Annotated in this window: 88 protein-coding genes (1 of these 88 cut by a window edge); 29 read left to right on the top strand and 59 right to left on the bottom strand. The window is 73.8% G+C overall.

Features of this window, described 5'->3' with window-relative positions; translation table 11 throughout:
* Positions 1-220: 220 nt before the first annotated feature.
* From ACI783_RS04565 to ACI783_RS04395, 35 genes are all read right to left on the bottom strand, one after another.
* Positions 221-1,147, bottom strand: a complete 927-nt coding sequence (locus ACI783_RS04565) for a hypothetical protein (protein ID WP_457139332.1) — start codon at positions 1,145-1,147, stop codon at positions 221-223.
* Positions 1,148-1,328: 181 nt separating this feature from the next.
* The gene (locus ACI783_RS04560) at positions 1,329-1,589 is read right to left on the bottom strand and encodes a hypothetical protein (protein ID WP_457139331.1); all 261 of its coding nucleotides are present in this window, start codon (positions 1,587-1,589) and stop codon (positions 1,329-1,331) included.
* Positions 1,586-4,432 carry a hypothetical protein gene (locus ACI783_RS04555; protein ID WP_457139330.1) on the bottom strand — a complete coding sequence of 949 codons (2,847 nt, stop codon included), beginning with the start codon at positions 4,430-4,432 and terminating at the stop codon, positions 1,586-1,588. Before ACI783_RS04555 ends, ACI783_RS04560 begins: the two co-directional genes overlap by 4 nt.
* Positions 4,413-6,458: a flagellar biosynthesis protein FlhA gene (gene flhA / locus ACI783_RS04550; protein WP_457139329.1), complete on the bottom strand. Its 2,046-nt coding sequence runs from the start codon at positions 6,456-6,458 to the stop codon at positions 4,413-4,415. Before flhA ends, ACI783_RS04555 begins: the two co-directional genes overlap by 20 nt.
* A gap of 263 nt (positions 6,459-6,721) precedes the next feature.
* Positions 6,722-7,855, bottom strand: coding sequence for an EscU/YscU/HrcU family type III secretion system export apparatus switch protein (locus ACI783_RS04545; protein ID WP_457139328.1), 1,134 nt, complete (start codon positions 7,853-7,855; stop codon positions 6,722-6,724).
* Between the two features lie 25 nt (positions 7,856-7,880).
* Positions 7,881-8,645 (bottom strand): flagellar biosynthetic protein FliR, encoded by a 765-nt coding sequence (fliR, locus tag ACI783_RS04540; protein ID WP_457084773.1) that lies wholly within the window; start codon positions 8,643-8,645, stop codon positions 7,881-7,883.
* An 8-nt stretch (positions 8,646-8,653) separates the two neighbouring features.
* The gene (fliQ, locus tag ACI783_RS04535; protein WP_457084774.1) at positions 8,654-8,929 is read right to left on the bottom strand and encodes a flagellar biosynthesis protein FliQ; all 276 of its coding nucleotides are present in this window, start codon (positions 8,927-8,929) and stop codon (positions 8,654-8,656) included.
* Between the two features lie 24 nt (positions 8,930-8,953).
* Complete coding sequence (gene fliP, locus ACI783_RS04530) at positions 8,954-9,781, bottom strand: flagellar type III secretion system pore protein FliP (protein ID WP_457139327.1); 828 nt, start codon at positions 9,779-9,781, stop codon at positions 8,954-8,956.
* Positions 9,778-10,215: a FliO/MopB family protein gene (locus ACI783_RS04525; RefSeq protein WP_457139326.1), complete on the bottom strand. Its 438-nt coding sequence runs from the start codon at positions 10,213-10,215 to the stop codon at positions 9,778-9,780. The genes fliP and ACI783_RS04525 overlap by 4 nt, the downstream gene beginning before the upstream one ends.
* Positions 10,216-10,243: 28 nt before the next feature.
* Positions 10,244-10,987 carry a flagellar motor switch protein FliN gene (gene fliN / locus ACI783_RS04520; protein WP_457084777.1) on the bottom strand — a complete coding sequence of 248 codons (744 nt, stop codon included), beginning with the start codon at positions 10,985-10,987 and terminating at the stop codon, positions 10,244-10,246.
* Positions 10,984-11,955, bottom strand: coding sequence for a flagellar motor switch protein FliM (locus ACI783_RS04515; RefSeq protein WP_457139325.1), 972 nt, complete (start codon positions 11,953-11,955; stop codon positions 10,984-10,986). The genes fliN and ACI783_RS04515 overlap by 4 nt, the downstream gene beginning before the upstream one ends.
* Positions 11,956-12,173: 218 nt before the next feature.
* Positions 12,174-12,407, bottom strand: coding sequence for a hypothetical protein (locus tag ACI783_RS04510; protein ID WP_457139324.1), 234 nt, complete (start codon positions 12,405-12,407; stop codon positions 12,174-12,176).
* A gap of 138 nt (positions 12,408-12,545) precedes the next feature.
* Complete coding sequence (locus tag ACI783_RS04505) at positions 12,546-13,019, bottom strand: flagellar basal body-associated FliL family protein (protein ID WP_457139323.1); 474 nt, start codon at positions 13,017-13,019, stop codon at positions 12,546-12,548.
* 64 nt (positions 13,020-13,083) lie between these two features.
* Entirely contained in the window at positions 13,084-14,022 is a 939-nt protein-coding gene (locus ACI783_RS04500; protein WP_457139322.1) for a flagellar motor protein MotB, read from the bottom strand.
* Positions 14,019-14,789 carry a motility protein A gene (locus tag ACI783_RS04495; protein WP_457084781.1) on the bottom strand — a complete coding sequence of 257 codons (771 nt, stop codon included), beginning with the start codon at positions 14,787-14,789 and terminating at the stop codon, positions 14,019-14,021. Before ACI783_RS04495 ends, ACI783_RS04500 begins: the two co-directional genes overlap by 4 nt.
* Positions 14,790-14,792: 3 nt before the next feature.
* A complete protein-coding gene (locus ACI783_RS04490; protein WP_457139321.1) occupies positions 14,793-15,083 on the bottom strand; it encodes a flagellar FlbD family protein in 291 nt (96 codons plus the stop codon).
* Between the two features lie 191 nt (positions 15,084-15,274).
* The gene (locus tag ACI783_RS04485) at positions 15,275-16,510 is read right to left on the bottom strand and encodes a flagellar hook protein FlgE (RefSeq protein WP_457139320.1); all 1,236 of its coding nucleotides are present in this window, start codon (positions 16,508-16,510) and stop codon (positions 15,275-15,277) included.
* 27 nt (positions 16,511-16,537) lie between these two features.
* The gene (locus tag ACI783_RS04480; RefSeq protein ID WP_457139319.1) at positions 16,538-16,996 is read right to left on the bottom strand and encodes a flagellar hook capping FlgD N-terminal domain-containing protein; all 459 of its coding nucleotides are present in this window, start codon (positions 16,994-16,996) and stop codon (positions 16,538-16,540) included.
* Between the two features lie 12 nt (positions 16,997-17,008).
* Positions 17,009-18,292 (bottom strand): flagellar hook-length control protein FliK, encoded by a 1,284-nt coding sequence (locus ACI783_RS04475; protein ID WP_457139318.1) that lies wholly within the window; start codon positions 18,290-18,292, stop codon positions 17,009-17,011.
* Positions 18,289-19,245 (bottom strand): NlpC/P60 family protein, encoded by a 957-nt coding sequence (locus tag ACI783_RS04470; protein ID WP_457139317.1) that lies wholly within the window; start codon positions 19,243-19,245, stop codon positions 18,289-18,291. Before ACI783_RS04470 ends, ACI783_RS04475 begins: the two co-directional genes overlap by 4 nt.
* Positions 19,233-19,685: a flagellar FliJ family protein gene (locus ACI783_RS04465; RefSeq protein WP_457139316.1), complete on the bottom strand. Its 453-nt coding sequence runs from the start codon at positions 19,683-19,685 to the stop codon at positions 19,233-19,235. Before ACI783_RS04465 ends, ACI783_RS04470 begins: the two co-directional genes overlap by 13 nt.
* Complete coding sequence (locus ACI783_RS04460; protein WP_457139315.1) at positions 19,682-21,007, bottom strand: FliI/YscN family ATPase; 1,326 nt, start codon at positions 21,005-21,007, stop codon at positions 19,682-19,684. Before ACI783_RS04460 ends, ACI783_RS04465 begins: the two co-directional genes overlap by 4 nt.
* The gene (locus ACI783_RS04455; RefSeq protein ID WP_457139314.1) at positions 21,004-21,984 is read right to left on the bottom strand and encodes a FliH/SctL family protein; all 981 of its coding nucleotides are present in this window, start codon (positions 21,982-21,984) and stop codon (positions 21,004-21,006) included. The genes ACI783_RS04460 and ACI783_RS04455 overlap by 4 nt, the downstream gene beginning before the upstream one ends.
* Positions 21,962-23,035, bottom strand: a complete 1,074-nt coding sequence (gene fliG, locus ACI783_RS04450) for a flagellar motor switch protein FliG (RefSeq protein ID WP_457139313.1) — start codon at positions 23,033-23,035, stop codon at positions 21,962-21,964. Before fliG ends, ACI783_RS04455 begins: the two co-directional genes overlap by 23 nt.
* Before the next feature lie 100 nt (positions 23,036-23,135).
* Positions 23,136-24,689 carry a flagellar basal-body MS-ring/collar protein FliF gene (fliF, locus tag ACI783_RS04445; RefSeq protein WP_457139312.1) on the bottom strand — a complete coding sequence of 518 codons (1,554 nt, stop codon included), beginning with the start codon at positions 24,687-24,689 and terminating at the stop codon, positions 23,136-23,138.
* On the bottom strand, positions 24,689-25,030 hold the full coding sequence (locus ACI783_RS04440; protein WP_457139311.1) for a flagellar hook-basal body complex protein FliE: 342 nt from the start codon (positions 25,028-25,030) through the stop codon (positions 24,689-24,691). Before ACI783_RS04440 ends, fliF begins: the two co-directional genes overlap by 1 nt.
* A gap of 2 nt (positions 25,031-25,032) precedes the next feature.
* Positions 25,033-25,437, bottom strand: coding sequence for a flagellar basal body rod protein FlgC (locus ACI783_RS04435; RefSeq protein ID WP_457139310.1), 405 nt, complete (start codon positions 25,435-25,437; stop codon positions 25,033-25,035).
* Between the two features lie 76 nt (positions 25,438-25,513).
* Positions 25,514-25,861, bottom strand: a complete 348-nt coding sequence (locus ACI783_RS04430; RefSeq protein WP_457082978.1) for a flagellar basal body rod protein FlgB — start codon at positions 25,859-25,861, stop codon at positions 25,514-25,516.
* A 265-nt stretch (positions 25,862-26,126) separates the two neighbouring features.
* Entirely contained in the window at positions 26,127-26,513 is a 387-nt protein-coding gene (locus tag ACI783_RS04425; protein ID WP_457139309.1) for a hypothetical protein, read from the bottom strand.
* Positions 26,510-26,896, bottom strand: a complete 387-nt coding sequence (gene fliS / locus ACI783_RS04420; RefSeq protein ID WP_457139308.1) for a flagellar export chaperone FliS — start codon at positions 26,894-26,896, stop codon at positions 26,510-26,512. Before fliS ends, ACI783_RS04425 begins: the two co-directional genes overlap by 4 nt.
* Positions 26,897-26,933: 37 nt before the next feature.
* The gene (fliD, locus tag ACI783_RS04415) at positions 26,934-28,295 is read right to left on the bottom strand and encodes a flagellar filament capping protein FliD (protein ID WP_457139307.1); all 1,362 of its coding nucleotides are present in this window, start codon (positions 28,293-28,295) and stop codon (positions 26,934-26,936) included.
* Between the two features lie 110 nt (positions 28,296-28,405).
* Complete coding sequence (locus ACI783_RS04410; RefSeq protein ID WP_457139306.1) at positions 28,406-29,575, bottom strand: flagellin N-terminal helical domain-containing protein; 1,170 nt, start codon at positions 29,573-29,575, stop codon at positions 28,406-28,408.
* 220 nt (positions 29,576-29,795) lie between these two features.
* Entirely contained in the window at positions 29,796-30,968 is a 1,173-nt protein-coding gene (locus tag ACI783_RS04405; protein WP_457139305.1) for a flagellin N-terminal helical domain-containing protein, read from the bottom strand.
* A 132-nt stretch (positions 30,969-31,100) separates the two neighbouring features.
* Entirely contained in the window at positions 31,101-31,919 is an 819-nt protein-coding gene (locus ACI783_RS04400; protein ID WP_457139304.1) for a flagellin N-terminal helical domain-containing protein, read from the bottom strand.
* Between the two features lie 138 nt (positions 31,920-32,057).
* A complete protein-coding gene (locus ACI783_RS04395; RefSeq protein WP_457139303.1) occupies positions 32,058-33,068 on the bottom strand; it encodes a sigma-70 family RNA polymerase sigma factor in 1,011 nt (336 codons plus the stop codon).
* Between the two features lie 172 nt (positions 33,069-33,240).
* Between ACI783_RS04395 and ACI783_RS04390 the strand changes: the two genes are divergently transcribed.
* The 10 genes from ACI783_RS04390 to ACI783_RS04345 all read left to right on the top strand — a co-directional run bounded on the left by ACI783_RS04390 (position 33,241) and on the right by ACI783_RS04345 (position 43,325).
* Positions 33,241-33,729 (top strand): flagellar protein FlgN, encoded by a 489-nt coding sequence (locus ACI783_RS04390; RefSeq protein ID WP_457139302.1) that lies wholly within the window; start codon positions 33,241-33,243, stop codon positions 33,727-33,729.
* 73 nt (positions 33,730-33,802) lie between these two features.
* Positions 33,803-35,215 (top strand): flagellar hook-associated protein FlgK, encoded by a 1,413-nt coding sequence (flgK, locus tag ACI783_RS04385; protein WP_457139301.1) that lies wholly within the window; start codon positions 33,803-33,805, stop codon positions 35,213-35,215.
* 4 nt (positions 35,216-35,219) lie between these two features.
* Positions 35,220-36,125: a flagellar hook-associated protein FlgL gene (gene flgL / locus ACI783_RS04380; protein WP_457139300.1), complete on the top strand. Its 906-nt coding sequence runs from the start codon at positions 35,220-35,222 to the stop codon at positions 36,123-36,125.
* Between the two features lie 133 nt (positions 36,126-36,258).
* Entirely contained in the window at positions 36,259-36,510 is a 252-nt protein-coding gene (gene csrA / locus ACI783_RS04375; protein ID WP_153361098.1) for a carbon storage regulator CsrA, read from the top strand.
* A gap of 137 nt (positions 36,511-36,647) precedes the next feature.
* The gene (locus ACI783_RS04370) at positions 36,648-37,232 is read left to right on the top strand and encodes a hypothetical protein (RefSeq protein WP_457139299.1); all 585 of its coding nucleotides are present in this window, start codon (positions 36,648-36,650) and stop codon (positions 37,230-37,232) included.
* Positions 37,233-37,317: 85 nt separating this feature from the next.
* Entirely contained in the window at positions 37,318-38,460 is a 1,143-nt protein-coding gene (locus ACI783_RS04365) for a flagellar biosynthesis protein FliA (RefSeq protein ID WP_457139298.1), read from the top strand.
* A 189-nt stretch (positions 38,461-38,649) separates the two neighbouring features.
* Positions 38,650-38,997 carry a hypothetical protein gene (locus ACI783_RS04360; protein WP_457139297.1) on the top strand — a complete coding sequence of 116 codons (348 nt, stop codon included), beginning with the start codon at positions 38,650-38,652 and terminating at the stop codon, positions 38,995-38,997.
* Positions 38,994-39,752 (top strand): hypothetical protein, encoded by a 759-nt coding sequence (locus ACI783_RS04355; protein ID WP_457139296.1) that lies wholly within the window; start codon positions 38,994-38,996, stop codon positions 39,750-39,752. The genes ACI783_RS04360 and ACI783_RS04355 overlap by 4 nt, the downstream gene beginning before the upstream one ends.
* 85 nt (positions 39,753-39,837) lie before the next feature.
* A complete protein-coding gene (locus ACI783_RS04350; protein ID WP_457139295.1) occupies positions 39,838-41,742 on the top strand; it encodes a hypothetical protein in 1,905 nt (634 codons plus the stop codon).
* A complete protein-coding gene (locus ACI783_RS04345) occupies positions 41,739-43,325 on the top strand; it encodes a 3'-5' exonuclease (RefSeq protein ID WP_457139294.1) in 1,587 nt (528 codons plus the stop codon). Before ACI783_RS04350 ends, ACI783_RS04345 begins: the two co-directional genes overlap by 4 nt.
* 51 nt (positions 43,326-43,376) lie before the next feature.
* On the opposite strand, the gene ACI783_RS04340 is transcribed toward ACI783_RS04345, so the two are convergent.
* The 4 genes from ACI783_RS04340 to ACI783_RS04325 form a co-directional block, all read right to left on the bottom strand.
* The gene (locus tag ACI783_RS04340) at positions 43,377-43,979 is read right to left on the bottom strand and encodes a hypothetical protein (protein WP_457139293.1); all 603 of its coding nucleotides are present in this window, start codon (positions 43,977-43,979) and stop codon (positions 43,377-43,379) included.
* 297 nt (positions 43,980-44,276) lie between these two features.
* The gene (locus ACI783_RS04335; RefSeq protein ID WP_457139292.1) at positions 44,277-46,190 is read right to left on the bottom strand and encodes an NlpC/P60 family protein; all 1,914 of its coding nucleotides are present in this window, start codon (positions 46,188-46,190) and stop codon (positions 44,277-44,279) included.
* Between the two features lie 338 nt (positions 46,191-46,528).
* Positions 46,529-47,830 carry a citrate synthase gene (locus ACI783_RS04330; protein WP_457083011.1) on the bottom strand — a complete coding sequence of 434 codons (1,302 nt, stop codon included), beginning with the start codon at positions 47,828-47,830 and terminating at the stop codon, positions 46,529-46,531.
* Between the two features lie 128 nt (positions 47,831-47,958).
* Positions 47,959-49,353, bottom strand: coding sequence for a class II fumarate hydratase (locus ACI783_RS04325; protein WP_457139291.1), 1,395 nt, complete (start codon positions 49,351-49,353; stop codon positions 47,959-47,961).
* Positions 49,354-49,726: 373 nt separating this feature from the next.
* On the opposite strand from ACI783_RS04325, the gene ACI783_RS04320 reads away from it, so the two are divergent.
* Together ACI783_RS04320 and ACI783_RS04315 are read left to right on the top strand one after the other, a co-directional pair.
* Complete coding sequence (locus ACI783_RS04320; protein ID WP_457139290.1) at positions 49,727-50,161, top strand: hypothetical protein; 435 nt, start codon at positions 49,727-49,729, stop codon at positions 50,159-50,161.
* Positions 50,162-50,185: 24 nt separating this feature from the next.
* The gene (locus ACI783_RS04315) at positions 50,186-50,836 is read left to right on the top strand and encodes a DUF1707 domain-containing protein (RefSeq protein WP_457139289.1); all 651 of its coding nucleotides are present in this window, start codon (positions 50,186-50,188) and stop codon (positions 50,834-50,836) included.
* 46 nt (positions 50,837-50,882) lie between these two features.
* Here ACI783_RS04315 and glpX read toward each other — a convergent pair whose 3' ends face one another.
* Positions 50,883-51,956 carry a class II fructose-bisphosphatase gene (gene glpX / locus ACI783_RS04310; protein WP_457139288.1) on the bottom strand — a complete coding sequence of 358 codons (1,074 nt, stop codon included), beginning with the start codon at positions 51,954-51,956 and terminating at the stop codon, positions 50,883-50,885.
* 67 nt (positions 51,957-52,023) lie between these two features.
* On the opposite strand from glpX, the gene ACI783_RS04305 reads away from it, so the two are divergent.
* Positions 52,024-52,698, top strand: coding sequence for a DUF4245 domain-containing protein (locus ACI783_RS04305; protein ID WP_457139287.1), 675 nt, complete (start codon positions 52,024-52,026; stop codon positions 52,696-52,698).
* Positions 52,699-52,764: 66 nt separating this feature from the next.
* On the opposite strand, the gene ACI783_RS04300 is transcribed toward ACI783_RS04305, so the two are convergent.
* The 4 genes from ACI783_RS04300 to ACI783_RS04285 all read right to left on the bottom strand — a co-directional run bounded on the left by ACI783_RS04300 (position 52,765) and on the right by ACI783_RS04285 (position 56,324).
* Positions 52,765-52,989 (bottom strand): exodeoxyribonuclease VII small subunit, encoded by a 225-nt coding sequence (locus ACI783_RS04300; protein WP_457139286.1) that lies wholly within the window; start codon positions 52,987-52,989, stop codon positions 52,765-52,767.
* Positions 52,986-54,209, bottom strand: a complete 1,224-nt coding sequence (gene xseA, locus ACI783_RS04295; RefSeq protein WP_457139285.1) for an exodeoxyribonuclease VII large subunit — start codon at positions 54,207-54,209, stop codon at positions 52,986-52,988. The genes ACI783_RS04300 and xseA overlap by 4 nt, the downstream gene beginning before the upstream one ends.
* Positions 54,210-54,305: 96 nt before the next feature.
* A complete protein-coding gene (locus ACI783_RS04290) occupies positions 54,306-55,127 on the bottom strand; it encodes a D-alanyl-D-alanine carboxypeptidase family protein (RefSeq protein ID WP_457139284.1) in 822 nt (273 codons plus the stop codon).
* A gap of 105 nt (positions 55,128-55,232) precedes the next feature.
* Positions 55,233-56,324, bottom strand: a complete 1,092-nt coding sequence (locus ACI783_RS04285; protein WP_457139283.1) for a lipid droplet-associated protein — start codon at positions 56,322-56,324, stop codon at positions 55,233-55,235.
* 134 nt (positions 56,325-56,458) lie between these two features.
* On the opposite strand from ACI783_RS04285, the gene ACI783_RS04280 reads away from it, so the two are divergent.
* Positions 56,459-57,430: a 4-hydroxy-3-methylbut-2-enyl diphosphate reductase gene (locus tag ACI783_RS04280; RefSeq protein ID WP_457083031.1), complete on the top strand. Its 972-nt coding sequence runs from the start codon at positions 56,459-56,461 to the stop codon at positions 57,428-57,430.
* A 69-nt stretch (positions 57,431-57,499) separates the two neighbouring features.
* Here ACI783_RS04280 and ACI783_RS04275 read toward each other — a convergent pair whose 3' ends face one another.
* From ACI783_RS04275 to ACI783_RS04260, 4 genes are all read right to left on the bottom strand, one after another.
* The gene (locus ACI783_RS04275) at positions 57,500-57,844 is read right to left on the bottom strand and encodes a DUF6542 domain-containing protein (protein WP_457139282.1); all 345 of its coding nucleotides are present in this window, start codon (positions 57,842-57,844) and stop codon (positions 57,500-57,502) included.
* A 612-nt stretch (positions 57,845-58,456) separates the two neighbouring features.
* Positions 58,457-59,581, bottom strand: a complete 1,125-nt coding sequence (locus tag ACI783_RS04270; protein WP_457139281.1) for a DNA recombination protein RmuC — start codon at positions 59,579-59,581, stop codon at positions 58,457-58,459.
* Positions 59,582-59,619: 38 nt separating this feature from the next.
* The gene (locus tag ACI783_RS04265) at positions 59,620-60,171 is read right to left on the bottom strand and encodes a methylated-DNA--[protein]-cysteine S-methyltransferase (protein WP_457139280.1); all 552 of its coding nucleotides are present in this window, start codon (positions 60,169-60,171) and stop codon (positions 59,620-59,622) included.
* On the bottom strand, positions 60,168-61,682 hold the full coding sequence (locus ACI783_RS04260; RefSeq protein WP_457139279.1) for an AlkA N-terminal domain-containing protein: 1,515 nt from the start codon (positions 61,680-61,682) through the stop codon (positions 60,168-60,170). The genes ACI783_RS04265 and ACI783_RS04260 overlap by 4 nt, the downstream gene beginning before the upstream one ends.
* A 143-nt stretch (positions 61,683-61,825) precedes the next feature.
* Here ACI783_RS04260 and ACI783_RS04255 point away from each other — a divergent pair, with 143 nt between their 5' ends.
* From ACI783_RS04255 to ACI783_RS04240, 4 genes are read left to right on the top strand one after another with little or no spacing between them, the layout of a single operon-like run.
* Entirely contained in the window at positions 61,826-62,749 is a 924-nt protein-coding gene (locus ACI783_RS04255) for an ABC transporter ATP-binding protein (protein WP_457139278.1), read from the top strand.
* On the top strand, positions 62,746-63,579 hold the full coding sequence (locus ACI783_RS04250) for an ABC transporter permease (RefSeq protein WP_457139277.1): 834 nt from the start codon (positions 62,746-62,748) through the stop codon (positions 63,577-63,579). The genes ACI783_RS04255 and ACI783_RS04250 overlap by 4 nt, the downstream gene beginning before the upstream one ends.
* A gap of 13 nt (positions 63,580-63,592) precedes the next feature.
* Complete coding sequence (locus tag ACI783_RS04245) at positions 63,593-64,840, top strand: sensor histidine kinase (protein WP_457139276.1); 1,248 nt, start codon at positions 63,593-63,595, stop codon at positions 64,838-64,840.
* Positions 64,837-65,481, top strand: coding sequence for a response regulator (locus ACI783_RS04240; RefSeq protein WP_457139275.1), 645 nt, complete (start codon positions 64,837-64,839; stop codon positions 65,479-65,481). Before ACI783_RS04245 ends, ACI783_RS04240 begins: the two co-directional genes overlap by 4 nt.
* A gap of 7 nt (positions 65,482-65,488) precedes the next feature.
* Here the strand turns inward: ACI783_RS04240 and ACI783_RS04235 are convergent, their stop codons facing one another.
* Positions 65,489-65,974: a hypothetical protein gene (locus ACI783_RS04235; RefSeq protein WP_457139274.1), complete on the bottom strand. Its 486-nt coding sequence runs from the start codon at positions 65,972-65,974 to the stop codon at positions 65,489-65,491.
* Between the two features lie 106 nt (positions 65,975-66,080).
* Here ACI783_RS04235 and ychF point away from each other — a divergent pair, with 106 nt between their 5' ends.
* Entirely contained in the window at positions 66,081-67,154 is a 1,074-nt protein-coding gene (gene ychF / locus ACI783_RS04230; RefSeq protein ID WP_457139273.1) for a redox-regulated ATPase YchF, read from the top strand.
* Positions 67,155-67,299: 145 nt separating this feature from the next.
* Complete coding sequence (locus ACI783_RS04225; protein ID WP_457139272.1) at positions 67,300-67,497, top strand: hypothetical protein; 198 nt, start codon at positions 67,300-67,302, stop codon at positions 67,495-67,497.
* Positions 67,498-67,512: 15 nt separating this feature from the next.
* On the opposite strand, the gene ACI783_RS04220 is transcribed toward ACI783_RS04225, so the two are convergent.
* On the bottom strand, positions 67,513-68,532 hold the full coding sequence (locus ACI783_RS04220; RefSeq protein ID WP_457139271.1) for a cell wall-binding repeat-containing protein: 1,020 nt from the start codon (positions 68,530-68,532) through the stop codon (positions 67,513-67,515).
* Between the two features lie 229 nt (positions 68,533-68,761).
* On the opposite strand from ACI783_RS04220, the gene ACI783_RS04215 reads away from it, so the two are divergent.
* The 3 genes from ACI783_RS04215 (at position 68,762) to ACI783_RS04205 (ending at position 70,780) form a co-directional block, all read left to right on the top strand.
* Positions 68,762-69,610 (top strand): mechanosensitive ion channel family protein, encoded by an 849-nt coding sequence (locus ACI783_RS04215; RefSeq protein WP_457139270.1) that lies wholly within the window; start codon positions 68,762-68,764, stop codon positions 69,608-69,610.
* Between the two features lie 191 nt (positions 69,611-69,801).
* Positions 69,802-70,080, top strand: a complete 279-nt coding sequence (locus ACI783_RS04210) for a hypothetical protein (protein WP_457139269.1) — start codon at positions 69,802-69,804, stop codon at positions 70,078-70,080.
* Positions 70,081-70,165: 85 nt separating this feature from the next.
* Positions 70,166-70,780 (top strand): hypothetical protein, encoded by a 615-nt coding sequence (locus ACI783_RS04205; protein ID WP_457139268.1) that lies wholly within the window; start codon positions 70,166-70,168, stop codon positions 70,778-70,780.
* A 45-nt stretch (positions 70,781-70,825) separates the two neighbouring features.
* On the opposite strand, the gene ACI783_RS04200 is transcribed toward ACI783_RS04205, so the two are convergent.
* Together ACI783_RS04200 and ACI783_RS04195 are read right to left on the bottom strand one after the other, a co-directional pair.
* Positions 70,826-71,233 (bottom strand): hypothetical protein, encoded by a 408-nt coding sequence (locus ACI783_RS04200; protein WP_457139267.1) that lies wholly within the window; start codon positions 71,231-71,233, stop codon positions 70,826-70,828.
* Positions 71,234-71,314: 81 nt separating this feature from the next.
* Positions 71,315-71,662 carry a hypothetical protein gene (locus tag ACI783_RS04195; protein ID WP_457139266.1) on the bottom strand — a complete coding sequence of 116 codons (348 nt, stop codon included), beginning with the start codon at positions 71,660-71,662 and terminating at the stop codon, positions 71,315-71,317.
* Between the two features lie 86 nt (positions 71,663-71,748).
* Here ACI783_RS04195 and ACI783_RS04190 point away from each other — a divergent pair, with 86 nt between their 5' ends.
* Positions 71,749-72,900, top strand: a complete 1,152-nt coding sequence (locus tag ACI783_RS04190) for an LLM class flavin-dependent oxidoreductase (protein WP_457139265.1) — start codon at positions 71,749-71,751, stop codon at positions 72,898-72,900.
* 12 nt (positions 72,901-72,912) lie between these two features.
* Here ACI783_RS04190 and ACI783_RS04185 read toward each other — a convergent pair whose 3' ends face one another.
* The 4 genes from ACI783_RS04185 to dhaK form a co-directional block, all read right to left on the bottom strand.
* On the bottom strand, positions 72,913-74,211 hold the full coding sequence (locus ACI783_RS04185; RefSeq protein WP_457139264.1) for a C40 family peptidase: 1,299 nt from the start codon (positions 74,209-74,211) through the stop codon (positions 72,913-72,915).
* 122 nt (positions 74,212-74,333) lie between these two features.
* On the bottom strand, positions 74,334-74,744 hold the full coding sequence (gene dhaM, locus ACI783_RS04180; RefSeq protein ID WP_457083071.1) for a dihydroxyacetone kinase phosphoryl donor subunit DhaM: 411 nt from the start codon (positions 74,742-74,744) through the stop codon (positions 74,334-74,336).
* Positions 74,745-74,747: 3 nt separating this feature from the next.
* Positions 74,748-75,395, bottom strand: a complete 648-nt coding sequence (gene dhaL, locus ACI783_RS04175) for a dihydroxyacetone kinase subunit DhaL (RefSeq protein ID WP_457139263.1) — start codon at positions 75,393-75,395, stop codon at positions 74,748-74,750.
* A 2-nt stretch (positions 75,396-75,397) separates the two neighbouring features.
* On the bottom strand, positions 75,398-76,399 hold the full coding sequence (dhaK, locus tag ACI783_RS04170; protein ID WP_457139262.1) for a dihydroxyacetone kinase subunit DhaK: 1,002 nt from the start codon (positions 76,397-76,399) through the stop codon (positions 75,398-75,400).
* Between the two features lie 215 nt (positions 76,400-76,614).
* Here dhaK and fdhA point away from each other — a divergent pair, with 215 nt between their 5' ends.
* The 3 genes from fdhA (at position 76,615) to ACI783_RS04155 (ending at position 78,772) form a co-directional block, all read left to right on the top strand.
* Entirely contained in the window at positions 76,615-77,838 is a 1,224-nt protein-coding gene (gene fdhA / locus ACI783_RS04165; protein WP_457139261.1) for a formaldehyde dehydrogenase, glutathione-independent, read from the top strand.
* A 77-nt stretch (positions 77,839-77,915) separates the two neighbouring features.
* Positions 77,916-78,113, top strand: coding sequence for a hypothetical protein (locus tag ACI783_RS04160; protein ID WP_457083079.1), 198 nt, complete (start codon positions 77,916-77,918; stop codon positions 78,111-78,113).
* Positions 78,114-78,169: 56 nt separating this feature from the next.
* The gene (locus ACI783_RS04155) at positions 78,170-78,772 is read left to right on the top strand and encodes a GDSL-type esterase/lipase family protein (RefSeq protein ID WP_457139260.1); all 603 of its coding nucleotides are present in this window, start codon (positions 78,170-78,172) and stop codon (positions 78,770-78,772) included.
* Positions 78,773-78,909: 137 nt separating this feature from the next.
* Here the strand turns inward: ACI783_RS04155 and ACI783_RS04150 are convergent, their stop codons facing one another.
* The 3 genes from ACI783_RS04150 to ACI783_RS04140 are packed head-to-tail and all read right to left on the bottom strand — an operon-like array spanning position 78,910 to position 82,349.
* Positions 78,910-79,689 carry a succinate dehydrogenase/fumarate reductase iron-sulfur subunit gene (locus ACI783_RS04150; RefSeq protein WP_457139259.1) on the bottom strand — a complete coding sequence of 260 codons (780 nt, stop codon included), beginning with the start codon at positions 79,687-79,689 and terminating at the stop codon, positions 78,910-78,912.
* Positions 79,686-81,632, bottom strand: a complete 1,947-nt coding sequence (locus ACI783_RS04145; protein ID WP_457139258.1) for a fumarate reductase/succinate dehydrogenase flavoprotein subunit — start codon at positions 81,630-81,632, stop codon at positions 79,686-79,688. The genes ACI783_RS04150 and ACI783_RS04145 overlap by 4 nt, the downstream gene beginning before the upstream one ends.
* A 15-nt stretch (positions 81,633-81,647) precedes the next feature.
* Positions 81,648-82,349 carry a succinate dehydrogenase cytochrome b subunit gene (locus ACI783_RS04140; protein ID WP_457139334.1) on the bottom strand — a complete coding sequence of 234 codons (702 nt, stop codon included), beginning with the start codon at positions 82,347-82,349 and terminating at the stop codon, positions 81,648-81,650.
* A gap of 207 nt (positions 82,350-82,556) precedes the next feature.
* On the opposite strand from ACI783_RS04140, the gene ACI783_RS04135 reads away from it, so the two are divergent.
* A complete protein-coding gene (locus ACI783_RS04135; protein WP_457139257.1) occupies positions 82,557-83,168 on the top strand; it encodes a sulfite oxidase-like oxidoreductase in 612 nt (203 codons plus the stop codon).
* A 9-nt stretch (positions 83,169-83,177) separates the two neighbouring features.
* Positions 83,178-83,477 carry the 5' end (the start) of an FAD-binding oxidoreductase gene (locus ACI783_RS04130; RefSeq protein WP_457139256.1) on the top strand. 492 nt of this gene lie beyond the right edge of the window, so 300 of the gene's 792 nt are visible here — the first part of the coding sequence; it begins with the start codon at positions 83,178-83,180; the stop codon falls past the right edge of the window.

Raw genomic sequence — 83,477 nt, 5'->3', positions numbered from 1 at the left:
CACCGAGACCAAGCCCCCCCCCCCCCCCCCCCCCCCCCCCCCCCCCCCCCCCCCCCCCCCCCCCCCCCCCCCCCCCCCCCCCCCCCCCCCCCCCCCCCCCCCCCGGAGCCGGTGCGTCCTCCGCCGCGGTGCCGGGCCGGGCGCCCCGCTTTCCACGCTCTTCGGTCGCTGTCCACGTGCTCCGGTGCGTGGGAAGAGCGCGAGAAGCGTGGGACGCACGTCATCGGAGCTGGCGGGCGAGGGCCCGGTCGATCCGGTCGACGACGACCTGCCGGGTGTCCAGCTCGGCCCACACCCAGCGGACGACGCCCCACCGTTCCTCCCGGAGGGCGTCCTCCCGCCGCTTCTCCTCGAACACAGCATCCCCGGGTGACTGGCCCGGACGGAGCAGTCGGCCGTACTTGAGGCGGCCGTCGAACTCCCCGAGCAGCCGCTGCTGCCGCCAGCCGAAGTCGCTGCGGCCGACGAACCCGCCGTCCGAACGGCGGACCTCCACCTGGAGGTCGGGCACCGGCAGCCCGGCCTCGATCATCACCGCCCGGCTGCGGCTCTCGCCGATGCTCTCGCTGCGCCGATCAGCGGCGGCCACCACCCGCCGGGCCCCCCGGCTGCCCCGGGTGCCGCTCGCCGCCGTCACGACGTCGGCGAGCTCGGCGGGCGTCGTCAGGCCCCGGTGCAGCGCGGCGTCGGCCACGGCGAGCGCCGGCTCGAACGGCAGGGAGCGCGCGAGGTCGACCACCGTGCGGGGAACGCTGGTGACCGCCAGTCCGTCGACCACCACTGCGTCGTCCACCGTGAAACGCGCGGCGTGGGAGTGCAGGCGGCTCTCCCGGACGGCGCGTGCGGGCGGCTGCCGGGTGACGTGCACGCGATCGAGCGGGATGGCCCACAGCGGGAGGCCGTGCACGACCGCGGCCGAGGCGTGACTCACCACCGCTGGGGTGCGCAGGCCGGCCACGGTGGCTCGCACCCGGAGGAGGTGCCGCTGCCGGCGGTCGAGGTCTCCCGGTTCCGCCAGGTAGGCGCCGCGCTGCAGCGTCGTCCACTCGCCGCGCCGGCGGAACCGGCGGATCTCGTCGTCGACCAGGCCGGAGGCGAGGGCCCGGCGCCGCAGCACCAGGGCCGGTGGGCCGGTCATGGGTTCCATGCGGCCACCGTGCCGTCGTCCGGGGCGTCGGCCGGCGGCCCCGGGACATCTGTGGACAACGCCGTGGGAAGTGGACGGCGGGACCCCTCGACGCTGGGTTCCCACGCTCTTCGCTCGCGCCCCCCGTGCTGCGGCGCGTGGAACGCGGGTGAAGAGCGTGGGACGTGCGTGAGCGGGTCGGTCAGGGGGTGGTCGGCTGCTCCGGTGCGGGCTCGGGCACCGGCGCGGTGGCCGGCTTCCGGGCCGGCTTCCGGGCCGTCGTCCGGGCGGGAGCGGTGGCCCAGAGCACCAGCCCGACGGTCACCCACCCGGCGCCCAGGCACCACAGCACGCGGGTGAGCACCTCGTCGGTGCTCAGGTCACCTCGGAGACCGAGCGCGAGGACGGGGATGGCCAGCACGAAGCCGGTCACCAGCACGTCCTTGCGGAACGGGCCGATCACGCCTCCAGCTCCTCCAGCCGCTCGCACAGCAGCGAGGCCCAGCGGTGGGCGGTCGCCCGGGCGCCGTCGATCAGCGCCACCGGCACCTGGAGGTGACCGAGCACGGCGGCCGGGTCAGCGGTCGAGTCGGTGTCCTGCACGACCACCGCGTCGACCCGGGGCAGCCCGCCCAGCCACGGCACCAGGTCCTCGGGCTTGCGGGTCGAGTCGAGCACGGCCCACACCGAGGTCGGCGACCAGACGGCCAGCATGTGCTCCAGCCACGGTCCGCCGGCGGTGCGCAGCGGCGCGTCGACGGCGACGATCGTGACCGTGCCGGCCGACGCGCTGGTCCGGCGACGCTCGAGGGCGGTCTCCAGGGAGCTGATCCGGCTGTGCTGCGGAGCGAGGTGCGCGAGCGCACCGGAGCTGGCCCACTGCACCGTCTCGGGGTCCAGTCGCAGCGTGAGCGCCAGGGCGCGCGCCGTCGCGAAGGTCTCCGCGCCCGGCCCGACGACCAGCAGCACCTCGCCCGGATCGACGGGGAACCGCGGTGCCTGCGGCAGGTGGTCGGTGAAGGTCCGGGTGAGCGCCGCGTACACCCCGCGGGCGGCGACGTCGGCGAGGAAGTCCGGGCCCAGCAGCGTGTGCGGCACCCCGAGGGTGAGCAGCCGGATGACGAACTCCTCGGCGCGGCTGGCCGCGTAGGGCTCGAGCTCGGCCGACCGGGCCGGCACCAGGCGGGTCACCGTGGCCAGCTGGCCCTCGGGCTCGGGCTCGGGCGCGGGTGCGGCCGGCGGGGTGGGGGCGGCGGGCAGCTCGATGCGCACCGGCCGGGTGACCAGCGGGAGCCGGCTGCCGGCGGGGCGGGCCGGGGGCACCGGCGGACGGCCCCCGCGCACCGGTGGCACGGCCGGCCGGGACCGCAGCAGCGGCGGCGCGCCGTCGAGACCACCGGCCCGCTGCGGGGGCAGCAGGGACAGCGGCGGCAGCACGGTGGTGGCGTCCAGCGGCAGCGGAGCCGGGTCGCTCGCGGTGCGGGCCAGGGCCGAGGAGACCACCGGTGCGGCCAGCCGGAACTCCTCGACGGCCTCGGGCTGCCGGGCGTCGCTGCGCCGCGGCGCCTCCTCGACCAGGACGGCGTCGACCACCCGCTGCGGGCCGGTGGCGGCCGGAGCCCGGTCGCCGTGGCCGTCGAACCGGTAGGCGCCGGTGTCGTAGGCGCCGATCGCGTCAGCCGCGTCGACGTCGGCGGGGGCGTAGGCCCACGGCTGCGGGACGTCGCGGACCGGGGGCACCGCGGGCCGGGCGTCGGCCATCCCGGGCAGGGCGAACTCGGCCGTGGCCGGTGCCTCGGTCCACTCGGCTGCCTGGGTCCACTCGGCTGCCTGGGTCCACTCGGCTGCCTGGGTCCACTCGGCCGCCTCGGCGACCTGCTCGGGGAAGCGGTGCCGGCCGCGGCCCGAACCGTTGGCCGCCAGGACCTGCTCGAGCAGGTCGGCCAGCTCGTCGTCGGCGCTGCGCACGGAGTCGACCATGGAGAGGGGAGCTCCCCGGCGCCCGGCCTCGGCGGCCGCCTCGGCTTCCGCGGCCGTGCGGGCGGCCTCGGCCGCCGCCCGGGCGGACGTCTCGGCGGCCTCGGCCTCGGCCTGAGCGCGCGCGGCCTCCAGGCGAGTCGCCTCCAGCTGGGCGGCCTCGACCCGCGCGGCCTCCAGGCGGGCGGCCTCCGCGGCAGCCGCGGCCTCGGCCTCGGCGCGGATGCGGGCGGCCTCGGCGGCGGCTTCGGCAGCCGCGGCCTCGGCCTCGGCGCGGATGCGGGCGGCTTCCGCGGCGGCCTCCGCCTCCGCCTCGGCCTTGATCCGGGCGGCTTCCGCGGCGGCCTCCGCCTCCGCCTCCGCCTTGATCCGGGCGGCCTCGGCCGCGGCGGCGGCCTCCGCCTCGGCGGTGATGCGGGCGGCTTCCAGGCGGGCGGCCTCGGCGGCCGCGGCCTCCAGCCGGGCGGCCTGCAGGCGGGCGGCCTCGGCCGCGACGGCCTGGGCGGCGGCCGCCTCGATCCGGGCGGCCTCGGCGGCCGCTGCCTCACGACGTGCGGCGTCGGCCGCCTCGGACTCCAGCCGCGCGGCCTCGGCGGCGGCGGCCTCGGCCACCGCGACGTCGGCCACCGCCGACTGCACCTGCGCGTCGCTGGACACCATCCGGGTGAGCGCGGCGGCGAACGGGGAGGGGGCGGCGCCGGTGTCCCCGCTCATCGGTTCCTCGCCGGTCAGCGGGGTCTCGGCGAGCTCGTCGGGCGACAGCATGAGGGTGTGCCGGGCCGGGGTGAACGGCGTGGCGGCCGATGCCGCCGCCCGTGCGGAGCCCGTGCCCTTCGCCGACGACACGCGGCTCGTCGCGGAGGAGCGGGAGGACGGCGCGGTGCGGGAGGACGGCGCGGTGGGGGAGGACGGCGATGCGGTGCGGGACGGCGATGCGGCGGACCGGGCGGCGGGGGCGGCCGCGGCGGCCTCGGCCCGGGGCGCACCGGGGCGCGAGTACAGCCCCACGGCCGGCTCGGCAGCGGGGGCCACGCCGAGCAGGTCGGAGAGCTCCTCCATCCGCTCGGCCAGCGAGGGCTGGGCGGCCTTGGCGGCGGCCGCGGCGGTGACCCGGCGGGTGGCCTCCGGGGTCGCCGGGGTCGCCGGGGCGGGGTCGGGCGTGCGTGGCAGCTCCACCTCGGCGACGTAGCGCTCCGAGGCGAAGAAGCCGAACATCCCACCGGTCCTGATCCGGCGCACGCCCACGATGCGCGCGGCCGGCCCGAACTCCTCGCGCGCCGCGGCGATCGCCTCGTCCCGCGTGGCGGCCTCAACGGATCGCGACGGCACCGCTCACCACTCCCAGTGACTCGATCTGGGCCGTGCGGGACACCTCGTTGTAGGAGATGACCGACAGCCGGGGCAGGACCTGGCGGACCAGGCGGGACAGCGCGGCGCGCACCTGCGGCGAGCACACGAGGACGGGGGAGAGGTTCATCCGGTCGGCCTCTTCCAAGAGGTCGGTGCAGCCGCGGACCAGCGCGTCGACGGTGTTGCCGTCCAGGGCGAGCACCTGACCGCCCTCGGTCGGCCGGACCGCCTCCAGCAGTCGCTGCTCGAACGTCGGGTCCAGGGTGATCACGTGCAGCCGCTCGTCCGGGGTGACGTAGGGGTGGCTGATCGCAGCGCCGAGCGCGGCACGCACCGCCTCGACCAGCCCGTCCAGGTCGGTGGAGATCTTGGCGCGCAGCGAGAGGGCCTCGAAGATGCGGACCAGGTCGCGGATCGAGACGCCCTCGTCCAGCAGCGCCTGGAGCACGCGCTGCACCTCGCCCAGGCTGAGCAGCGTCGGGGTGAGCTCCTCGACGACCGCGGGGTGGGTGCGCCGGACCATCTCCACCAGCACCTTGACGTCCTCCCGGCCCAGCAGCGACGAGGCGTTCTGCCGGACGACCTCGGCCAGGTGCGTGGTGATCACCGAGGAGCGGTCGACGACGGTGGCCCCGGCCATCTCGGCCTGCCGCTGCAGCTCGGCGGGCACCCACTTGGCGGCCAGCCCGAACACCGGCTCGCGGGTGGCCTTGCCGGGCAGCCCGTCGAGGTGGTCGCCGATCGCGAGGACCGTGCCGGCGGGCGAGGTGCCCTTGGCCGCGGGGACGCCGTTGAGCCAGATGACGTACTGCGAGGCCGGCAGGTCCAGGTTGTCCCGGGTGCGGACCAGCGGGATGACCAGCCCGGTCTCCATCGCGACCTTGCGCCGCAGGGCCTTCACCCGGTCCAGCAGGTCGCCGCCGCGGGCGGTGTCGACCAGCTCGACCAGGTCGAAGGCGACCTCCAGCTCCAGCGGGTCGACCCGCATCCGGTCGGCGATCGCCTCCGGGGAGTCCGGCTGCGGCTCGGCGGCCGCGACGTCGGTGGCGGGGGTCTCGTCGTCGTCCTCGTCCGGCGCGTCGGTCATCCGGGTGGAGGCGAAGAGGAACAGCGCACCGATGAGGAAGAACGGCAGCTTGGGCAGGCCGGGGATCAGGCACAGCGCCAGCGCGGCGATGCCGGCGATCCGCACCGGCTGCTTGTTGCGGCCCAGCTGGGTCATCAGGTCGTGACCCATGTTGCCCTCGGACGCCGAGCGCGTGACGATCAGGCCGGTCGCGGTGGAGATGAGCAGCGCCGGGATCTGCGAGACCAGGCCGTCGCCGACCGACAGCAGCGAGTAGGTCGACACCGACTCGGCGGGGGAGAGACCCCGCTGCATGATCCCGATCGCGAAGCCGCCGATCAGGTTGATCAGCGTGACGATGATGGCCGCGATCGCATCGCCCTTGACGAACTTGCTGGCACCGTCCATCGAGCCGTAGAAGTCCGCTTCGGCGGTCACCTCGCGGCGGCGCTTGCGGGCCTGCGACTCGTTGATCAGCCCGGCGTTCAGGTCGGCGTCGATCGCCATCTGCTTGCCCGGCATGGCGTCGAGGGTGAAGCGCGCGCCCACCTCGGCGACGCGGCCGGCACCGTTGGTGATCACGACGAACTGGATGATCGTGAGGATCACGAAGATCACCAGGCCGACGATCAGCGAGCCGCCGATGACGAAGTGACCGAAGGCCTCGATGACCTTGCCGGCGTAGCCGTCGCTGAGCACCAGCCGGGTGGAGGAGACGTTCAGCGCCAGGCGCATCAGCGTCGCGATCAGCACCAGCGACGGGAAGATCGCGAACTCCAGCGGCCGCTTGATGTTCATCGCGACCAGCAGGATCAGCAGTGACGCCGTGATGTTGAGGCCCAGCAGCAGGTCCAGCACGGCGGCCGGCAGCGGGACGACGAGCATCAGGACGATGGAGACGACCCCGATGGGGACGGCTGCCTTCGTCAGCTTGCCCACGAGACCTCGTTCCTGTGCTGCAGTGCCGGCGGTGACCGGAGCGCCGCAGCGCCCCTCCACCGCCGTTCTCGGCAGTCCCGGGAACGGCCGGTACCGCACGGCGGAGTGCCACACCGTGCGTCACAGCCGCGCCGCGCGCCCCAGGCGTGGCCCTCCCGCAGGCCCCGCCGCGGGAGGAGGACCCCCGCCGCCCCGCGCCTCCCGGGGCTCGGGCCGGGCCCCGGGAGGCGGCCAGGGGCAGGCGGGCCCTCGGGGCTCCCTCCTCAGCGGCGCCGTCCGGCCTTGGGCAGGCCGTCCACCTCGGGTGCCTCGAACCCAGGCCGGTGCATCCCGCCGCGCACGCCGCGCGCGGACAGGTGCATGACGAACGCCAGCACCCGGGCGACCGCGGTGAACAGCTGGGGCGGCACCTCCTGCCCGAGCTCGCACGACCCGTGCAGGGCGCGGGCCAGCGGCACGTCCTGCACCATCGGCACCCGGCACTCCTCGGCCCGGGCGCGCAGCCGTGCGGCGACCTCGCCGGCGCCCTTGGCGACCACCCGGGGGGCGCCCTTCATCGGGTCGTACTTCAGCGCGACGGCCACGTGCGTGGGGTTGACCAGCAGCACGTCGGCGTCGGCCATCTCCGACATCATCCGGTTGCGGGACATCGACAGCTGGGTGGCCCGCCGCTGGGCCTTCATGTACGGGTCGCCCTCGGACTGCTTGTGCTCCTGCTTGATCTCGTACTTGCTCATCTTCAGCTTCGTCATCGTCTGCTTGCGGACCACCAGGTAGTCCGCGAGCGCGATCGCCAGGCCGGTGAACCCGACGACGCGGAACATCAGCACGGCCGAGTCGGTGAACACCCGGGTGATCTCCGACAGCGGCAGCGATCCGGAGGCGGAGACCAGGTGCTGGGCGTCGTCCGAGGTCAGCGCGATGACCGTGGCGAGAGCGATCGTCTTGATGATGGCCTTGGTCGCCTCCCAGAGGCCGTGCGTGCCGAACATCCGCTTGAAGCCGGGCAGCGGGTTGAACTTCTTCAGCGTCGGCTTCATCCCCTTGGTGGCGATGGTGACCCCGCCCTGGGACGCGGAGGCCAGCGCGCCGATCAGCATCATCGCCAGCGCCATCGGCAGCAGGGTGGTGAGGAAGGCGCTGAGCGCCCGCCCCATCAGTTCCGAGAGCGCAGCCTGATCCGGGTTGTTGGCCACCACGCCGACCTGCACGAACAGCTCCTGCCCGGAGTCGAACGCACTGCCCACCAGCATCGGCAGCAGCACGCTCGCCGCAGCGGCACCCAGCCACGTGCCCAGTTCCTGGGTCCGCGGGATCTGCCCGTCCTTGCGGGACTGCTTGAGCTTCTGCGGTGTCGGCTTCTCTGTCTTCTCACCGCCCGGCCCGTCCTTGGCCATCAGTCCTCACCTCCCGGGACGTCCACTAGCCGCTCCGCAACGAGGTCATCGCCCGCACCGCGGTCTCCATGAGGGAGTCCAGGGCGGGCGGGAGCAGCGGGAAGGTGAGCCCGAGCAGGGCCAGGGTGGTCATGATCTTCACCGGGAAGCCGATGGCGAAGATGTTCAGCGCCGGGGCGGCGCGGGACAGCAGCGCCAGCGCGACGTCGGCGAGCAGCAGCACCGCCACCATCGGCCCGGCGATCTGCAGGGCGGCCAGGAACATCATGGAGAAGGCGGTGACCAGCGCCGACCCCAGCTGGTCGGTGGGCAGCGCGCCGCCCACCGGGAGCCCCTGGTAGGAGGTGACGAAGCCGCGGACCAGCAGCAGGTGGCCGCCGCTGGTGAACAGCAGGGTGATCGCCAGCAGGTAGTGCAGCTTGCCGATCGCCGCGTTGGTGGTGAGCGACAGCGGGTCGTAGGCCGGCTGCAGCGAGAAGCCGCCGGTGACGTCGATGAGGTCACCGGCCAGCTGCACGGCGGTGAAGAGCACCTGGACGACGAAGCCGAGCGCGGCCCCGATGACCGCCTCGGTGATCGTGCAGACGACGAGGAAGCCCGCGGTGATCTCCGGCATCGTGCCCGTCAGCTGGGGGAACACCACCAGCGACAGCGCCACGGCGAGCGCGCCCTTGACCGCCAGCGGGATGCCGTTCGAGTTGAACGGCGGGGCCAGCACGATGAACCCGCCGGCGCGCACGGTGGCCAGCAGGAGCGCGGCCAGCGTCGCCGAGGGGACCTGGAGGTCCACCGGTGCCCTCAGCTCCTGCCGAGCAACCGCGGCAGCGACTCGAACAGGTGCTCGGTGAAGGAGACCAGCTCCGCGAGCACCCAGTTGCCGGTCACCAGCAGCGCGATGGCCACCGCGATCATCTTCGGCACGAACGACAGCGTCGGTTCCTGGATCTGGGTCGCTGCCTGGAACAGCGAGATCATGAAGCCGACCAGCAGGGCGGTCAGCAGGATGGGGGCCGCGACCTTCGCCGCGATGATCATCGTCTGGGTGGCGATCTCGGTGACGTCGGCGTCAGACATGCCGGCCCCCGCTCATCCGGGCGGTCATCCGTACGACCCGACCAGCGCGGTGGTGATCAGCGCCCAGCCGTCCACGATGACGAACAGCAGCAGCTTGAAGGGCAGCGAGACGACCGTCGGCGGCACCATCATCATGCCCATCGCCATCAGCGAGGCGCTGACCAGCATGTCCAGCACCAGGAACGGGATGAACACGACCAGCCCGATGATGAAGGCGCTCTTCAGCTCCGAGAGCACGAACGCCGGGACCAGGGTCATCATGCTGACCGACGCGGCGTCGGCGGGCCGCTCCTCGCCGGACAACCCGATCATCAGCTTGAGCTCGTCGTCGCGGGTGTTGTCCAGCAGGAACGCCTTGAGCGGCTGGACGCCGGAGTCGTAGGCCGCCGAGGCGGTGATCGTGCCGTCCAGGTAGGGCTGCACCGCGACGTCGTTGATGTCGCTGAACACCGGCCCCATGACGAAGATCGTCAGGAACAGGGCGATCCCGGTGAGCACCTGGTTCGGCGGGGAGGTGGGCAGCCCCAGCGCGTTCCGGGTCAGCGCCAGGACCACCAGGATCTTGGTGAACGAGGTGACCAGCAGCAGCGCCGACGGCGCGATCGACAGCGCGGTGATCGCCAGCAGCAGGGTGACCGCGGTGCTGGGGTTGTCGCCCCCGATGTTGATGTCCAGCCCGCCGTTGTCGACCACCGGGGCGACCGGGGCGATCGGCTCGGTGGGCGCGGTCGGTGCGGCCGACGCGGGGCCCGCCAGGAGCACCAGCCCGACCACCGCCAGCACGGCCAGCAGGGCGACCCAGCCGGCCCGACGGCCCCAGCCGCGGGTGACCGGCGTGGCGGGCGCGCTCACGAGCGGCGCACCGTTCGGTCACGCAGCTCCTGCACCACGGTCGTCCACGTGCCGCGGTCCAGCACCGAGCCGGCCAGCGGGCCGGAGCTGCTGCGGGCCAGCGCCGGCACCCGGGTGGCGGGCATCGCGGCGGTCTCGACGTCGGAGGCGGTCGCGTGCGGCCGGGCCTGCGCAGCCAGCGCGGTCTGCAGCTCCTCGTCCTCCAGCTCGGCGAGCAGGGTCACCTGCTCCTCGGTCGACCCGACGACCAGCACCCGGCCGGCGACGCGCAGCACCGAGACGCTGCTGGCCCGGCCCATCCGCTGCCGGCTCACCACCTCGATGACGCCGGTGCCCTGACCCAGACCGCGCTTCTTGGCGATCCGGGCCGCGAAGAGCAGCACCCCGGCGACGAAGGCCAGCGACAGCACGAGCCGGATGACCATCCACGTCATCGCCGACTCCGGGTCGTCGTGCCCTGCGTCACTGGGGGCGCCCGTACTCGGCGGCGTCGGTCACGATCTCGCTGATCCGCAGGCCGAAGTCCTCGTCGACCACGACGATCTCGCCGCGGGCGATCAGGGTGCCGTTGACCAGGAGGTCCGCCGGGGCGCCGGCGGCGCGGTCGAGCTCGATGACCTCACCCGGGTGGAGCGACAGCAGCTCGGAGACCGTCATCCGGGTGCGGCCGATCTCGACGGTGACCTCCATGGCCACGTTGCGCAGCAGGTCCAGGCTGCCGCGCCGCTCGCGCGGCTGGGGCAGGGTGACCTGCAGGGCCAGGGTGGCCGAGATCTCCCCGCCGGCGGCCAGCGGGACGGCGAGGAAGACGCCCTTGTCCCGCAGGCCGTCCAGCGCCGCGACGACGTCCTCGGTGCGCTCGGCGGCGACCCGCACCCGGCCGAGCGCGGCCGCGGCGGCCTCCAGGGCCGGGCGCAGCGCCGTGGGCACGTCCATCGCCCCGACCGGGGAGTTGGTCAGCGCGGCGACGATCTCGGCGGAGAGCACCAGGACGATGTCACCGCTGACCTCACCGCCCAGGGCGGCGGTGACCGCGACGCCGGGCTCGGCCGGCAGCGGGACGGACTCCGGGTCGCTGACCGGGTCCCCGGCACGCAGGTCCAGCTCGGCGGGGAGGGCGGCGGCAGCGGCCTGGGCCGCCGCAGCGACCGCTGCGGCGATGGTCTCGGAGTCCGACGAGCGGTCGGTGCCGAAGGCGGTGGTCATGCTGGGTCCTTTCCGCCGGTCGCGGTGTCGGGGACGATCTCGGCGGCCAGGCGGCGCCGGTGGTTGCTGGGCAGGGCGTGCGCGAACGTGACGTCGTTGGTGGTGACCTGGAGCGGGCTGTCCTGGGCGTGCCGCAGCAGCAGGACGTCGCCCACCGCCAGGGACAGCAGGTCGCCCGAGGGCACCTCGATCGGGTTGAACCGGACGCTCACGTCGACCGGGACGTCGAAGAGCCGCTCGGTCAGCGCCTCGAACGCCCGCTGGCGCTTGTGCCGCGCGGACTCCGACAGCTGCGGGGAGGCGGCGTTGTTCAGCGGGCCGGCGAAGGAGGAGAAGGGCAGCACCAGCGTGAGGTCGGGCTCCCGGCTGCCCACGCGCATGCTGTAGGTGGCGACCATGACCGTCTCCGAACCGGAGGCGGCCTGGGCCAGCTGCGGGTTGTACTCGACGCCGTCCAGCGCCGGGGTGATCGGCGTCACCGGGGCGAACGCCTCGCCGAGCTCGTCGAGCAGCCGGTCCAGCAGGTGACCGGTGATCGCGCTCTCCATGCCGGTCATCGGCCGGGCGGGCTGCTCGCCCCCGCCGGACCCACCGAGCATGTGGTCGACCATCGCCATGGCGGTGTCCAGCGGCCAGGCCAGCACGCCCTTGCCGGCCAGCGGCTCCAGGGTGAAGGTCGCCACGAAGTGCGAGGTGGGCAGCGTGGCGATGTAGTCGTCGTAGGAGAACTGCTCGATGCCGACCAGCTCCACCCGGACGCCGGTGCGCAGCAGCGAGGTCAGCGTGGTGGTCGCCTGGCGGGCGAAGGACTCCTGGGTGATCTGCAGGATGCGGACGTGCTCGCGCGAGAGCTTCGTCGGCCGCCGGAAGTCGTAGGTGCGGGGCTCACGACGACGCGTGCGGCCCTGCCCCTCGGGGCTCCGGGGGGCCGCGCTGGGGGCGTCGGCCACGGTGTCGGACAGGCTCACGCAAGTCCTCATCGGCGGGGGACCGCCGGACCCTGACCAGCCGGTGCCGGGAGTCCGGCACCGGCCGGCACGGGTGTGACCCCAGGGGGACGTGGGGGAGGAGCGCCCCGGTGCGGTGTTGGCCCTGCTGTTACTGGGTGACGTGCTCCGCCGCTCGGACCTGGTCGCCGGGGGGACGAGGTGCGCTGGGTGCTGGTCCCGGGTCCGGGAAACCGCACTCAGCGCACATCGTCCGCCTGACTCGTGTGCTCGTCCCGGTCGAGAACCCGGACCTCGACGGACGAGAGCGGGACGGCGGCGGCGCCCATGACGTCGGTGTCCACGTCGAGCCACATCGGGCGGTCACCGCTCGCCGTCAGCCTCATCGGCGCCAGGTGCTCGGACTCGAGCACGTCGCGCGCGACCCAGAGCACGACGGCCTGCGAACCGTCCGGCCCCTGCCGGACCTGCAACGTGACAGGCGGCCGCGGCTCGCCGGGTGGCGGGTAGGAGCCCCCGGCTCTCACCAGCCGGTCGGCCAGGCGCTCCGGCCACCTCCGTCGGTCATGCATGGCCGGACGCAGCCACTGACGAGACCGTCGGGTCTCCTCTCACTGGGTCACGTACTCGGTGTAGTTGATCTCGTAGACGTCACCGTGGTACGCCTCGATGATCTTCTCCTGCAGGGCGGCCTTCATCGCCTCGCGGTTGGTCTGCACGTCACCGAGCGCCGCGCCGGAGAAGTGCGCGATGGCGATGTCCAGCGCCTTGGAGCCGTCGGGCGTGGGGCCGGCGCCGTGCCCACCGCCGGCGCTCTCCTCGTAGGCGAGGGTGAACTGCAGCGCGATGCCCAGCTTGAGGTAGCTGCCACCGGCCAGGTTGATGGCCACCGGGTCGATGGCCAGCACCACGTGCCCGGCCTCGGGTGCGGGCTCGGCCACGGCCTCACCGGAGCCGCTGAACAGGAAGAAGTACGCGCCACCCCCGATCGCGAGCACCGCGACCAGGGCGATGATCATCAGCTTTCCCTTGCCGCCGCCCGCGGACTCGTCGTCCTCGACGTCGGCCTTCTTCTTCTTGGCCATGGGTGACTCCTCTCGGTGGTGCTGTGGTCGGTGTGGCCGGAACCGGTGGTCGTGGTGGTGCGGCTCAGTTGCCGAGCGCCTGGGCGGCGGCCTGCGCGGCCGCCTCGATCCCGGGCAGCAGCGCGTTGGCCTTGGCCGAGCCGGTGGACAGCAGGATCACGTCCACCCGGCGGTTGACGGTCACGTAGTTCGGGTCGCTGTCCGGGACCAGCGGGCGGGTGCTGCTGTAGCCCGACGCGGACACCCGTTCCTCGGGCAGCCCGTCGACCTCGGTGAGGTGCCGGAGCACCGTCGTCGCCCGGATCACCGACAGCTCCCAGTTCGACGGCCAGGGGCCGCCCCGGGTGACCGGCAGGGAGTTGGCGTGGCCCTCGACCTCGATCCGGTTGGGCAGCGCGGCGAGCGTCGGGGCCATCGCGTCGAGCACGACGACGCCCTGCGGCTGGAGCACCGCGGACTCGGGGGCGAACAGCACCGGGTCGCTGACGACGTGCACCACCAGGCCACGTTCGTCGATGACGAACTCGGCCGCACCGGACATGCCGGCGGCGGCCAGCGCCTGCTGCAGCGCCGCGCGGGCGGCGGCCAGCTGGTCGTAGGCGGCCTGCGCCTCGGCGGCGGTCTGCTGCGCCTGCTCCCTGGCGACCGCCTCGGCAGCCGCCTTCTCGGCCTCGGTCTGCGCCGTGCCGTCGATGGCCGCCTCCTGGGCGACCTGCACGGGCTTGAGCGGGCTGTCGTTCTCGACCGGCGCGTCGATGGCCGCCCCGTCGTTGAGGATGGTGACCGGGGCGCCGGCCCCCTCGCGGGCGCCGTTGGCGAAGGCGGTGAACTTGGCCAGGTCGATCGAGCTCATGGCGTAGAGCACCACGAAGAGCACGAACAGCAGCGTCATCATGTCGAAGCCGGACACCAGCCACCGTTCGTGGTTCTCGTGCTCCTCGTGCTCCTCGTGCTTCTTGGCCCGACGGCCGCCGTGGCCGCCGTGCCCACCGCTCTTGCTCATGCCGCCTCGCGCTCCTGCTCACTGGGCGGGACGAGGGAGGTGAGCTTGGCGCGCACGGTGCGCGGGCTGGTGCCCGCCTGGATCTCGGCGATCCCCTCGACGAGCAGCTCCATCTGGGCGGCCTGCAGCGCGCTGACCCGGAGGATCTTGGCGCCCATCGGCAGGAACCAGAAGTTGGCCGCCATGACGCCCCACAGGGTGGCGATGAACGCCGCCGAGACCATGGGGCCCAGCAGCTCGGGGTTCTGCAGGTTGCCCATCACGTTCATCAGGCCGACGATGCAGCCGAGGATGCCGATGGTCGGCGCGTAGCCGCCCATGTTGTTCATGAACTTGGCCGCGACCTTGTCCTCGGTCTTCTTGGCCGAGATCTCGCCCTCCAGGATGGCGCGCAGGTCCTCGGGGTCGGTGCCGTCGATGCTCATCTGCAGGCCGCGCTTGAGGAACGGGTCCTCGATCTCCTTGACCTGCGCCTCCAGGGCGAGCAGACCCTCCTTGCGGGCCTTCTCGGCCAGGCTGACCAGGGTCTGGATCTGCTCGGTGGCCGGCGGCACCTTGGCCGGCATGACGGCCATCTTGAACCAGGTGGGGATCTTCTTCAGGTCGGTCATCGTCTGGCTGGCCAGCGCCGCGCCGAAGGTGGCGATGACGACCAGGATGATGGCCGGCAGGAAGATCAGCGTCGTCGGGTCGGCGCCCTCCAGGATCATGAAGACGACCAGGGCGACCAGGGAGATGACGAACCCGATCAGGGTGGCGGGATCCATGGGTCAGCGCTCGTCTCGGTTCGGGAAGGGCACGACCGAGGAGTCGTCGGGGCCCTGCAGGTGGTCGGGGGTGGGTGACGGTCGGTGCTCGCCGCGGTCCATCCGGAAGGCCGTGGCCTGGATGCTGGCGCGCCAGTCGCGGATCTCGTCGACGACCTGGTCCACCGTCTCGACGACGACGTACTTGGTGTCGTCGGCGAGGGTGACCACGGTGTCCGGGTGGCCCTCCACGCGCTGCACCAGCTCGGCGTTGAGCACGAAGTGCTTGCCGTTCAGGCGGGTCAGACGGATCACGGTGGAGCTCCCGGGGTCGGCGGTGAGGGTGCTCACCGGTGCGCGCGGAGCGCGGCACAGGTGTCTTCGGCGTCCCGTCGGGACTGCTTGAGCCGAGAGGGCCCGGTCATCCCGACGGGTGACCGGGCCCCTCGGCCCCCTCCAGGGGCCCGCCACGAGCGTGTGAGTGGTGGGGAGGAGGGGGTCCTTCATCAGCGCTTCAGCTGGACCAGGTCCTGGAGGATCTCGTCGGAGGTGGTGATCACCCGGCTGTTCGCCTGGAAGCCGCGCTGGGCGACGATCAGGCCGGTGAACTCCTCGGCCAGGTCCACGTTGGACATCTCCAGCGCGCCGGCCGAGAGCTGGCCCCGGCCACCGGTGCCGGCCTGGCCGACCACCGGGTTGCCGGAGTTGTCGCCGGCGCGGAACGAGCTGTTGCCGGCCTTCTCCAGGCCACCGGGGTTGGTGAACGTCGCCAGCGCCAGCTGACCCAGCGGCTGCCGCAGGCCGTTGGAGTACAGGCCGACGATCGTGCCGTCGTTGCTGAGCGAGTAGCTCTCCAGCGTGCCCAGGGCCGAACCGGTGAACTCGTTGGACTTGCCGGCCGCGGTGCTGGCGCCGCCGAACTGGGTCAGCCCGCCCAGGTCGATGGTGACCGCGCCGGTCCAGCTCGGGAACGGCGGGGTGAAGTCGGCGTCCGGGTCGAAGGTGACCGTCCCCCCGGACGTGAGCTGGCCGGTGGTCGGCGCGGTGCCGGAGAAGGTGAGGCTGCGGGTCACCGTCCGGGTGCCCTCGCTGAAGGTGACGTCCCAGGTGTTCGTGCCGGTGTTGGTCATGACCACCGACATCTCGTGCGCGTTGCCCAGGTCGTCGAACATCCGGATCTGGGAGGTCACCTCGGTCCCCACGGCGGCGCCGGCGGAGAGGTTGCCCTGGATCGTGGCGCCGGTGGTGGGCACCGGGGGCAGCACCTGGCCCTGCGGGATCCGCAGCGGCTCCAGCGGGCCGTTGGGGTCGATGGCCCCGCCCCGGGCCATCCAGCCCTGGAGCACCAGGCCGTCGGGGGTGACCAGGTTGCCGACGCCGTCGGTGTCGAAGGAGCCGGCCCGGGTGTAGAGGTTCTCGTTGCCGGACCGGGTGATGAAGAAGCCGTCGCCGGTGATCATGAAGTCGCTGGAGCGCCCGGTGCTCTGCGCCGAGCCCTGCGTCCAGTTGGTGGTGATGCCGGCGACCTTCACCCCGAGCCCGACCGCGGCCGGGTTCGTGCCGGCGGTCTCGCCCTGCGGGGCCGCGCCGTTGCGCAGCACCTGGGAGAGGGTGTCCTCGAAGACGGTCTGGCTGCCCTTGAAGCCGACGGTGTTGACGTTGGCGATGTTGTTGCCGGCGACGTCCAGCTTGGTCTGGTGCGCCTTGAGGCCGGAGATGGCCGAGAACATGGAACGCAGCATCGGGGGAGCTCCTGAGGTCGGGGGTGGTCAGGCGGTCGGCTGGGTGGCGGGGGTCGGCAGGGTGACGGCGGTGACCCGGCCGAGCGGGACGGTGACGCCGTCGACGACCGCCTGCGGTTCGGTCTCCGCGCCGGCCCCGGCGATCCGGACGGCGCTCACCGTCCCGATCTGGGTCTCGCCGGTGGTGTCGGTGTAGGTCACCTGGTGGCCGACCAGCGCGCCGGCGCTGAGCGACCGCTGCAGCCCGACCAGGGCCTTGTTCTGCTTGGCGATCTCCTCGAGCTTCTCCACCTGGGAGAAGGTCGCGGTCTGCGCCATGAACTCGCTGCTGCTGGTCGGGTTGCTCGGGTCCTGGTAGCGCATCTGCGCGACCAGGAGCTTGAGGAAGACGTCCTTCCCCATCTGGTCGCCGCGGTTGACCGAGGGGCTGGCGTCCGCGGTGACGACGCCGGCGGACCCAGTGGGTCCGGTGACCGGGCTGCTCATCGTTCCTCCGTCTCAGGCGAGGACGTCCACGCCGGACGACGCGGACTGCTCGGTGGCGAGGGCGGGGCTGCCCTCACCGCGGTGCTCGGGGTCGCGCGCGGCCCGGGGGCCGGACCCCTGCTCTCCGGGCTGGCCCTGCTGCCCGGAGGCGGAGCCCTGCCCCTGCTGGCCGGCGCGGGCGTCGAGCAGCTGCTGCGCCGAGCGCAGCGTGCTGCCCAGGTCGGCGGTGGTGTCGTCGACGGCGAGGCGGCCCAGGGTCAGGCCCGCGCCCTCCAGCTCCCGGCGCAGCTCGGGCAGCGCATCGGTGAGGGCGTGCCGTCCGGCGTCCGAGCCGCCCTGCAGGGTCAGGTCCAGGCTGCCGTCGGTCACCGTGACCTGGATGGAGACCGGCCCCAGCTCCTCGGGGGTGATGACCAGGGTCATCGTCGAGCTCCCGTCGGGCGCGTTGCTGAGCACCGCGAGCTGGCGGCCCAGCTGCTGGGCGACCGGCGGCTCCGCAGCCGGCGGCGTGGGTCCGGCGGCACCGAGCGGGTCGGTGCGGACCGCCGTCGGCGTGGCGGTGGCCCCGCCGACGAGACCGACCGCGTCCGGCTCGGTTGTGCCGCTGCCGCTGCCGCTGCCGCTGCCATGGCCCGGACCGGCGTCGGGGCCGGTCCCGGTGCCAGCGGTGTCGCCTGCGGCCACGGGGAGGACGACGACGGAGAGGTCGGCCGGGAGGCCGGCGCCTGCGGCCCCGGTGGTCCCGGCCGGGGCGGTGGCCGGCTGCGTGCCGGCCAGCCCGAGGGCGGACAGCAGCGCGGCCGGCGTGCCGGGCGCGGGTGCGGACGGCTCCGCGCCGGTTGCCGCCGGGTCGGTGACGGTGGGCAGCGGGAGGGCCGGGGCGCTGACGCCGGGCTGCTGGACCCCGAGCGGCTGCCCGCCGGCCGCCGTGGCGCCGGTGACCGCGCCGATGAGCGCGGCGGCGGCGGCGGTCGCCTCCGGCTGGGTGCCGGGCGTGGTGCCCAGCGACGCCCCGGCGGCGAGCAGCGCCCACAGCCCCGGGGGCACGTCGATCGGGACGGCGACCGGCGTCGCCGGGGTCTCTCCACCGGTCCCCTCGCCGGGGGCGCCCCCGGACGCGTCCCCCGTGCCGTTCCCGGGGCGGCGGGAGGGGTTCCCGGCGCCGTGCAGCACGTCGTCCAGGGCGCTGGCGAAGCCGGCCGCGTTCTCGGCGGACCCGGTGGCCGGGCCGCCGGTGGAGCCGGTCGCGCGGCCGGTGGCCGGCGTCATCGGCAGGGCGGACATGGGGGCTGTCATCGGTAGGCCTCCGCGGCGCTGGTCACCTTCTGGACGTAGGACCGGGTCTCGGCGTAGGGCGGGACGCCCCCGGCGCGCTGCACCGCGCCGGGCCCGGCGTTGTAGGCCGCCAGCGCCAGCTCCGTGGAGCCGAACTGCTGGGTCAGGCTCGCCAGGTAGCGGGCGGCGCCGTCGATGGCGGACGCCGGGTCGCCGGGGTCGACGCCCAGGCCGCGCGCGGTGGCCGGCATGAACTGCATGAGCCCCTGTGCGCCGGCGGGGGAGACCGCCGCGGTGTTGAAGTTCGACTCGGTCTTCGCCATCGCGGCGAGCACGGCCGGGTCGACCCCGTGCCGGCTGCCGGCAGCACGGAACAGGTCGGCGTACGGGACCCCGCCCAGGCCGGTGCCGCGGGCGGCCGTGGACGGGGCCGACACGGCGCCGTCGGGCAGCACGCGGCGGATCACCGTCGGCCGGCCGACGTCCTGCACCTTGACGACGTCGCCCTCCTGCGGGGCGGCGATCATCTTGCCGCCGCCGATGTAGAGCCCGACGTGGTCGATGCCCGGCCGGTTGCCGGAGTTGTCGAAGAAGACCAGGTCACCCGGCTGGGCCTCGGCGAGCGAGGCGACCGGTCGGCCGGCGGTGGCCTGCTGGGCCGAGGTGCGGGGGATGCTGACGCCCAGGTCGGCGTACACGCGCTGGGTGAACCCGGAGCAGTCCAGGCCGCTCTTCGGGTCGGTGCCGCCCCAGCGGTAGGGGACCCCGAGGTACTTCTGCGCAGCGCCGACGACCTCGGCGCCGGTGCCGGTGGTGGCGAAGCCGCTGAGGTCCGTCTGCGCCGTCGACGAGGTGCCGGTGAGGCCGGCTGCCGACGCGGCGCTGGACCAGGCGGCCGCCGAGCTCGGTGGGGTGCGCAGGAAACGGGCCTGGATCTCGCTGATCCGGCCGTGCACCGCGGTCAGTCCCTCCACGTGCCCTCCTCCTCCGTCGTCCTCGTCGTGTGGCGGCCGGTCACCAGGTCGTCGACCGCGCGCTCCTCGGCTGCCTCGGCGGCGGTGCGCGCGGCCGACAGGTGGCGCTCCCGCAACTTCTCCAGCCCCTTGGTGCGCTGGGCCGCCGCCGTCCAGCGGGCCCGGACCAGCTCGGCCTGTTCCGCGTGGGCGACGGCGAGAGCCCGTGCAGCAGACACATCGGCAGCCGCGGCCGACGATGCGACCATCGCGGCGACGAAGGCGGCGCCGGGGACGGCCGCGGGCAGGCGGCGGGCCGAGAGCGCCTCGGCGTCGTCCTCGGCCCGCCGGGCGGCCTCGGCGGCGTCGCGGGCGGCGGCGGCCGCGGCCAGCGCCGCCGTCCGCTCCTCGGTGCGGCGCAGGCGCAGCACCGGCTCCAGCCGGAAGGCGGGCTGCCTCACGCGGCGGAGACCAGGCCGTGCAGCCGGGCCCACGCCTCGGGCGGCGGGGTGGAGTCAGACGTCGCCTGGCGCAGGAAGGCGTCGATGTCCGGCAGCAGGCGCCGGGCACGGTCGACCAGCGGGTCGGTGCCGGCCTGGTAGGCCCCGATCTCGATCAGCTCCCGGACGTCGCGCAGCGCCCCGAGCATCCGGCGCAGCTCCCGGGCGTCGGTCATCTGCGGCGGCGGCACGACGGCGGTGGCCACCCGGGAGATCGACTCGAGCACGTCGATCGCCGGGAAGTGGCCGGCGGTGGCCAGGCGTCGGCTGAGCACGACGTGACCGTCGAGGATGGAGCGGGCGGTGTCGGCGATCGGCTCGTTGTGGTCGTCGCCGTCGACCAGCACGGTGTACAGCCCGGTGATCGAGCCGGTGGTGCTGGTGCCGGCCTTCTCCAGCAGCTTGGGCAGCATCGCGAAGACGCTCGGCGGGTAACCGCGGGTGGCCGGGGGCTCGCCGGCGGAGAGCCCGACCTCGCGCTGGGCCATCGCGGTACGGGTGATCGAGTCCATCATCAGCAGCACGTCGCGGCCCTGGTCGCGGAAGGCCTCGGCGATCCGGGTGGCGACGAAGGCCGCCTTCAACCGCACCAGCGGCGGCTCGTCGGAGGTGGCGACCACGACGACGCTGTTCGCCAGGCCCTCGGGGCCGAGGTCCTCCTCGATGAACTCCCGGACCTCGCGGCCACGCTCGCCGATCAGCCCGATGACCCGGATGTCGGCGTCGGTGCCCCGGGTGATCTGGGACAGCAGCGTGGACTTGCCGACGCCGGAGCCGGCGAAGATGCCCAGCCGCTGCCCACGGCCGGCGGGCACCATGGTGTCCAGCGCCCGCACCCCGGTGGCCAGCGGCCGGCGCACCCGTTCCCGGGTGAGCGCGTTGGGGGTCTCGCTGGTCAGGTCGACCCAGGACACCAGCGAGCCCAACGGGGGACCGCCGTCCATCGGGCGACCCAGCCCGTCGAGCACCCGGCCCAGCAGGGCCTCGCCGACCGGCACCTGCAGCGGCCGCCCGGTGGGGCGGACCCGGGCGCCGGCGCGGACGCCGGAGAGGTCGCCCAGCGGCATGCAGGTCATCCGCTCCCGCTGCACCGCCACCACCTCGGCGAGCAGCGGACGACGGCCGGAGCTGACCTCGACCAGGTCCCCGACGGCGGCGGGCACGCCCTCGACGCTGAGGGTCAGCCCCATCGCGCCGGTCACCACCCCGGACAGCTCCGGGCGGGCGGCGGCCCGGGCCCGCGCGACCAGCGCGGCGGCCGGTCCGGCGGTGAGCACGCTCACGAGCGCAGCACCGATCGCACCCGCTCGAGCGCGGCGCCGAGCTGGGCGTCCACCCGCAGGGTGCCGGCCTCGGCCAGCGCGCCGGCCCGTTCCACGTCGGGGTCTCCGACGACCCGGACCGCCGGGGGCAGGTCGGCCAGCGCGGCCGGGGGCACCTCGGCGAGGTCGTCGGGGTGCAGCCGGACGACGACGGGCACGTCGGCCGGGCAGAGGGTCAGCGCGCGGCGCAGGGCGTCCAGCCCGGCGGCGTCGGCGGTGGCCAGCTCACGGCCGAGAAGGTCGCCGACCAGCGTGACGACGGCATCCAGCACGTGGTCGCGCAGCTCGTCGACCACCGGCGCGGCCGTGGCGTCCAGCCGCTCCACCGCGGCGCCCATGGCCGCGGTGGCCGAGGCCAGCCGCCGCTCCCAGCGCGCCTGCACGTCGGCCAGCCGTTCCTCGGCCGCGCGCTCGGCGGCGGCGACGACCTGCTCGGCGGCGACGAGGCCCTCGGCGTGCCCGGCGGCCCAGCCCTCGCGGCGGGCCTCCTCGCGCAGCCGGGCGAGCTGCTCGGCGTAGACCTCGCCCAGGCGCGGGCCGGTGCGCGCCGCGGTCTGCTGGGCGACGGTGTCCACCGGGGCGTGGGCCGGCGCCCAGGGGCGGGCCTGCGCCGGATCGGCGGTCAGCGGGAGCCGCGCACCGACGGGTGGGGCGGCGGGCGGGTCGGCCGGCTGGGACCGGCCGACGGCGGCGTCGACGGCCGCCGTGACCGCGGCCGTGGCGACCGGCGCGCCGCCGGCGGGCAGGGGGTCGACCGGCGTCGCCGGGGCGGGCACGACCGGGGGAGCGCCGGCCCGCTGGTCGCGGGCACGTCGTCCCCACGGCGCGCCGTCGCCGGTGCGCTGGTACGGGACGGCGTCGGCGGCCGACGAGCCGCGCAGCAGCAGCGACTCCCGCGCGGCCCGGGTGCTCGCGTCAGGCGACGAAATCGTCCTCACCGCCCCGCGAGATGGTCAGCACGCCCTGCTCCTCCAGCGTGCGGATGACCGCGACCACCTTGGCCTGCGACTCCTCCACGGTGCGCTGACGGACCGGGCCGAGCAGCTCCATCTCCTCGAGCAGGTTCTCCCCGGCGCGCTCGGAGAGGTTGCGGACCACCTTGTCCCGGACGTCCTGCTTCACGCCCTTGAGCGCGGTGGCCAGGTCGTTGGCCTCCACGTCGCGCAGCACCAGCTGCAGCGAGCGGTCGTCGATGGTGACGATGTCCTCGAAGACGAACATCTGCGAGCGGATCCGCTCGGCGAGCTCCGGGTCGCTGTTGTCCAGCCACTCCAGGATGGAGCGCTCGGTCGGGCGGGGGGAGCGGTTGATGATCTCGACCAGGGTGTCCACGCCGCCGACGGTGGCCATGTCCTGGTAGGCCAGCAGGGAGCCCATCCGGCGGCCGAGCTCCTCCTCGACCATCCGGACCATCTCCGGGGCGGTGCGGTCCATCAGCGCGATCCGGTAGGCGACGTCGGCCTGCTGGTCCGGTGGGAAGCCGGAGAGGACCTCCGCCGACTGCGGGGCGGGCAGGTGGGCGAGCACGAGAGCGATGACCTGGGGGTGCTCGTCCTTCAGGAAGGTGACCAGCTGGCGCACGTCGGTGTTGCGCAGCGAGGCGAACGGCAGCTCGGTGTAGACGACGTTGAGCCGGGACAGGATGCCGTCGGCCTTCTCCTCGCCGAGGCCGGCGGCGAGCACCTCGCGGGCGAAGTCGATGCCGCCGGTGCCGACGAAGCGGCGGGCCTGCATCAGCGAGTGGAACTCGGTGAGGACGTTGTCGACGTCGCTGCCGTCCACCTTCTCCAGGCGCATGAGCTCGCTGGTGAGCTTCTCGACCTCCGAGGGGCGCAGCTGGGCGAGGATCGTGCCGGCCTCCTCCTTGGTCAGCTGGGCCAGGAAGAGCGCCGCCTTGCGGATGCCGGGCATGTCCGTGCGGGCGACGGCCGCCCCGGTCCGGACGGCCGGCGGCATGCCGGCCATCTGCTCCACGCTCGCGATGCTCACTGTCGGATCTCCCCGGTGCTCTCGAAGCGCCCGCTGGCGCCCGCTCCCGTCATCGGCAGTCCCGGGCCCCGTCGGTGTGCGACGGGGCCGGGGAGGTGGGTCACTTCGACTCGGCGAACCAGCCGCGCAGCATGGTGGCGACCTCGTCCGGGCGCTCGCTGACCATCTCCGAGATCTCGCCGCGGACCTTCTCCCGCTGTGCCGACTCCAGCCGCGCCTGGTGGTCGTCGAGCTCGGGGTCGCGGATGCTCTCGACCTGGATCCGCGCCTGCTCCAGCGCGTCCACCTCGTCGTCGAACTCCTCGTACTCCTCGCGGTTGCGGCGGGAGCGGAGCCAGACGACGAGCACCAGGAGGGCGATGCCCAGCGCGATGCCGCCGGTCTTGATCATCGACCACATGGCGGCGGTCTTCTCGGCCTCCTCCGCGGCGGCGAGGTCCGCGGCCGCCTGGTCGGCGGCCGTGGTGTCGAACGGCATCGCCGCGACGGTGATGGCGTCCCCGCGGGCGACGTCGAGACCGACGGCGTTGCCGACCAGCTGCTGGATCGCGGCCTGGTCGGCGGCGATGCCGGCGTCCATGACCACCGAGACGGTGAGCCGGTTGATCGCCCCGGGGGCACCGGCGATGGTCTCGACCGTCTTGTCCACCGCGTTGTTGCTGGTGGTCGACTCCTTCTCGTACGTCGACTCGCCCTGGCCGTTGACCGCCAGGTCCTCCGCGCCGAGCACGCCGCCGACGGCGCCGCCGGTGCCGGCGTAGTTCTCCACGGTGCGCTGCTCGGACAGCGGCGGGGTGCCCTCGTTGAACTCGTACCGCTCGGTCGTGGCGTCCCGCTTGTCCAGGTCCAGGTCGGCGCGGACCTTGACCACGGCCATGCCGGGACCGGCGACGGTGTCCAGGATCTGCTGGGCGTTGGCGGCCAGCCGCGCCTCGTAGGTCTGCTCCATCTCCGAGCGGGCGTCGCCCGCGGCGCTGGTGACCTCACCGGCGGCCGACAGCACCGACCCGTTCGAGTCGGCGACGGTGACCGCGTCGGGGGACATGCCCTGGACGCTGGAGGAGACCAGGTGGGTGACGGCCTGGATCTGCTCCCGGGACAGCTGCGTCCCGGGCTTGAGGTCCAGCAGCACCGAGGCAGTGGGGTCGCCCTGGTCGGTCGCGAAAACCTGCTCCTTGGGCAGCGCGACGTGCACCACCGCGGTCCGCACGCCGCTGATGGCCTTCAGCGTGCTGGAGAGCTCGCCCTCCAGGGCGCGCTGGTAGGAGATCTGCTGCTGGAACTCGCTGGTGGTGATGCCCTGCTCGTCCAGCAGCGCGTAGCCGGTCTCGTTCCCGGCCGGCAGGCCCTGGCCGCTCATCGCCAGCCGCAGGTCGTACACCTTGTCCTGCGCGACCATGACGGTCTGACCGCCGTCGGCCAGCTGGTAGGCCGCGCCCTGGGCGTTCAGCTCCTCCACGATCGCCGAGGCGTCGGTGGAGGACAGGTTGCTGAACAGCGGCGACATGGTGGGCGCGGTGATCCATCGGGTGAAGAAGAAGCCGCCGAAGAGCAGCCCGGTCAGCAGCAGACCGATGACGATCTTCTGGCCGAGGCTGATCGTCGTCAGCATCGAGCGGACCCGCTCCAGCGGGCCGGCGAGGGCGGCGGGCATCAGATCTGCATCCTCATGATCTCGGTGAACGCGGCCACCGCGGAGTTCTTCAGCGTCACCACGGTGTCGGTGGCGAGCCGCGCCTCAGTGCTGGCGATCATGTAGTCGTGGGCGTCCTGCAGGTCGCCGGTGGCGGCCTGCAGGGCCAGGGAGTCCGCGGTCGACTGCACGGCCTGCAGGTTGTCCACGGCACCGGTCAGGACGGCGGCGAACCCGCCGGCCCCGTTGGTCGACGGGACGGCGGCGGCCGAGGCGATGCCGGCGGTACCGGTCAGCTCCTGGACACCGGTGGCCGCGGCGGTGGGCATGCCGAAGGAGATCGGTCCGATGGGGGAGGTCACGGTCAGCCCTTCCCGAGCTGCAGGGCCTGCTGGTAGGCCGAGGTGGCGCGTTCGATGGTGGCCAGGTTGGCCTGGTAGCCGCGCTGGGCCATCAGCAGCTGGGTCATCTGCTCGCCCAGGTCGATGTCGGGGTAGCGGACGTAGCCCTCGCCGTCGGCCAGCGGGTTGTCCGGCTCGTGGACCATCCGGCCCTCGGCACTGCCGAGTTCGGTCCGGGCCACCCGCACGCCGCCCACGCCGGAGCCGTACTGCACGGCCTCGGCGACGATCATGCGTTCCTGGAAGGCGTCCTCGCCGGCCGGGCGGACGGTGTTGATGTTGGCCATGTTGTCCGCGACGGCGTCCATCCACTTGCGGTGGACGAACAGCGACGAACCGCCGATGCGCAGGGTGTCGAAGACGCTCACTTGTCCTCCTCGCTGGCGCTCGTCGGCCGCGTTCGCGGGGCTGCTGTGCTCATGGATGAGCTCGCGAGCTCGCTCATCACTGCGTCCGCAGGGCCGAGCGCAGCAGCGCGTACTTGCCGTCGAGGGCGTTGATCGCGAGCTGGTAGCGCAGGCCGGTCTCCTGGGCGATCACCGTCTCGGTGTCCAGGTTGACGTTGTTGCCGTCCATCCGGGTCGGGTCCATCGACCGGGTCACGGAGCCCTGCCCGACCCGGGCGGCCTCCCCGTTGGCGATCTCGGTGCGCAGGGTGGACTCGAAGTCCACCCGGCCGGCGAGGTAGCCCGGCGTCTGGAGGTTGGCGATGTTGTCGGCGGTCACGCGCTGGCGCTGCTGCAGGCCGGTGAGCGAGGCGTGCAGCGCCGTCATGGTCGAGTCGGTGATCACCGGACGCCCAGCGTGGAGCGACGGAGCACGAGATACCTCCGGGTACGGCGGGTCGCGCGGGCAGGGGCTCCTGCGCGCGTGAGGGGGTCGCCGATCCGTGGCGGGATGGTGCATTCCGTGCACCAGGGTCATCGGCAGCCGCGGCGGCCGACATGACCACGTGCACTCGATCGTGCACCGTCAGTCACACAATGCACGCGTCCCCCGGGGCAGAAATGGCCATTTCTGCCCCGGGGGACGGGGGAGGTGCGTGGGGTGGTGGAGGTCAGAGGGCCCGGTCGATGAAGGAGGCGACCGGGCGTGACGGTGCATAGCTCATCCGGGCGGCGACGTCGCGCTGCTTCTGCGACTGGGTGATCCGCTCGACGAGGGCCTCGGCCACGGCCAGCTGGTGCTGCAGGAGCCGGGCGGCGCGCTCGCGCAGGTCGTCGGGGAGCGGGCCCAGGTTGCTCGGCGGGATCCAGTCCGTGGACCGCCGCCCCCAGGCCGCGATCTCCTCGGCCCGGTCCCGGGCGAGGGTCTCCTCGGCGTCGTGCACGTCGCCTTCCAGCGCGTCCAGCACCGCCGGCCAGTTGCGGGCCTCGTCCACCAGCGCCGGGAAGTCGCCGACCCGGTTGCGGGCGGGGGCGTCCCCCGCCCGGTCGCCGATCATGCGGGTGCGGACGCGAGGGAGGCCGCGGCCTCCCGCCAGGCGTCCCGCAGCGGCTCGACGACCTTGCGGCAGTCCCCGACGCGGCGCAGGTCGCCCTTGACGGCGGCCTGGCCGAGCTCGGCGATCAGCCAGTTGTACAGCGCGGCCAGCCGGGGCGCACCTTCCCAGGCGTCGACCTGCAGGCTCTCCAGCAGGCCGAAGACGACGTCCTGGGCGTGCTGCAACTGCTCCTGGGCCGCCTGCCGGTCGCCGTTCTCCAGGGCGGTCTGGCCGCGCTCGAGGTCCAGGGCCAGCCGGTCGTAGAGCATGACCAGCAGCCGCTGCGGTGAGGCGGTGGTGACCGTGTCGCCCAGGTAGCGGGCGCGGAGGGAAGCGGTGCTCATCGGGAAGATGCTCCAGGGCGTTCGCGGTTCGGCGGGGTCAGGAGTTGGACTTGGACCAGGAGGGCAGCCCGGCGATCTGCGAGGTCAGCCAGGACGCCTGGTTCTGCATCGTGCTCAGCGCGGTCTCCATCGCGGTGAACTGCCGGGTCAGCGTGGTCCGGCGCATCTCCAGCCGGACGTCCCAGGCGGCGATCCGGTCCTGTAGGTCCCGGGCGAGGTCGTCCCCGCTCTTGGCGAGCAGGACCAGCGACCCGGTCGTGCTGTCGCTGGCGCCCTTGGCCAGCGCCTCCAGCTGCGCGGCGAGGCCGACGGGCGAGGTGACGTCGTCGGCGTTGCCGCTGATCCCGTCGGTCCCGGCGCTGACGATCCGCTTCTCGGTGAGCAACGCCTGCGCCGCGGCCGGGTCGCTGGCCAGCGCCGACGTGAAGACGGCCTTGTCGAAGGTGAGCTGGCCGTCGCGGGTCAGCTGGATGCCGACCGTGGAGGCCGACTTCCCGCCGACGGCGCCGGACACGATGCCGAGGATCTGGGTCGACAGGCCGCGCAGCGTGCTGTCGCCCTTGAGGATCGCCGAGCTGCTCTTCGCGTCCGTGTAGGAGGACACCGCCGAGAGCAGCGAGTTGGCCGCGTCGACGAGGCTCTGCACCTTGGCGGCCGTCGCGTCCGGGTCCTTGGCGACCGTCACGGTGGCCGCGGCGTCCTTCTTGCTGACGGTGAACGTGCTCCCGGGGAGCACGTCGGTGAAGGTGTTCGTCGACGAGGTGACGTCGTAGCCCGCGGTCGCGTCCCCGATCCGCAGCTTCGCGTCGGTTCCGGTGGCGAGGGTCGTGACGGCGACGTCGCCGGTCACGGTGAAGGTCCCCGCGGTGCCGGAGGTCTTGGACGCGAGCTGGAGCCGGACGCCGTCGCCGGTGTTGACCGCCACCGCGGTGACCCCGGCGGCGGAGGCGTTGATTGCCTTGACGGCGTCGTTGACGGTCTGGCCGGCGGTCAGCGTGACGTCGACCCCGGCGATGGTGAGGGTGGTCGGGCCGGTCGCGTTCAACGCGGTGTCGGCCGTGGCCCAGCTCCCGGTGCTGTAGACGGCGTGGGTGGCCGCCAGGCTCGTGACGGTGAAGCTCAGCGACCCGGTGGCCGCGCCGGCGGAGGCGGAGGCGGTCACGGAGGTGTCCGAGCTGCTCGCCTTGGTCGTGGTCCAGGCGGTGTCCGCGGTGAGCGCGGCCGCGGCGGTGCGCAGGGCGTCAAACCGGGTGTTGACCGCGCGGTAGGCGGCGGCATCGGACTGGGTGGCGGACAGCTGCTGCTTCAGCAGCGTCTGCGGGTTGGCCTCCACCTGCATCAGCTGGGAGATCATGGTGCTGTAGTCGATGCCCGAGATGAGGCCCGTGCTCACGCTCATGCCTGCCATGCCGGTGCCTCCGTCGTTCGGGGATCAGGGGGTGGAGCACCAGTGAGGGGGGAGGCCCGAGGGCCTCCCCCCTCACCGGGTGTTCAGGTGGTGCGGGTGGATCAGCCCAGCAGCTTCAGGATGCCCTGGGGCGCCTGGTTGGCCTGGGCCAGCATCGCGGTGCCGGCCTGGGTCAGGATCTGGGTGCGGGTGAAGTTGGTCATCTCCTGAGCCATGTCCGTGTCACGGATCCGGCTCTCCGACGCCGACAGGTTCTCGACGGCGACGTTGAGGTTGTTGACCGTGTGCTCGAACCGGTTCTGGATGGCACCCAGGTCGGCGCGAGTGGTGGAGACGGTCTTGATGGCGTCGTCGATCATGCCGATCGCCACGGAGGCGCCCGAGGCGGCGGTGAAGGACACCGTCTTGTCGGCCAGCTGCTGGGCGGTCGGGGTGGCGCCCGGGTCCTCACCGGTGAAGGTGACGCCGGTGCCGCTGTCGGCCACGTCCACCGCGCCGGTGCCGAAGGTGGCGTCGGCGGCGGCCTGCAGCCGGGCCAGGGACTGGGCCGCGGTCTCGGTGGAGTCGTACTTGACCGAGGCCAGGTCCAGGCTCTTGCCGCCGTAGGAGATCGAGCCGTTGAGGGCGTCGAAGTCCGCGGTGGTGAGCGCAGCGGCGGCGGTGAGGGTGGCCACCGAGGCGGTGTTGGCCGCCGCGGCCGTCGTGGTCGAGCCCGCGGTGCCGCCGGTGCTGGCAGCCGAGACGTCGACGCCGTCGACGCCCAGGCCCTGGGCGCCCATGTTGGTGCCGATGCTGACGCCGATGGTCTCGCCGGCGTTGGCACCCACCTGGAAGGTGGTGTTGTACTTGCCGTCGAGCAGCTGCTTGCCGTTGAAGTTCGTCGTGGACGCGATGCGGTCGAGCTCGGACTTGAGCTGGCCGATCTCGGACTGGATGTTCTTCTTGGCGTCGTCGTTCAGGGACCCCTCGTTGGAGGCCTGGACCGACAGGTCACGCATGCGCTGCAGGATCTTGTGCGTCTCGGTGAGCGCACCTTCAGCGGTCTGCACGACCGAGATGCCGTCCTGGGTGTTGCGGACGGCGACCTTGAGGCCACCGATCTGCGAGCGGAGGCCCTCGGAGATGGCCAGCCCCGCAGCGTCGTCGGCGGCGCGGTTGATGCGGAAGCCGGAGGAGAGCTTCTCCAGCGACTTGCTCATCTGGCTGTCGGTGACCGACAGGTTGCGGTACGAGTTCATCGCCGCGATGTTGTTGTTGACGCTCAGACCCATGGTGTTCCTCCGTGGACGTGGGTTTCAGGATCCCGCTGCATCCGTGCTGCGGGGTGTTGCAGTGCCAGGATCGGCGGGCGCAGGGCCGGTCTTGACCTGAAACGGGAACGAACTTCCGGAGGACCGGGGCGGGTCCGTCGTGCTGCCGGGGTCCGGGCAGCAGTGAGGGGGAGGCCGGGGCCTCCCCCTCACCGGGTGCTGCTCAGGGAGTGCGGGTGGGTCAGCCCAGCAGGCGCAGGATGTTCTGCGGCGCCTGGTTGGCCTGGGCCAGCATCGCGGTGCCGGCCTGGGTCAGGATCTGGGCGCGGGTGAAGTTGGTCATCTCCGAGGCCATGTCCGTGTCGCGGATCCGGCTCTCCGACGCGGTCAGGTTCTCGACGGCGACGTTGAGGTTGTTGACCGTGTGCTCGAACCGGTTCTGGATGGCACCCAGGTCGGCGCGAGTGGTGGAGACGGTCTTGATGGCCTCGTCGATCTGGCCGATCGCCACGGAGGCGCCCGAGGCGGCGGTGAAGGACACCGTCTTGTCGGCCAGCTGCTGGGCGGTCGGGGTGGCGCCCGGGTCCTCACCGGTGAAGGTGAGGCCGGTGCCGCTGTCGGCCACGTCCACCGCGCCGGTGCCGAAGGTGGCGTCGGCGGCGGCCTGCAGCCGGGCCAGGGACTGGGCCGCGGTCTCGGTGGAGTCGTACTTGACCGAGGCCAGGTCCAGGCTCTTGCCGTTGTAGGAGATCGAGCCGTTGAGGGCGTCGAAGTCCGCGGTGGTCAGCGCGGCGGCGGCCGTGACGGTGGCGATCGACGCCTGGTTGGCCGCGGCGGCCTGCGTCGTGGAACCCGCGCTGCCACCGGCACCGTCGGCCAGCGAGACGTCGACACCGGCGACGCCCAGACCCTCGGCGCCCATGGCGGTGCCGATGCCGACGGCGATGGTCTCGCCGGCGTTGGCACCCACCTGGAAGGTGGTGTTGTACTTGCCGTCCAGCAGGGCCTTGCCGTTGAAGTTGGTCGTGGACGCGATGCGGTCGAGCTCGCTCTTGAGCTGGCCCACCTCGGACTGGATGTTCTTCTTGGCGTCCTCGTTGAGCGAACCGGAGTTCGACGCCTGGACCGACAGGTCACGCATGCGCTGCAGGATCTTGTGCGTCTCGGTGAGCGCACCTTCAGCGGTCTGCACGACCGAGATGCCGTCCTGGGTGTTGCGGACGGCGACCTTCACGCCACCGATCTGCGAGCGCAGGCCCTCGGAGATGGCCAGGCCCGCGGCGTCGTCGGCGGCGCGGTTGATGCGGAAGCCGGAGGAGAGCTTCTCCAGCGACTTGCTCATCTGGCTGTCGGTGACCGACAGGTTGCGGTACGAGTTCAGCGCCGCGATGTTGTTGTTCACGGTCAGACCCATGAGGGACTCCTCCTTGACGGGGTGGCCGCGGCATCCGTGCCGCGGTCGTTGCTCCCCTGTCAACGGACCGGTCCGGCCGCTCCTTGAGGCCCGGCCGGCGGTGTCCCCCCAACGGGTGGGTGACCGCTCCGTTCAGCTCAGCAGCTGCAGCACCCCGCGGGCGCTCTGGTTGGCCTGGGCGAGCATCGCGGTGCCGGCCTGGGTGAGGATCGACGTCCGGCTCAGGGCGGACGTCTCCGCGGCCAGGTCGGCGTCGCGGATGCGGCTCTCCGATGCCGCGGTGTTGTCGATCGCCGCCCCGAGCTTGGCGATGTTGTGCTCGAACCGGTTCTGCACCGCCCCCAGCCCGGCGCGAATGGTCGACACCTGACCGATCGCCGCGTCGATCACCGCGATCGCGTCCGGTGCGCCCCCGGCCGTCACGGCCACCCCGGACACCCCCAGGCCGGCGGCGGACACGGAGGTGCCGAAGTCCACGGAGATCGTGTGACCCACGTCGGCGCCGACCTGGAACACCGTGCGGTAGCTGCCGTCCAGCAGCTTCTTGCCGTTGAAGGAGGTCGTGCCGGCGATCCGGTCGAGCTCGGCGGTCAGCTGCCCGATCTCGGTCTGGACGTTCGCCCGGGCCGCGTCGTCCACGGCCCCGGCGTTCGCCGCCTGGACGGCGAGGTCCCGCATCCGGTGCAGGATCGACTGGCTCTCGGTGAGCGCCCCCTCGGCGGTCCGCAGCACCGAGATGCCGTCCTGGGTGTTCCGCAGTGCGACCTTGAGGCCGCCGATCTGGGTGCGCAGGCCCTCGGAGATCCCCAGGCTGGCGGCGTCGTCGGCGGCTCGGTTGATCCGCTGGCCGGAGGACAGCCGCTCCACGGAGGTGACCAGTTGCCGGTCGGCGACGGACAGGGCGCGGTGGGCGTTCAGCCCGGGGATGTTGCTGTTGACGACGAGGCTCAAGGGACCCTCCGGGGACCGAGCGCGGCGAGGAGGCCCACCGCAGGGTGCGGTGGGCCTCCTCTCCTACGGTCCGCCCGGTCCGGTGTTGACCCGAAACGGGTGAGGTCCTCGGTGCGGCTGTGACTCGGCCGCTCGGGGTCAGGCGGGCTGGGCGGTGGGCTCGCGCTCGGGCGCCTGCCATCCGTACCGCTGGCGCACCCGGGCGGCGGGTGTCGGCACCGGTGCGTGGGCCGGTGGGGCGTCCGGCGCAGGCACCCGGGCCGGGCTCGCCGGGGGAGCGGTGGGCCGCGGTGCGGGGACCGGTGGCCGGACCACGTTCCGCCCCGCAGCCTGGGCGGCGGCGACGCGGTCGACGTAGGCGCGCTGCTGGTTGCGGGCGCGCACCCCGCCGTCGGCCGGTACGGGGGTGTCGTCCCAGATCTCGCTCATCGCCGCGTGCAGCAGGGTCAGCGCGCGGGCCCGCATCTGGGAGACCCGGGAGAGCGTCACACCCAGCGAGTCGGCGATGTCGGTCAGCGACTCGTCGCCGAAGAAGTTCCGTTCGACCACCTCGTCGAGGCGGTCGGGCAGCGCGCGGATCGCCTCGTGCAGGTGCCGGCCCCGCTCGGCGCGCAGGAGCGCCCGCTCGGGGGAGTCGCCGGCGTCGGGCAGGTCCAGGGAGGTGCCGTCGACACCGCTCTCGGCGTCGATGCTCACCATCACGGCGCGGTGCACGTCGACCTGCAGCGAGTCCAGCTCGGCGCGGCCGACACCCAGGCTGGCCGCGAGCTCCGCACGCGTCGGTGGCCGGCCCAGGCTCATGGTGAGTGCGTCCGCTGCGGCGTCGGTGCGCCGGGCGGCGGCCCGGACCGAGCGGCTGGCCCAGTCCCCGGAGCGCAGCTCGTCGAGGACGGCGCCCTGCAGCCGGGGCAGCGCGTAGGTGGCGAAGGTGGCGCCGGCCGTCGGGTCGAACCGGCGGGCCACCTCGACCAGCGCCACGCGGGCGCAGGCCTGCAGGTCCTCGCGGCTGACGTGGCTGGGCAGGGAGATGCGCGAGGCCACCGCGTTCACCGCGAAGTGCGTCAGCGGCAGATGGGTGGTCACCAGTGCGTCGACGTCGGGGTGTCGGCGTTCGCCCCCGGTGACGGGGGTGGGGCTGGCTGCGGTCACGTCGTCTCTCTCGGCGGACCGGAGCCGGTCCGGGACCGGGTGCGCACGGATTTCTGTGCGGCCGTGCTGCTCGGCTTGACCGTGCGCCGGGCCGTGCCGATGGGAGTGGCGTCGGCACGCCCCGCCCGGGCGCGCGCCGCAGACGGACACGACGACGAGGAAGGCGGCCGGCATGGACCACCAGCACCTGTCGACGTTGCTGTGGCGGGAGCACGAGCTCCTGGACCTGCTGCTGTTCAAGGCGGAGGAGAAGCAGTACCTGATCCTCACGGGGAAGAGCCGCTGGCTGCCCCGCATCGCCCACGAGATCGAGGTCGTCCTGGAGCAGCTGCGCACCCTCGAGGTGGAGCGCGCCGCGGCGACCGAGCAGATCGCCGGGCGGCTGGGTCTGGAGGCCAACCCCTCCCTGCGCCAGCTGGCCGACTCCGCGCCGGCGCCGTGGAACGACCTCTACGCCAAGCACCACGAGGCGCTGCTGACGCTCGTCACCGAGCTGCGCAGCCTCTCCGACGCGAACAAGGAGCTGATCGAGAGTGGGTTGTCGGTGATCGGCGACGCGCTGCTGTCCTCCCGCACCGGGACGCAGTCCGGGACGTACACCCAGAACGGCCGCACCGCGGGCAACGCCTACCGCTCGGTGACCCTGGACGGTGCGATGTGAGCGAGCTCGCGAGCGAACCGATGGGCACAGCAGCTCGGCGAACGCCGGCGACGAGCGCCAGCGAGGAGTCCAAGTGAGCACCTTCAGCGGGCTGAACACGGCGACGAGTGCGCTGTGGGCCCAGCAGCGCGGCCTGGACGTCACCGGTCAGAACATCGCCAACGTCAACACCGAGGGCTACAGCCGCCAGCGCGCGGAGCTGCAGTCGATCGGCGGCAACCCGGTGCCGGCGATCTGGTCGGTCAGCAAGGACGTCGGCCAGGGCGTCAACGCCGACACGGTGATCCGCATCCGGGACGCCTTCCTCGAGGCCCGCGCCCAGGCCGAGAGCGGCAAGACCGCCTCGATGACCGTGCACGACGCCACCCTGGCGCAGATCGAGCAGGCCTTCCGGGAGCCGGGGGAGACCGGCATCCAGGCCAAGCTCACCGACGTCTTCCGGGCCTGGGGCGACCTGGCGAGCAACCCGACCGAGGACGGCGCCCGGACCGCGGTGCTGCAGAAGACCGCCACCCTGGTCGCCGAGTTCCACACCACCGACGCCGCCCTGGACAAGGCCTGGACGCAGACCCGGGGCGCGCTCGACGTGCTGGCCGACGACGTCAACACCACCATCGCGCAGGTGGCGGAGCTCAACACCGCGATCAAGAAGGCCACCCAGTCCGGGTTGCCGAGCAACGAGCTGGCCGACAAGCGGGACGCCCTGGTGCTGCAGCTGTCGCAGTCGATCGGCGCGACCTCCTCGAAGGGCGACTTCGGCACCGTCGACGTCGCGGTGGGCGGGGCGACGCTCATCTCCGGGACCTCCTCCACCGGCGTGCGGGTCGTCGGCACCGCGGACCCGCTGGAGGCGACGACGACGCCCCCGCGGCTGGTGACCGACCCCGGTGGCACGACCCTGCACGCGGGCGGGACCGCCGGCGGGCAGCTCACCGCACTGCGCGACACGATCCCCGCCTACCGCGAGCGGCTGGACGGCGTCGCCCAGAAGCTGGCCGACGAGTTCAACGCGGCGCACACCACCGGTGTCGACAAGACCGGCGCCCGCGGCGGTGCCCTGTTCGACGACGGCGCGGGCGCCACGACCGGCATCACGGCCGCGACGCTGCGCCTCGCGATCACCAGCACCGACCGGCTGGCCGCAGCCGACCTGGGCACGGAGGGCACGCCGAGCACGGACAACCGCAACGCCATGGCCATCGCCAGGCTGCAGAACTCGGCGGACGGCACGGCGGTCGGCTACCGGCAGCTGATCGTGAAGCTGGGCGTGGAGGCGTCGGTGGCCACCGGCAACCTGAAGACCCAGATGGTGGTCGCCAGCCAGGTGGACGCCTCCCGGGAGTCGGTCTCCGGGGTGAACCTCGACGAGGAGATGACGAACATGCTCCGGTTCCAGCACGCCTACTCGGCGGCGGCCCGCATGATCACCGCGATCGACGAGGCGCTCGACGTGCTGATCAACCGCACCGGCCGCGTGGGGCTGTGACCCGATGAGGATCACGCACAAGGCAGTCGTCACGACCAGCCTCCAGGGGCTGAACCGGAACATGGACGCCATCCAGAAGCTGCAGCAGCAGCTGACCTCCGGCAAGGCGATCAACAAGCCCTCGGACGACCCGGCCGGCACCAACGCCGCGATCATCGCGCGGCAGGAGCTCGCGACCGCGACCCAGCACGCCCGCAACATCAGCGACGGCATGGGGTTCCTGGACGCCACCGACTCCACCCTGCAGAACATGATCGCGCAGGTGCAGAAGGTCCGGGACCTGACCGTCAAGGGGCTCAACGACGGCGCCAGCTCGGAGAGCTCCCGGGCGGCGATCGCCACGGAGGTCGCCGGCATCCGGGAGAGCCTGCTGGGCCTCGCCAACCGCACCGTGCAGAACCGGCCCATCTTCGGCGGGATCACCGCCGGGACCACCGCGTACGACGTCACCACCGGCACCTACGTCGGCAACGGGGGCGGGGAGACCCCGATCAACCGGCAGGTCTCCGATGCCGACGTCATCCGCATCGACATCACCGGGCCGGAGGCGTTCGGCGTGACCGATCCCGCGACGGGGCAACGTGACCTGTTCACGATCATCGGGGACATCGCCCGCGACGTCGGGCCGGACCCGGCGGCGCTGGAGGGCCACCTCGCCGCCCTCGACGGGGCGCTCAGGGACATGCTCAAGGTCACCGCGGACATCGGGACGCGCACCTCACGGCTGGAGACGGCCAAGCAGGTCAACACCGACCTGCAGCTGTCGCTGACCAGCCGCTCGGCCGACATCGAGAACATCGACCTGGCCAAGACGATCATGAACCTGCAGATGCAGCAGACCGGTTACGAGGCGGCGCTGTCCGCCACCGCGAAGGCGATCCAGCCCTCGTTGCTGGACTTCCTGCGCTGACAGGGGCGGGTCGGGTGCCGTACCGGCGCCCGACCTGCCGAGAAGGGAAGTGCAGGGCGCCGCGCGGCGGCGTCCCGCCCCGCACCGCGGGGCGAGCCACGGATGGCACCACACCCATGGAGGGGTCAACGACATGCTCACACTCACCCGCAGCGTCGGCGAGAGCATCCGCATCGGCGAGGACATCGAGGTCTACGTCGTCGAGGTGCGCGGCGGCACCGTGCGGCTGGGCTTCAAGGCCCCCCGCGAGGTGGCGATCCACCGCGAGGAGGTCTACCGGCAGATCGCCGAGGCCAACGCCCTGGCTGCCGAGGTGGCCGCCGATGCGCTGGGTGCTTTGGCAGCATTCGCGCCAGAGTCGGAGCAGGCGTCCAGCAAGAAGTGACAATAGGCTGGTCATATCGGACCAATAACCGCTCGGCTCGTCCGTCTCAGTAGTCACAGGGCGGCGAGTCTTGCCGTTGACGACTCGGATCGTGCGCAAGCCTTCCCCTACCGCGCCAGCTACAGGGGGAGACCAAGATGGCACTCAGCGCACGCACCATGAGCACGGTCGAGGCGGTCGACCTGCTCGCCGACAGCACTGCCGCCGAGCAGCACCGCACGGCCGGCGACGAGCACCTCGAGTGCCCGGACGCCGCCCTGTCCGACCCGGCCTGGTCCGACACCGTCGTGGTGCACGTGCAGCTGCGTCCGCGGCGCTCGGCCACCCGTCGCTGCCTCGCCGCGCTCACCGAGCTGGCCGCACGGCACGAGGCGGTCGCCTTCGCCCTGACCGGCCTGTCCGGTGACGCCCGTGCGGTGCGGGTGACGGTCGGCGTCGAGCTGGGGCCGCGCGACCAGATCGCCCGGTTCTCCACCGAGGCGCAGGCGGCCTACGCCTTCGTCGATGCGCTGTTCACCGACCTGTACGACTTCATGCCGGTCTACGTCGGTGAGCCGAGCGAGGCCGAGCGGGTCGCCGCGGCCGGCGTGCTCGGCGCCGTCGGGGGAGCGCGGACCCCCGCTCCCCGCGCGCCGATGCCCCGCATCCCCACGCCCCGCACCCCGTCCTCGGTCGCGGGTGCGGCGGTCGCCGGCTTCCGCGGCATCCCCGTCCCGGCCTGAGCCCGGTCGGCGGGCCCCGCCCGCCGCCTCGCCGCCTCGCGCCCCCGTCACCCCGCCCACCTGCACTTCCCCTCAGGAGGACCCGGTGCCCCTGCACGCCACCACCCCCGCCGACACCACCCCCGCCGACACCACCCCCGCCGACACCGCCCCCGCGGCCGACGACGACCGCGGTCGCGTCCGCGAACCGCTGGTCTTCGGCGGACTGGCCGAGGCCGAGGGGTGGGCGCTCGCGCCCATCACCCCCCGCGACCGGGTGCACTTCCGCACCGACCGGGAGCTGTCGCTGACCGACTTCCGGGCAGCCCTGCCCGCCGGCGTCGAGGTGAGCTACGACGAGGGGGAGGGCCTCTACCGGGTCGACGGCCGGCCGGGCACGGGGGAGGCGCTCGCCACCCTGGTCCGCGGCTGGTGCGCCGGGGAGGGGATCGCCACCATCGGGCTGCGCCCGGAGGCCGGCGTCCGCCGCCGCGCCCCCCGGGACCTGCCGCCGGCCTTCCTCGCCGACCTGTGCCGGCACTACTGCCGGGTCAGCCTCAAGCGCCTGCAGCGGAACATGAGCACCATCCGGCTGCACCTGCCGGACAACGACGACATCGACCAGCAGGTGGCCGAGTGGGTGCTCAAGGCGGTGTCCACCTACGACGAGACCAAGTCGGTGCCGTTCGGCGCCTACCTGGCCACCCAGCTGTCCAAGTGGGTGCACGACCTGGGCCGGAACGCCTACGGGCGCACCGCCGCGGACACCGAGAACAAGCAGCAGAAGGCGGTCGCCGCCTTCACCGCCGAGCACCAGCGCCGGCCCAGCGAGAAGGAGCTCGCCGCCTACATGGGGCAGAGCGTGGCCACCTTGCGCCGCAACTCCCAGACCGTCGCCACGCTCACCGGCCTGCGGAACCTCCAGTCGCTGGACGGCGGTGCCGACGCCGTGGAGTTCGTGCTGCCCGACGGCGCCGAGGTGCCCGACGAGATCATGGGGGAGGCGGAGCAGACGCTGCTCTCGCACGCGCTCACGGCGGCCTGCGCCCCGGATCCCACCGCGCGTCGCGACCAGCGCGCCGCCCAGCCCAACGTGCTGGGCTGGGCCACCTGGTACCTGACCACCTGGGGTGGCAAGACGAAGACGCAGCTCTCGGCGGACCTGGGCACCTCGGTGCGCAACATGAACGTGCACGCCGACCGCGCGGAGAAGGCCCTCAAGACCCGGCTGACCGAGCTCGGCGGCTGACCGCACCGACTGACCGGCGACCGCCCGGCACCCCGACCCGGGGTGGCCGGGCGGTCGGCGTTCCGGGCCCGCAGGGTCGGCGGAAAATGGCCGGCTACGGGTCCACCTGGCCGCCGACCTGCCGATATCCCTGTCGTGACCGCCCCGGACCGCTCCCGCCACCCGCGGGAGCCCCGGGGGGAGCGGCTCGTGAGCGTCCCGCCGGCCGAGGACACCCGGCAGCCCGTCCTCGTGCCGCACTGGCTCGACGCCGCGGATCGCAGCGAGGTCGAGCGGGCGGTCCAGACCGCCCTGGACGGGGCTCCGGTGCACCCCGTGGCGGCGGTCCACCTCGAGGACGTGCTCACCGAGCTGCACGTGGCGGCCGCCCGTGAGCTGGTCTGGCCGGCCTCGGTGGCGCGGGTCCGCAGCGCCACCGGCTGGGGGGACGACGTCGTCCCGGTCCGGCTCAGCGCCGTGGAGCTGGCCAGCGTGCTGTCGCTGACCGGCCTCGGCCCGGTCGCCCGGGCGGCGCTGACCGGGGGACGCAGCCGGTGACCGACTCGCCCTTCGGCTCCCCGGCCGGGCTGCTGCGCCGGCTGGTGCGCACCGAGGTGGACGTCGACGACGTCCGGGACGCCGTGGACCACCTGGCCGGGACCCACGAGCTGCCCGGGCTGCGGCTGTCGGTTGCCGACGGACCACGGGGCGCGCTGCTGGTCGTCGAGGAGGCCGGCCGGGTCAGCCGGGCGCTGCTCGACGACCTGGCCGAGCAGATGACCCGGGCGCGCATCGACAGCACCCCGCACGCCGTCCTGGCCGGGCTGCGGGCCTGGCTGGACCACCGGCCGGTGCCCGACCCGGTGGCTGCCGCGGCCGGCGTCGCCGTGCTCGACTGGGCCGAGGGCCGCGGCGAGACGCTGGGCTGGCGGGTGGTGGTCCGGCGGGCCGGCCTGCTGGTGCCCTGGCGCCCGTCCCGGAGCGCCTCGCTGCCCGACGTGCACCGCACCCGCGCCGCCGCCTGGGACCGGTCGGTCGCGGTCGAGGCGGCGCTGCGGATCGAGGGCCCGGTCGGCCTGTGGACCACCACGAGCGTCCCCGGCGCCGACTCGGCGGTCCTCGTCGACCCCGAACGGCTGCTGGGTGAGATGGCCGGGCGTGGCCTGCGGATGCACGACGTGCACGTGGTCGTGACGCCGCGGCGCCCGGTCGCGTGCGCGGAGGGCGGCGTCGCCCGCCGGCTGGTGGCCGAGGCGGCCGACCAGAGCGTCGTCCTGCCCTGGCGGCGCGTCGCCGCCCTCGGCTGGACCTGAGTACGGCTAATGAGGGTGATCTTGTCCTGCTAACCATTTAGGTTCCTCGCCGCCGTGCCGATGGGCAGGCGACGAGGGAGGTGCTGTGCCGGGAGGCCGGAAGCCGCAACTGGACCCGATGGTGTGTCCGAACCCGTTCCACGCCGGGTCGAAGGTGAAGGGGAACGGGACGTACCGCGCTGCGTCAGGACTTCGGCGGAACTACCGCTGCACCCCGAACGGGGACAAGCCGCACGACTTCGCGGTCGTCATCGCGGTCGAGGACGAGGACGCGCCGGTTCCGGCGTACCTGCCCCCGCCGCCCTGCCCGGTGCACGGGAAGGCGGCGAGGCGGGCGCGCAACGGCACCTACCAGCGGCCGGGGCAGCCGGTGCGCCGGCAGCGGTATCGCTGCTGGCCGCACACGCCCGACCCGGACTTCCCGAAGGGCTTCCACAACTACACGCCGCCGCTGCCGCGAGAGCACGTGCACACCGGCGAGAGCCACTGCCAGGAGTGCGAGGAGCGCCGCAACGTCCACCACGGCGACCAGACCGTCGCCCGCCGGCAGTCCTGGAACCTGCGCGTCGTGGCCGAAGGGCTCGAGAAGCTCGCCTCCGGCGCTGACACGTACTCGTCGGTGGGCCGGTGGGCGTGGCAGGCCACCGGCCGGTCGCGGAGCCGCCCGGCCAAGCTGTCCGCGGCCGAGCGGGAGCGGCGGGCGAAGGCGGCCGCGTGGCAGAAGGCCGTCCGCGCCGCCGAGGCCGCCGAGGAGCGTCCGCCACGCAAGCCCCGGGGGGTGTCGCTGGACCCGCTGCCGGCCGCGCCGGCGGTGCGCCGTCGCCGCCGGGACGCCGACGGCCGGGAGCTGCCGGCCCGCCGCACCCCGTCGGCGCGCAGCGCCGAGGCCCGCAACCGCTGGCACGTCGCGGCCGACTGGGTGGAGCTGTACGCCCCGGTGCTGTGGCAGCCGCTGCACGAGCGGCTGCTGGAAGCCGAGGCTGCCGAGCACGCCCGGCGCGCGGCGATGACCGACGCGGAGCGGGCCGCCGACGGCCGCCCGCAGGTGCTGCTGCTCGACGACACCCCGGTGAACAGCAAGGCCGCCTTCGACGGGCGAGCCACGCTCCGGTCCCGGCGGGAGTACTTCGTGCTCGGCGCGGCCACCCTCGACTGGCCGGCCCGCGCGACCGACGGACCGCCGCCGACGCCCGATGACCGGCACACCCGGCTGCGGCTGCTGCGCGCTTACCCGTCGAACGAGGCCACCGCCTGGCGGCTGCTGTTCGACGAGCTCGGCTTCGTGCCGGGCGAGCGGGAACCGGAGTTCATCCTGGCCGACGCCGGCACCGGGCTGCGGAAGGGCATCGACGACTACTTCCGCACGGCGGTGCTGGTGCCGTCGCTGTTCCACATCCACGAGGCGCTCACCGAGGCGCTGGTCCGGCAGACGCCGGGCGCGGTGGTGCTCACCGACCACGGCAAGGCGCTGCACCCCGATCTGGCCGCCCACCTGAGCTGGCTGACCGGCGACCGCCTCCGGCAGATGAGCGACGCCCAGTGGTCGGCCTGGTGGGACGACTTCGAGGTGCTGCTGGACCGGCTGAACCTGCCGCCGGAGAAGCTGGCCGAACGCCGCGACAGCTACGAGCCGGCAGTTGCGGCCGCGCTCCCGGCGCTGCGCGCCAACCCGGGCGTGCCGGTATCCACTGGCGGCTTCGAGACGCTGCTGCGCACCACGGTGAAGACCGTGCTCACCGGGCGGGGCCACGGCTTCGCCAACATCGAGCGGACGAACAACCTGTTCGACCTGGTGGTGAGCCGCAACCGCGGCGTGTTCGCCAAGCGCAGCACGGTCATCGGCCAGCTCCGGGCTCAGACGAAGGCGCACGACGGCTGGTCGGCCGCACCGCGTGACGTGGCTGACCCCCAGCCGCCGACCCCGGCGATGTACTCCTCGCTGCGGGACAAGGACCTGCTCGACCAGCTCGCCTCGCGGGGGGTCGCGTGAGCCTCTACCGCCCCGAGGTCGCGCTGGCCGCGCTCACCGCCGGCGTGCGGTTCGTCGTGCTGGACGTAGAGACCACGCCCTCCGACAGCGGCGACCGCATCGTGTCCGTCGGGCTCGCGCAGGTCGATGGCTACGGCAAGCCGCTCACCGGCCCCGTCGAGTGGCGGTGCAACCCCGGCGCTCGCATCGAGAACACCCGGGTCCACCGGCTCACCGACGCCGACGTTGCCGACGAGGAGCCGTTCCGCGCCCGCATCGACCAGCTGGCCGGGCTGCTGACGGCCGCCCCCGGTGAGCGGGTCGTGCTCGTCGCTCACCACGCGCCGTTCGACATCGGCGTGCTGCACCTGGAACACCAGCGAGCCGGCCGCGCGCTGCCCGGCGTCGTGGTCCTCGACACCCTGGCGTTGGCCCGCCACCTGAAGGTCGGCAGCGGTCGCTACCGGTTGCCCGACGTGCTCGCCCACTTCGGGCTGGCCGTCACCGACCACCACAACGCCCTGGCCGACGCCACCGACACCGCCCTGCTGCTCAGCCGGCTCCTGCACTCCGCCGCCCGCGACGGGCACACCGACATCGCTGCTCTGCTCGCCGCCGCCCAGCCGACCCGGATCCGCGCCGGCGACTACCCAGCGCGGCCGGCCGCCCGCACCACCCGCGCCGCCGCCGGTTCGCCATTCACCTTCATCGACCGGCCGACCAGCCACCACGCCACGCACAAGAAGCTGCCGACGAACCCCACCGACGAGGACCTCGACACCTGGCTGGCCGGCCTGCGCGAGTGCGTCCGGCTGCGCTGCCCACTGCTGACCGACAAGGCCATTGGGCTCGCGCCCGCCGGGCGTGGGCGGGTCATCGACGCCCTGCTCGATGACCTCACCGGGCACGTCAGCGCCGGCCGCGCCGTGGACGCCAACACCACCCTCGGCGCACTGGCCGTCCTCGTTGCCAGGCACCTGCGGGCTGCCGACGCCGCCGCCTTCCACGACCGATGGGCTGGCGTCCTCGGTGGGTCCGCACGGTGCTTCGGCGAGGTCACGCCGTTCGACGCGTGCCCCGAGTGCCGCGCCGACCGCGCCTGTCCCGCAGACACCTGGCCACACGCCATCGCCGTCGCCCTCACCGGCGCACAGCGCAACCTGAACTGGAAGACGGCGCGTCCGTGGCTCGGCTCTTCCGGCCGCGTGGTCCAGCACGCCACCGCTCGCCCGGCGGTCGCGGCGCACGCCGCCTGGCTCGTCGTGAGCAACATCAGCGACAGCCGCCCGCACGACGCCGACCAGCTCGCCGGCCTCGCCGCGCAGCTCAGCCTGGTCGAACCCCGCCTCCTGCACCGCCAGGCCCGCGCGGTGGCGGACACGGGCGACCTCGCAGTCGCCATCAGCCTGCTGACCGCTGGCCTCGCCGCGCACGGCGGCAGCAGCGACCGGGCCTGGTCCGACCTCGCCGCCTACCGAGACGCGCTCACCGCCCGGCAAGCCGCCGCCCAGCGGATCCGCCCGGAACGGCCCCACCGTCGCGGGCACACCGCACCGGCCACCCGTCCCGCTCGTCGCCGGTTCACGGCATCGCCGCTGCGTTGACCGGCCCACCGGCCAGCGTTGGGCAGCCAGCGGAAGCCATCCTTTGCAGCGCTACGCAGCTGCCCAGACTGCGTTCAGCACAACGGTTCCGAGCACGAGCACGGCGTTGACGCCCAGGGTGACCAGGTAGGCGCGGACCCGCAGGTGCGACGTCACCGTGTCCGGCCGCCACGTCGGCATCGCGCCCGTCTCCGGAAGGCCGCCGATAGCGGCTTCGATGCGCCGAGCCGCACGGACCGACCGGGGGTAGCGAAGAACGAACCCGAGCAGCGAGGCGCCGTAGGCAACGCTGCCGATCCGCCGACCGGAGACCACGCGCAGGCGCAGGCCCTCGTGGTGCTCGACTGCCACCAGCTCGCCGACGGGCACCCGACGCGCCACCAGCAGGTCGATCACCTCGATGAAGCCCGCGGGGTCGACGACCAGCCGACAGGTCCCGAGCAGGCAGAACACCGTGGCCATCAGGCACATCGGGGGCAGGACCTCGAGCAGGTTGCTGGCGTCGTTGGGCGGGCTGGCCAGCAGGCCCCAGCAGAAGCCGAAGACGCCGAGCAGCGCGCAAGCTGCGAAGCCGGAGATGCCTGCGTTGTAGCCGACGACGCGCCGCCGTGACGGTGGCGTGGCGGCGGCGACGTCCTCGGCCTGCGTCGTCACTGCAAGGGTCCCCCGTCCACTGGCCCGCAACACCGACGTCGGGCTGCTTCATCACCTCATCGGCACCAATGCCCGACTGCTCAAGCCGGCAGCCGCGCCCAGGCGCTCGTCGGTCACTGTGCTCGACGGCCTCGAGCTGGCAATCGTGCCGTTTCGGCGCGCCTCCCAGCCGTTCGCCAGCACGGCCCGTAGACCCGAGGCGGTCCGGGGCAGCGACCGCGAGTTAGCAGGATTTCTCACCCTCATTAGCCGTACTCAGCTGGACCTGACCGCCCCGTTCTCCCGGACGCACGAGGCTCAGGTCAGGCTGCCGTACTCCCAGTGCCAGGGCTCCGGGTTGCTGCCGTCGGCCTGAGCCCAGTCGGGGTGCACCCAGCCCCAGCGACCGGCGTTCGCCTGCATCCAGGCGGTCTGCACGGTGCCGAAGACGTTGATCCCGCCGCAGAGGTCGACCGCCAGGGCCCAGCCGTGGTTGGAGGTGCCGGGGATCGCGGTGATCCTCGGCTTGCGGTGGTGGGCGTCGACCTGCGCGCCCAGCGACCGGTAGGAGTCGGTGATGCACAGCGGGGCGCCGAAGGCGGCCTGGTACGCCGCGGACATCGCCGAGTAGGCGGCCGCCGCGTCGCAGCGCAGCCGGTGCGGGTACCCGATCGAGCAGAGCTGGTCGCGGGGGATCTCGCCGTTGGCGAAGCCACCCCAGGCGCCGCTCACCGGTGCCCGGTCACTGCCCGGCGCGGGCACCGGGGCGGTGCAGGTGGCCGGGGTGGGGGCCGCGACCGGCAGCGGCGTCGGCGTGCCGGCCGGCACGGTCACGCGGACGGCGGCGCGCAGGTCGGGCACCTCGCGCACCGCGACCTGCCAGCGGTCGGCGGAGGCGGACAGCACGCTGCGGCCGCCGACGTAGATGCCGACGTCGTCCAGCGTGGTGCCGCCGACGGTGCTGAACACCAGGTCGCCGACCTGCAGCTGCCCCTCGGCCACCGGCGTGCCCTGTGCCCACTGGCCGGCCAGGCCGACGGGCAGGCCGAAGCCGCCGTGCGCCCAGACGGCGGAGGTGAAGCCGCCGCAGTCGAACCCGTCGGGACCGCTGCGGCCGGGCAGGTACGGCCGGCCCAGCAGGGCGAAGCCGGCGCTGACCGCGGCGACGGTCTCGGCGGGCAGCACGGTGATCGTCGCGCCGGCGGCGTAGGCCAGGGCGATGCCGGGCACCGGGGCGCCGGCGGCGTCCCGGACGGCGGCCAGGCCGGTCGGCAGCGACTCGGGCGCGGCCAGCTCGGCGGCTGCCGGCGGCGTGATGCCCGCGACCGCGAGCCGGGTGAGGTAGTCCTGCCAGCCTGCCAGGGCGGCGGCGTTGTCGGCCGCCTGGGCGGGGCTGACCGGGGTGGCGGCGGAGCCGGCCCAGGTGGCGGCGGCGAGCGGGTCCAGGTCGGCGACCAGGTCCCGCACCTCGGCGAGCACCTCGGCGGCGTCCTGCCGCGCCTCGTCCGCGCGCGTCTCGGCGGCGGTGGCGTCGTCGGTGAACTCCGCGGCGTGCACGGCGGCCCGGGCGACACGGGCCACCCGGGCGTCCTGGGCGTCGGTGAGCTGCTCGGCGAGGCCCTGGGCGTGCAGCACGTCGCCGGTGGTCCCGGGGGAGTGCAGCGAGAGCTGGGCGAGCGGCCAGCGCTCCTCCGCGCTGCGCTGGTAGGCGGCCACGGCGATCTCGCCCACGGCGATCCGGTCGGCGGCGACCTCGGCCTGCGCGGCGGCGCCGGCGTCGCGGGCCTGCTGCGCCTGCGCGCCGTGGCGCGCGGCCGTCTCGGCGGCGGCCCGGTAGCGGGCCGCCGCGTCGGCGAGCGCGGTCGCGGTGACGCCGGCGCGGCCCGGGTCGGTGACCTGGCCGGCCTCGGTCGGCGGCTGGGCCACCGAGCCCATCAGCGCGACGATCGCGACGGTCGCTCCGGTGACCACGCCGAGCCGGCGCAACCACAGGCGCAGGTGCCCGGTCGAGCCGGCCGGGCGCTTCCTGGCCGGCCTGCGCCGCGTCCCGGGGCGTCCCGTGGTGCGGGGATGCCCGGTGGCGCCGTTCCGGCGCTGGGGCGAGCCGGGCCGGGGAGCGGCGGACCGGGCGGGGCTGCGGCCGGCCGGGGTGCGGGCGCCCGTCGCCGGGCGCTGGCGGGGGGCCTGGGCGCGGGTCCGTGGCGCAGCGGACTGCGCGCGCGGTGCGGGCACCGGGGGCTCCCTCGGGTCGTCGGCCGGATCAGGACACGGCTGCCGGGTGGCAGCCGTGTCCTGATCCCATCGACGTCCCCCGGGAGGGGGTGAAGGGTCCTCACGCGTTCGGGGGGTGGGTCTCACCCCTCCGGGGGGTGTCGGTCACCCGGAGGCAGAGTGAGCAGTGCTGGTCGCCGACGCAGGGAGATCCGCCGTCGGGGACCGCGCCGACGCTCACGCGGGCCGCGGTCCCCGTCACCCCGGGCACGACGAGGCCCCCGCCGTCCGGGAGGGACGACGGGGGCCACGTGGTGTTCTGGAGCGGCCTCCTCCCGGGGAGGGAGGAGGCCGTTCTCCTAGCGCTGGGCGATCTCCACGAAGGAGCGCTCGGCGGGGCCGGTGTAGACCTGCCGGGGGCGCCCGATCTTGGTGGCCGGGTCCTCGATCATCTCGCGCCACTGGGCGATCCAGCCGGGTACCCGGCCGAGCGCGAACAGCACGGTGAACATCCGGACGGGGAAGCCCATCGCCCGGTAGATCAGCCCGGTGTAGAAGTCGACGTTCGGGTAGAGCTTGCGCTCGACGAAGTAGTCGTCGGAGAGGGCGATCTCCTCGAGCTGGCGGGCCAGGTCGAGCAGCTCGTTGTTGCCGCCGAGCTTGCTCAGCACCGTGTCCGCGGTCTGCTTCACGATCGCCGCGCGCGGGTCGTAGTTCTTGTAGACCCGGTGCCCGAAGCCCATCAGCTTGACGCCGGGCTCCTTGTTCTTGACCCGCTCGACGAAGCGGGGGATGTCGCCGCCGTCGCGCTTGATCGCCTCCAGCATCTCCAGCACCGACTGGTTGGCGCCGCCGTGCAGCGGGCCGAACAGGGCGTTGATGCCGGCGGAGACGGAGGCGAACAGGTTGGCGTGGGAGGAGCCGACCAGCCGCACCGTGGAGGTGGAGCAGTTCTGCTCGTGGTCGGCGTGCAGGACGAAGAGCATGTCCAGCGCCTTGACCAGCTCCGGGTCGGCCTCGTACGGCTCGGCCGGGAAGCCGAAGGTCATCCGGAGGAAGTTCTCCACCAGGCCCAGGGAGTTGTCCGGGTAGAGCATCGGCTGACCGACGGACTTCTTGTAGGCGTAGGCCGCGATCGTGGGCAGCTTGGCCAGCAGCCGGACGGTCGAGAGCTCGACCTGCTCGGGGTTGAACGGGTCGAGCGAGTCCTGGTAGAAGGTCGACAGCGCGCTGACCGCCGAGGAGAGCACCGGCATCGGGTGCGCGTCGCGCGGGAAGCCGTTGAAGAACTGCTTGAGGTCCTCGTGCAGCAGGGTGTGCCGGCGGATCCGCTGGTCGAACGCCTCCAGCTGGTCGGCGGTGGGCAGCTCGCCGTAGATCAGCAGGTACGACACCTCGAGGAAGCTGGCCTGCCCGGCCAGCTGGTCGATCGGGTAGCCGCGGTACCGCAGGATCCCGGCGTCACCGTCGATGTAGGTGATCTCCGAGGTGCAGGACGCGGTGTTCACGAAGCCGATGTCCAGGGCGACCCTGCCGGTCGTGGACAGCAGCTTGCTGGTGTCGATGCCAGGGGCGCCTTCCGTCGCGGGGATCTCCCGCAGGGGGAGTTCGCCGCCGGGGAAGCGCAGGGCCACGTCGTCGGTGCTCGCTGTCTCGCTCATCAGTTCTGGACGCTACTGCCCCACGCCCCCGGATGGCGTGCCAGGGGGCAGGATTCCTGCTCTTTGCACGCCATCCGGCCCCTCTGCAGAAGCCCGCCGCGAGCGGTGGGGGGCAGAGGGGTCCTCTCTCAGGGGTGGGTCATGGAGAGGACGTCGAGGGCGGCGTCCAGCTGCTCCTCGGTGAGCTTGCCCTGCTCCACGTAGCCGCGCTCCACGACGACCTGGCGGATCGTCTTCTGCTCGGCCAGCGACTGCTTGGCGACCTTGGCCGCCTCCTCGTAACCGATGTACTTGTTCAGCGGGGTGACGATCGACGGCGAGGACTCCGCGTACTCGCGGCACTGCTCGACGTTGGCCACGATGCCGTCGACGCAGCGGTCGGCGAGCAGCCGGCTGACGTTGGCCAGCAGCCGGATCGACTCCAGCACGTTGTGCGCCATCAGCGGCAGCGTCACGTTCAGCTCGAAGACGCCGGTGGTGCCGGCGTAGGTGACCGCCGCGTCGTTGCCGATCACCTGCGCGCCCACCTGGATGACGGCCTCGGGGATCACCGGGTTGACCTTCCCCGGCATGATTGAGCTGCCCGGCTGCAGGTCCGGCAGGGCGATCTCGCCCAGCCCGGTGCGGGGGCCCGACCCCATCCACCGCAGGTCGTTGGCGATCTTGATGAGTCCGACCGCGATGGTCTTCAGCTGGCCGGAGCCCTCGACCAGGGCGTCGCGGGAGCTCTGCGCCTCGAAGTGGTCGCGCGCCTCGGACAGCGGCAGGCCCAGGTCGGCGGCGAGCTTCTCGATGATCGCCGCGGCGAACCCGGGTGGGGTGTTGATCCCGGTGCCGACGGCCGTGCCGCCCAGCGGCAGCTCGCCGATCCGGGGCAGCGAGGCCTGCAGCCGCTCGATGCCGTAACGGACGGCGGCGGCGTACCCGCCGAACTCCTGGCCCAGGGTGACCGGGGTGGCGTCCATCAGGTGCGTGCGGCCGCTCTTCACCACCTCCGCGTACTCGGTGGCCTTGCGCTCCAGCGAGGCGGCGAGGTGCTCCAGCGCCGGCACCAGGTCGACGACGATCGCCCGGGTCGCGGCGACGTGGATCGCCGAGGGGAAGACGTCGTTGGACGACTGCGAGGCGTTGACGTGGTCGTTGGGGTGCACGGGCGAGCCGAGCGCCTCGGTGGCCAGGGTGGCGATGACCTCGTTGGTGTTCATGTTGCTCGACGTGCCCGAGCCGGTCTGGAAGACGTCGATCGGGAAGTGCGCGTCCCAGGTGCCCGTGGCGACCTCGGCCGCGGCGGCGGAGATGGCGTCGGCGACGTCGGCGGGCAGGACGCCGAGCGAGGCGTTCACGGTGGCCGCGGCGCCCTTGATGGACGCCAGGGCGCCGATGAGCTCGCGCTCGATCGGGGTGCCGGAGATGGGGAAGTTCTCGACGGCGCGCTGGGTCTGGGCCCGCCACTTCGCCCAGGAGGGGACGCGGACCTCCCCCATGGAGTCGTGCTCGACGCGGTAGTCCGTCTCGGTGGCCACGGTGCGCTCCCGGTGTGGTGTGGATGGTGACTGTGCTCCGCGAGCGACCCTAGACACCCGTCGGGGAGCGGGGTCCGGGACGCCTGTGGACGACGGCTCCGCCGTGCCGTACCGGCGCCCTACGCTCCGCCGCACCCCGGACCGGTCCACCGTCGGTCCCCGACCGCAGGAGACGTGCATGTCCGAGCAGCACCCCGCGCCACCGCCTGCACCGGGACCGCCGGCGCAGCCCGCCGCCTGACCGGATGCCGGGTGGTGGCCCGGCGCTGCAGGGGCCGGCCCCGGGTGGACCGGCGCGCCCGGCCACGCTCCTGCCGCGCCCGGGGCGCGGCGCCACGGGCCGTCGCTGGGCGCGGCTGCCGTGTCCGCGGGCGTGATCGCGCTCGGCGTCGTGCTGGCCGTGGTCCTGGGCGCGCTCGTCCTGCGGTCGGGCGCCGAGGACCTGGGCCGGGGGATCGGGGAGGGGCTCGCCGACGCCTCGGCCGCCGCGATGGACGACGCGCTGTCCGGCCTCCGGGACGACCACGGCCTGGACGACTTCGGCCTGGACGACTTCGGCCTGGACGACGTGAACGCCTACGGCCTGGGATCCGCGCAGGTGGAGCGGGCCGACCCGGCGCCACCCGACGGCCTGGGCGACGACCCGGTGCTGGACGGCTTCGCCCAGCAGTGCTTCGACGGTGACCTCCAGGCTTGCGACGACCTGTACCAGGAGGCGCTGCTGGAGCCGGGGTACGGGGACCACGGGCTCACCTGCGGCGGCCGGGTCGACGAGTTCGCCGTGTACACCTGCGCCCAGCTGGACTGAGGTCTGCCCCGCTAGGGTCCGGGCATGGCCGAGGAACCAGCTGCCGAACGCCCCGCCGTGCGCGCGTCGGACGCCGACCGCGAGGCGGTGGTGACCCGGCTGCAGACCGCCCTCGGTGAGGGCCGGATCGACGTCGACGAGTTCACCCAGCGGGCCGACGCCGCCTATGCCGCGACCACCGTCGGGGAGCTCGACGGTCTGCTGGCCGACCTCCCCGCGCCGGCATCGGCCTTCCCGGCGGTGGGGGAGATCGTGGGGGAGCGGACCAACGGCTCGGTCGCCAGCGTCTTCGGGGACGTCAAGCTGACCCCGGTGGTCAGCGTGCCGGAGCGGGCCAGCACCGTGTTCGGCGACGTCCGGATCGACCTGCGTGGCCTGCGCACCGCCGCGGAGACGGTGCACCTGCAGCTGGGCACCGTCTTCGGCGACGTCGACGTGATCGTCAGCGAGGGGGTCGCCGCGGAGATCGAGGGCTGGACGGTGTTCGGCGACCGCAAGACCCAGCTGGCACCGGTGCCCCGGCTGGCCGGCACGCCGCTGGTGGTCGTCCGCGGCTGGACCGTCTTCGGTGACCTGCGGCTGCGCAGCCTGGCGCCGGGGGAGTCACCGAGCAGGTGGCGCGCCGTCCTGGACCGGCTGGCCGCCCGGCACACGCCCCCGCCGCCCGCAGCATAGGGAGCTCTGCACCCGGTCTCCGCCTGGAAACCGGGTGCGGAGCCTCCTATGCCTCGTCGTCCTGCGGCCCGGAGTCCTCGCCGAAGGGCACCGCGGAGTACTCGTTGAGCTTGGCCAGCGAGTGCAGGCTGTCGATCGAGCGGATGGTGCCCGACCGCGACCGCATGACCAGCGACTGCGTGGTGGCGCCGCCGGCGCGGTACTGCACCCCCCGCAGCAGCTCCCCGTCGGTGATGCCGGTGGCGACGAAGAAGACGTCGCCCTGCACCAGGTCGTCGATGGTCAGCACCCGGTCCAGGTCGTGCCCGGCGTCGAGCGCCTTCTGCCGCTCCTCGTCGTCGCGCGGCCAGAGCCGGCCCTGCAGCGCGCCGCCCATGCACTTGAGGGCGCAGGCGGTGATGATCCCCTCCGGGGTGCCGCCGATGCCCATCAGCAGGTCCACACCGGTGCCCTCGCGGGCGGCGGCGATCGCGCCGGCGACGTCGCCGTCGGTGATGAACTTGATCCGGGCACCGGCCTCGCGGACCTCGCTCACCAGCTGCTCGTGGCGCGGCCGGTCGAGGATGCACACGGTGACGTCGCCGACCGAGCTGTGCTTGGCCTTCGCGACCTTGCGGATGTTCTCGGCCACCGGCGCGGTGATGTCGACGACGTCGGCCGCGGCCGGACCGGTGGCGATCTTGTCCATGTAGAAGACCGCCGAGGGGTCGTACATCGCGCCGCGGTCGGCGACGGCCATCACCGCGATCGCGTTGGGCATGCCCTTGGCCATCAGCGTGGTGCCGTCGATCGGGTCGACGGCGACGTCGTAGTCGCGGCCCCAGCCGTCGCCGACGTGCTCGCCGTTGTAGAGCATCGGCGCCTCGTCCTTCTCGCCCTCGCCGATGACGACGACGCCGCGCATGTGGACGGTGCCGATCAGCGCCCGCATCGCGTCGACGGCCGCGCCGTCACCGCCGTTCTTGTCGCCACGTCCGACCCACCGGCCGGCGGCGAGCGCGGCGGCCTCGGTGACGCGCACCAGCTCCAGGGCGAGGTTGCGATCGGGGGCGGGGCGGTCGGCGCGGAGTGTCGACGGGGGCCGGGTCGGCAGCGGACCGTCGGGCAGGGGCAGGGACACGGGTCCTCCTGACGTCCGCACGGCGCTGTGCGGCGGGGTGGTGGCACGGTGCTGCGATCCTAGGGGCATGCCCGAGACCGGCCAGGCCGCCGACCAGGACCACACCCAGCGACCCGGCGAGCACCGCCCCCGGACCACCGATGACGTCGCCGCGACCGAGGCGCCGTCCGCACCCGCTGCCGCCGCGCCGTCGGCGGCCGGGGCGAGCGCACCGCCGGTCGACCGCATGCAGCGGTTCACCCCGGCGAACATGGTCCGGTCGCTGCTGCCCCTGGTGGTGATCTGCTTGGTCATCGTCGGGTTCACCGCGCTCCGCCAGAACCCGGAGGACCCGATCCGGGAGGTCGCCATCGCCGGCACGGTCGAGCGCACGGCGGCCGCCGCCGGTCACCCGCTGCCGGTGCCGCAGGGCCTGCCCGACTCGTGGCGGCCGACCAGCGTGCGCACCGACGTGCAGGCTCCGGTGACGCTGCAGATCGGCTGGTACACCCCGGGTGAGGAGTACGCCGGGTTCGTGGTGAGCGACGCCCCAGACGCCGCCGCCCTCACCGACGTGCTCGACGACGCGACGGGTGACGGCTCCACCGAGGTGGACGGGGAGACCTGGCAGCGGCTGACCAGCGCGCGCGGGGAGACGGTGCTGACCCGCACCGACGGTCCCTCGACGCTGCTGATCACCGGGTCGGCGACCGACACCGAGCTCGAGCAGCTCGCCGCCGCCGTGGAGCCCCTCGCCCCCTGAGGAAGGACCCTCCTGCCCCCCACCGCTCGCAGGCTCGCGGCAGGCCCTGCAGGAGGGCCGCTGACGTCAGTGGCTGTCTGTCGGGGTGGCGGCGGCGAGGCGCTCGCGGGCCCGGTCCAGCCAGTGCTGGCACATCTCGGCCAGCTGCTCGCCGCGCTCCCACAGCGCGAGCGACTCCTCGAGGGTCAGGCCGCCCGCCTCCAGCCGGCGGACGACGTCGGCGAGCTCCTCGCGGGCCTGCTCGTAGGTCTGGGTCGGCTCGGCGTTCTCCGGTGCGGGGCTCTCGCTCACGGGTGCCCATCCTGCCTGTCGACGCGCACCGGCAACCGGCCGCCCGCGACCCGCACCTGCAGCTGCTCGTCGTCCCCGACCTCCGCCGGGTCGCGCACCAGCGCGCCGTCGGCCCGCTGCACGACCGCATAGCCGCGCTGCAGCGTGGCGGCGGGGGACAGCGCGGTCACCCGGGCCCGGGCGTGCTCCAGGTCGCGCTCGGCGACCTCCACCCGGTGGGTGACCGTGCGGGTGGCGCGCTGCCGCAGCGCGGTGACGTCGTCGGCGCGGCCGGCCAGGAGCCGCCCCGGGTCGGCCAGCACCGGGCGGCTGCGCACCGACTCCAGCCAGCGCTCCTGCTGCTCCAGCCGGGCGCCGACCAGGTGCCGGGCGCGGGCCCGCAGCCCCTCGACCAGCCGCCGCTGCTCGCCGATCTCGGGCACCACGCGGTGCGCGGCGTCGGTGGGCGTGGCCGCCCGGACGTCGGCGGCGTGGTCGACCAGCGTGGTGTCGGTCTCGTGGCCGACGGCGGTGACCACCGGGGTGCGGCAGGCGGCGACGGCCCGCACCAGCCCCTCGTCGGAGAAGGGCAGCAGGTCCTCCACCGAGCCGCCGCCGCGGGCGATCACGATGACCTCGACGGCCGGGTCGGCGTCCAGCCGCTGCAGCCCGGCGATCACCGACTCCGCGGCCGTGGGTCCCTGCACCGCGCAGTTGTGCACCGCGAAGCGGATGGCGGGCCAGCGGCGGCGGGCGGTCACCAGGACGTCGCGCTCGGCGGCGCTGTCCCGGCCGGTGATCACCCCGACGACGGCGGGGGCGAAGGGCAGCGGCCGCTTGCGGTGGGCGTCGAACAGCCCCTCGGCGGTCAGCAGCCGGCGGATCCGCTCGATCCGGGCCAGCAGCTCCCCGAGGCCGACCGCGCGGATCTCGGTGGCCCGCAGCGAGAAGGAGCCGCGGGCCACGTAGTAGTCCGGCCGGGCGCGGACGATCACCCGGGCGCCCTCGGTCAGCTCGAGCCCGGGCCGGTCGGCGACGTCGCGGTGGCAGGTGACCGGCACCGACAGGTCGGCCGCCGGGTCGCGGAGGGTCAGGAAGACCGTCGCCGCCGCGCCGCGGCGGGACAGCTGCGCGACCTGGCCCTCGACCCACACCTCACCGAGCCGCCCGATCCACTCGGCGACCTTGCGGGCGACGGTGCGCACCGGCCACGGCGACTCGGGGGACGACGGACTGGTCACCCGACCGAGGGTGTCACGTGCCGAGTGACGTGCTGGAACGGCCTCGCCCAGAGGCTGGCCCCGAGCGAGCGAGGGGTGAGAGGGCGAGGTCCTTCATCAGCCGGGGTACCCGGGGGCAGCGGGCAGCCCGAAGAACTCCTCCAGGGTCGACACCCCGGAGCGCTGCAGCTCGGTGGCCAGCGCGGTGCCCACGTACCGCACGTGCCAGGGTTCGTACTTGAAGCCGGTCACCTCCTGCGCGCCGTCCGGGTACCGCACGACGTAGCCGAACTCCGCGCCGTGATCGGCCACCCAGCGGCCCTCCGGCGTGGTCCCGAAGCAGGTCTCGATGTCGCAGCCACCGCCGCCCACGTCCGCCGCCAGACCGGTCTGGTGTTCGCTGTGGCCGGGGCGGGCCACCCGGACCTCGGCCCGCTCCTCCCCGAACCGGCTGACCTGGGCGTCGAAGAGGCCGACCTGGTAGTCGTACGAGCGGTAGGCGCTCTGCACGCTGAGGAAGAGCCCCTGGTCCGCCGCGGCGGCGAGCATCGCGTCCATCGCCTCCGCAGCCTCGGCGCGCAGCTGGTACTGGTCGCCGACCGGGACCAGGTCGGTGGGCGCGTGGTCGATCGGGCCGAGCGGGCGGGCCTTGTTCACCACCACCCAGGGGCTGGCCGGGTCGTCGAGGGACAGCTGGGCCCGGTCGAAGGTGGGCTCGGCCGGCGTGCTCGGCGCGGGGGTGACGGCCGGCGGCGCCGTGGCCGCAGACGGCTGCGGAGCCGGGGTGCGGGCGGTGACGGTGGGCGCGGACGAGCGGACCTCCCGGACCACCAGCACAGCGCCGCCCGCCAGGACGACGACCACCAGCCCGACCAGCAGGCCGAGCAGCCCGGCCTGCCGCCGCCGCGACGTGTCGCCGTGCCTGCTGCTGTCGGTCACTGGCTTCCCCGCTCGGTGCGCCGGCGCCGCCCGCCGGACGGTGCACGATCCTGGCATCGCACGTCGCTGCGCGACGGAGGTGCCCGGTCCGGCGGGCGGCGCGGGTCAGCCGCGGTCGGCGCTCAGCTTCTCCAGCCGGTTCTGCAGCAGGGTCACGTACGGCGCCCGCGCGCGGGTGGCCCGCTCGTAGTCGAGCAGGTCGGCGACCGTCTCGGTCGGGTAGGAGCGCAGGTGGCCCCGCAGCGCGGGGATGCTGAAGGAGTCGTAGCCCTCGACGGGGGCGGACACCGCGGGCTGGCCGCCGGCGGGCACCAGCGGCTCGCTCGCCGCGCTGTCGGTCACCGGGCTGCCCGGGGTCACGCTCTCCGCCGCCTCGGGCCCACCGAGGTCGACGAGCTCCTCGGCCGCCTCCGCGAGTGCGGTGCCGTCGGGTGCGGTGCCGTCGGGTGCGGTGCCGTCGGGTGCGGTGCCGTCGGGTGCGGTGCCGTCGTCGGGTGGGGTGCCCCCGACGACGGCGTCGGCGACCACCTCGTCGGCGACGGCGTCCTCGATCGCCTGCTCGTCCTCGGCGACGTCGGCGACGGTGTCGGCGGTGAGGTCGGCCAGCACCTCGTCGGGCACGGCGTCGGGGACCTCCTCGGCGATCTCGTCGGCCACGTCGTCGGCCAGCTCGTCGACCACCGCGGTGATCGTGTCGGCGGCCGGGTCGTCGGGCAGCGCGGCGACCTCGGCCGGGGTGATCTCGTCGACGGTGGGGGCGCTGTCGTCCAGCACGGCCACGGCGACGTCGTCCGGGAGCACCTCGGCATCGGCCACCGGCAGCGCGTCGACCGCGAGGTCGTCGGCCAGCACGTCGGCGCGCTCGTCGGCGTCCGTCTCCTCCGGGAGGTCGGCGACCCGGTCGAACGCGGAGCTGCGTGGGGCCGGGGTGCCGGCCGGCGGGGGCGGTGCCGGCAGGTCGTCGTCGAAGGTGGCCATGCCCGGCTCGGCGTCGCCGCGCAGCCCGGTGAACAGCTCGTCGCCGCGGGCGACCAGCCCCGAGTACTGCTGCTGCAGCCGCAGCGACGTCTGCAGTGCCTGGCCGATCAGCCGCACGGGCAGTCCGGGCAGCGTCTCGGGCAGCTTGCGCGCCTCGTCCAGCACGGTGGCGGCCAGTCCGGCGGCCGCGCGGACCACCTCGGGGATCTCTCGAGCCATGCCCCCAGCGTGCCGCACGATGCGATCACCGGCAGCGCGACGGTGCGTCGTTCTCCCGGCCCGCCTGCACGGGCCCGGATGTGAGCTTGCGAACGTCCGGGGGGCAGGCGGCTCCTTTCACTACCATGGGGGTCATGGTTGAACCGCGCGGACGAGTCCTGCTGGCCGATCCCCGGGGCTACTGCGCCGGCGTCGACCGGGCGGTGGTGGCGGTCGAGCGGGCCCTGGAGATCCACGGGGCGCCGGTCTACGTGCGCAAGCAGATCGTCCACAACAAGCACGTGGTGGCCACGCTCGAGCGGCGGGGCGCGGTCTTCGTCGACGAGACCGACGAGGTGCCCGAGGGCTCGGTCGTCGTCTTCAGCGCGCACGGGGTCTCCCCGGCGGTGAAGACCCAGGCCGCCGAGCGGTCGCTGCGGACCATCGACGCGACCTGCCCGCTGGTGAGCAAGGTGCACATGGAGGCGAAGCGGTTCGCCAAGGACGACTACGACATCCTGCTGATCGGCCACCGCGGGCACGAGGAGGTCGAGGGCACGATGGGCGAGGCCCCGGCGAACACCCAGCTCGTCGACGGGCCCGAGGACATCGCCAACGTCCAGGTGCGCGATCCGGAGAAGGTCGTCTGGCTGTCCCAGACGACCCTGTCGGTCGACGAGACGCTGGCGACGGTCGACTCGCTGAAGACCCGCTTCCCCGGCCTGCAGAGCCCGCCCAGCGACGACATCTGCTACGCCACGCAGAACCGTCAGCAGGCGGTCAAGCAGATGGCCGCCGAGTGCGACCTGGTGCTGGTGGTCGGGTCGACGAACTCGTCGAACTCGGTGCGCCTGGTCGAGGTGGCGCTGGAGGCCGGCGCCCGCGACTCGCACCTGGTCGACTTCGCCTCGGAGATCGACGAGGCGTGGCTCGACGGCGTCGGCACCGTGGGCGTGACCAGCGGTGCCTCGGTGCCGGAGATCCTCGTCAGCGAGGTGCTCGACTGGCTGGCGGCCCGCGGTTACGCCGACGTGGAGACGGTGAAGGCGGCCGAGGAGCGGCTGGTCTTCGCGCTGCCGCACGAGCTCAAGCCGCGCCGCGCGGCTCTGGCGGTCGACACCGAGTAGCCCCCCGCGACGACGGACGGCCCGGCACCCTGGAAGGGGTGCCGGGCCGTCTGCGTTCGAGGCGGGCCGTCAGCGGCGGGTGACCAGCCGGAACAGCCAGACGGCGACGGCGGCGCAGGTGGCGATCGCCATCGCCGGGAAGCCGCGCACCAGCAGGGTGGCCAGCGTCGGCAGGGTGAACGTCGCCGAGGGGGCCAGGGCGATGTTGAGCAAGGCGACACCGATGAACACCAGCGGCGGGGAGACCAGGACGGTCATCAGGTCGCGGCGGCGGACGACGAGGGCGGCGAAGCCGCTGCTCGCCGTGAGCACCACGAGGGTGAGCGTGCCCAGGCCGATCCCGATGTAGGAGTCGGCGGCGGCCGCGGCGAGCGTGACCAGGAAGGCGCCGAAGACCGCGAGCAGACCGGGCACCCGGGGGCCGGTGGTCGACGCCGGGCCGCCGGCTGTCGTGGAGCCGCCGCGGCGGGGTCCCTCGGCCGGCGCGTTACGGCGTCGCGGGGGCACCGGACGGGAGTCCCGGGACCGGCGCGGGTCGAGGTCGGCCGGCCGGCGGGCGCCGGTGGGCTCCCACGGGTCGGTGCCGCGGGGGTCGGGGCGGCGGCGCTCGGGAGCGCGCCCGCGGTCGGGAGCCCGGCCGCGCGCGTCGCGAGGCAGCGGGTCGCGGCCACGCGGTGCGCCACCGCTGGACGCCCGCGGCGAGGGGTACGAGCGGCCTGCGGCTGCGCCGGTGTCGCTGCGTTCTGCCCGCATGGCGTCCTCCCGCCTGTCCTGGAGCCTGGCATCGACACTGACCGGAGTGATCGTGCACCTCCTCGTCGTCGGGAGGAGGTGCGCCCCTCACCGGTCGGGCCACGGTAGCGGCCCTTCCTGAGTAGACGCTGGAGCCCGGACGCAGCGGCGGGTCAGATGTGCCCGTGTCGACACCGGCGACGTGGCCGATTCTGTGGGGCCCGGCCCCAGTCGCCCCATCCCTCACCACCGTCCCGGCCGTTGCGGAACGGGGGGCGGCCACGGCCTGCCTCGTCAGCCGCTGGTGCCGTCCCGCTCGGACGTCGGACGCGCGGTCAGCTCGCTGTCGTCGGGCGGGGCCGTCGACGGGCGCGCGGTGCTCGGCGGCACGTCCGGCACCGACCGCAGCGCGCGGACGGCGGTCTCCGCCGGTGGCGGGGTGGGCACCGGGTCGGCGGCGACACCGAGCTCGTCGAAGCGGCGAGCGGCGGAGAGCACCGAGCGCTCGTAGGAACCGACCGTCTCGTTGTAGCGGGTCAGCGCCGAGCCCAGCGCCGAGCCCAGCCGGGTGAGGTGGCCGGAGAGGGTGCCCAGCCGGGCGTGCACCGTGCGGCCGACCTCGAGCACGGCGGCGGCGTCCTGGGCGAGGCGCTCCTGGCGCCAGGAGTAGGCGACGGTGCGCAGCAGGGCCAGCAGCGTGCTCGGGGTGGCGATGACGACGTCGCGGCCGAAGCCGTGCTCCAGCAGCGCCGGCTCGGCTTCCAGGGCCGTGGTGAGGAAGCCGTCGGAGGGGACGAACAGCACGGTGAACGGTGCCGCGCTGCCGAACGCGGTCGGGTACCGGCGGGCGGCGAGGACGTCGACGTGGGTGCGCAGCTGCCGCGCGTGGTCGGCGACCCGCTGGGCGCGCACCGCCGGGTCGGTGGCCTGCACCGCTTCGATGTAGCCGGTGAAGGGGACCTTGGCGTCGACGACCACCTGCCGGCCGTCGGCCAGGGTGACCACCAGGTCGGGCCGGACGGCGACGCCCTCGGCGGTGGTGGCGCCCGGCTGCTCGACGAAGTCGCAGTGCTCGAGCAGGCCGGCCACCTCGACCACCCGGCGCAGCTGGAGCTCGCCCCACCGGCCGCGCACGTGCGGGGTGCGCAGGGCGGTGACCAGCGCCGCGGTCTCCTGGCGCAGCATGGCGGAGGTCTGGCCGATGGTGCCGACCTGCTCGCGCAGCTCCCCGTGCGCGGTGGCCCGGTCGCGCTCGATGCCGGCCAGCAGCCGGTGCAGGTGGTCGAGCGACTCGTGCACCGGCTCCAGCGCGTCGGGCGCCGCGGCGGACCGGCCGCGCAGCGCCACCACGCCCAGGGTGATCGCGGTGGCGAGCAGGGCACCGAGCAGGAGCCCGAGCAGCAGGGAGGCGGCGTCCATGGTCCAGGAGCCTGCCCGACCCCACCGACAGTTCCGGGTCAGGTGCGGCCGCGCCCTGCCTGGGGGAGGGCGGCGGGGGTGTGGGCAGCCTCGTGGTCGAGGAGCCAGCGCTTCACCGGGGTGCCCCAGCGGAAGCCGCCCAGCCCGCCCCCGGTGGCCAGCACCCGGTGGCAGGGCACGAACAGCGCCGCGGCGTTCCGGGCGCAGGCCCCGGCCGCGGCGCGCACGGCCGCGGGCCGCCCGCAGCGGACGGCGAACTGGGCGTAGGTGTCCGGGTGCCCGGCGGGCACCGTGCGGAGCACGTCCCACGCCTCGGTGAGGAACGGGCCGGAGCGCTGCCGCACCGGCACCCCGTCGATCGCGGCCACCTCGCCCGCGGCGAACGCCTCGACGGCGTCGAGCACGGGCAGCCGGCCGGCGCGCTCGACCGAGTCGGGCCGCAGCGTCGGGTGCACCACCGGGAGCAGGTCGCCGACGTCGGCGGTCCAGCCGCTGGCGAGCACCACCTCGTCGTCGACCAGCACGGTGAACGGGCCGGGCGGGGTGTTCGTGGTGGCGTACCGGGCAGGGGGCGTCCGGGCAGTGGTCATGTGGCGCTCCGTTCGGGGAGGGGGCCGCGGGTGAACAGGGACGGGACGGCGAGCGCCCACAGGTGCATCACGGCGTAGGAACGCCACGGTCGCCAGCGGGTGGCGGCGTCGGCGTCGGAGCTGCCGAGCGCGCCGACGCTGCGGCGCAGCGCGAGGTCGCCGGGGAGCCAGACGTCGGGGTCGGCCAGCCCACGCAGGCCGACCAGGGCGGCGGTCCACGGGCCGATGCCGGGCAGGGCGAGCAGCGCGCGTTCGGCCTCGCCGCGGTCGACGCCGGGTCCGAGGGCCACCGTGCCGTCGGCGAGCGCGGTGGCCAGCGTGGTCACCGTCCGCCGGCGCGCGCCGGTCAGGCCGACGGCGGAGAGGTCGGCGCCGGCCAGGTCCTCCGCCGAGGGGAACGCGTGCGTCAGCGTGCCGACCGGCTCGGCGAGGGGCCGCCCGGCCGCGGTGACCAGCCGGGCGGTCAGCGTCCGGGCGCCGGCCACCGACACCTGCTGGCCCAGCACCGCCCGCACCGCGAGCTCCGCGGCGTCCGGGGAGGCCGGCACCCGCCGTCCGGGCGCGGTGGCCACCAGCGGGGCGAGCGCCGGGTCCGTTCCGAGCAGCTCGTCCACCGCCGCCGGGTCGGCGTCGAGGTCGAGCAGCCGGCGGCAGCGGGACACCGCCGCGCCCAGGTCGCGGAGGTCGGTGAGCCGCAGCTGCGCGGTGACCGCCGGGCCGCCGTCCGGGGCGGGGGTGAGCCTGACGACGGCCGGGCCGTGCGGCAGCGCGAGCACCCGGGAGAACGTCGTGCCGTCCCACTCCTCCAAGCCCGGGGTGGCGTGCGCGCCGAGGAAGAGCAGCACCTCGTCGGCGGCGAACGGCGCCCGCGCGGCCAGCCGCAGGGTGAGCCGGCCATCGGGCAGGGCGGGGCGGGTGGCGGCACGGCCGCCCCCGTCGCCGCGCGGGGTGGCCGGTCGCAGCGCGGTGGGCGTGGTGGCGAAGATCGACCGGACGGTGTCGTTGAACTGCCGGATGCTGGCGAAGCCGGCGGCGAACGCGACGTCGGCCATCGGCAGCGTGGTGGTCTCGATGAGCACCCGCGCCGTCTGCGCCCGCTGCGCGCGGGCCAGCGCCAGCGCGCCCACGCCGAGCTCGGCGGTGAGCAGCCGGTGCAGTTGCCGCTCGGAGTACCCCAGCCGCGCGGCCAACCCGCCGACCCCGGCGCGCTCCACCTCGCCGTCGGCGATCAGCCGCATCGCCCTGGCGACGACGTCGGCGCGCACGTCCCACGCCGGGGAGCCCGGGACGGCGTCGGGCCGGCAGCGCCGGCAGGCGCGGAAGCCCGCTGCCTGGGCGCCGGCGGCGGTGGTGTGGAAGGAGACGTTGCGCCGCAGCGGGGTGCGCGCCGGGCAGGAGGGGCGGCAGTAGATGCCGGTGCTGCGCACCGCGGTGACGAACCAGCCGTCGAAGCGGGCGTCCCGGCTGGCGACCGCGCGGTAGCAGCGTTCGGCGTCCAGCAGCTCGGTCACGACGTCGAGCATGGCACCGCCCCGAGGCGGCCACTGGCGGGTATCGGACACAGCGGTGGGCGGCTGCCGTCCACCGATCGGTGGACGGCGGACCCACGGCTCGACGGTTCCCGGCATCCGCCCACCGCGGACAGGCTCGGGCCATGACGACGACAGAGGCGGCACCGCTCGCGGCGACGACCACCGGAGGGCCGCCGGCGATCAGCGTGCGCGGCCTGGGGAAGCGCTACGGCGGCCGGGCGGTGCTCGAGGGGCTGGACCTGGAGGTGCACCGGGGGGAGTGCTTCGCCCTGCTGGGGCCCAACGGTGCCGGCAAGACCACGACGATCGAGATCCTGGAAGGCGTGCGAGGCCGGGACGCCGGCCAGGTCACCGTCCTCGGCGTGGACCCGGCCACCGCCGGCCGCACCTGGCGCGCCCGGATCGGGGTGGTCAGCCAGGGTGAGGGCGCCGCGCAGGCGCTGACCGTGCGCGAGGCGCTGGACCACTTCGCCACCTACCACGCCACTCCGCGACCCACGGGCGAGCTGCTGACCGCGGTCGGGCTCACCGAGCAGGCCGGCACCCGCGTGGGCCGGCTCTCCGGTGGGCAGCGCCGCCGGCTGGCGGTGGCGCTGGGGGTGCAGGGCCGGCCGGAGCTGGTCTTCCTCGACGAGCCGACCACCGGGATGGACCCGGTGGCCCGGCGGCAGTTCTGGGAGCTGGTCCGCGGCCTGCGCGCCGGCGGGACGACGGTGCTGCTGACGACCCACTACCTGGACGAGGCGGCCGAGCTGGCCGACCGGGTCGGGGTGGTCAGCGGCGGGCACCTGGTCGAGGTCGCGCCGCCCGACGAGCTCGGGTCGGCGCTGCGCCGCCGGGCCACCGTCCGCTGGACCGAGAGCGGCGTGCGCCGCGAGGTGCGCACCGAGAGCCCGGCCGCCGTACTGCGCGATCTGCTCGCCGCGCACCCCACCGGCGAGGTGCCCGACCTGTCCGTCACCCGGCCCGGCTTGGAGGACGTCTACCTCACCCTCGTCGGCGCCGCCCCCACCGGGACCACCGACCTGCAGGGAGAGACCCGATGACCGCCGTCCTGGCGCCCTCCACCACCCGGCCGGTCCCGCCGTCCGCCGCGCGGATCGCGCTGGCCCGCACCCGGCTGGAGCTGCGGCTGTTCGCGCGGGAGCGCCAGCAGGTGGTGTTCTCCTTCGCCTACCCGATCGTGATGATGGTGGTCTTCGGCTCGGTGCTGGGCGGCGACGTGCTGCCCGGCGGCGTCCCCTTCCCGCAGTACTTCCTGGCCGGGATCGCCGCCACCGGCATCATGCTCAGCAGCTTCCAGTCGATCGCCACCTCGATCGCCGCGGAACGGGAGGCCGGTCAGCTGGAACGGCTGCAGGTGCTGGGCACCCCGCCGGTCGCCTACTTCACCGGCAAGGCCGGGCTCGTGCTGGTGACGACGGCGGTGCAGCTGGCCCTGCTGCTGCCGGTGGCGCACTGGGGCTACGACGTCCCCCTGCCGGCGGGTGCCGGGGACTGGGCGACGTTCGGCTGGGTCGCCCTGCTCGGGTCCCTGGCCGGCACGGTGCTCGGCATCGCCGTGGCCGCGCTGCCCGGCAGCGCCCAGTCGCTGACCACCGGGGTGACGGCGTTCGCGGTGGTGCTGCAGTTCTTCAGCGGGGTGTTCTTCGCCTTCCCCGGGCTGCCGGGCTGGATGCAGCAGGTGGCGGCGGTCTTCCCGCTGAAGTGGCTCACCCAGGGCATGCGCTCGGCGTTCCTGCCCGACCAGGCGGCGGCGTTCGAGGTGGCGGGGGGATGGGAGCACGGCAGGACTGCCCTGGTGCTGGTCGCGTGGGTGATCATCGGTGTCGTGGTGTGCACCCGGACCTTCCGCTGGCGCTCGGCCGATCGATGAGACAGGCCGACGGGTGAACCTGGCCGCCCGGCTCCGCGCCGCCGTCGTCCCCGCCCGGGGTGGGGACGACGGCGGCGCACCGCTGTCCGACCGCAGCTGGCGGGCCACGGTGGTCGGCCTGCACGTGGTCTTCGTGGTGATGCTCGGCGTCGCGGTGCTGGCCACCTTCGTCGTCCGGGTGGAGGGTTCGCGGGCGGTCACCCTGGGCGCTCTCGCGGTGCTGGTGGTCGCCTACCTCGTGCTCGGCGCCCCCGCCATCGGCGAGGACCACCCGCGGCGGGCGGTCGGGTACCTCACGGTTCTGGTGGGGGTCTTCGCCGTGCTCGGCTGGCATGCCCCGGAGCTGCTGTTCCTGCTCTTCCTCGCCTACTCGCAGGTCTGGTTCCTGGTCGAGTCGGCTCGGCCGGGCACCACCTGGACGGTCCTGCTGGCGCTGGCCAGCACAGCTGGGCCGACGGTCTCGTGGACCCGCGGCACCGAGCCGCTCTCGGGCATCGTGCAGACCTCGGTCGGGCTGGTGTTCAGCCTGGCGCTGGGCCTGTGGCTGAGCCGGGTGCTGCAGCAGAGCCGCGAGCGCGCGCAGCTGATCCGGGAGCTGGAGGACACCCGGGTCGAGCTCGCCGCGGCGCACCGCGAGCAGGGGGTGGCGGCGGAGCGGGAACGGCTGGCCCGCGAGGTGCACGACACCCTGGCGCAGGGCTACACCAGCATCGTGGTCCTCGCCCAGACCGCCGCGGCGCAGGTGGACACCGACCCGGCGGCCGCCGCCGAGCGGCTGGCGCTGATCGAGGAGGTGGCCCGGGACAACCTCGCCGAGGCCCGGGCGATGGTGGCGGCGTTCGCGCCGGTGCCGCTGGACAGCGCCACCCTGGTGGAGGCGCTGCAGCGGCTGGCGGAGCGGTTCGGCCGGGAGACCGGGATCGCCACCCGGGTCGACCTCTCCGCGCTGGACGGCGCTCCCGGCCTGACCCGGGCCGAGGAGATCGTGCTGCTGCGCGGCGCGCAGGAGGCGCTGGCCAACGTGCGCCGGCACGCCGCCGCCAGCGCGGTGGTGCTGCAGGTCAGCCGGGTGGGGACGGGGGAGTCGGGACAGGTGTCGGTGCACGTGGCGGACGACGGGGTGGGCTTCGACCCGGCGACGTCGGCCGGGGTGGGCCTGGCCGGCCTGCGCGATCGGGCGGCCGAAGTGGGCGGCGCGGTCGACGTGGTCTCGGCGCCGGGAGAGGGCACTTGGGTGACCGTGCGGGTGCCGGCGCCGTGACCACCCGGGTGCTGGTGGTCGACGACCACCCGGTCGTGCGCGGCGGCGTGGTCGGCTGGCTCGCCGCGCAGCCGGACATCGCGGTCGTCGGGGAGGCCGGTGACGGGCTCGCGGCGCTGGCCGCGGTCGCCGAGCAGGTTCCGGACGTCGTCCTGATGGACCTGCGGATGCCCCGGATGGACGGCGTCACGGCGACCGGTCGCATCCTCGCCGCGCACCCGGGCGTGCGGGTGTTGGTGCTGACCACGTACGACACCGACGCCGACATCGTGCGCGCGGTGGAGGCGGGTGCGGCCGGCTACCTGCTCAAGGACACCCCGCTGCCGCAACTGGCCGACGCGGTGCGGGCGGCCGCCCGCGGGGAGACCGTGCTCGCCCCGCCGGTGGCGGCGAAGCTCTTCTCGCGGATGCGGGCGCCGGCGGCCGACGCGCCCACCGAGCGGGAGCTGCAGGTGCTGGCCGGGGTGGCCCGGGGGCTCACGAACGCGCAGATCGGCCGGGAGCTGTTCATCGGTGAGGCGACGGTGAAGACCCACCTGCTGCGGGTGTTCGCCAAGCTCGGCGTCGACGACCGCACCCGGGCGGTGCTGGTGGCCGTCGAGCGCGGGCTGCTCCCGGGGCCGGGAGCAGCCTCGGGCTGACCGCGGTTCAGCCGCCGGCACCCCACGGCACCACCGGGCCCAGCAGCTCCCCGTCGTGCGGCACCCCGTCGGCGTCGCGGTGGACGGCGCGGTGCTCGTGGCTGCCGGCGGCGTGCGACAGGGCGGCGAGAAGCAGCCGCACGGCGTCCCGGTCCAGCCCGGCGGTCAGGTCGGCGAGGTCGACGGACTGGCCGTCGGCGAGGCTGGCGGCGGCCCGCAGCAGCCGCCGCTGGCTGCCGGTGCCGGTGATCGCCCCGCTGCGCAGGGCGCCGTCCAGCTCCGTCCACAGCACGGCGGCCCAGGGACCGCCGTCGAGGGCGCCGTCCAGGGCGATGGTGATCAGGCCGGCCGTCTGGAGCTGGGGCAGCCAGTGGCCGTCGTTGGCCAGCAGCAGGACGGCGGCCTCGGCCGCGTAGTCGCCGACCGCGGCGCGCAGCAGGGCGCCCTCGAGGTCGACCAGGTCGAGGTCGGCCACCCGTGGTTCGTCGAACACCGTGCCTCCCTGGGGCTCCGGACGGAGTGGTCCGCAGTGTGCGCTCGGGGTCGGACAGTTCCGCCGTCGGCGGTCGGCTGGCGGGGTGCACCTAGGCTGTGCTCCCGTGAGTCTCACCATCGGCATCGTCGGCCTGCCCAACGTCGGCAAGTCGACGCTGTTCAACGCCCTGACCAAGAACGACGTGCTCGCCGCGAACTACCCGTTCGCGACGATCGAGCCCAACGTCGGCGTGGTGGGCGTCCCCGACCCCCGCCTGGAGAAGCTGGCCGAGGTCTTCGGCTCGCAGAAGATCATCCCGGCCACGGTGAGCTTCGTCGACATCGCCGGCATCGTCCGCGGCGCCAGCGAGGGGCAGGGCCTGGGCAACAAGTTCCTGGCCAACATCCGCGAGAGCGACGCAATCTGCCAGGTGATCCGGGTCTTCACCGACCCCGACGTGGTGCACGTCGAGGGCAGGGTCGACCCCGCCGACGACATCGAGACGATCAACACCGAGCTCGTCCTCGCCGACATGCAGACCCTGGAGAAGGCGGTCCCGCGGCTGGAGAAGGAGTCGCGCAAGGACAAGGACCGCAAGGCCCTGCACGACGCCGCCGTCGCCGCCCAGGCGGTGCTGAACGAGGGGAAGACCCTCTTCGCCGCCGGCGTGGACCCGGAGCCGCTGCGCGAGCTGTCGCTGCTGACCACCAAGCCGTTCCTGTACGTCTTCAACGTCGACGCCGACGAGCTGGCCAACGAGGCGAGGCTCGACGAGCTCCGCGCCCTGGTCGCGCCGGCCGAGGCGATCTTCCTCGACGCGCAGACCGAGTCGGAGCTGATCGAGCTGCCCGCCGACGAGGCCGCCGAGCTGCTCGCCTCGATCGGGCAGGACGAGCCGGGGCTGGACCAGCTGGCGAAGGTCGGGTTCCGCACCCTGGGCCTGCAGACGTACCTCACCGCCGGCCCGAAGGAGTCGCGGGCCTGGACGATCCCGGTCGGCGCGACGGCGCCCGAGGCGGCCGGGGTGATCCACACCGACTTCCAGCGCGGCTTCATCAAGGCCGAGATCGTCGGCTTCGACCAGCTGATGGAGGCCGGGTCGATGGCCGAGGCCAAGTCGCGCGGCTGGGTGCGCATCGAGGGCAAGGACTACGTCATGGCCGACGGCGACGTCGTGGAGTTCCGCTTCAACGTCTGAGCCGTCCACGGCGGGGCGCGGGCATTCCCGGCGCCGGTCCGGCGTTCCTCTTCAGCACCCGCTCGCCGCTGCCGATGGAGTCGGCGACCGGATGCTGCGTGGCCACGACGGGTGACCACCGGGACCGCACGACCGAGGAGACGTCATGGAGTACCTGCGCCAGTTGCAGGCGGAGCGGCCGGTGCTGTTCTGGGTGGGCATGCTGGTGGCCTTCCTGGTGGTCTTCCAGCTGGCCCTCTTCCTCATCGGGCTCGTCATCGGGCCGTTCGGGCTGCCGTCGTGGGCGCCGATCGTGGTGCTGCTGGGCGGTCTGGTGTTCATCGCCCGGCGTCAGCAGCGCTGACGCCGGGCGGCCCGGTCAGCAGCGCCTGAGGTTGGCAGCGGCGTCGCTCACCATCGCGGTGCCGCCGGCCACCAGCACGTTCTCCCGCATCCGGAACTCGTCGATGTAGTCGAGCGTCGGCCCCGGCACGCAGGCCTTCCGGGTCAGCAGCACGTTGTACTCCGACTGCTGGGCCTGGGTGTACGGCACCGCGGACAGGGCCGGCTGCCACATCTCGCCGCTGACCAGGACCACGTTGATCGGCTCCCAGCCGACCGTGCGCAGCGCCTCGACGTTCGTCTCGTACCGGTCGGCGCCGCCGATCCGCTGCACGACGGCGCCCGGGGTGATCGACCGCACCTGCGTCAGCACCGAGCCCGAGAGCACACCGGTGTTCCCGATCAGCACCACACGGCTGGGCTGCAGCCGGCGCAGCTCTGCCTCGGTGGCCGGCGGCAGCGACGCCCTCTGCGACAGGAGCACCGTGCCGCCGGCCTGCAGGGCCGCGCCCATGCCGGCCTCCGCCTCCTGCGGCACCTCCCCGGACAGCAGGAAGACGATGTCGTTGCGGGCGGCGAACCGCTGGGAGACCTTCGCCGCGGTCTCGTAGCGGTCCACCCCGTTGATCCGCTCCACCGTGCCGGCGTACGAGCGCAGCGCCGTCTCCGTGGCCGAGGAGACCTTGTTCGTCCCGCCGAGGACGACGATGTGGTCCAGCTCCATCTGCCGCAGGGCCGAGGTCACCACCGCAGGCATCGCCCCCTTGGTGGGCACGAGCAGCACGGGCGGTTCCCACTGGTGCCGGCCGTCGTCGACCCGCATGGCGTGGGCGACCACCGGTGCCATGAGCACGTCGGCGGGGTCACTGCCCGAGGCGATCACCGCGACCCCGGAGTTCTCCGCCGGATCGCCGGCGGTCAGCAGCGCCATCTGCGCGGCGTTGGCGTACACGTCGTCGGCGCCCATCCGGTACGGAGCGGCCTGTGCCGTGCCGGCCGCCCCGATGATGAGCGCGGCTACCGCCGCCCCGACGGTCAGACTGCGTCGTCCGAACATCCTCGGCCCCCGTTGAGCTGTGTGTGGGCCCGCAGTGTGGCAACCCCCGGTGCTCGTGACAGCTGCTCTCACGGGCTCCCTCGGTGCGCCGCTCGGCGACACACGGGCCCAGCGGCGGTGCGTCCCTCTCGATCACCCCGGGGTGACGCTGAGCAGCGCCTGTCCCGGCCCAGCGGGGGCCCTGGCGCGGGCATGACTGATCCGCGGCCCGGCTGAGCATCCACCGGGGATGCCGGTCGACCCGCACCCGTCCGACGTCCTGGCCGCGACCGAGGACGTCGACGTCGTCGTCGCGGACGAGATCGCGCTCAGCGAGGTCCTGCAGGCTACCGGGGTCTTCCTCGCCTCGATCCTGCTCGCGGTGCTGCTGCGGCGGCTGCTGGTGCGGGCCCTGGACCACGACGCCAGCCGGCACGTCGGCCTCGTCGCCGGCCGGTTCCTCGGGCTGGTCGTGGTCGCCGTCGGCGTCGTCTACGGCCTGGACCTGCTGGGCGTGCAGATCGGCCCGCTGGTCGGCGCCCTGGGGGTGGGGGGCATCGCCATCGCGTTCGCCGCTCAGGACATGCTGCAGAACCTGATCGCCGGGGTGATGCTGCAGATCCGCCGTCCGCTGCGGCTGGGCGACCAGGTCGCCAGCGGCGACTTCGAGGGCGTCGTCGCCGACGTGAACCTGCGGACGACGGTGCTGCAGACCTACGACGGGCTCGTCGTGTACCTGCCCAACGCCGAGGTGCTGAAGAACCCGATCATCAACTACACCCGCACCCCGCTGAGCCGGACGTCGCTCACGGTCGGGCTGGCCTACGACACCGACCTGGCCCGGGCGCGGGAGGTGCTGCTGGCTGCGTGTGCGGCCGCGGACGGCGTCGCGGACACCCCACCCCCGGAGGTGTGGGTGGAGGAGTTCGCCGACTCCTCGATCAACGTCGCGGTGCGCTACTGGCACGCCGCGGACATCGCCAGTCGCTGGCGGGTGCGCAGCGGTGTCGCGATCTCGGTGAAGTCCGCCCTGGACCGCGCCGGCATGACCATCCCGTTCCCGCAGCGCGTCGTCTGGTCGGGGGACGAGGGCCGGTAGGCGCCTGGCCGGAGCGGGGCAGCGGCTCAGCCCAGCGACACGCTGAGCACGACCCGCTCCTCGCTGACCGTCGTGCACTCCAGCGTCAGCCCGGCGACGGTGACGCTCTGCCCCTCCCGGCAGGACACCTCCGCGTTCTCGCCCACCCGACGGTGGCCGTGCCGTCCTGCACGTCGCCGAGCGAGATCGGGGTGCCCAGCACCTCGACGGTGGTGCCGTCGCCGGACAGCGTCACCGAGCAGGTGCCGTCGGCGCAGTTCACCCCCGGATCGCCGGCGCCGTCCCCGGCTGAACCGCTGGCCGGGGTGTCGGTCAGGGTGGTCCCACCGGCCGGCGCGGACGAGGGATCGCCGGTGCCGGAGCACCCGGCGGTCGGCGCGAGCAGCACGCCCCCGGCGAGCACGCCGGCGGCCAGGCGGGGAGTGCGGGTGCGGGCCATGACCCAGGCCAGGTCGGTGGGGCGCGGGTGATCCACCGCGCGGCGGGTTCCCCCGCCCGGCGCGGCCGTGCGGCAGGATCGCCCCGTCGTCCGACCCCCGACGGGAGCCCCGCACCGTGACCAGCCCGCAGCACCAGCCCGCCGCCATGGTGGTGCCCGCCTTCTTCGTGAAGCAGCGGATCACCGTGATGGTCAACCGCTACGAGATCCTGGCCGCCAACCCGGACGGCTCCGAGGGGCAGCTGCTGGCCCTCGCCGAGCAGAAGCGGATGAAACTCAAGGAGGAGGTCGTCTTCTTCGCCGACGAGTCCAAGAGCCGCCGGGTCTTCTCCTTCAAGGCCCGCCAGCGGCTGGACGTCGCGGCCGAGCACGATGTGTACGACGAGCAGGGCCAGCCGCTCGGCATGTTCAGCAAGCAGTTCGGCGCCAGCCTGCTGCGCTCGACCTGGAAGCTCTCCGCTCCCGGCATCGAGGCGATCGGGCAGGAGCGGCGCCCGGTGCTCGCCGTCGTCCGCCGGGTCTGGACGTTCCTGCCCGTCGTCGGCGACGTGTGGGTGCCGTTCGTCTTCCACTTCGACTTCACCGACACCGCGAGCGGGCAGACCGTGCTGGTCAGCGAGCGGCAGAAGGCCGTCCGGGACCGCTACCGGGTCACCGTCCCCGATCCGCGGCTGGACTTCCGGGTGGCCGCGTCGATGGCGGTGGCCCTGGACGCACTGCAGAGCCGGTGAGCCGCACTGCTGACCGGTCACCGGCACTGCAGTGCCGGGGACCGGTCAGAGGTAGCGGGCCTCCAGCGCGCTGAAGAACGCCTTCGCCAGCGCGACGAAGTCGGCCTCGCGCAGGGCGATCTCGTCGCCCACCCGGTGGCCCAGCACGCTGTGCCCCGGGTGGCAGCGCAGCTGCCGGTCGGCCAGCACCCGGCCGCCGTTGAGCAGTGAGGTGGCGAGCAGGCGCACCTCGGTGAGCGCGTTGCCGTCCTCGCCCTCGGCGTCGCGGCCCCGGTGCACGAAGGCGCCCTCGAGCAGCAGCACCAGGTCGTTGAAGTAGACCGGCTCGAACTCGTCCAGGGCGGGGTGCCCGCCCACGGCGGTCACCAGGTGCCGCCAGGCGGCCACCCGGGCGTCGACGACGGCCCGCCGCCCGTCGATGTGGTCCTGGCTGTAACAGCTGTGGCTCAACACGGCGGCTCCTCGACGAGACGCGCGCTCCTGCCGGGGCGTGGTCTCCCGAGGGTCCCACCGGGTGGCCGCAGGGGAAAGGGGTCAGACCCAGCTGTAGCGCTGCTCGCCGGTCCGCGGTCGGGGGACCTCCCAGCCGGCCGACGTCGGGGCGTCGCCCCACGCGCGCTCGTACCGGATCGGGACCACGAGGTCGTCGTCGGTCCGGCGCCGGGGCACCGGCGGCGGGGTGTACCGGACGGCCTGCCACTGGGGGAGCCGGACGTCGGCCAGCGGCATCCAGCTGGCCCGCCGCAGGCCGCCGATCTCGAACTGGACCCGCAGCTCGCACGCGCCCCAGGCGTCGTGGCGCCACCCCACCAGGGCGGCGGGGAACCACTCGCCCAGGTGGAAGAACTCGATCTCCAGCGGCGCGCCCGCGAGCGTCGTCATCCCCACATCCGGCACGGAGCGGACTGTATGGGGTTGATCATCTACGGCGGGTGAGGCGCGCGACGGGTGTGGCACGCGTGCCGCACGTGACTCGACGTCGCCCGCCGGCCACCTCCGCGCTGGCCGGCCGGGTGCTCCGGCGTCCGCCCAGGAGGGGAGCCGGCCGCCGGCGCAGTGCGGCAGCGCACCGGCCGGCCGGGAAGGACGTCCGCGCCCCGCGCGTTGTGCAGGTCAACCGACTGGAAGGCCTGCACCTCATGCGCATCCCGCTGTCCGTCCTCGATCTCGCCCCGATCGCCCGCGGGGAGACCGCCAGCAGCAGCATCGCGGCCAGCGTCGCGCTCGCCCAGCGTGCGGAGGCCGCCGGCTACCGGCGGGTCTGGTACGCCGAGCACCACAACATGCCCACCATCGCCTCCTCGGCGACCAGCGTGCTGATCTCCCACGTGGGGGCGCAGACCAGCTCGATCCGGCTCGGCGCCGGCGGCGTGATGCTGCCCAACCACTCGCCGCTGACGATCGCCGAGCAGTTCGGCACGCTCGCCGCGATGTACCCCGACCGCATCGACCTGGGTCTGGGGCGCGCGCCCGGCTCGGACCAGAACACCATGTACGCACTGCGGCGCGACCCGAACTCCGCGGAGACCTTCCCGCAGGACGTGCTGGAGCTGCAGGCCTACCTGACCGGCAACTCCCGGGTGCCCGGTGTCGACGCGATCCCCGGCAAGGGCTCCGACGTGCCGCTGTACATCCTCGGCTCCTCCCTGTTCGGGGCGCACCTCGCCGCCGCCCTGGGGCTGCCGTACGCCTTCGCCAGCCACTTCGCCCCCCAGGCGCTGGAGGCCGCCGTCGCCACGTACCGGCGGGAGTTCAAGCCGTCGGAGCAGCTGGCCGAGCCCTACGTGATCGCCGGGGTGAACGTCGTCGCCGCCGACACGGAGGAGGTCGCGCGGCAGAACCTGGCCGCGGTGCGGCGCAACCTCGCGATCGGGCTGTTCGGCCGTGGCCGGCCGCTCACCGACGAGGAGGCGGACGTGCTGCTCGAGCAGGGCGCCGGCCACCACGTGAGCTCGATGCTCACGCACACCGCCGTCGGCACCCCGGACCAGGTCGGGGACTTCCTCGACCGGTTCCTCAAGCAGGCCGACGCCGACGAGCTGATCGTCGCCCACCAGTCGCCCACCACCGAGGGCCGGCTGCGCTCGGTCGACCTCACCGCCGAGGCCGTCGCCGACTGATGGCCTCCACCCTCAGGCGCTGGGGCGGACGCCGCCGATGAAGCCGCCCCAGCGCATGGACGTCTCGCGGATGACCGAGCCGCTCTGCGGGGCCTCGAGGATGCGGCCGCCGCCCAGGTAGATCGCCACGTGGTGGATGGTCGCCGGGTTGCCGGTGTCGGTCGCCCAGAAGACCAGGTCGCCGCGCTGCAGGTGCTCGCGCGAGACCTTGGGCAGCGCCGCGTACTGGGCCCGGCTGTTGCGCGGGATGGTGACGCCGGCCTGGGCGTAGGCGTAGCGGGTGAGCCCGGAGCAGTCGAAGCCGACGACACCGGCGTCCACGCCCCAGCCGACGCTCGGGCCGTTCAGCGAACCGCCGCCCCAGGAGTAGATGGTGCCCAGGTAGCGCTCCGCGGCGTCGATCGCGGTCTCCACGGCCGAGGTCGACCCGGCGCCGGCCCGGGGACCGGACGACGCCCCAGCGGGAGGGCCGGAGGTGAGCTGGTGACGCACCGGCGGGGTCTGCGCCCGGTTCTGGGCGGCCGCTGCCTGCGCGCGCTGCGCCTGCTCACGCTGAGCCTGTTCCGCGGCGGCCCGCGCGCCCTGCAGCCCGGACAGGGTCTGCTGGGCGGCCTCCAGCTGTGCCTGCAACCGGCTCTGCTGCGCCGCGAAGTCGGCGGCCTGCTGGCGGGCGCCGGCTTCGATCCGCTCGGCTCGGGCGAGCGCGTCGGCCGCCTCCTGCCGCAGCGTCTCCGCCTGCGCCAGGGCCTGCCGCGCGGCGGCGTCGGCGGCGGTGGCCTGCTGCTCGGCCACCGCGACGTCGGCGAGCACGTCGGTGCGGTGCACCCCCACCGCGTCCAGCAGCGCGGCGCGCTCCAGCACCTCCGCCGGGCCGCCGGCGTCCAGCAGCGCGGCCAGGCCGGGGGAGGTGCTGCCCTGCTGGTAGCTGCTGCGGGCGAAGCCGGCCACCGCCGCGCGGGCGGCGGCGAGCTCCTCGGCGGCCTGCCGGGCCGCGGCGGCGGCTGCCTCGGCGGCGGCCTGTGCCGTCTCGTGCTCGGCCTGCTTCCCCTGGAAGGTGTCCAGCGCGATCGCCGACTGCGCCTGCGCGGCGGCGAGCTCGGCCTGCGCACCGGCGAGCTGGGCGGCGACCGCGCCGACCTGCCCGGCGGCGTCGGCCTTCGCCCGCTCGGCGTCCTGCAGCTGGGCGTCACTGGGGCCGACCGGCGTCGCGGCGGCGATCCCCGGCGCGACCACGAGGGCGAGGGAGACGGCGACGACGACGCCCGCCAGCCGTGCTCCGACCCGACGTCCGGCCGACACCTGCGTGCTCACGATCGCGCTCCTCAGCTGGTCCGCTCACCCGTTCGGGTGACCTGACCACCTGATCGGCGCGGTGCCGGAGGTGCTTGAGGGGCGCGAGTGAACTGAGTTGCCGCACGCAACCCGGTCCTGGCTCAGCCCAGGTGTGCCTGCTTCGGTGCCAGGCCGCGGGCGGCCTCGGCGGCGACCGCCTCCCGGGCGCCCCCGCCGGCCGCCACCACCGCCGCGCCGACGAGCCCCTCGACCAGCGGTCCGGGAGAGAGCACCACCCGCTCGCGCAGCTCGTCGTCGACCAGCTCCAGCGCCGTCTCCGCCGAGAGCACCGCGCTGCCCAGGTCCATCAGCACCACGACGCCGTCACCGCGGTCCGCCGCGGTCAGCGCCTCGGAGATGGCGACCGCGTCGGTGCCCAGGCCGCCGTCGTCCAGCCCGGCCGCCACCTCGATCGGCACGTCCTGGGCGGTGAGCATCTGCCGGGCCAGCGTCACCGCCGCCTCGGCCAGCGGTCGGCTGTGCGAGACGACGACGAGCCCCACCTGCGCCACCGCTCAGCCCAGCTCGGCGGCCGCGGCCTCGACCAGCAGCGTGGTCGAGGTGGCCCCGGGGTCCGGGTGGCCGGCGCTGCGCCCACCGAGGTAGCTGGCCCGGCCCTTGCGGGCGGTCATCGCCGTGGTCGCGTCGCGCCCCTCCCGGGCGGCGGCCGCCGCTGCGGCCAGGGCCTCGCCCAGCGGCTGCCCCGCGGCGAGCGCGGCGTCCAGCGCGTCGCAGGCCGGGATGAGCGCGTCGAGCATCGTCTTGTCGCCCGCCTCCGCCTTGCCGCGCGCGACGACGCCGTCCAACCCTGCGCGCAGCGCCTTGGCGAAGGTCGCCGCGTCCCACGGCTCGGACCCACCGGTGCCGGCCAGGCGCAGGAAGAACGTGCCGTACAGCGGTCCGCTGGCGCCGCCGACCTTGCTCACCAGCGTGGCGCCCACCCGCTTGAACAACGCGGCGGCGTCGGCGGGCGGTTCGTCGTCCAGCGCGGCCAGCACCGCGGACATGCCGCGGTCCATGTTCGTGCCGTGGTCGCCGTCGCCGATCGCCTGGTCCAGCCGGGTCAACTCGTCGCGGTGCTCGGCGACGGCGCCGGCGAAGGTCCGCACCCAGCCCTGCAGCTGGTCGACGGAGAGGGCGTCGAGGGAGGGCTCGTCGGCCACTCTCACACCCCCCACCGCAGCGCCGGGGTGCGCACCGGGGCGTCCCACAGGCGGAGCAGGTCGTCGTCCATCCGCAGCAGGGTCACCGAGCACCCGGCCATCTCCAGGCTGGTCATGTAGGAGCCCACCAGCGAGCGGGCCACCGGCACGCCGGCCTTCTCCAGCACCTGCACCACCTCGCCGAACATCAGGTACAGCTCGATCAGCGGGGTGCCGCCCATGCCGTTGAGGAACACCAGCACGCCGTCCCCGCCGGTGAAGTCCAGGTCGCCGAGCACCGGCTCGAGCAGCATCTCGGCGACCTCCCGGGCCGGCGCGACCGGCACCCGTCGGCGCCCCGGTTCCCCGTGGATGCCGATGCCGACCTCCATCTCGCCCTCGGGCAGGTCGAAGGTGGGGGTGCCGGCGCTGGGCACCGTGCAGGAGGTCAGCGCCACGCCCATGCTGCGGCTGCGGGCGTTCACGGTGCGGGCGACCTCGGCGACCTCGGCCAGCGACCGGCCCTGCTCGGCGGCCGCGCCCGCGGTCTTCTCGGCCAGCACGGTGGCGCCCACGCCCCGCCGGCCGGCGGTGTAGAGGCTGTTCTGCACCGCGACGTCGTCGTCGACCACCACCGAGACCACCTCGGTGCCGGACTCCGCGGCGACCAGCTCGGCGGCCATCTCGAAGTTCATGACGTCACCGGTGTAGTTCTTCACCAGGTGCAGCACACCGGCCCCGCCGTCGACGCCGGTGGTGGCGGCGACCATCTGGTCGGGGACGGGGGAGGTGAACACCTCCCCCGCGCAGGCGGCGTCGAGCATCCCGGCCCCGACGAAACCGCCGTGCATCGGCTCGTGCCCGGAGCCGCCGCCGGAGACGATGCCGACCTTGCCCCGCACGGGGGCGTCGCCGCGGAAGACGACCCGGTTGGGGTGGTCGACCCGCAGCTCGGGATGGGCGATCGCCAGGCCACGCAGGGACTCGGCGACGACGTCGGCCGGGTCGTTGATGAGCTTCTTCATCGGACCTCCTGTCGGTGGGGGCGCGTGCTGACCGTAGGAGTGATCCAGGTCGCACGGCAACGGACGGCGTCCCGCATCGTCGGACGGCTCGCCCGACGAGTGTCATCAACCTGTGACCAGGGGCACACTCGCGTTGTCCGGGCCGCATGTCAGGGCTCGGAGTCGCCCCCGACAGGGCACGACGGAGCACGGTCCCCGAGCAGAAGGAGCAGAGGATGGCCGGCAACAGAGGCGTTGCGTACATCGAACCGGGCAAGGTCGAGGTCCACGACATCGACTACCCCAAGCTGGAGCTGCAGGACGGTCCCGGGGTCAACCCGGCGAACGTCGGCCGCCAACTGCAGCACGGCGTCATCCTGAAGGTGGTCACCACCAACATCTGCGGCAGCGACCAGCACATGGTCCGCGGCCGGACCACCGCGCCGCCGAACCTGGTGCTCGGCCACGAGATCCTCGGGGAGGTCGTGGAGAAGGGGCGCGACGTCGAGTTCATCGAGGTCGGCGACCTCTGCTCGGTGCCGTTCAACATCGCCTGCGGGCGGTGCCGCAACTGCAAGGAGGGCAAGACCGGGATCTGCCTGAACGTGAACCCGGCCCGCCCGGGTGCGGCCTACGGGTACGTGGACATGGGCGGCTGGGTCGGCGGGCAGGCCGAGTACGTGACGGTGCCCTACGCGGACTGGAACCTGCTGAAGTTCCCCGACCGGGACCAGGCCATGGAGAAGATCCTGGACCTGACGATGCTCTCGGACATCTTCCCGACCGGGTTCCACGGCGCGGTCACCGCCGGGGTGAAGCCGGGATCGACCGTCTACATCGCCGGGGCCGGCCCGGTCGGGCTGGCCGCGGCCGTCGGGGCGCAGCTGCTGGGTGCCTCCGTGGTGATCGTCGGGGACCTCAACGAGGACCGGCTCGCGCAGGCCCGCTCGTTCGGCTGCGAGACCGTCGACGTCAGCAAGGGCGACCCGAAGGACCAGCTCGAGCAGCTGCTCGGCGAACCGGAGGTCGACGCCGCGGTGGACGCCGTCGGCTTCGAGGCCCGCGGGCACGGCGAGGGGGCGCAGCAGGAGGCGCCGGCGACGGTGCTCAACTCGCTGATGGAGGTCACCGCCGCCGGTGGCGCCATCGGCATCCCGGGCCTCTACGTCACCGGCGACCCCGGTGGCATCGACGAGGCGGCGAAGGTCGGGGCACTGTCGCTGAGCCTGGGCACCGGCTGGGCGAAGTCGTTGTCGTTCACCACCGGGCAGTGCCCGGTGATGCGCTACAACCGCGGCCTGATGAAGGCGATCCTCGCCGACAAGGTGCAGATCGCGAAGGCCGTCAACGCCACGGTGATCAGCCTCGAGGACGCCCCGCGCGGGTACCAGGAGTTCGACTCCGGTGCCTCCCGCAAGTACGTCATCGACCCGCACGGGATGACCGGCAAGGCCGCCTGACCCGGTCCGGCCGCGCCGGCCCGGCACCGCTGCCGGGCCGGCGTTGCCGGCCTGCGGGGACGGGGGAGGATGGGGTGGTGAACGTCTTCACCGACTACGCCGAGACCCACTGGGTCCCGATCAACGGCGACATGGTCACGGTGCAGACCGTGGACGCCGCCGGCACGCGGGAGACCCACGTCCTCTCCGTCCCCGAGGCGCTGGCGCAGTTCAAGGTCAAGTACCCGTTCATCGACGACGCCATGGCCGCCGAGCTCTTCGCCCGCGGCGGTTGACGCGGGGGAGCCCCACCTCACGCAACAGTTCGCCACGCAGCGCCGTTGCACCTGGTGTGACGCTCCGCTTCCTCGTCCTCGGTGACTCGCTGGCCTTCGGCACCGGCGCCGCCTCCCCGGATGACACCCTCGGCGCCCGGCTCACCCGCACGCTCGAGGCGCTGGGCCTCCCGGTGCGCCTCGACGTGGTCGCCGTGCCCGGGGCGACGTCGCTGGACCTCGACGCCCAGGTCCGGCGGGCGCCGCGGAACGCCGACGTCGCCCTGCTCGTGGTCGGAGCCAACGACCTGACCCGCCAGGTGCCCCCGGCGCGCGGCGCGGCGGCCCTCGGTGCCGCGGTGGCCGAGCTGCACCGGCGGGGCACCGCCGTGCTCGTCGTCCCCACCCCGGACCTGTCCGCGGTGGCCTGGGTGCCGCCGGCGTTCCGCGCCGTGGTGGCGGCCGTCTGCGACCAGGTGCGCACCCGGCAGACCGCCGCCGCGGAGGCGGCCGGCGGGGTCGTCGCACCGGTGGCGCCTGCGCTGTCCGCTCGGTTCGCCGCGGAGCCGGGGTTGTTCTCCGCCGACCGGTTCCACCCGTCCTCGGCCGGCTACGCACTGGTCGCCGAGGCGCTGGCCCCGCACCTGCTGGCCCTGGTCGAGCGCCGCGCCGCGGCCTGAGCCGGCCGCCGAGATCCGCGGTCTGGTGGTTCACCGGCTCCGGAGGCCACCAGATCGCAGACCTCGTGACCGGAGCCGGGAACGACGACGGGCGGCCGTCCCCGGAGGGACGGCCGCCCGTGGCGTTCAGCAGGGGCTCAGCTCGAGGGCACCGCGCCGGCGCGGAGCGCGCCGAGCAGGTCGTGGTTCAGCCGGGAGATGGTCTCCATCGAGATGCCCTTCGGGCAGACCGCGGAGCACTCACCGATGTTGCTGCAGCCGCCGAAGTCCTCGGCGTCCTGCTGGGCCACCATCTTGAGCACCCGGGTGTCCCGCTCGGGCTGGCCCTGGGGGAGCAGCCCGAGGTGGGCGACCTTGGCGGCGGTGAACAGCATCGCCGAGCCGTTCGGGCAGGCCGCCACGCAGGCGCCGCATCCGATGCAGGTCGCGGCGTCGAACGCGGCGTCGGCGTCCTTCTTCGGCACCGGGACGGCGTGCGCGTCGGGAGCGGTGCCGGTGGGGACGCTGATGAACCCGCCGGCGGAGATGATCCGGTCGAACGCCGAGCGGTCGACCGCGAGGTCCTTGACCACCGGGAACCCGCCGGAGCGCCACGGCTCGATGTCCAGCACGTCGCCGTCGTTGAACGAGCGCATGTGCAGCTGGCAGACGGTCGCCTGCTCCGGGCCGTGCGCGATGCCGTTGATCATCAGACCGCAGGAGCCGCAGATGCCCTCGCGGCAGTCGTGGTCGAAGGCCACCGGGTCGTCGCCGTCGAGGATCAGCTTCTCGTTGAGCACGTCGAGCATCTCGAGGAAGGACATGTCGGGCGAGACGTCGGTGACGTGGTAGGTCACCATCTTGCCCTTCTGCGTCCGGTCCCGCTGACGCCAGATGCGCAGGGTCAGGCTCATCGTGCGTGGCTCTGTGCTGGTCACTTGTAGCTCCGCTGGGCGAGGTGGACGTTCTCGAACTCGAGGGCCTCGCGGTGCAGCACCGGCGGCACGCCCTCGGGGGTGTACTCCCACGCGGCGACGTAGGCGAAGTTCTCGTCGTCGCGCAGCGCCTCACCCTCAGGTGTCTGGCTCTCGGCCCGGAAGTGCCCGCCACAGCTCTCGTTGCGGTGCAGCGCGTCGACGCACATGAGCTCGGCGAGCTCGATGAAGTCGGCGACCCGGCCGGCGTGCTCGAGGTTCTGGTTGAAGATGCCCTGCTCGCCGGAGACCTTGACGTTGGTCCAGAACTCCTGGCGGATCTCCGGGATCCGGTCGAGCGCCTTGCGCAGGCTCTCCTCCGACCGCTCCATCCCGCACAGGTCCCACATAAGCTTGCCCAGCTCCCGGTGGAACGAGGCGACCGTGCGGGTGCCGTTGATCGACAGCAGCTTCTCGGTCTGGGCGCGGACGCCCTGCTCCGCCTCGACGACCGCCGGGTGGGTGGTGTCGACCTTCGGGAAGGGGCCGTCGGCCAGGTAGTCGTTGATGGTGTTCGGCAGCACGAAGTAGCCGTCGGCCAGGCCCTGCATGAGGGCGCTGGCACCCAGCCGGTTCGCGCCGTGGTCGGAGAAGTTGGCCTCACCGATCACGAACAGGCCCGGGATCGTGGACTGCAGGTCGTAGTCGACCCACAGCCCGCCCATCGTGTAGTGGACCGCCGGGTAGATGCGCATGCCGGTCTCGTACGCGTCCTCCCCGGTGATCCGGTTGTACATGTCGAAGAGGTTGCCGTACTTGGCCTCGATCGCCTTGCGGCCGACCCGCTGGATGGCGTCGGAGAAGTCCAGGTACACGCCCAGCCCGTTCGGGCCCACGCCGCGGCCCTCGTCGCAGACGTTCTTCGCCTGGCGCGAGGCGATGTCGCGGGGCACCAGGTTGCCGAACGCCGGGTAGATGCGCTCGAGGTAGTAGTCGCGCTCGTCCTCGGGGATCTCGCGCGGGTCGCGGGTGTCGCCGCGCTCCTTGGGCACCCACACGCGCCCGTCGTTGCGCAGCGACTCGCTCATCAGCGTCAGCTTCGACTGGTAGTCGCCGCTGACCGGGATGCAGGTCGGGTGGATCTGGGTGTAGCAGGGGTTGGCGAACAGCGCGCCCCGCTTGTGCGCCCGCCAGGCCGCCGTGACGTTGGAGCCCTTGGCGTTCGTGGACAGGTAGAAGACGTTGCTGTAGCCGCCGGAGGCCAGCACGACGACGTCGGCCATGTGCGAGGTGATCTCACCGGTGATCAGGTGCCGGACGACGATGCCCCGGGCGCGGCCGTCGACGACGATCAGGTCGAGCATCTCGGTGCGCGGGTGCTGCTCGACGTTGCCCAGCCCGATCTGCCGCTCCAGCGCCTGGTAGGCGCCGTACAGCAGCTGCTGGCCCGTCTGGCCGCGGGCGTAGAAGGTGCGCGACACCTGTGCGCCACCGAAGGAGCGGTTGTCCAGCAGGCCGCCGTACTCGCGGGCGAAGGGCACGCCCTGGGCGACGCACTGGTCGATGATGTTGGTGCTCACCTCGGCGAGGCGGTGCACGTTGTCCTCGCGGGAGCGGAAGTCGCCGCCCTTGACCGTGTCATAGAACAGTCGGTGCACGCTGTCACCGTCGTTGCGGTAGTTCTTCGCGGCGTTGATCCCGCCCTGCGCGGCGACCGAGTGGGCGCGGCGGGGGCTGTCCTGGAACCAGAAGTTCTTGACCCGGTACCCGGCCTCGGCGAGCGTCGCCGCCGCCGAGCCACCGGCCAGGCCGGTGCCGACCACGATGACCGACAGGCGCCGGCGGTTGGCCGGGTTGACCAGCCGGGCACGGAACTTGCGCTCCTCCCACCGCTGGGCGATGGGGACGTCGCGGGGGGCCTTGGTGTCGGCGATCGGCTCGCCGACGGTGAAGAGCTCGAGAGGCATGGCTGGGAGTTCCCGTCAGTCGATCAGGCCGAAGGCGATGGACAGCGGCACGAGGAGGAAGCCCACGGTGAGCACGGTGGCGACGACGTAGGCCAGCGCGTTCACGGCGCGCTCGCGCTTCTTGTTGGTCTGCCCGAGGGTCTGCGTGGCGGCGAAGATGCCGTGCCGCAGGTGCAGGCCCAGCAGCAGCATCGAGACGACGTAGAAGGCCGTGATCGGGATGTTCGAGAAGCTCGCGACCAGGCGCTCGTACGGCGTGGTGTCGTGGCCGGCCGGGTTCACGGCGCCCAGCGTCAGGTCGAGGATGTGCCAGATGATGAACAGCGCGAGGATGACGCCGCCCCAGCGGACGGTGCGCGAGGCGAAGCTCTGCTGCACCCGCTTCTTCGTCGCATAGGGCACCGGGCGGGCGCGCTTGGCCTGGCGCCACAGCGAGACGGCGGCCCAGAAGTGCGCCACCACCGACACCAGCAGCACGATCCGGATGATCCAGAGAACCGTCTGGGTCGGGACGGCCGGCTCGCCGATGCTGCGGATCCACCCCGAGTAGTGGTTGAAGGACTCGGCACCCTCGAAGGCGTGCAGGTTGCCGATCATGTGGGCGATCAAGTACAGGATCATGATGATCCCGCTGACGGCCATGACCGTCTTCTTGACGACCGAGTTGCTGAACCGGCCGGTCTTCGGGGCCCTCCGTGGAGCCTGCTGCGTCGTCATCGTCGCCACGGCACCAAGGTATTCCCTGTGCCCAGTGACACCCAGATGAACCCGCCGTGACACGGCTCATGTAAGGCGACCCTCACCTGCGGGTCCGCCCGTCGCGGGCGGCACCCGGGGGAGGCGCTGGACCCCGGGCAGGAGGATCATCTCCGCCGTTCGGCCCCGCACCCGCCCGCCAGGGCCGGTCAGAGAGGAACTTCGGACGTGCCCGGACCCACTCGCGGCTTCCTCGGCCGCCGTCGCGGACCCAGCGACCCGCGGCTCCCACCCGGCCAGTACGACGTCGGCGGTGACTGGCCGGTGCTGACCGCCGAGCCCACCCCCCGGATCGCCCCCGAGACGTGGACGATCACCGTCGACGGCGAGGTCGAGAACCCGACGACCTGGACCTGGGACGAGGCGCACGCGCTGCCCGCGTCGGCCTACAGCGGCGACATCCACTGCGTCACCACCTGGTCGAAGTTCGACACCCACTTCGCCGGCATCAGCGTCGACTCGCTGCTGGAGGTCGCCAGGCCGACCGCCGAGGGGCGGTTCGTGATGGCGACGTCGAAGACCGGCTACACCACCAACCTGCCGATCGAGGACGTCACCGGTGGCAAGGCGTGGCTGGTGTGGGAGTACGAGGGGCAGCCGCTGCCGATCGAGCACGGCGGCCCGGTGCGCATGCTGGTGCCGCACCTGTACTTCTGGAAGAGCGCCAAGTGGATCAGCAAGATCACCCTGCTCAAGCGTGACCAGCCGGGCTTCTGGGAGCAGAACGGCTACCACGACCGGGGCGACCCGTGGAAGCAGCAGCGGTACCAGGGCGATTGAGGTGGCAGGGTGACTGACGCGCTCCCGGACCCCGCCACCGCGCCCGGCGCCGAGCCGCAGCCGGTCGAGCCGCCGGCCCTGGCCACGGCGTCCGCGCCGGCGGGCGGGTGGACCACCGCGACCGTCGCCGGGCTGCGCCGGCCGATCGCCCGTTCGGTCGAGCTGCGGCTCGACGTCCACGACCGGGTCGACCACCTGCCCGGCCAGCACTACGTCGTCCGGCTGACCGCCGAGGACGGGTACACCGCGCAGCGGTCCTACTCGGTCGCGTCGGCGCCGGGTGACCCGCTGGTCGAGCTGTTCGTCGAG

This window comes from Modestobacter sp. SYSU DS0511 (assembly GCF_054050755.1).
The sequence above is the reverse complement of the archived record's forward strand: the minus strand, read 5'-3'. Positions and strand labels throughout refer to the sequence as shown.

Bases quoted from the DNA above. Each gene is read 5' to 3' on its own strand.
- ACI783_RS04565 (WP_457139332.1), bottom strand. From the start codon at position 1,147: ATGGAACCCATGACCGGCCCACCGGCCCTGGTGCTGCGGCGCCGGGCC.
- ACI783_RS04545 (WP_457139328.1), bottom strand. From the start codon at position 7,855: ATGGCCAAGGACGGGCCGGGCGGTGAGAAGACAGAGAAGCCGACACCG.
- fliQ (WP_457084774.1), bottom strand. From the start codon at position 8,929: ATGTCTGACGCCGACGTCACCGAGATCGCCACCCAGACGATGATCATC.
- ACI783_RS04525 (WP_457139326.1), bottom strand. From the start codon at position 10,215: ATGACGTGGATGGTCATCCGGCTCGTGCTGTCGCTGGCCTTCGTCGCC.
- fliN (WP_457084777.1), bottom strand. From the start codon at position 10,987: ATGACCACCGCCTTCGGCACCGACCGCTCGTCGGACTCCGAGACCATC.
- ACI783_RS04505 (WP_457139323.1), bottom strand. From the start codon at position 13,019: ATGGCCAAGAAGAAGAAGGCCGACGTCGAGGACGACGAGTCCGCGGGC.
- ACI783_RS04500 (WP_457139322.1), bottom strand. From the start codon at position 14,022: ATGAGCAAGAGCGGTGGGCACGGCGGCCACGGCGGCCGTCGGGCCAAG.
- ACI783_RS04495 (WP_457084781.1), bottom strand. From the start codon at position 14,789: ATGGATCCCGCCACCCTGATCGGGTTCGTCATCTCCCTGGTCGCCCTG.
- ACI783_RS04485 (WP_457139320.1), bottom strand. From the start codon at position 16,510: ATGCTGCGTTCCATGTTCTCGGCCATCTCCGGCCTCAAGGCGCACCAG.
- ACI783_RS04480 (WP_457139319.1), bottom strand. From the start codon at position 16,996: ATGAGCAGCCCGGTCACCGGACCCACTGGGTCCGCCGGCGTCGTCACC.
- ACI783_RS04475 (WP_457139318.1), bottom strand. From the start codon at position 18,292: ATGACAGCCCCCATGTCCGCCCTGCCGATGACGCCGGCCACCGGCCGC.
- fliF (WP_457139312.1), bottom strand. From the start codon at position 24,689: ATGCCCGCCGCCCTCGCCGGCCCGCTGGAGCGGGTCCGCTCGATGCTG.
- ACI783_RS04425 (WP_457139309.1), bottom strand. From the start codon at position 26,513: ATGATCGGCGACCGGGCGGGGGACGCCCCCGCCCGCAACCGGGTCGGC.
- fliS (WP_457139308.1), bottom strand. From the start codon at position 26,896: ATGAGCACCGCTTCCCTCCGCGCCCGCTACCTGGGCGACACGGTCACC.
- fliD (WP_457139307.1), bottom strand. From the start codon at position 28,295: ATGAGCGTGAGCACGGGCCTCATCTCGGGCATCGACTACAGCACCATG.
- ACI783_RS04410 (WP_457139306.1), bottom strand. From the start codon at position 29,575: ATGGGTCTGAGCGTCAACAACAACATCGCGGCGATGAACTCGTACCGC.
- ACI783_RS04405 (WP_457139305.1), bottom strand. From the start codon at position 30,968: ATGGGTCTGACCGTGAACAACAACATCGCGGCGCTGAACTCGTACCGC.
- ACI783_RS04390 (WP_457139302.1), top strand. From the start codon at position 33,241: ATGGACCACCAGCACCTGTCGACGTTGCTGTGGCGGGAGCACGAGCTC.
- flgL (WP_457139300.1), top strand. From the start codon at position 35,220: ATGAGGATCACGCACAAGGCAGTCGTCACGACCAGCCTCCAGGGGCTG.
- csrA (WP_153361098.1), top strand. From the start codon at position 36,259: ATGCTCACACTCACCCGCAGCGTCGGCGAGAGCATCCGCATCGGCGAG.
- ACI783_RS04370 (WP_457139299.1), top strand. From the start codon at position 36,648: ATGGCACTCAGCGCACGCACCATGAGCACGGTCGAGGCGGTCGACCTG.
- ACI783_RS04330 (WP_457083011.1), bottom strand. From the start codon at position 47,830: ATGAGCGAGACAGCGAGCACCGACGACGTGGCCCTGCGCTTCCCCGGC.
- ACI783_RS04315 (WP_457139289.1), top strand. From the start codon at position 50,186: ATGGCCGAGGAACCAGCTGCCGAACGCCCCGCCGTGCGCGCGTCGGAC.
- ACI783_RS04305 (WP_457139287.1), top strand. From the start codon at position 52,024: ATGCCCGAGACCGGCCAGGCCGCCGACCAGGACCACACCCAGCGACCC.
- ACI783_RS04285 (WP_457139283.1), bottom strand. From the start codon at position 56,324: ATGGCTCGAGAGATCCCCGAGGTGGTCCGCGCGGCCGCCGGACTGGCC.
- ACI783_RS04280 (WP_457083031.1), top strand. From the start codon at position 56,459: ATGGTTGAACCGCGCGGACGAGTCCTGCTGGCCGATCCCCGGGGCTAC.
- ACI783_RS04270 (WP_457139281.1), bottom strand. From the start codon at position 59,581: ATGGACGCCGCCTCCCTGCTGCTCGGGCTCCTGCTCGGTGCCCTGCTC.
- ACI783_RS04265 (WP_457139280.1), bottom strand. From the start codon at position 60,171: ATGACCACTGCCCGGACGCCCCCTGCCCGGTACGCCACCACGAACACC.
- ACI783_RS04255 (WP_457139278.1), top strand. From the start codon at position 61,826: ATGACGACGACAGAGGCGGCACCGCTCGCGGCGACGACCACCGGAGGG.
- ACI783_RS04250 (WP_457139277.1), top strand. From the start codon at position 62,746: ATGACCGCCGTCCTGGCGCCCTCCACCACCCGGCCGGTCCCGCCGTCC.
- ACI783_RS04225 (WP_457139272.1), top strand. From the start codon at position 67,300: ATGGAGTACCTGCGCCAGTTGCAGGCGGAGCGGCCGGTGCTGTTCTGG.
- ACI783_RS04220 (WP_457139271.1), bottom strand. From the start codon at position 68,532: ATGTTCGGACGACGCAGTCTGACCGTCGGGGCGGCGGTAGCCGCGCTC.
- ACI783_RS04215 (WP_457139270.1), top strand. From the start codon at position 68,762: ATGCCGGTCGACCCGCACCCGTCCGACGTCCTGGCCGCGACCGAGGAC.
- ACI783_RS04195 (WP_457139266.1), bottom strand. From the start codon at position 71,662: ATGACGACGCTCGCGGGCGCGCCGCTGGAGATCGAGTTCTTCCACCTG.
- dhaK (WP_457139262.1), bottom strand. From the start codon at position 76,399: ATGAAGAAGCTCATCAACGACCCGGCCGACGTCGTCGCCGAGTCCCTG.
- fdhA (WP_457139261.1), top strand. From the start codon at position 76,615: ATGGCCGGCAACAGAGGCGTTGCGTACATCGAACCGGGCAAGGTCGAG.
- ACI783_RS04145 (WP_457139258.1), bottom strand. From the start codon at position 81,632: ATGCCTCTCGAGCTCTTCACCGTCGGCGAGCCGATCGCCGACACCAAG.
- ACI783_RS04140 (WP_457139334.1), bottom strand. From the start codon at position 82,349: ATGACGACGCAGCAGGCTCCACGGAGGGCCCCGAAGACCGGCCGGTTC.